The 115,343-nt window shown below is 54.7% G+C and carries 104 protein-coding genes and 2 other RNA genes (2 of these 106 only partly in view); 25 read left to right on the top strand and 81 right to left on the bottom strand.

Features of this window, described 5'->3' with window-relative positions:
* The 5 genes from K1718_RS10060 to K1718_RS10040 all read right to left on the bottom strand — a co-directional run.
* A protein-coding gene (locus K1718_RS10060; RefSeq protein WP_152500799.1) for a DUF2065 domain-containing protein crosses the window boundary here: on the bottom strand, positions 1–24 show its beginning. It extends 162 nt beyond the left edge of the window; 24 of the gene's 186 nt are visible here — the first part of the coding sequence; it begins with the start codon at positions 22–24; the stop codon falls past the left edge of the window.
* A complete protein-coding gene (gene hflC, locus K1718_RS10055) occupies positions 21–956 on the bottom strand; it encodes a protease modulator HflC (RefSeq protein ID WP_152500798.1) in 936 nt (311 codons plus the stop codon). Before hflC ends, K1718_RS10060 begins: the two co-directional genes overlap by 4 nt.
* A gap of 2 nt (positions 957–958) precedes the next feature.
* Positions 959–2,155, bottom strand: a complete 1,197-nt coding sequence (hflK, locus tag K1718_RS10050) for an FtsH protease activity modulator HflK (protein WP_152504216.1) — start codon at positions 2,153–2,155, stop codon at positions 959–961.
* A 256-nt stretch (positions 2,156–2,411) separates the two neighbouring features.
* Positions 2,412–2,876, bottom strand: a complete 465-nt coding sequence (locus K1718_RS10045) for a GNAT family N-acetyltransferase (RefSeq protein WP_152500797.1) — start codon at positions 2,874–2,876, stop codon at positions 2,412–2,414.
* Between the two features lie 18 nt (positions 2,877–2,894).
* Complete coding sequence (locus K1718_RS10040; RefSeq protein WP_152500796.1) at positions 2,895–3,419, bottom strand: dihydrofolate reductase; 525 nt, start codon at positions 3,417–3,419, stop codon at positions 2,895–2,897.
* Positions 3,420–3,576: 157 nt separating this feature from the next.
* Between K1718_RS10040 and K1718_RS10035 the strand changes: the two genes are divergently transcribed.
* Genes K1718_RS10035 through K1718_RS10025 form a run of 3 tightly spaced genes read left to right on the top strand, consistent with a single transcriptional unit; the run spans position 3,577 to position 6,049 of the window.
* Positions 3,577–3,948, top strand: a complete 372-nt coding sequence (locus K1718_RS10035) for a TfoX/Sxy family protein (protein WP_152500795.1) — start codon at positions 3,577–3,579, stop codon at positions 3,946–3,948.
* Positions 3,948–4,628, top strand: a complete 681-nt coding sequence (locus K1718_RS10030; RefSeq protein WP_265684262.1) for a DUF2461 domain-containing protein — start codon at positions 3,948–3,950, stop codon at positions 4,626–4,628. Before K1718_RS10035 ends, K1718_RS10030 begins: the two co-directional genes overlap by 1 nt.
* 59 nt (positions 4,629–4,687) lie before the next feature.
* Entirely contained in the window at positions 4,688–6,049 is a 1,362-nt protein-coding gene (locus tag K1718_RS10025) for a GH1 family beta-glucosidase (protein WP_265684260.1), read from the top strand.
* 2 nt (positions 6,050–6,051) lie between these two features.
* Here K1718_RS10025 and K1718_RS10020 read toward each other — a convergent pair whose 3' ends face one another.
* Positions 6,052–7,125, bottom strand: coding sequence for a serine hydrolase domain-containing protein (locus K1718_RS10020; RefSeq protein ID WP_265684258.1), 1,074 nt, complete (start codon positions 7,123–7,125; stop codon positions 6,052–6,054).
* A 170-nt stretch (positions 7,126–7,295) separates the two neighbouring features.
* Here K1718_RS10020 and K1718_RS10015 point away from each other — a divergent pair, with 170 nt between their 5' ends.
* Positions 7,296–8,681, top strand: coding sequence for a multicopper oxidase family protein (locus tag K1718_RS10015; protein ID WP_265684256.1), 1,386 nt, complete (start codon positions 7,296–7,298; stop codon positions 8,679–8,681).
* 13 nt (positions 8,682–8,694) lie between these two features.
* On the opposite strand, the gene K1718_RS10010 is transcribed toward K1718_RS10015, so the two are convergent.
* Complete coding sequence (locus K1718_RS10010) at positions 8,695–9,489, bottom strand: thymidylate synthase (protein WP_265684254.1); 795 nt, start codon at positions 9,487–9,489, stop codon at positions 8,695–8,697.
* Positions 9,490–9,636: 147 nt separating this feature from the next.
* Between K1718_RS10010 and ssrA the strand changes: the two genes are divergently transcribed.
* The 4 genes from ssrA to K1718_RS09990 all read left to right on the top strand — a co-directional run bounded on the left by ssrA (position 9,637) and on the right by K1718_RS09990 (position 11,206).
* Positions 9,637–10,009: a transfer-messenger RNA gene (gene ssrA, locus K1718_RS10005) on the top strand.
* A 175-nt stretch (positions 10,010–10,184) separates the two neighbouring features.
* A complete protein-coding gene (locus K1718_RS10000; RefSeq protein WP_265684252.1) occupies positions 10,185–10,754 on the top strand; it encodes an SspB family protein in 570 nt (189 codons plus the stop codon).
* Between the two features lie 17 nt (positions 10,755–10,771).
* Complete coding sequence (locus K1718_RS09995) at positions 10,772–10,981, top strand: DUF4169 family protein (RefSeq protein ID WP_265684250.1); 210 nt, start codon at positions 10,772–10,774, stop codon at positions 10,979–10,981.
* 6 nt (positions 10,982–10,987) lie between these two features.
* A complete protein-coding gene (locus K1718_RS09990; protein WP_152500787.1) occupies positions 10,988–11,206 on the top strand; it encodes a ribbon-helix-helix domain-containing protein in 219 nt (72 codons plus the stop codon).
* Between the two features lie 7 nt (positions 11,207–11,213).
* Here the strand turns inward: K1718_RS09990 and K1718_RS09985 are convergent, their stop codons facing one another.
* Entirely contained in the window at positions 11,214–14,990 is a 3,777-nt protein-coding gene (locus K1718_RS09985; protein WP_285806068.1) for an AsmA family protein, read from the bottom strand.
* A 198-nt stretch (positions 14,991–15,188) separates the two neighbouring features.
* Positions 15,189–16,613: an FAD-binding oxidoreductase gene (locus K1718_RS09980; protein WP_152500785.1), complete on the bottom strand. Its 1,425-nt coding sequence runs from the start codon at positions 16,611–16,613 to the stop codon at positions 15,189–15,191.
* A gap of 141 nt (positions 16,614–16,754) precedes the next feature.
* Between K1718_RS09980 and K1718_RS09975 the strand changes: the two genes are divergently transcribed.
* Both K1718_RS09975 and K1718_RS09970 read left to right on the top strand, forming a co-directional pair.
* Positions 16,755–17,243: a thioesterase family protein gene (locus K1718_RS09975; RefSeq protein ID WP_265684245.1), complete on the top strand. Its 489-nt coding sequence runs from the start codon at positions 16,755–16,757 to the stop codon at positions 17,241–17,243.
* Positions 17,244–17,405: 162 nt separating this feature from the next.
* The gene (locus K1718_RS09970; protein ID WP_265684243.1) at positions 17,406–19,049 is read left to right on the top strand and encodes a chloride channel protein; all 1,644 of its coding nucleotides are present in this window, start codon (positions 17,406–17,408) and stop codon (positions 19,047–19,049) included.
* 20 nt (positions 19,050–19,069) lie between these two features.
* Here the strand turns inward: K1718_RS09970 and K1718_RS09965 are convergent, their stop codons facing one another.
* Positions 19,070–20,104 (bottom strand): phytanoyl-CoA dioxygenase family protein, encoded by a 1,035-nt coding sequence (locus K1718_RS09965; RefSeq protein WP_265684240.1) that lies wholly within the window; start codon positions 20,102–20,104, stop codon positions 19,070–19,072.
* Between the two features lie 75 nt (positions 20,105–20,179).
* Entirely contained in the window at positions 20,180–21,994 is a 1,815-nt protein-coding gene (locus K1718_RS09960) for an aminopeptidase P family protein (RefSeq protein WP_265684238.1), read from the bottom strand.
* A gap of 249 nt (positions 21,995–22,243) precedes the next feature.
* On the opposite strand from K1718_RS09960, the gene K1718_RS09955 reads away from it, so the two are divergent.
* Positions 22,244–22,441, top strand: coding sequence for a hypothetical protein (locus K1718_RS09955; RefSeq protein ID WP_152500780.1), 198 nt, complete (start codon positions 22,244–22,246; stop codon positions 22,439–22,441).
* Positions 22,442–22,561: 120 nt separating this feature from the next.
* Here K1718_RS09955 and K1718_RS09950 read toward each other — a convergent pair whose 3' ends face one another.
* Positions 22,562–23,452 carry a 50S ribosomal protein L11 methyltransferase gene (locus K1718_RS09950; RefSeq protein ID WP_265684235.1) on the bottom strand — a complete coding sequence of 297 codons (891 nt, stop codon included), beginning with the start codon at positions 23,450–23,452 and terminating at the stop codon, positions 22,562–22,564.
* Between the two features lie 141 nt (positions 23,453–23,593).
* On the opposite strand from K1718_RS09950, the gene K1718_RS09945 reads away from it, so the two are divergent.
* Entirely contained in the window at positions 23,594–24,160 is a 567-nt protein-coding gene (locus tag K1718_RS09945) for a tetratricopeptide repeat protein (RefSeq protein ID WP_265684233.1), read from the top strand.
* A gap of 24 nt (positions 24,161–24,184) precedes the next feature.
* On the opposite strand, the gene K1718_RS09940 is transcribed toward K1718_RS09945, so the two are convergent.
* From K1718_RS09940 to K1718_RS09830, 23 genes are all read right to left on the bottom strand, one after another.
* Positions 24,185–26,623 (bottom strand): ATP-dependent helicase, encoded by a 2,439-nt coding sequence (locus tag K1718_RS09940; protein WP_265684231.1) that lies wholly within the window; start codon positions 26,621–26,623, stop codon positions 24,185–24,187.
* A gap of 333 nt (positions 26,624–26,956) precedes the next feature.
* Positions 26,957–29,017, bottom strand: a complete 2,061-nt coding sequence (locus K1718_RS09935) for a methyl-accepting chemotaxis protein (RefSeq protein ID WP_152500776.1) — start codon at positions 29,015–29,017, stop codon at positions 26,957–26,959.
* 376 nt (positions 29,018–29,393) lie between these two features.
* Positions 29,394–31,550 carry an NAD-dependent DNA ligase LigA gene (ligA, locus tag K1718_RS09930; protein WP_265684227.1) on the bottom strand — a complete coding sequence of 719 codons (2,157 nt, stop codon included), beginning with the start codon at positions 31,548–31,550 and terminating at the stop codon, positions 29,394–29,396.
* 10 nt (positions 31,551–31,560) lie between these two features.
* Complete coding sequence (recN, locus tag K1718_RS09925; protein WP_152500774.1) at positions 31,561–33,228, bottom strand: DNA repair protein RecN; 1,668 nt, start codon at positions 33,226–33,228, stop codon at positions 31,561–31,563.
* A 105-nt stretch (positions 33,229–33,333) separates the two neighbouring features.
* Entirely contained in the window at positions 33,334–34,146 is an 813-nt protein-coding gene (locus K1718_RS09920) for an outer membrane protein assembly factor BamD (protein ID WP_152504215.1), read from the bottom strand.
* A 271-nt stretch (positions 34,147–34,417) separates the two neighbouring features.
* Positions 34,418–35,362 carry a UDP-3-O-acyl-N-acetylglucosamine deacetylase gene (lpxC, locus tag K1718_RS09915; protein WP_265684222.1) on the bottom strand — a complete coding sequence of 315 codons (945 nt, stop codon included), beginning with the start codon at positions 35,360–35,362 and terminating at the stop codon, positions 34,418–34,420.
* Positions 35,363–35,618: 256 nt separating this feature from the next.
* On the bottom strand, positions 35,619–37,397 hold the full coding sequence (gene ftsZ / locus K1718_RS09910; RefSeq protein ID WP_265684683.1) for a cell division protein FtsZ: 1,779 nt from the start codon (positions 37,395–37,397) through the stop codon (positions 35,619–35,621).
* A 115-nt stretch (positions 37,398–37,512) separates the two neighbouring features.
* Entirely contained in the window at positions 37,513–38,835 is a 1,323-nt protein-coding gene (ftsA, locus tag K1718_RS09905; RefSeq protein WP_265684220.1) for a cell division protein FtsA, read from the bottom strand.
* Positions 38,832–39,524, bottom strand: a complete 693-nt coding sequence (locus tag K1718_RS09900; RefSeq protein ID WP_152500771.1) for a cell division protein FtsQ/DivIB — start codon at positions 39,522–39,524, stop codon at positions 38,832–38,834. The genes ftsA and K1718_RS09900 overlap by 4 nt, the downstream gene beginning before the upstream one ends.
* 209 nt (positions 39,525–39,733) lie before the next feature.
* Positions 39,734–40,660 (bottom strand): D-alanine--D-alanine ligase, encoded by a 927-nt coding sequence (locus K1718_RS09895; RefSeq protein ID WP_152500770.1) that lies wholly within the window; start codon positions 40,658–40,660, stop codon positions 39,734–39,736.
* Complete coding sequence (gene murB / locus K1718_RS09890; protein WP_265684216.1) at positions 40,661–41,632, bottom strand: UDP-N-acetylmuramate dehydrogenase; 972 nt, start codon at positions 41,630–41,632, stop codon at positions 40,661–40,663. It lies immediately after the preceding gene.
* Positions 41,633–41,643: 11 nt separating this feature from the next.
* Positions 41,644–43,044, bottom strand: coding sequence for a UDP-N-acetylmuramate--L-alanine ligase (gene murC, locus K1718_RS09885; RefSeq protein WP_265684214.1), 1,401 nt, complete (start codon positions 43,042–43,044; stop codon positions 41,644–41,646).
* A complete protein-coding gene (gene murG / locus K1718_RS09880; RefSeq protein WP_265684213.1) occupies positions 43,041–44,147 on the bottom strand; it encodes an undecaprenyldiphospho-muramoylpentapeptide beta-N-acetylglucosaminyltransferase in 1,107 nt (368 codons plus the stop codon). The genes murC and murG overlap by 4 nt, the downstream gene beginning before the upstream one ends.
* A 17-nt stretch (positions 44,148–44,164) precedes the next feature.
* Complete coding sequence (locus tag K1718_RS09875) at positions 44,165–45,322, bottom strand: FtsW/RodA/SpoVE family cell cycle protein (protein WP_152500766.1); 1,158 nt, start codon at positions 45,320–45,322, stop codon at positions 44,165–44,167.
* A gap of 1 nt (position 45,323) precedes the next feature.
* Positions 45,324–46,724, bottom strand: a complete 1,401-nt coding sequence (murD, locus tag K1718_RS09870; RefSeq protein ID WP_265684210.1) for a UDP-N-acetylmuramoyl-L-alanine--D-glutamate ligase — start codon at positions 46,722–46,724, stop codon at positions 45,324–45,326.
* Between the two features lie 5 nt (positions 46,725–46,729).
* Positions 46,730–47,815, bottom strand: coding sequence for a phospho-N-acetylmuramoyl-pentapeptide-transferase (gene mraY, locus K1718_RS09865; protein ID WP_152500764.1), 1,086 nt, complete (start codon positions 47,813–47,815; stop codon positions 46,730–46,732).
* A 10-nt stretch (positions 47,816–47,825) separates the two neighbouring features.
* Complete coding sequence (locus K1718_RS09860; protein WP_265684208.1) at positions 47,826–49,256, bottom strand: UDP-N-acetylmuramoylalanyl-D-glutamyl-2,6-diaminopimelate--D-alanyl-D-alanine ligase; 1,431 nt, start codon at positions 49,254–49,256, stop codon at positions 47,826–47,828.
* Positions 49,253–50,722, bottom strand: coding sequence for a UDP-N-acetylmuramoyl-L-alanyl-D-glutamate--2,6-diaminopimelate ligase (locus tag K1718_RS09855; protein WP_265684206.1), 1,470 nt, complete (start codon positions 50,720–50,722; stop codon positions 49,253–49,255). Before K1718_RS09855 ends, K1718_RS09860 begins: the two co-directional genes overlap by 4 nt.
* Positions 50,723–50,811: 89 nt before the next feature.
* Entirely contained in the window at positions 50,812–52,524 is a 1,713-nt protein-coding gene (locus tag K1718_RS09850; RefSeq protein ID WP_265684205.1) for a peptidoglycan D,D-transpeptidase FtsI family protein, read from the bottom strand.
* 10 nt (positions 52,525–52,534) lie between these two features.
* Positions 52,535–52,888 (bottom strand): cell division protein FtsL, encoded by a 354-nt coding sequence (ftsL, locus tag K1718_RS09845; protein ID WP_152500760.1) that lies wholly within the window; start codon positions 52,886–52,888, stop codon positions 52,535–52,537.
* Between the two features lie 2 nt (positions 52,889–52,890).
* A complete protein-coding gene (rsmH, locus tag K1718_RS09840; protein ID WP_265684202.1) occupies positions 52,891–53,931 on the bottom strand; it encodes a 16S rRNA (cytosine(1402)-N(4))-methyltransferase RsmH in 1,041 nt (346 codons plus the stop codon).
* The gene (locus K1718_RS09835) at positions 53,928–54,395 is read right to left on the bottom strand and encodes a division/cell wall cluster transcriptional repressor MraZ (protein ID WP_152500758.1); all 468 of its coding nucleotides are present in this window, start codon (positions 54,393–54,395) and stop codon (positions 53,928–53,930) included. The genes rsmH and K1718_RS09835 overlap by 4 nt, the downstream gene beginning before the upstream one ends.
* Before the next feature lie 540 nt (positions 54,396–54,935).
* On the bottom strand, positions 54,936–55,970 hold the full coding sequence (locus K1718_RS09830) for an AraC family transcriptional regulator (RefSeq protein WP_265684199.1): 1,035 nt from the start codon (positions 55,968–55,970) through the stop codon (positions 54,936–54,938).
* Between the two features lie 130 nt (positions 55,971–56,100).
* On the opposite strand from K1718_RS09830, the gene K1718_RS09825 reads away from it, so the two are divergent.
* Together K1718_RS09825 and K1718_RS09820 are read left to right on the top strand one after the other, a co-directional pair.
* Complete coding sequence (locus K1718_RS09825) at positions 56,101–56,547, top strand: cupin domain-containing protein (protein WP_265684198.1); 447 nt, start codon at positions 56,101–56,103, stop codon at positions 56,545–56,547.
* Positions 56,548–56,589: 42 nt separating this feature from the next.
* Positions 56,590–58,077, top strand: coding sequence for a flavin-containing monooxygenase (locus K1718_RS09820; RefSeq protein WP_265684196.1), 1,488 nt, complete (start codon positions 56,590–56,592; stop codon positions 58,075–58,077).
* 16 nt (positions 58,078–58,093) lie between these two features.
* Here K1718_RS09820 and rnpB read toward each other — a convergent pair.
* An RNA gene (gene rnpB, locus K1718_RS09815) (RNase P RNA component class A) lies at positions 58,094–58,506 on the bottom strand.
* Positions 58,507–58,782: 276 nt separating this feature from the next.
* Here rnpB and K1718_RS09810 point away from each other — a divergent pair.
* Together K1718_RS09810 and K1718_RS09805 are read left to right on the top strand one after the other, a co-directional pair.
* Positions 58,783–59,349, top strand: coding sequence for a carboxymuconolactone decarboxylase family protein (locus tag K1718_RS09810; RefSeq protein WP_265684194.1), 567 nt, complete (start codon positions 58,783–58,785; stop codon positions 59,347–59,349).
* Positions 59,350–59,404: 55 nt separating this feature from the next.
* Entirely contained in the window at positions 59,405–59,983 is a 579-nt protein-coding gene (locus K1718_RS09805; RefSeq protein WP_265684192.1) for a TetR/AcrR family transcriptional regulator, read from the top strand.
* Between the two features lie 18 nt (positions 59,984–60,001).
* Here the strand turns inward: K1718_RS09805 and pdxR are convergent, their stop codons facing one another.
* A complete protein-coding gene (gene pdxR / locus K1718_RS09800; protein ID WP_265684191.1) occupies positions 60,002–61,477 on the bottom strand; it encodes a MocR-like pyridoxine biosynthesis transcription factor PdxR in 1,476 nt (491 codons plus the stop codon).
* Between the two features lie 80 nt (positions 61,478–61,557).
* Between pdxR and K1718_RS09795 the strand changes: the two genes are divergently transcribed.
* Positions 61,558–62,232, top strand: coding sequence for a pyridoxamine 5'-phosphate oxidase family protein (locus K1718_RS09795; RefSeq protein WP_265684189.1), 675 nt, complete (start codon positions 61,558–61,560; stop codon positions 62,230–62,232).
* Between the two features lie 96 nt (positions 62,233–62,328).
* Here K1718_RS09795 and K1718_RS09790 read toward each other — a convergent pair whose 3' ends face one another.
* From K1718_RS09790 to K1718_RS09780, 3 genes are all read right to left on the bottom strand, one after another.
* Positions 62,329–62,955, bottom strand: coding sequence for a lytic transglycosylase domain-containing protein (locus K1718_RS09790; RefSeq protein ID WP_335343022.1), 627 nt, complete (start codon positions 62,953–62,955; stop codon positions 62,329–62,331).
* 399 nt (positions 62,956–63,354) lie between these two features.
* Entirely contained in the window at positions 63,355–64,119 is a 765-nt protein-coding gene (locus K1718_RS09785; RefSeq protein WP_265684184.1) for an N-acetylmuramoyl-L-alanine amidase, read from the bottom strand.
* Positions 64,116–64,808 carry a molecular chaperone DjiA gene (locus K1718_RS09780; protein WP_152500750.1) on the bottom strand — a complete coding sequence of 231 codons (693 nt, stop codon included), beginning with the start codon at positions 64,806–64,808 and terminating at the stop codon, positions 64,116–64,118. The genes K1718_RS09785 and K1718_RS09780 overlap by 4 nt, the downstream gene beginning before the upstream one ends.
* Positions 64,809–65,071: 263 nt before the next feature.
* Here K1718_RS09780 and K1718_RS09775 point away from each other — a divergent pair, with 263 nt between their 5' ends.
* On the top strand, positions 65,072–67,234 hold the full coding sequence (locus K1718_RS09775) for a putative bifunctional diguanylate cyclase/phosphodiesterase (protein ID WP_265684180.1): 2,163 nt from the start codon (positions 65,072–65,074) through the stop codon (positions 67,232–67,234).
* A 14-nt stretch (positions 67,235–67,248) separates the two neighbouring features.
* Here the strand turns inward: K1718_RS09775 and arsH are convergent, their stop codons facing one another.
* The 7 genes from arsH to K1718_RS09740 form a co-directional block, all read right to left on the bottom strand.
* Positions 67,249–67,908, bottom strand: coding sequence for an arsenical resistance protein ArsH (arsH, locus tag K1718_RS09770; protein WP_285806080.1), 660 nt, complete (start codon positions 67,906–67,908; stop codon positions 67,249–67,251).
* Between the two features lie 73 nt (positions 67,909–67,981).
* Complete coding sequence (gene arsC / locus K1718_RS09765) at positions 67,982–68,395, bottom strand: arsenate reductase (glutaredoxin) (protein WP_265684176.1); 414 nt, start codon at positions 68,393–68,395, stop codon at positions 67,982–67,984.
* A gap of 12 nt (positions 68,396–68,407) precedes the next feature.
* Complete coding sequence (locus K1718_RS09760) at positions 68,408–68,749, bottom strand: ArsR/SmtB family transcription factor (protein ID WP_152500747.1); 342 nt, start codon at positions 68,747–68,749, stop codon at positions 68,408–68,410.
* A gap of 66 nt (positions 68,750–68,815) precedes the next feature.
* Complete coding sequence (locus K1718_RS09755; protein ID WP_209006997.1) at positions 68,816–69,274, bottom strand: winged helix DNA-binding protein; 459 nt, start codon at positions 69,272–69,274, stop codon at positions 68,816–68,818.
* 117 nt (positions 69,275–69,391) lie between these two features.
* A complete protein-coding gene (locus K1718_RS09750; protein ID WP_265684174.1) occupies positions 69,392–70,696 on the bottom strand; it encodes a TRAP transporter large permease in 1,305 nt (434 codons plus the stop codon).
* On the bottom strand, positions 70,696–71,253 hold the full coding sequence (locus K1718_RS09745) for a TRAP transporter small permease (protein ID WP_265684173.1): 558 nt from the start codon (positions 71,251–71,253) through the stop codon (positions 70,696–70,698). Before K1718_RS09745 ends, K1718_RS09750 begins: the two co-directional genes overlap by 1 nt.
* A 71-nt stretch (positions 71,254–71,324) precedes the next feature.
* A complete protein-coding gene (locus tag K1718_RS09740) occupies positions 71,325–72,317 on the bottom strand; it encodes a TRAP transporter substrate-binding protein (protein ID WP_265684171.1) in 993 nt (330 codons plus the stop codon).
* Between the two features lie 230 nt (positions 72,318–72,547).
* Between K1718_RS09740 and K1718_RS09735 the strand changes: the two genes are divergently transcribed.
* Both K1718_RS09735 and K1718_RS09730 read left to right on the top strand, forming a co-directional pair.
* Positions 72,548–74,014: a glycosyltransferase family 39 protein gene (locus K1718_RS09735; protein WP_265684169.1), complete on the top strand. Its 1,467-nt coding sequence runs from the start codon at positions 72,548–72,550 to the stop codon at positions 74,012–74,014.
* 141 nt (positions 74,015–74,155) lie between these two features.
* On the top strand, positions 74,156–77,740 hold the full coding sequence (locus tag K1718_RS09730) for a hydantoinase B/oxoprolinase family protein (protein WP_265684165.1): 3,585 nt from the start codon (positions 74,156–74,158) through the stop codon (positions 77,738–77,740).
* Between the two features lie 165 nt (positions 77,741–77,905).
* Here K1718_RS09730 and K1718_RS27515 read toward each other — a convergent pair whose 3' ends face one another.
* Together K1718_RS27515 and K1718_RS09725 are read right to left on the bottom strand one after the other, a co-directional pair.
* Positions 77,906–78,529: a DUF1062 domain-containing protein gene (locus K1718_RS27515; RefSeq protein WP_418068115.1), complete on the bottom strand. Its 624-nt coding sequence runs from the start codon at positions 78,527–78,529 to the stop codon at positions 77,906–77,908.
* A 334-nt stretch (positions 78,530–78,863) separates the two neighbouring features.
* Positions 78,864–79,640, bottom strand: coding sequence for a HugZ family pyridoxamine 5'-phosphate oxidase (locus tag K1718_RS09725; RefSeq protein ID WP_265684162.1), 777 nt, complete (start codon positions 79,638–79,640; stop codon positions 78,864–78,866).
* A 181-nt stretch (positions 79,641–79,821) separates the two neighbouring features.
* On the opposite strand from K1718_RS09725, the gene K1718_RS09720 reads away from it, so the two are divergent.
* Entirely contained in the window at positions 79,822–80,259 is a 438-nt protein-coding gene (locus K1718_RS09720; protein WP_265684160.1) for a BA14K family protein, read from the top strand.
* A gap of 97 nt (positions 80,260–80,356) precedes the next feature.
* Here the strand turns inward: K1718_RS09720 and K1718_RS09715 are convergent, their stop codons facing one another.
* Both K1718_RS09715 and K1718_RS09710 read right to left on the bottom strand, forming a co-directional pair.
* Positions 80,357–81,577, bottom strand: coding sequence for an alanine racemase (locus tag K1718_RS09715; RefSeq protein WP_265684158.1), 1,221 nt, complete (start codon positions 81,575–81,577; stop codon positions 80,357–80,359).
* Between the two features lie 72 nt (positions 81,578–81,649).
* The gene (locus tag K1718_RS09710) at positions 81,650–82,474 is read right to left on the bottom strand and encodes an extensin-like domain-containing protein (RefSeq protein WP_265684156.1); all 825 of its coding nucleotides are present in this window, start codon (positions 82,472–82,474) and stop codon (positions 81,650–81,652) included.
* A gap of 50 nt (positions 82,475–82,524) precedes the next feature.
* Here K1718_RS09710 and K1718_RS09705 point away from each other — a divergent pair, with 50 nt between their 5' ends.
* Positions 82,525–83,151 carry a LysE family translocator gene (locus K1718_RS09705; RefSeq protein ID WP_265684152.1) on the top strand — a complete coding sequence of 209 codons (627 nt, stop codon included), beginning with the start codon at positions 82,525–82,527 and terminating at the stop codon, positions 83,149–83,151.
* 74 nt (positions 83,152–83,225) lie between these two features.
* Here K1718_RS09705 and K1718_RS09700 read toward each other — a convergent pair whose 3' ends face one another.
* The 20 genes from K1718_RS09700 to K1718_RS09610 form a co-directional block, all read right to left on the bottom strand.
* The gene (locus K1718_RS09700; protein WP_265684150.1) at positions 83,226–84,308 is read right to left on the bottom strand and encodes a DUF2336 domain-containing protein; all 1,083 of its coding nucleotides are present in this window, start codon (positions 84,306–84,308) and stop codon (positions 83,226–83,228) included.
* Positions 84,309–85,016: 708 nt separating this feature from the next.
* A complete protein-coding gene (locus tag K1718_RS09695) occupies positions 85,017–85,616 on the bottom strand; it encodes an FMN-dependent NADH-azoreductase (protein WP_265684147.1) in 600 nt (199 codons plus the stop codon).
* Between the two features lie 368 nt (positions 85,617–85,984).
* Positions 85,985–86,203, bottom strand: coding sequence for a DUF6127 family protein (locus K1718_RS27510; protein WP_371419582.1), 219 nt, complete (start codon positions 86,201–86,203; stop codon positions 85,985–85,987).
* Between the two features lie 245 nt (positions 86,204–86,448).
* Positions 86,449–86,802 (bottom strand): hypothetical protein, encoded by a 354-nt coding sequence (locus tag K1718_RS09690; protein WP_265684144.1) that lies wholly within the window; start codon positions 86,800–86,802, stop codon positions 86,449–86,451.
* Complete coding sequence (locus K1718_RS09685; RefSeq protein ID WP_265684143.1) at positions 86,802–87,266, bottom strand: lysozyme; 465 nt, start codon at positions 87,264–87,266, stop codon at positions 86,802–86,804. The genes K1718_RS09690 and K1718_RS09685 overlap by 1 nt, the downstream gene beginning before the upstream one ends.
* Positions 87,256–87,471, bottom strand: coding sequence for a DUF7940 domain-containing protein (locus K1718_RS09680; RefSeq protein ID WP_265684140.1), 216 nt, complete (start codon positions 87,469–87,471; stop codon positions 87,256–87,258). The genes K1718_RS09685 and K1718_RS09680 overlap by 11 nt, the downstream gene beginning before the upstream one ends.
* 79 nt (positions 87,472–87,550) lie before the next feature.
* The gene (locus tag K1718_RS09675; RefSeq protein ID WP_265684137.1) at positions 87,551–88,285 is read right to left on the bottom strand and encodes a TylF/MycF/NovP-related O-methyltransferase; all 735 of its coding nucleotides are present in this window, start codon (positions 88,283–88,285) and stop codon (positions 87,551–87,553) included.
* Between the two features lie 88 nt (positions 88,286–88,373).
* Positions 88,374–88,886: a hypothetical protein gene (locus K1718_RS09670; protein WP_265684134.1), complete on the bottom strand. Its 513-nt coding sequence runs from the start codon at positions 88,884–88,886 to the stop codon at positions 88,374–88,376.
* On the bottom strand, positions 88,883–91,039 hold the full coding sequence (locus K1718_RS09665) for a collagen-like domain-containing protein (protein ID WP_265684132.1): 2,157 nt from the start codon (positions 91,037–91,039) through the stop codon (positions 88,883–88,885). Before K1718_RS09665 ends, K1718_RS09670 begins: the two co-directional genes overlap by 4 nt.
* A gap of 242 nt (positions 91,040–91,281) precedes the next feature.
* Positions 91,282–91,707, bottom strand: a complete 426-nt coding sequence (locus K1718_RS09660) for a hypothetical protein (RefSeq protein ID WP_265684129.1) — start codon at positions 91,705–91,707, stop codon at positions 91,282–91,284.
* A gap of 843 nt (positions 91,708–92,550) precedes the next feature.
* On the bottom strand, positions 92,551–92,976 hold the full coding sequence (locus tag K1718_RS09655; RefSeq protein WP_152500726.1) for a hypothetical protein: 426 nt from the start codon (positions 92,974–92,976) through the stop codon (positions 92,551–92,553).
* Entirely contained in the window at positions 92,973–95,087 is a 2,115-nt protein-coding gene (locus tag K1718_RS09650) for a hypothetical protein (protein WP_265684128.1), read from the bottom strand. The genes K1718_RS09655 and K1718_RS09650 overlap by 4 nt, the downstream gene beginning before the upstream one ends.
* 43 nt (positions 95,088–95,130) lie before the next feature.
* Positions 95,131–95,625 carry a virion core protein, T7 gp14 family gene (locus K1718_RS09645; protein WP_152500724.1) on the bottom strand — a complete coding sequence of 165 codons (495 nt, stop codon included), beginning with the start codon at positions 95,623–95,625 and terminating at the stop codon, positions 95,131–95,133.
* Positions 95,626–95,628: 3 nt separating this feature from the next.
* Positions 95,629–98,061 (bottom strand): phage tail protein, encoded by a 2,433-nt coding sequence (locus K1718_RS09640; RefSeq protein WP_265684125.1) that lies wholly within the window; start codon positions 98,059–98,061, stop codon positions 95,629–95,631.
* Entirely contained in the window at positions 98,058–98,645 is a 588-nt protein-coding gene (locus tag K1718_RS09635; RefSeq protein ID WP_265684123.1) for a phage connector family protein, read from the bottom strand. Before K1718_RS09635 ends, K1718_RS09640 begins: the two co-directional genes overlap by 4 nt.
* 22 nt (positions 98,646–98,667) lie before the next feature.
* Positions 98,668–99,006 carry a hypothetical protein gene (locus K1718_RS09630; protein ID WP_152500721.1) on the bottom strand — a complete coding sequence of 113 codons (339 nt, stop codon included), beginning with the start codon at positions 99,004–99,006 and terminating at the stop codon, positions 98,668–98,670.
* A 79-nt stretch (positions 99,007–99,085) separates the two neighbouring features.
* The gene (locus K1718_RS09625) at positions 99,086–101,341 is read right to left on the bottom strand and encodes a hypothetical protein (protein ID WP_265684121.1); all 2,256 of its coding nucleotides are present in this window, start codon (positions 101,339–101,341) and stop codon (positions 99,086–99,088) included.
* Positions 101,338–101,823: a hypothetical protein gene (locus tag K1718_RS09620; protein ID WP_265684119.1), complete on the bottom strand. Its 486-nt coding sequence runs from the start codon at positions 101,821–101,823 to the stop codon at positions 101,338–101,340. The genes K1718_RS09625 and K1718_RS09620 overlap by 4 nt, the downstream gene beginning before the upstream one ends.
* A gap of 155 nt (positions 101,824–101,978) precedes the next feature.
* Positions 101,979–102,464, bottom strand: coding sequence for a hypothetical protein (locus K1718_RS09615; RefSeq protein WP_152500718.1), 486 nt, complete (start codon positions 102,462–102,464; stop codon positions 101,979–101,981).
* A 337-nt stretch (positions 102,465–102,801) separates the two neighbouring features.
* Positions 102,802–103,839, bottom strand: a complete 1,038-nt coding sequence (locus K1718_RS09610) for a hypothetical protein (RefSeq protein WP_152500716.1) — start codon at positions 103,837–103,839, stop codon at positions 102,802–102,804.
* Positions 103,840–103,861: 22 nt separating this feature from the next.
* On the opposite strand from K1718_RS09610, the gene K1718_RS09605 reads away from it, so the two are divergent.
* The gene (locus K1718_RS09605) at positions 103,862–104,071 is read left to right on the top strand and encodes a hypothetical protein (RefSeq protein WP_265684117.1); all 210 of its coding nucleotides are present in this window, start codon (positions 103,862–103,864) and stop codon (positions 104,069–104,071) included.
* A 147-nt stretch (positions 104,072–104,218) separates the two neighbouring features.
* Here K1718_RS09605 and K1718_RS09600 read toward each other — a convergent pair whose 3' ends face one another.
* From K1718_RS09600 to K1718_RS09580, 5 genes are all read right to left on the bottom strand, one after another.
* Positions 104,219–104,695, bottom strand: coding sequence for a hypothetical protein (locus K1718_RS09600; protein WP_265684116.1), 477 nt, complete (start codon positions 104,693–104,695; stop codon positions 104,219–104,221).
* A 1-nt stretch (position 104,696) separates the two neighbouring features.
* Positions 104,697–105,515, bottom strand: a complete 819-nt coding sequence (locus tag K1718_RS09595) for a hypothetical protein (protein WP_265684114.1) — start codon at positions 105,513–105,515, stop codon at positions 104,697–104,699.
* Positions 105,516–105,708: 193 nt separating this feature from the next.
* Positions 105,709–106,497 (bottom strand): hypothetical protein, encoded by a 789-nt coding sequence (locus K1718_RS09590; RefSeq protein WP_152500713.1) that lies wholly within the window; start codon positions 106,495–106,497, stop codon positions 105,709–105,711.
* Between the two features lie 135 nt (positions 106,498–106,632).
* On the bottom strand, positions 106,633–107,505 hold the full coding sequence (locus K1718_RS09585) for a hypothetical protein (RefSeq protein ID WP_265684111.1): 873 nt from the start codon (positions 107,503–107,505) through the stop codon (positions 106,633–106,635).
* Position 107,506: 1 nt separating this feature from the next.
* The gene (locus K1718_RS09580) at positions 107,507–107,818 is read right to left on the bottom strand and encodes a Bbp19 family protein (protein WP_265684108.1); all 312 of its coding nucleotides are present in this window, start codon (positions 107,816–107,818) and stop codon (positions 107,507–107,509) included.
* Positions 107,819–108,016: 198 nt separating this feature from the next.
* Between K1718_RS09580 and K1718_RS09575 the strand changes: the two genes are divergently transcribed.
* Positions 108,017–108,298: a hypothetical protein gene (locus K1718_RS09575; protein WP_265684106.1), complete on the top strand. Its 282-nt coding sequence runs from the start codon at positions 108,017–108,019 to the stop codon at positions 108,296–108,298.
* Here the strand turns inward: K1718_RS09575 and K1718_RS09570 are convergent, their stop codons facing one another.
* From K1718_RS09570 to K1718_RS09550, 5 genes are all read right to left on the bottom strand, one after another.
* Positions 108,299–110,023, bottom strand: a complete 1,725-nt coding sequence (locus K1718_RS09570; protein WP_265684103.1) for a portal protein — start codon at positions 110,021–110,023, stop codon at positions 108,299–108,301.
* 4 nt (positions 110,024–110,027) lie between these two features.
* Positions 110,028–110,255 (bottom strand): hypothetical protein, encoded by a 228-nt coding sequence (locus K1718_RS09565; RefSeq protein WP_152500708.1) that lies wholly within the window; start codon positions 110,253–110,255, stop codon positions 110,028–110,030.
* 315 nt (positions 110,256–110,570) lie between these two features.
* Positions 110,571–112,823 carry a hypothetical protein gene (locus K1718_RS09560; RefSeq protein ID WP_265684100.1) on the bottom strand — a complete coding sequence of 751 codons (2,253 nt, stop codon included), beginning with the start codon at positions 112,821–112,823 and terminating at the stop codon, positions 110,571–110,573.
* Complete coding sequence (locus tag K1718_RS09555) at positions 112,820–113,305, bottom strand: hypothetical protein (protein WP_265684098.1); 486 nt, start codon at positions 113,303–113,305, stop codon at positions 112,820–112,822. The genes K1718_RS09560 and K1718_RS09555 overlap by 4 nt, the downstream gene beginning before the upstream one ends.
* 194 nt (positions 113,306–113,499) lie before the next feature.
* Positions 113,500–113,985, bottom strand: coding sequence for a hypothetical protein (locus K1718_RS09550; protein WP_265684095.1), 486 nt, complete (start codon positions 113,983–113,985; stop codon positions 113,500–113,502).
* A 346-nt stretch (positions 113,986–114,331) separates the two neighbouring features.
* On the opposite strand from K1718_RS09550, the gene K1718_RS09545 reads away from it, so the two are divergent.
* Positions 114,332–115,343, top strand: the 5' portion of a protein-coding gene (locus K1718_RS09545; RefSeq protein ID WP_265684094.1) for a B12-binding domain-containing radical SAM protein. The gene runs 773 nt beyond the window's last position; the window shows 1,012 of its 1,785 coding nt (coding positions 1–1,012); it begins with the start codon at positions 114,332–114,334; its stop codon lies off the right edge, out of view.

The following is a 115,343-nucleotide window of genomic DNA, read 5'->3' as shown; positions in this document are numbered from 1 at the left end:
AAGCGCCGTCACAAGGTCATTCATTGCGCGGCGAGTGACGGTGCACCAGTAGAGATGCCCGACCCGCCGTTGTCATTGTCCGAATTCGGCGCGTTCACACCAGTTGGATCCTTAAAGAAGCGGAAGAAACTGGAATCGGGTGACAAGACCAGGCTTGTATCCCCGGACCGCAACCCTGCTTCATAGGCCTGCATGGACCGGTAGAAGGCAAAGAACTCAGGGTCAGCGCCGAACGCTTCTGCGAAGATCCGGTTCCGTTCCGCATCACCATCACCGCGAATGATCTCTGAATCCCTGTTCGCCTCAGCGACAAGAACCGTCGCATCACGATCCGCACGGGACCGGATACGGCGGGCGACTTCTTCACCCTGCGCGCGGATTTCAGTGGCTTCACGCTGACGTTCCGTCTGCATTCGGGCATAGATGGCCTGAGAGTTCGCATCGGGAAGATCGGCACGGCGGATCTTCACATCGATCACCTCGATGCCAAGTTCCTCAGCATTTGCACTCACATCCCGGCGAATGGCTTCCATGGTTCCTGAGCGGTCGTCACGAACCAGTGCGACAAAGCTCGTGCGGCCCAACTGTGAACGAAGCGACGATTGCAGAAGCGTCGACAGGCGCCGGTTAGCAGTCAGAACAGTCTGAACACGTTGATAGAACAGCACCGGATTGGAGATCTTGTAACGCGCGAAGGCGTCCACAACCAACCGCTTCTTGTCCGAAGAAATCGGCTCCAGTGGCGGCATGTTGAGGTTCAGCACACGCTTGTCCAGATAAACAACATTCTGGACGAACGGGATCTTGAAGTAGAAACCGGGTTCGGTTCTCGGTTCATCCACAATCTTACCGAACTGCAATACCAATGCCTGCTGGGTCGGATTGACGATGAAGACTGACATGTAAGCGCCAACGGCGACTACGATCAGAAGAAGGGCAAGCAATCCACTACGCATGATCAGTTCCCTCCTGTCCGAGCGGTCGGCGCATTGCCGCGGCCGTTCAGGTCATTGAGCGGCAGGAACGGCAGGACACCGGAGCCGGATGTTTCGTTGTCGATGATGATCTTGTTGTTGGCTCCCAAAACCTTTTCCAGAGTTTCGAGATAAAGACGTTCACGTGTCACATCCGGAGCCTTGATATACTGCTCGTAGATCTTGCTGAAACGCTGAGACTGACCGGTCGCCTCGGCGATTGTCTGATCCCGGTAGCCGTTGGCACCTTCAAGAACACGTGCAGCTTCACCACGCGCTTCCGGCACAATCCGGTTTGCATAGGCTTCAGCTTCGTTTCGGATACGCTCCTGGTCGGCGCGAGCCGCCTGAACGTCACGGAACGATTCAATGACCTGCGCAGGCGGGTCAACACGCTGCATCTGGACTTCAGCAATCTCGACACCAGCGTTGTAGCTGTCCAGCGTAGTTTGCATCAAAGTCGCAACGTCGTTCTGAATGGACACACGATTTTCAGTCAGGATCGAGTCAATATTGGAAGCGCCGACGACTTCACGCATGGCGCTCTCTGCAACCGCCTTCACGGTTCCATCCGGCTCCTGAACGTTAAACAGGAAGTCGGTGATGCCTTCCCGCGTATTCTTGATACGCCACAGGACCTTGAAGCCTACGTCGACGATGTTTTCGTCGCCGGTCAGCATCAGGCTTTCTTCCTGAACGTCGCGTGCGCGCACAACACCGGAGCTGGAAACGCTTTCCTCGGTTCCGACCGTGGTTTCACGCTGCAGCTCAACCTTCGGCGTATAAACTTCACCAACCGGATATGGCCAGTTGTAGTTCAGGCCCGGGGGCGTCTGGTCGGCAACTTCACCGAGCACGAGCTCAACACCGACTTCACCTTCGTCAACGACGTAGAAACCGGTTGCGAGCCAGACGATCGCGACAATACCTGCAACAATCAACACGCCAAGAAAACCGAGGCTGCCACCGCCGCCGCCCGGCAGAACGGTTTTCATGCGGTCCTGGGTACGCTTCAAAAGTTCTTCCAGGTCTGGCGGATTACCGCCTCCGCCCCGGTTCGGGCCACCGCCCCACGGACCGTTGTTGTTACCGCCGCCGCCACCACCGCTGCCCCAAGGGCCGCCGTTGTTGCCGCCGCCTTTCCAGGGGCCGCCGCCACCTGACTGATTGCTCCAAGGCATCAAAACTTCCTTCTTTGACATCCGGCAGTCCGCCGGATTTGGACCCAGGACCCGTGGTCCTGAGCCGCTTTTGACTCACCGTTGGTTATAGGGAGGTTACCCGTGGCTTTCAACGTAAAGCCCGGCGCTATTTCCCAAAGTTCGTAAACAGAACCAAACCATATTGTCGGTGCACTTTCCCTCGCCGCAGGTGGGGTATCTCGGCGGTTCTGTCAAGGCCAAACAACACGAGTTCTGCCTGCCCGGCATGAAACCGTCAGGGAAGGTGGACCATATCGACATGTGCAATGCCGTCTTCATCATACTCGTCCGACACGGTCTGAAATCCCAGCGACCCGTAAAAAGCCTCCAGGTGTGCTTGTGCGGAAACGTGGATCTTGCACGCCGGAACCAGTTCTCGCGCCTTTTTGACACCTGCCAGCATCATCTTGCGCCCAAGGCCTGTTCCGCGCCCCTCAGATGCAACAACAACCCGCCCGATGCGCGCCTCGACAAGCTCAGTGTCTGAAGAAAGCCGTATGGCACCCACCAGGGTGCCAGTGTCGCGATCTTTCACCAGATAATGCAGCAATTCGGGGTCTTTACCGTCAATATCGGCATAAAATGACGCCTGCTCCAGAATGAAGATATCCTGACGCAGCCGCAAAAGCGCATAGACTTCGTATTTGTCCATCTCTTCAAAGGACGCCCAGCGCGCATCGAGATTTTCAGCCAATGTCATGTAAGTTCCACCGTGACTTCAGGATGCCGCCTTGCGGCGGTACGTCACATAAATGAAATCCGCGCTGTCTTTTTCGCCTTTCTGTCCAGGCTCGCGGCAGGTTACTTCCCAGATGGACGGGTCGATTTCCGGAAAGCTTGTATCTCCGTCAGGGTCCGACTGGATTTCGGTTATCTCAAGCCGGTCTGCCTGGGGCATCGCCTGGGCATAGATCTGCCCCCCGCCAATACACATGATTTCCTCAGCTTGAAGATCGTTTGCAAGCTCTTCGGCCCGCTGCAGGGCCGTCTGAAACGACGTTACAGCCTCGGCTCCGGCTGGCGAATAGTCCGGATCTCGCGAAACCACCACATGAGGGCGACCGGGCAATGGCCGTCCTCCAAAGGACAGGAATGTCTTGCGGCCAAGAACAACAGGCTTACCCATTGTCATTTTCTTGAAGCGCTTCAGGTCGCTCGACACCTTCCAGGGCATGTCGCCTTCTGAACCGATAATTCCGTTTCTGGCAACTGCTGCGACAAGAACGAGCTCAGGCAAGACCAACTCCGAATCCGGTTTTCAAACTGCTGGCCGCGTCCTAGCATGGATTGCCGCACTGAGAAAAACCTTCCCTTGACGGTCTAAGTTTCGAAAGACTGTCGGATCCGTCTCTTCGTAAACGTTCTTGACCGGCAACGTTGCAAAAGGGAGCTTTAAAAAAATGTCCGAACTTATGGAAACCGTGCTTCTAGAGCGCATCCGCACCTTTATTCCAGACAAGGCCGTTGAGCAAAAACGCATGTTTGGCGGCACATGCTTCATGGTCAACGGCAACATGCTGGTCTGCGCCTCAAAACGCGGTCTGATGGCCCGCGTCGGCAAGGAACAGGAAACGGCTGCTCTTGCCAGACCGCATGCGTCGCCCTGCAGACCCGCAGGCCGTCCCATGCCCGGGTTCATCCGCATCGAACCTGATGGCATTGAAAGCGATGGCGATTTGAAAGACTGGATCGAGATGGCACGTGCTTATGTCTGTGCTCTGCCACCCAAGGCGGTAAAACCCAGGAAACGCAAATCTGAGAGGGCGATTTGATGACCGAGCCCGGATTTCAGAAGGAAACTTTCTTGTTTTTGAAAGCCCTTGCCGCCAACAACAGCAAAGACTGGTTTGACGCCAACAAGTCGGACTATCAACGCCATGTCAAAAAGCCGGCCGATGCCTTTCGCCCAGCCATGAACAACGCTCTGCAAACGCTGACAGGCCATGAGATGACGTCCAAGCAGTTCCGGATCAATCGGGATCTGCGCTTCTCAAAGGACAAGACGCCCTATAACACCCACATCCGGATGGCTTTCTGGCCCGTTGGCGCTCCCTTTGAGGGAAGAGACGCGCAACCCCCGAGCTTTTTCCTGTCAATCGAGGCGGACACCATTCGCTTCGGCACAGGATGCATGGCCTTCTCCAAACCCGTTCTCGGAGCGTATCTGACATTGCTGGAAAAGGGGGCTGGTGAGAGCATTTCAAAGCTTCTCGCGCTTGCGCGATCCGATGGTTTCGAGGTCTCCGAACCGGATCTGGTAAATCCACCACGTGGATTTCCAAAGGATCACGCCTATTCCGACCTTGCCCGGCACAAGGGGATTACCCTCTGGAAAGATCTTCCGGACCCGGGCTGTCTGCAGGGCGACAGCGCCGTAACAGCACTCACCCATGCATGGAAACCTGCTTTGTCCTTCTGGCAATATTTCGCCGATCTGCAGGAAAGAACTTGATCCAAAGCGCTTTGGAAACTAAACCCATCGGCACGTCCCACCCTTAGAGACATAATTCGATGGCAATATCCAAAGACTTGGCAGCGCGTTTTCCCAATGACTTTCTGTTCGGCGTTGCAACCGCTGCCTACCAGATCGAGGGAGCTGCCAATGAAGACGGACGCAAGCCAAGCATCTGGGACGCGTTTTCAAAGATGCCGGGCCGGGTCTACAAGGGGCATTCGGGGGATGTGGCATGCGACCATTATCACCGTTGGGAAAGCGACCTCGACCTGATCCGGTCACTGGGCGTCGATGCCTACCGGTTTTCGATCGCCTGGCCTCGCATCCTGCCTGACGGACGCGGCCAGGTGAACGAAAAGGGCCTCGATTTTTATGATCGCCTGATCGACGGGATGGTTGCGCGTGGCCTCAAGGTTTTTCCAACGCTCTACCACTGGGACCTGCCACTGACGCTTGCCGGTTACGGCGGCTGGACCGCTCGCAACACGGCAGAAGCATTTGCTGAGTATGCCGAGATCGTTGTTAGACGGTTGGGCGACCGCATGGACGCTCTGGCAACGATCAACGAACCCTGGTGCATTTGTCACTTGAGCCACCTTTATGGCGTCCATGCACCTGGTGAAAAGAGCCCGGCAGCTTTTGCTGCTGCTATTCACACATTGAACCTTGCACACGGACTTGGTGTAGAGGCCGCAAGGTCGGTGCGTCCGGACCTGCCCATGGGTATCGTAATCAATGCTCATTCCGTTTATCCGGCAAGCGGGTCGCCAGTCGATCAAGGCGCTGCTGAACGTGCCTTTGAATTCCACAACGGTCTTTTCTTTTCGCCGCTTTTTGAAGGGTCTTATCCCGCTGAGGTGCTCGAAGCCTATGGCGAGATGATGCCGATTGAAGACGGCGATTTGCAAACCATCAATCAACCTCTCGATTGGTGGGGCCTGAATTACTATACGCCGCTGCGGGTCAAAGATGATGGCTCAGCTGACACCCTTTATCCGCGAGCTGAAGTCGTTCCACCAAAGCCCGGTCCTGACCTGACCGACATCGGCTGGGAAATCTACGAGACCGGCCTGTCCGACCTGATGAAGGGTCTATATGAACGCTATAGCCTGCCGCCGATGTTCATCACCGAAAACGGCGCGTGTTACAACGATGAACCGGTGGATGGGGCCATAGGCGACACACGTCGGATTGACTATCTGGACAAGCATTTTCGCGCCGTTGCTGACGCCAGGGACGCCGGTGTGCCGGTCAAGGGGTATTTTCTCTGGAGTCTGATGGACAACTACGAATGGGCAGAAGGCTATAAGATGCGCTTCGGCATTGTTCATGTCGACTATGACACGCAGGTCCGTACCCTTAAGGACAGCGCCCTTTGGTATCGCAATCTCATTTCAGAGCATGTCAGCGCCCGTTGATTTCACGCGGCCTTCCGTAAATTGGCGAGGATGATTTCGCTCCACACGCGTGTGGGCGGGATCCACGCCATCCAATTGTTGTAGTTTCCTGAAAAGACGACCGCCGCAATGTCCGCTTTTGGGCAGAGGAACAAGCGCTGACCGCCATTGCCGAAACCGGCAAACCAAGGTGTTGGACCACCTAGAGCGGCAACCGGTGCCTGCCCACAGAACCAGAAGTACCCATAATCCAGCCCTTCGCTTGTTGCCACGACTGGGCGCAGCGAGGCATTGAGCCAAGCCTCCGGGATAACACGGCGGCCCTCGTAAACACCGTTGTTGAGCACCATCCGGCCGATTTTCAGGAGGTCCGGTGCCGTGAGCCTCAATCCGGAGGCCGGAGAATGTGTCCCGTCCTTACCCGCATTCCATTCGAACCGATTTATGCCGAGTGGTCTGAACAGCGTTTCATTGGCAAAGTCAGGCAAAGTCTTGCCTGTTCCCCGTTGCAGAATCTCACCAATCAATGCGGTTGCGCCACCGCTATAGACCCAGCGCGTTCCCGGCTCGGCCACGAGGGGGCGCTCAAGAACATAGCGAAATCGGTCCGGCGCCATTTCCATCGCAATCTCACTGTTCTCCGGGTCTGTATAGGGACGTGCTTCATCCCATTCCATTCCAAGCGTCATGGTGAAAGCATGTTCGATGGTCCGCAGCTTTCGTTCAGGCTCTCGCGCAAGATCCTGATAGTCTGGAAACAAGTCGAGTATCGGTGTGTCCAACCGCGGCACATCCCCCCGTTCCAGGGCGATGCCGTACAGCAGGCTGACGATGCTTTTCGAGACGGATCTCAAATCATGAAGCGTACCCGCGTCGAATGCGACCTCACCGAGAGGCCGGCCCCAGTTTTCATCGGTGCCTTTGCCATAGCTCTCCAGAACCGTCTGACCACCCCTCTCTGCAAGTACGCAATGCAAGAAGGGCAACAAACCGGCTTCCTCACCCGCCTGTAGTTTTCGTCCAATCATCGGATCGAAGCCACGCTCTTCGGCAATCAGCGCATGGGGCGACAAAGAAAGGCCGTTCTGAAAATTCATTTTTAAAATCCCCTGGAAAAAGCAACTTGGAAACGCAAAGTTTCAGCCCGAAAAGCGAGCATTCTGTGACGCCTAATGTAGTGCCAGGACCGGCACCTTGACCTTCCCCTCACTGGAGCCGCCACTGTTTGAAGCGACAGGGGAACAAGTCCACGCGGAGAACACTGAAATTGGATCGCAGAACTTTCCTGAATGGGTCACTTACCGGAGCAACCGCAGCAATGTTGCCGCGATTTTCGCTTGCCGCGACAGCGGACGGGTATTTCGAGCTGACGGCTGCAAAAGGCAGCCGTCGCCTTTTTGGCGACGATGACGAACTTTCAGAACTGTGGCTCTATAATGATCGCCTTCCCGGTCCAGAAATCCGGGTCAAGCGCGGCGAGCGTGTGAAAGTGCGCTTCGTCAACACACTGGATACGCCAACTTCGGTCCATTGGCACGGTATTCGTATCGACAACGCCATGGACGGCGTTGCAGGACTGACGCAGGACGCTGTCGCGCCGGGCGAGAGCTTCGACTACGATTTTGTGGCGCCGGATTCTGGCACCTATTGGTATCACGCCCACAACATGAGCTGGAACCAGGTTCCGCGTGGTCTTGCCGGACCACTCATCGTCGCAGACGAAACTCCTGCCTTCGATCCTGACTGTGACATCACGATGATGCTGAGCGACTGGCGGCTGGACGAAGACGGCCGCCTCGACACAAACAGTTTTGGGGCGCGCCACGACTTTTCCCATGCAGGTCGCCTGGGCAATTGGCTGACCGTTAACGGAAACTCGCTCCCCGACATCCGATTGAAGAAGGGACATTGGCACCGTCTAAGACTGATCAACAGCTCAGCATCCCGTATCCTGGACCTTGCCCCTGCCCGCTTCGGCGCTAGACTGATCGGGCTCGATGGTCAGCTATTCGATGCCCCGAGAGAAATTGACGACCTTGTGCAGTTGTCTCCTGCGCAGCGGATGGATTTGATCTTGAAACCAGAGACGAGTGAAACGCTCCCCTTCGAGTTGATGACGGGCCAAGCTTTCACTTTCGCAAATTTTGTCGTTGAAGACGCCAATCCGGGTTCAGCCAATCTCAAGCTGCCACCAAAGAACACATTGCCTGAACCTGACCTGGAAAACGCGCTGAAGTTGCCGCTTGATATGGCAGGCGGTGCCATGGGTGGTATGCGCGCTCTGATGCGGACACGTTCGGAAGACGATCTGCGACAGATGATGTCCGAGGGGCAATTCTGGACACTCAATGATACGGCCGGCATGTCGGAGCAGCCTATGGTCACCGTAAAGCGCGGTCAGACGGTCGTATTGGACAGTCTCAATGAAACCAGCTTTCCCCACGCCATGCACATTCACGGTCACCACTTCCGAGTTCTTGAACGCAATGGCCGTGAACTGGTCCATCAGGACTGGCGCGACACGTTCACAAGCGAACCAAATGAGCAGGTAAAGATCGCATTCGTTGCCGACAATCCGGGCAAGTGGCTGATCCACTGCCACATGCTCGGCCATGCGGCATCGGGCATGATGACATGGTTTGAGGTGACTTGAACCTGGCTCGGCACTAAACCGCGATCGGCGCGGCAATATGCGGATGCGGATCGTAACCTGTGAGCTCGAAATCTTCGAACTTGAAAGCAAAAAGATCTGCAACGTCCGGGTTTATCTTCATTTCCGGCAACGCACGCGGTGACCGCTTCAATTGCTCACGTGCCTGTTCGAAGTGGTTTGAATAAAGATGCGCATCGCCGAAAGTGTGTACAAAATCCCCAGGCTTCAGCCCGGTGACCTGAGCCACCATCATGGTCAGCAACGCATAGGAAGCGATGTTGAATGGCACGCCGAGGAAAACATCGGCTGAACGCTGATAGAGCTGGCAGGACAGTTTTCCGTCCGCCACATAGAACTGAAACAGCGAGTGACACGGCGGCAACGCCATTTCATCGACGAGTGCCGGATTCCAGGCTGACACGATCAGACGACGACTCTCCGGATTGGTGCGGATCATGGTGAGCAGATTGGCAATCTGGTCGATAGAGCGCCCGTTCGGGGCCGGCCATGAGCGCCATTGATAGCCATAAACCGGACCGAGTTCTCCGTTCTCGTCTGCCCAGTCATCCCAAATCTTCACACCGTTCTCTTTCAGATAACGGATATTCGTGTCACCTGCCAAAAACCAGAGGAGCTCGTGAATGATCGATCTCAAATGAAGCTTCTTGGTGGTGACCAGCGGAAAGCCAAGTGAGAGATCGAAGCGCATTTGGTATCCGAAAATCGAACGTGTTCCGGTTCCGGTTCGATCACCCCGGTCAACACCTTCTTCCAGAATTTTCGCCAGAAGATCGTGATATTCCTGCAAAGCTTGGCCCTCGATAACCCAAATTCGGCTGGTCAGCGCTAACTTGGCAGATTCTCAGGAAATCGCACCCCTTAGGTCCGACTTTCCCCAATTCCCGATCGATCTGTGGACGAGCTTTCCCGGCAAAGCAGTTTCGAACCGGCAAAAACCCTTTCATTTCAGAACCGGAGTCCCTATATCAAAGGGGCTGGTTCGCCAGCTATGGCAATAAACTGTCAGTGCAATAAACCTATCGGACCCGGGGGCGGTACCCGGCGCCTCCACCCAAGCTCATGAGGCTTAACGATCTGAATTCTCATGAGTTTCGGCGGGGGCGAAATAGGATCGACGAGGGCGTAAAGACTGTTCTTTTGCTCGGCATTGTACCACCGTTATCGGGCTGTCTTAATAGTTGCAAACGACAACTATGCTATGGACAACGCTGTAGCTGCGTAATGCAGTTCCAGTAGTCCTTTAAAGCCCTGCTGGATTAGCACCGGTAGGCGGGGTTCGGAGGCACCTGGCAACAGAAGCCTCCACTTGATTTTCCCAACTTTGTTGATTGATTGACCTGCCTTCGAAGGTGAAGCCTGATAACATCATCGGGAGAGGCGGATTAATCTGGGTTCACTTTGAAAAGAGCCTTTTCTTTTTGATCTCGGACCGTCAAAGTGCTGTTGTTAGATGATATTTCCAGCGAGATTCGACGAAAACTGATGTCTGAAGACCTTCTGCGATACGACATTTTGATCCAGGACGCGCTGCGCAGCGCCGTCAAAAAGATACTGGCCGAAGTCGGACGCACCGGCCTGCCCGGGGAACATCATTTTTACATCGCCTTCGACACCAACGCGCCAGGTGTCAGAATTTCCCAGCGTCTCAAAGAACGCTATCCGCAGGAAATGACGATTGTGCTTCAGCACCAGTTCTGGGATCTGGCGATTGGCGAACACGCGTTCGAAGTCGGTCTCTCCTTTGGCGGTGTACCGGAGAAACTTCTGGTGCCGTTCTCAGCCATCAAGGGCTTTTTCGATCCATCCGTCCAGTTCGCGCTTGAATTCGATCCAGGCAAGACAGCGGAAGAACTGCCAGAAGAACTCCTCGAAGCGGTCGAGGAATTGGCCAAGGTCGAACAGGAACACGAAGACGGCGAAGAAAAGATCGACCCAAGCTCGGTTGAATCTGCCACACAGGACGGTGTCAGCGATGACAAACCCGTTGCCATCCCCACTGGCGATGGTGGTGGGGAAGTCGTTTCACTGGATGCCTTCCGCAAGAAGACCTGACGTTCGGAGCCGACCTTATGAGCGCGGAGATCATCAATCTGCGCATGGCGCGCAAACAGAAAAACCGGCAGGACAAAGACAAGGCGGCCGAAGACAACCGGCGCAAGTTTGGACGGTCCAAGACAGAGCGCGACGCTGCCCGACAACGCCGCGAAAATCTCGAGACAAAGATTGAAGGTCATCGTTTGGAAGGCGTGAAGCCTTCTGACGAGGACCATGACGTTTGACAAGACATGGCGCTGCTCAAACGCTCCCTCACCCTGCATGGCCACCGCACCAGTCTGGCGCTGGAGCCCGAGTTCTGGGAAGTGGTGGATGAGAAAACCCAAGCCGAAAGACGGTCGCTCGCAGGACTTATCGCTGAAATTGACGACAATCGCGATCCCGAAGACCCACTGTCTTCTGCAGTCAGGGTCTGGGTCCTGAAACAGATCCGGTCAGCAATGGATTAAAGCTGCACTAGCGTGCGCCGGGAAGAACAAGCGGCGCGCCGACATCACGTGTGATCAGGTCCTCGATGGAAACCGGAGGATCGAGCGGTGGCAGAGCGTTCGTCGGCTTGGCAGCCGGCGCTGAAGCCGGCGGCGGCACCGGCGCTAATGCATCGGAGCCCAACACTGCCCGGATGCGCTCAGCGAACGGCTCCTGGGATTCGGTCGGCGCTGCAGTACTTTGCCTGCTGGGCGCAGGTGCAGCTTCCTGTGGTGCCGCTGAATTGTCCTGACCGGTATCACCGGATTGTTCCCGTTCCAGGCGCAGTCGTTCTTCTTCGGCGGCAAGCGCGGCGGCTTCGGCCGCCAGTCTTTCACGCCGTGCTTGCGCTTCTCTTTGCTGCTTCAGCTCTCGAACAAGCCGGTCACGCTCCATGATTTCCGCCTGGAGCTTTTCGACCCTCTCAACTTCCTGCTCAAAGGCTCTCAAGGTCAGATAGGCGGTAAAGGGCGCGATATCGACGCGCCGGGACGGCGCATCCAAAGCGCCCTCAAACAACAGACCGACCTGCGGCTCTGCCCCTGTCACGGCATTCTCACCCGGGTCGACCTTCACTGAGAAGTCCGCGTCGAGTTCGTTCGTTCCAAGATCAACTTCTGCCGACCCGAATATTTCAGCACGCTGCGAATCCACAACCACATTTCGGGCGCTCAGCCGGCCACCAACAAGCGTCAGAGTGCCATCAACACGTTCGAATGGCAGGTTCCCGGCAGACATATGGCTTACGAAGACTTCGCGAATCCTGTCATCCTGCAGGTCCAGACCCGCATCGACAGCGCGCGTCACGAGTGGGAACGCCTGCGGGCTCAAGCTGCGGAAATCACCGTCTTCAAGCGCAAATGTGCCGCCACCGCTCAGTCCCGTGACAATCGCCGAAATGGATCGCCCAGCGCCTTCAAATTCCAGGAAAAGATCTAGCGTGCCAGAGGCCACTGCCCGGTCGCCCGGACGCCAGACAACCTGCCGCAAGTCGCCGTTGTCGAGTTTCAGCCGCCCCGAAATTGCAGCTTCGGCCTCTGACCTGCGCAACGAAAGGCTGCTGGTCAGTGCCCCACCCGCGAAGACACCGTTCAGACCGTCGAGACGCATCATCACCGGGGTCAGTCTGAGTTCCGCGTTCGGGTTGGAAATCTCGAGCGTTTCATCAATGATCATTCGATCGGCCTGGAGGCCAAGCGTCAGGTCAAACCCTTCAAGCAAGGGAGTGCCGAAAGGAGCGGTCGGCCAAATGCTTGATCCGTCTCCGGCGGAAAACCATTGATCAGGTCCAAGAACTAACTCGCTCAAACCGCGAAGATCAACCTGGTTGAGCGTAAGTTCTCCGTCAAAACGGCGGTTCCGTTCACCCGGTGCGGGCTCCATATCACCTTCAAGTCGTCCCTCGAACTGCGTCTCCCCGATCTTTCCTGAGGCTTTGGTCAGCGCAAGAGCTGTTCCGACACCTTCAATTTCAAGATCCAATTGTGCCGGAATTGTTCCCGTCATAATTGGCAAGACGCGTCCGGCCATCAGCGCAAGCGGCGCCAGGTCGGAGGTTTTCGCACCGACCCTGAAGCGGAAGTCAGGATCGGCGTCCTTCTTCAGCGTTACCGTGCCCTCAGAGGTCAATTCCGAAGTACCGACCTGTGCAGCGACATCGACTTCCAGCCCCTCTTCCGGAACGCCCTTGGCACTCAGAGACAATTGCCCATTACCACTGGTTTCAACTGGAATGACATCGAAACCCAGTTGCTGGAGCAACTTGCTACCGTCAGGGCCAAGCATGGAAACGGACAGATTGACTTCTGCATTCTGCCAAGTGTCGACCCGACCTTTCAGCTCCGCGTCGATTGTGGTCTCAGCACCTCCTGCTGCACCTTCAAGGCGAAGGGTCATATCCGTCCCGTCCCCTGCCGCAGCCGCCTTGAGTTCACCGTCGAACTTTGCCGGAACCAGACTGCTTGCGGCTTTTTCAAGCCGCTCTGCAAAGGCCGTTTCAGGCAGAAGGCTCCCGGTCAGTGCAACAAGACCTGACAGGTCACGCGCATCAAGCGTTCCGGTGACGGCGCCATCTGGAGCGGAGAACAGATTGTCGATCCGGCCTTCAACATCAAAGCGCGCACCTGCGAGATCGTCCGCAAACAGCCTGTCAATCCGGACGCCGCCATCGGAATACTCTGCTTCCAAGGCAACGCCCTCACCCTCGACACCGCGGGCGACCACTTCCTTGGCTCGCAATCTCAGGGAAACGTCGAAACCTTCCGGGTCTTCCGTCTTGCCTGACGCATCGCGCTCCGGGCGCAATAGACCTGCCAGACTTTCGATCTGGTCCAGGTCGAGCCGCTCGGCATCGAGGCTGAGAGAGAAAACTGAATTTCCGTTTCTCGGCTTCCGATAGGCGAGACCACCGCGTGCCTCTGAGCCTGAAAGCGTCAGCCTGAGATTGTCCAGTGCGGCTCCTTCTGGCACCAGATTCAGCCGCCCCTCCAACGAGACAGGATCAATGGCCGTCACGCCGGTATCTCTTTGGCGCCACCAGCTCAAAAATGCGCCGGGCTGCTCTGAGCTGACAGAAACAGCGCCGCGATAGGTCAGCTCCGGGTCGAGACCAAGGTCACCCTGTGTCGCGACCAGAGTACGCCCTGGCAACCGCCCTGCCAGTCGGGCAACGCGCCAGCCACCCAACATGGTTTCAAGATCAAGACGTACGTTTTGGATGATGCCGCCACCGGCCACCACGGCCGGCACATCCATTGAAAGGGCACCGTCGATCGGAGGCAGCGGTACGGCCCGCAGCGCGGCGACCAACTGCCGGCTGGCAGTCTCCAGCTCAACAGGAGACTGCGGTCCGCCGCCCAGCAGCCTGTCAAGATCAACCTGTTTGGACTTGGTGCGCACTTCAAAGCGTTTATCGCCTGCATAGACAAGATCGGCGCTGCCGGTCATGCCCAGGCGATTGTCTTCAGGACCATAGCGAAACTCGAACGCAGGAATGGCAACTTCTGCGATGTCCGCAGTGAATTCACCTTCTGCCTGCCAGATATTCCGGTCGTTTTCCTCCATCGGAACGGATGCGATATTGAAGCGACCGCCGAAGGCAGGGGCAGCATCCACCTCGTTGAGCATCCCGTCGAAAGAGAAATTCACCGGGCGGTTTGTTGGTGTCACTTCACCCTTGATCCGCAGGCCCGTGTCTTGCTGGGCACGTCCGGTTGCAAGGCTGATATTGTATGGTGCACCGTTGATCGAAAGACTTCCTGCCGCTTTGAATGGACCAGCCAGAGAGCGGGCACTTACGGCAAGATTGCCATTGTCGATCCTGTGGGTCTCTCCGGAGCGGGCGTCAATCACCGAGAGAGCACCGTCGCGTACAGTCACTTTTTCAAAGGCGATGTCTTCTGGCGGCAGTTTGGACAATGCCCCGCTGGAGGTGATTGCCGTCAGCCAGTCCAGTCGGCCACCTTCGTCGAGAGAAAGCGTCAAGTGCGGACGGTCGAGCTCCATGTCAAGAACGCGGATCTCGCCTTTCAGAAGCGGCGGCAATTCGATCCGAACATTGAATTGCGACACAACGAGAAGCGGATCTTCTGCCTCACCGACGCGAACATCGGAAAAACTGATGGACGGCGCCGGAAGCAAACGCAGATCCGCCTCGCCGAGCACCGTTACCCTGTGGCCCAATGCACGCTCTGCATAGGTCTCAAAAGTGGAACGATAGTTGGTCCAGTCGACAAAAAACGGCCCTACCAGTGCGGCAACCAGCACCAGAATGACGGTAATTCCCAATGTGATATAGACGGAGTTCAGGCCTTGTCTCCTTGTGCTCCCGGGTCACCGTAAGTCATGCGGGATAGATTTAGCCTATCTGTGCTGCACTGCAAACACAGTAACATAAAACTGTCTGTGCTCCGGCGGGCAACCGCAATTGGCCACCGAAGCTTAGCGATCTGATTCGATACAATATCACGACTGCGGCAGTATCTTGCCCGGATTCATAACATTGCCCGGATCAAGCGCCTGTTTTAAGGCCTGCATCACATCAAGTGCTTCGCCATGCTCCCGGCGCAGGTACTTCTGCTTGCCCTGGCCAACACCGTGTTCACCAGTACAGGTTCCCCCCATATCGATGGCACGAATGGCGAGGCGTTCCACGAATGCTTCCGTCCTGCGCTTTTCCTCTGGATCATCGAGATTGACCAGGATCTGAACATGAAAGTTGCCATCGCCGACATGACCAACGATGGGGGCCAGAAACCCTTCAGAACGGATATCTTCTGCTGTTGCGGAAACGCAATCGGCAAGCCGGGAGATCGGCACGCAAACGTCCGTCACCATGATCTGTGCATCTGGCTTCAACGACTTGCCTGCCCAATATGCGTCATGACGCGCTGCCCAGAGCTTTGACCTGTCCTCGGCAAGCGTGGCCCAGTCAAACGGGCCCCCGCCCATTTCCTCAGCAATGGCTGAAAAGGTCTCGGATTGTTCCCGAACGCTGGCTTCAGATCCATGGAATTCAAGAAACAATGTCGGCGTCTCGGCCAACTCAAGCTTCGAATACGCGTTGCAGGCCTTCACCTGAAGACTGTCCATCAGTTCGATCCGTGCAACAGGCAAGCCCATCTGAATTGTCGCGATAACCGCATTGCATGCAGACTGGACGTCAGGGAAAGGACAGACACCGCCTGAAATCGCTTCGGGTTGACCGTGCAGTCGGAGCGTTAGCTCCGTAATGATCCCGAGCGTTCCCTCCGACCCAACGAAAAGCCGGGTTAGATCGTAGCCGGCAGAAGACTTTCGCGCGCGTCCACCAGTGCGAATAATTCGACCGTCCGCAGTCACGACCGTCAAGCCAAGGACTGCGTCTTTCATCGTCCCATAGCGGACCGCGTTTGTCCCGGATGCACGCGTTGCCGCCATGCCGCCAAGGCTCGCATCCGCGCCAGGATCAATTGGAAAAAACAATCCCGTATCTCGGATGAAGCTGTTCAATGTCTTGCGCGTGACGCCCGCTTCAACCCGGCAATCCAGGTCCTCGCTATTGACTTCCAGTACCTTGTCCATCCTGGAGAGGTCGATCGAGACGCCGCCGGACGGCGCGTTGACATGGCCTTCCAACGACGATCCCGTGCCGAAGGGGATAATCGGGACCTGATGCGCTGAGCAAATCCGGACTGCCTTCGCAACTTCTTCCGTCGACAGGGCGAAGATGACCGCATCGGGTGGCTGGTTTTTCAGCCAAGTCGTTGTGTGGGCATGCTGCTCTCGAAGCGCATGCGAAGTTGAAAACCGCTCACCGAAAAGATCGCTCAGTTGCGACAGTGCCGTACTGAAACGTTCAGGCTGACTGGCGTCTTGCACGTCATCCAATGCGGTTGCCAAATCAGACATTTATTCCATCCTCCACGGGTCAGGGTTGTTGGCGGTCGCCCTGCTTGCTAACGCAGAATATGTGAGCAGATCCCCAAAAGGTCAAAGTGGAAGTTGCGTGTTAAGACACTGTATGTGGCGAAGTGGATAAAGGTGCTGACAATGACGGTGGAATGGGAACAACATCCGATCAGGAGCGACGTCATGTTCGTCCAGGAAGACTGGATCGACTACAACGGTCATCTGAACATGGCTTACTACAACGTTTTGTTCGACAGAGCCGTTGATGAAATCTTCCTTGGGCTGGGCCTTGGCCCCGACTACGCGAAAACAAGAAACGCCTCATTTTTCACAGCTGAAACTCACGTTTGTTATCTGCGCGAACTCAGTGCCGGGATGCCCGTGACAGCAACACTTCAGCTGATCGACTTCGACAACAAGCGTGCCCACTTTTATCAGGAACTCTGGAACGCAGATGAGAACTGGCTGTCAGCCACCATGGAACAGATGAGCCTCCATGTAGACTTGTCGGCCAGAAGGGTTGCTAATTGGCCAAAAGACGTCTTTCAGAACCTGGCAGGTCTTGCCAAGGCCCATGAAAACCTGCCGCGACCGGAGCGCAGCGGTAGACGCATTGAAATTGCGAAATGAGGTCTGCCAAGCATCAGGATATCGCTCTCGAGGCAACCTTTTCTCAAAATTGAAGTTTTGTGACGCGATTTAACGTTCAAAGTGTCGTCGGGCGACTAGTTATTTGCTGCGACTCGGGCAAAATGCGCAAAAGCAGGAATTCCGCTCCATGTGCCATGACTGATGCGTAAAATAATAGAAACAGCCGGTCAGCTTCCCAAAATCCTCATCAGCTGGATAACTCCAAACCTGCGCCAGTTTCGCGGCAACAAACTCCCTCTCATCTGGTTCTTGGCTATTGCCGTCGGCGCGTTGGTGGCTTTTGCTGCAATTGCCTTTCGGACGGCAATCGGGTTGATCCAATGGCCTTGGCTTGGAACGGTTACCGAGTTGACCATTCAGGCAGCACGGCAACAACCCTGGTGGGTCATCTTGCTGGCACCGGCGTTCGCGGGACTGCTTGTTGGTTGGATCCTTCATCGTTTCCACCCTCAACAGCGCGCAGGGGGCGTGGCTGACGTGATTGAGGCACGTGCGCATGGCGGGCGGGGCTTGCCACTCAGCGCAGGCCTCTGGTCCGCGGTTGTCACAGCCATTTCTCTCGGAGGCGGCGCAAGCGCCGGACGCGAAGGACCTGTTGTTCATCTGGGCGCAACGCTCGGCACTGCTGTTTGCAATTTCTTCAATCTGCCGGACGCCGGACGACGCGTGATGCTGGCCTGCGCGGTCGCCAGCGGCGTCTCTGCGTCGTTCAACGCTCCCATTGCCGGCGTTTTGTTCGCCCATGAAGTTGTACTCGGCCACTACGCTGTTTCGGCCTTCGTACCCATTGTTCTGGCATCGGTGGTTGGGACGTTGCTATCCCGGCTCTGGTTCGGGAATGTCGCCGCGTTTGAAATTCCCCAATATGAGATTTCCTCTTATCTGGAGATCCCCGCGTTCGCTCTTCTGGGGCTGACTTGTGCAGCCGTGGCTATCGCATTTCAATTCGCATTGATTGGCACGGACTGGACCGCACGTAACATCTCAATGCCGTTGTGGTTCCGTCCGGTGCTTGGCGGTCTGGCTGTCGGTGCAATTGGCATCTTCTTTCCGGAAGTTCTCGGCGTTGGATATGAGGCGACCGACCTTGCTCTGAAACACGAGCTGACAATTCAGACCATGCTCACGCTTCTTGTGGTCAAGACCGCCGCAACAGCCATCACCCTTGCCTCCCGGTTCGGCGGCGGCATATTTTCGCCGTCCCTCTATCTAGGCGCCATGACAGGTGGCGCCTTTGGACTGATCGCAGCCTCCGCTTTTCCGGAAATGGCGTCCAGCCATGGTCTATATGCGATCCTTGGCATGGGAGCAGTTGCTGCTGCGGTGCTTGGAGCGCCATTTTCAACAACAGTGATCGTGTTCGAGCTGACCGGTGGTTATGCCCTCTCCATAGCCTTGCTGCTTGCAGTTTCGATATCAACCGGACTGACGCAGGCCGTTCACGGCAAATCCTATTTTCATTGGCAATTGGGGATGCGCGGCTGCTTCGTGAACGAAGGCGTTCACCAGTTCCTGAGTGAGACCGTAAAGGTTCGCGACTTCATGGATCCGCCTCCGGAAAAGGAAGAAGAGCGTATTTTCAATCCAGGTGAAGACGGTCCCTATCTACACGACACGGATTCGCTGGAAAGTGCCCTGAAAAGCTTTGATTCCTGCGGCAAGGCGGCACTCCCAGTGGTGCGCAAGGGCGATGCCACCAAGGTTATTGGTACGGCCCGGCACGTGAGAGGCCTGCGCTATTTCAACGCCGCGTTGATCAAGGCCACGAAGGAAGAGCACAACTGACACTTGGACGTGCCAGATTCTTAAGACGCTGGCGGTTCCGTTGGCAGAACCTTACCGGCATACATATGTGAGGCGCGCCCGTTCTTCCGTGCCTCTCGATCTTTCATGGCAACAAACAGTCGAGCCTGTTGTCCTCGAATACCCGGCAGATTGAGCGGATCAAGACCTGCCCAGGGAAGGAACGGATTGCGACGCAAGGAACCATAAATACCGACCCTTACTGAGGGACGGTCACTCGATGCCCGCGCATGAAAACCGTGCGTATCAGCCACGACGAGCGTATTTCCCGGAACCGCGAACCGAACAGGCTGTCGGTACCCCAATTGTTCCACATTCGAACCTTCTAGTCGTAGTGAACCACCAGCGTGATGTCGGTTTGTGGCATGCGCTGCGACCAGGCTTTGCTCTCGCTCCCAATTCAACCGTTCTTTGGTAAGACGATGAGACCCCGGAATATAGGTGAATGGCCCTTCCGCATCGTCAATATCGTAGAGAAAAAACCAGGATTTGGCGGTCTGATGGAATGTATCGGAATGAAAAGCCGTTTGCGGATCAGCACGCTTTTTGCTGTCCGGGTCGGTCATCACGATATGAAGATAGACCAACGGATCCCCATTGGTGGAAGCCAGATACCGCAGGCCGTTCTGAAACGACTTGCTCCACACAAGCGCTTTCAGAAACGGAAGGTCTTTCAAAACATTCGGTGGCAGCGGAATAAAACGCGTTACAGCATTGCCTTGACGCATATCCCATGCATGGAAGCGCGTCGTCTCGACTTCCTGCCGAATGCCCGCAAGTTCATCATCCGTTAAAAGCCCTGGCTTTGCTATGAAACCATCGCGCTCATAAGCGATCCGGTCTTCTTCTGGCAGCAAATGTTTGAGTTGGCGTCGACGAAAATCCGCCAGCTTTTCCGCAAGTTTGATACGGCGCACGTGAAGCCCGGCCTCATTCAGGCGTCGGCTGCCTATGATCGGATTGTCACGAAACGATTTCGCCCCGGTTGCCAAAGCCGCGGCGTAATAAGGCATCTTCAGTATTTCTGCGGCGCGCACGAGGTCACCTATCGATAGCAAACTGCAATTAAATAATTTTCGAAACGAAGCCGGATTTCTCTGGCTCCGGCAATACTAGATTGTCTTTGTGGCTTGTTCCAGCCAGATGCGTTCTTTTGCCCCCACCAATGGGCCTATCTCGCCACGCACACGATCATGATAGCGGTTCAGCCAAGAGCGCTCCTTGTCGGTCAAGAGGGTAACATCCACCAGTCGAAGGTCCATCGGGACCAAGGTGATCGTTTCAAACCCCAGCATCGGTCGCTCACCTCCGGCTATGTCCCGTGCTTCGGTAACGATCTCCAGGTTTTCAATCCGGATACCGTATTCTCCAGCCGGGTAATAACCAGGTTCGTTCGACAGGATCATACCTGGCTTCAAAGGGGCTGTGCCCGTCTTGGCGATGCGCTGTGGTCCTTCATGGACACTGAGGTAGGCCCCCACCCCATGACCCGTGCCGTGATCGAAATCGAGCCCGGCCTGCCAGAGATCGATCCTGGCGAGCGTATCGAGTTGAGCGCCGGTCGTCCCTTCCGGAAAACGCGCGGTCGAAATGGCGATATGGCCTTTCAGCACGAGCGTATAGTGCCTTTTCATGTCAGCCGTAACGTCGCCCACCGCAAGCGTGCGGGTGATATCGGTTGTTCCGTCTTCGAACTGCGCACCAGAATCGATGAGGAACGGTTTTCCCATCGGAATTTTCAAGTTGCTGCTATGGCTGACCCTGTAGTGGCAAATGGCACCATTCGGCCCGGCACCGGAGATCGTATCGAAGGAAATGTCTTTCAGAACACCGGTGTCCCGCCGAAATTCCTCAAGTTTTTCAGCAACACCAATTTCGTCCAGTTCGCCTTTCGGAGCTTCCTCGTCGAACCAGCACAAGAACTTGATATAGGCCGCAGCATCGCGGATATGGGCCTCGCGAGCACCCTTCAGCTCCACATCGTTCTTGACTGCCTTCGGCAAAAGCACCGGGTCCTGAGCTTCGATCAAGGATCCTCCGGCATCGCTTATTGCATCTGCAATGCCGATGCCTGCCAGCGATGGGTCAATCATGACGCTTGCGCCGTCTCGGCCAAGCGCTTTGAGCCCTTCCATAAACTCACCGGGTTCAGCCAGATCGGTCAGTTCGGAAAGTGCATCGCGCACCGAGTTGGAAAGCTTGCGACTGTCGATATAAAGAGACGGTTTGCCGGTTGACGGAACAGTTGCGAACGACAAAGGCAAAGGCGTGTGAGTGACATCAGAGCCACGGATATTCAGCAACCAGGCGATTGAATCGGGCTGGGTCAGCACACAGGCATCTGCCTTCTTTTCCGAAAGCGCTGCCTGAATTTCGGCAATTTTGCCCTCAGATGCCTTCCCGGCGAGTTCCAGGGGATAAAGCTTTACCTTACCGAGCGGAGGTTCCGGTCGGTCGATCCAGATCGCATCGATCGGATTTTCATCCAGCGTCACAAGCTCCGCGCCCGCAGTCTCGCAGACTTTCCGAAGCCGGCGCACTTCACGAACCGTATGAAGCATCGCGTCGACACCAAGTTTTTGCCCGGGCTTCAATCTGGATGCGAGCCACGCCGTGACGGGATCGGTAATCAAGTGTGCAGCCGGAAACACTGCCATATCGACCTGCTCACGCACCTGGATAGTGTATCGACCATCGACGAAAATAGCTGCCTGATCATCGAGTACTGCTGCAACTCCCGCCGAACCTGTAAATCCGGTCAACCACTGAAGCCGGCAATCATGTGGGGGCACATATTCACCCTGATGGGCGTCGGCACGCGGTATCAAAAAGCCATCTAGGCCAAGACGGCCAAGTTCAGCCCGCAGGAGAGCCGCATGCGGCGCTCCGCAGGAAGGATCGCTGAGATCTTCAAAAGATTGAAACATGGCGGCACGGTAATTTGCCCGCAGCTAGGGATCAAGCCAGATAATTTTTCCTCCCAAGCACCCAAACGAGAATGAAAATCGCACCTACAGTGCGATGCACCATCTATTTCGCATATGCGAGAGACGCAGAGCAGTCATGCGCAATCAGGCCTACCAGACTCAACGGCAAAGGCGCATATAGGGATCAACACAACAAGAAAGACGTGGCTCCCTAGGGAAGCTCTCAAAACTCCAAATGGGATTGAGAAAATGACCATGAAAACGACGACATCCACCCGCAACGGCTTCATGCGCCGCGCATTCGATCGCATGGTTGAGGCCCGCTCTGTTCAGGCACGCCGCTATGTCAACGGTTACCTGCTGTCTCTCGACGACGCGACGCTCGCTGCACACGGCTATGACCGTGATGAGCTTGAGCGTGAAGGGTCTACGACCACTGGCTTCTGATCTGATTGCCGGTTTGGGCTCAGGACAAGATAGAGAACTGTGCACATTCTAAAGCTCGCCGTTTGTCACGGCGGGCTTTTTTGTTGTTTCACGGGGCCAAAATAGGCATATCGATGCGCTTCAGGCCAAATTACGGCCGCGCACCAGTGTGAGTGTCAACCAACCATCTTTCTCACGCCGTCGGTCCAGCACAAATCCCTGGCATCGATAAGCGAACAGGATCCTGGGCCCGTCTTCCACGCGAAGACCGGACAGGACCAGTGTCGCTGTTTGGGTCATCTGTTGCCCAATGGATTTGGCCATTTTCATCAAGGGTCGCGCCAATATGTTGGCAATCACGAGGTCGAACGGACCGTAAAGTCCGAAACGTCGGTCCTCCATGCCGTTTGCCGTAAACCCACGGACCAGATGACTTGCGCCGTTGAGACGGGCGTTTTGAAGAGCAGTCTGGGTAGCGACCGGGTCGATGTCTGTGGCCAGCACGATTTGTCTGGATTTCAATGCAGCAGCAATCGCAAGAACGCCTGTGCCGGTGCCCAAATCCAGGATGCTGTCATACTCACGCAGTGAAAGCAGCCGATCAATTTCCTCCAGGCATCCTGCAGTGGTCCCGTGATGTCCGGTTCCAAACGCAAGAGCTGCCTCGATCTCCAGCCCGATAGCGCCCGGCAGGACCTTGTCCCGGTCGTGGCTTCCATGAACCAGAAACCGCCCGGCCCGAACTGGCTTAAGTCCTTCCAGGCTCTTTTCAACCCAGTTGATATCAGGCAGTTCCTCAGCTTCAAGCGGAGCGGCAAATGCGTCGGCACCAACGCGATCGCGAACAGTTGCCTCTGCTTCCTCGGGCGAAACCTCAAACAACAGAACCTCAGCTGCCCAGACCCTCCCGTCAGACGAAGCCTCGTAAACCGTCACCGGATTGCCTTCATCCTCGAATGCACGTTCCAGAATGTCAGAAATTCGTTTGGCTTCCAGTTCCTCGGCTGTAATCTGCACCCGAATGGTTTTCATGTTCGCTCACGCCTTGTTGAAATGGCCACAAGGCCAGCGGTATAGCGGCCCGGCCATTCACATTCCAGTGGAGCCTCAGCAAAAGTCTGGGCAAATCCCTGTTCCGCCCCATCTCTAAAGAAGAGAGAAACGGGAGGATCCATGTCCACACTTGCGAGAAACCACTCTCCGTATTGGGTTATGGCCGCCATTGCCACGGCTATAATGCTTCTGACTGTTCCACCGCAGGCCGCCAATGCGACAACAGAGCAGGACACATTGTTCCGCGCTCTCAAGAATGCTCCCAATGAAGTGGAAGCCAAGAAGATCGAGAACCAGATCTGGGAATCCTGGCTGAACGCTGCCCCGAATCCAGCCATACGAGAACGCATTGATGAGGCCATGAGCCGGCGCGGCATCTATGACTTTCAAGGTGCAAAAGACATCCTTGATGAAGTGGTGAAAGAAGCACCGGACTATTCGGAAGGTTGGAACCAGCGCGCCTTCGTGTTGTTTTTGCAAGGCAACTACGACGAAAGCCTTGAAGACATTGACCGTGTGCTGGAGCTCGAACCCAGGCACTTTGGGGCCCTCTCAGGCAAAGCGATGATCTTCCTCAGCATGGGACGCGCAAAGCTCGGTCAAAAGCTACTGGGAGAAGCTGTCGAGATTCATCCATATCTGAATGAGAGAAACCTGCTGATCAAACCGAAGGGCACGGATCTTTAGCAAAATGCCGAGATCGGGCAGCCCTCAATGCCGTTCCACGAAACTGTCGATGACCTTCTTCACACCGGCCTTCTCAAAATCGATGGTCAGCTTGTTTCCTTCGATCGATTTGATCGCGCCATAACCGAACTTGATATGGAAAACCCTCTCACCGAGGGAGAATTCCGACGGTGTTTCGCTGACGGATTTTGCAACAAGCTCTCCTTCTATGGTCAAAGGTCCCTGCCGCTTCATGCGGGCGGATTTGTAACCGCGTCCACCACCTTCTGAAAAACCGTCCGAGTTTTGCTTGGCGCGCTGTGCCCGCTGCCAGCCGGGCGTCGAATAACTGCCGCGTTCGAAAGGGTCATTGTTGTCAAAACGCGATGGCCCATAACCGCCACCTGCATACCCGCCATAATTTGAAGACGGTTCGGCAATCTCGACGTGATCCGCTGGCAATTCGTCCAGGAACCTGGAAGGCACCGTGGATTGCCACAATCCATGAATCCGGCGATTGGAGGCAAAGTAGATCTTTGCCCGTTTCTTGGCGCGGGTAATGCCGACATAGGCAAGCCTGCGCTCCTCCTCCAGCCCTGCCCGGCCACTCTCATCGAGGGCACGCTGGTGGGGAAAGAGACCTTCTTCCCATCCCGGCAAGAACACAGTGTCGAACTCGAGCCCCTTGGCCGAATGCAGTGTCATGATGGAAACGGCGTCGCTTGCATCCGCACTGTCCCGATCCATCACCAGCGAGATATGCTCCAGAAAGCCGCTGAGAGATTCAAACTCGTCCATGGAGCGAACGAGTTCTTTCAGGTTGTCGAGCCTTCCAGGCGCCTCGGCCGACCGGTCCTGACGCCACATTTCCGTGTAACCGCTCTCGTCCAGAATGATTTCGGCAAGTTCAGTGTGTTTGACCTGTTCAAGCTGGTTCCGCCAGCGCTCGAAATTGTCGAGCACATTTTTGAGTGCATTGCGAGGCTTCGGCTTCAGCTCTTCGGTGTCGATCAATTGCGCTGCGGCCTGCATCAGAGGAATGCGTTCGGCACGGGCAAGGCCATGAACGAGTTTGAGTGTGGCGTCACCCAGTCCACGCTTCGGCGTATTGACGATGCGTTCAAATGCCAGGTCATCTGCCGGCTGCGCGACGCACCGGAAATAGGCCATGGCATCGCGAATTTCCATGCGTTCGTAAAACCTGGGACCACCAATCACCCGATAGTTCAATCCCAGGGTTACAAAACGATCTTCAAACTCGCGCATCTGGAAGGAAGCACGGACGAGCACCGCCATTTGATTGAGAACATGCTCTTTGGACTGCAGCGCCTCAATTTCGTCGCCGATGGTGCGGGCTTCTTCTTCTGAGTCCCAAACGGAAGCGACTGAAACCAGATCATGATCCGGCTCGTTGAAATCAGTGAAAAGCGTTTTGCCGAGCCGCCCTTCGTTGAAGGAAATGAGATGGGAAGCCGCGGCCAGAATATGACTGGTGGACCGGTAGTTCCGCTCAAGACGGACAACCTCGGCGCCCTTGAAATCATGTTCAAAGCGCAAAATGTTATCAACTTCCGCCCCGCGCCAGCCATAAATCGACTGGTCATCGTCGCCTACGCAGCACACATTCGGGTTGCCCTGCGCCAGCAGTCGCAGCCAGAGATACTGTGCAATGTTCGTGTCCTGATACTCATCGACCAGCATATAGCGAAACCGGTGCTGATAGTCCTTCAGAACATCCGGCCGGGTCTTGAAAAGTGTGATGACATGCAGCAGCAAATCGCCAAAATCCGCGGCGTTGAGGATCGATAAACGCTCCTGATACTCCTCGTAAAGCTTGCGCCCCTTGCCATTGGCAAATGCGCGCGCCTCGCCTTCGGGAATGTCGGCTGGTCCAAGCGCACGGTTTTTCCAGCCATCGAGCATTCCTGCAAACGCACGGGCTGTCCAACGCTTGTCATCCAGTCCCTCGGCTTGAATGATCTGCTTGATCAAACGGATCTGATCATCCGTGTCGAGAATGGAAAAGCTGGATTTAAGCCCGACAAGTTCGGCGTGTTTTCGCAGAATCTTGACGCAGATCGAGTGGAACGTCCCGAGCCAGGCCATGCCTTCGACGTTACCGCCAACAAAGCCCGCGATGCGCTCTTTCATTTCCCGCGCCGCCTTGTTGGTGAACGTGACGGCCAGGATTTCGGAAGGACGCGCGCGACCCGTTGCTAGAATATGGGCAATACGCGTGGTCAGTACCCGCGTTTTCCCTGTTCCGGCACCTGCCAGTACAAGCACAGGGCCTTCCGTTGTTTCGACAGCAAGCCGCTGTTCCGGATTGAGACCTGTCAGGTAGTCGGGCGCTTGACGCGCCGCCATGGCGCGGGCAGCGATCCCTCCAGCAGGCCTTGCAGGTGCTGCTGCGGGCTCCGCCCTGGTGCCGATCGGCTGAAAAGGATCATCAAACGGATCGTCATACCCGTCAGGGTCTGCCATGATTTTTGGGTCCGATTACATCAAAATGTTCGCTGAGAACAATATAGCAACAAACCGAGTGTGGCGAGGCGGAAGATTAGGATTTCGTGGGGACAAGATAAAGCTGTAAACGAGCTCGAATAATTGGTTGGGCTGGCGGTCTCAAAGGGCAACTTCCTGCCTCTTGATGGTCAGAGGCAAATCTCGAGAGAGAGTTTCCAAACCAAGGGCAGTTTCGTAGGCACCCCACAATCAGGCTCGTCGTGCCGCCCAGGTCTTGGTTGCCATGATCCCACAAAGAAAACGGGGCGGCACCAAAGTACCGCCCCGCTCAAATTGACTGTTTCCTGAAGATCAGGCCGCTTCGTCTTCGCGAACCTCGTTCAGGAACGCCCCGACAGCGTCGGAAAGGTCATTGGCAACCAGCCCCAGCTGTTCAGCGGACTGGCTCAGCGTTTCCGATTTCTGGCGTGTCTGATCAATTGAACCCGAGACACCGGCAACGTTGCTTGCCGCGGCTGAAGCGCCATCAGAAGCAAAGGTGATGCTTTGCGTGATTTCGCTCGTTGCAGCATTCTGCTCGTCAACGGAAGCCGAAATCGTCTCGGTGACACCGCGCACTTCTTCGATTTTCTCGACGATGTCACGGATTGCGGCGACCGATTTCTGGGTCGATCCCTGAATGCCGGAAATCTGGCTGGCGATCTCATCGGTCGCACGTGCCGTCTGGGTGGAAAGCTCTTTCACTTCCGCTGCCACAACGGCAAACCCCTTGCCGGCTTCACCGGCACGCGCCGCCTCAATTGTCGCGTTCAAAGCCAACAGATTTGTCTGCTCGGCAATGGCACGGATGATCTCGACGACTTCGCCGATCTTGTCGGCCGTTTCCGCGAGGATGGAGATATCCTTATCGGCCGCAACCGCCGTTTCAGAAGCAGACGCTGAGATCTGCATGGCCGTTCCGGCCTGGCGGGAAATCTCGCCGATGGACGCCGACAGTTCCGCCGCAGCAGACGCAACGGTCTGAACGTTGGTGGTTGCCTCTTCCGTTGCCGAGTTTGCAGCGCGCGCGCTCTCGTCGGCATGAAGAGCAATCGTCAGCATTTCACCGGCACTGTCCTGAACACCTCTGGTCTCGCCGGAAAGCTGTTCCTGGATGGTTGTCACGGATGTCTCGAAATGCCGGATGGCGTTTTCGAGCTGAGTCCGCCTCTCGCGGCGTTTGATGCGATCAGCCTCGGCAGCTTCTTCGAGTTGCTGCTGATGTATAAGCTTGTCGCGAAAAACCTCCGAAGCTCTGGCAATATCGCCAATTTCATCAGGGCGATCTGTGTCGGACACAATCACGTCCAGATTGCCCTCGGCCAGTTCGGTGATGGCATCACGCTGGCGGCTCAGCATCTGCGTGATCGCCATAACCTGCCAGACAACAAGTGCCAGTGTAGCCGCAACAAAACCAACGGCGATCGTTGCCAGAACGAAGATTTCGGAATTCAGTCGGGCTGCGTCAGTATCGGCAGCTGCTTCGGCGCGATGGATGAAGTCATCAGAGACCGTTTTGATGAGGTTCAGACGTTCAGTCGCCTTGGCAAACCAGGCAGCGCCTTCAATGCCTTTCGCATCCTTGGTTGCCGGCAAGTCGTGAATAGCCTTTCGCCAAACCAACGTCTCTTCAACTGGTTCACCCTTGACCGTGTTTTCCCAGAGTGTCTTTTGCTCTTTTGTGGCGATCGAGAGAAATTCCTTCAGGAAAGCCTTCTCGCCGCCATAATGCGTGACGACTGACTTGTAGGTCTGAAGATTGACTTCGCCGGTCAGATTGAACTCGTTCAGCAGAGCTGCACCCGTTGCCCTTTCCAGACCACCGGACTCCATAGCTTCAACCAGTGTCAGATAGGCAAGGAGCTCAGTTGTGATCTCAGGAGACGGGCTGGATTCGGTGGTAATCCCCACCACATGGATCAACTCATGAACTTCGTGCGTGTAGTTCTTGACCACATCGCCAGCCGTAAATTTTTTCGCGTCAATAGCCTGCCGGAACGCGTCGGTCTTGTGCACTTCCTCCGCAACATGCTGAAGATCGGCAAGCAATGCCTCGTCATTGAGATCAATTGCGGCAAGGTGATCATCGAACATCTTCAATGCCGCATCGACATTCGGCCGCTGTGCATCAAGTTTAGCGCGAGCAGCCGGGTCATAATCCGACTTGATGAGCGCAACGCTCATCCCCCGCTCTTTTTGAAGCTCGTGAACGAGATTGCCGGCATCTTCAGCAATCCGGGTCAATGGCCTCATGAATTCATGATGAGACAGTTCGACAGACTTTTCATAAACACTCAAAGCCGCGAAACCGATCACGGCGAGCATCGGAACAATTGCAAGGAGCCCGATTTGCACCTTAATGCGCTTCATCATCGCATCCCCCTCCAGAACAGAATTACGTTCCTTAGAATTGGAGGGAGCGTGTTACTTGTTACTTAACGTTAGCTGCAAACTTGGCAATTTCCGACACAAAACAAGCCATTCGCCAAGTGTATCAATTTCAGGTAGCAGATCGAGTTTTCCTACCCCTGTCATTAGTATCAATACGTACAATGTCAGATGTAGATTCTTTCGCGCAGATGTGACTTGCCGGAGGGGATTCCCGGGGCGCAATTTCACGCTAGTTTCACGCAGTGAGACCGCCGATGATCAGCAACTTATTTGGCGGGAAAATGCGTACCGCCCCAAGTTGGTGTCAATGCGTCGCGGGGTGTTCTGCGATCAGTTGACCGATCATCAACGCCTTCGCCTATGCGCCAACAAGATCAAACCAGTCATCCTCGGAGATGACTTCAACATCCAGATCCTGCGCCTTCTTCAGCTTTGATCCAGCCCCAGGACCAGCCACCACAAGATCGGTCTTTTTCGAAACCGAGCCCGATACTTTGGCCCCAAATCGCTCCGCCATCGCTTTCGCTTCTTCCCGGGTCATCCGCTCCAGCGAGCCGGTAAAGACGACAGTCTTTCCAGCTACAGGCGATCCTGTGGCATCGATCTTCTCAGCCTCTCTGGGCCTCACCTCTTCCAGCAATGCATCAAGCTGGGCGCGGTTTCTTTGTTCTGCAAAAAACTCGACCAGCGCGTCTGCAACAATATGCCCGATTCCATCTATGTCATTCAGGTCGGCAAAGGCCTCGCCTGAAGTATCATGAGCTGCCTGCATGGCTTCATAAAACGCCTGCCACGATCCGTAGGCTCTGGCCAGCAATTTGCCGTTCCCCTCCCCTACGTGCCGAATACCAAGTGCGAAGATGAAGCGATGCAGGTCAATATCGCGGCGCGCATTGATCGCTTCGAAAAGGTTCTTGGCCGACAGGGCACCCCAACCCTCCCTGTTGCGCAATTTGGTCAGCGACCGCTTGTCCCGTTCTTCCAATGTGAAGATATCCGCCGGCGTCATCACCAGGCCGTCCTGGTAAAAGGCATCGACCTGCTTGTCGCCGAAGCCCTCAATGTCGAAGGCATTGCGTGAAACAAAGTGTTTCAGCTTCTCCGTTGCCTGAGCCGGACAAATGAGCCCGCCAGTGCACCGGCGGACCGCATCAACCCGACCTGTCTTTTCATTCTTCTCCCGCACCGCATGACTGCCACAGGAAGGGCAGACGGTTGGGAATTCAAAGGCAACTGCGTCAGCCGGGCGCTTGTCGAGGTCGATATCGACGATCTGGGGAATAACGTCACCCGCGCGCTGGATCTTGACCGTGTCTCCGATCCGCAGGTCCTTGCCCTCGCGGATGGGTTCTCCGTCCTGACCTATGCCCTTGATGTAATCTTCGTTGTGCAAGGTCGCATTGGAGACGACAACGCCCCCAACGGTGATGGGTTCCAGCTTGGCAACCGGTGTCAGAGCGCCGGTTCTGCCAACCTGAATTTCGATATCATTCAAAACAGTGAATGCCTGTTCGGCAGGAAACTTGTGTGCGATCGCCCATCTGGGTGACCGGGACACAAACCCGAGCCGTTCCTGCAAATCAAGCCGGTCGACCTTATAAACGACGCCATCGATATCATAGTCGAGCTGCGCGCGGCTTTCTTCAATGCCATGGTAGACACCAAGAAGTTCCTCAACGGTTTCACAGCGCTTCATCAAAGGGTTGATTTGAAAGCCCCAGTCCTTGAGCTGGTCAACCATCCCGAACTGTGTTTCGGCGGGCATCGCACTCATCTCACCCCACGCATACGCAAAGAAACGCAAGGGTCTGGAAGCCGTGATTTCGGACTTCAACTGGCGTAGAGAACCGGCGGCCGCGTTGCGCGGATTGGCAAAGACCTTGCCGCCATTGGCATCCATGCGCTCATTCAGGGCCTGAAAATCCTTGTGCGCCATATAGACTTCGCCCCGAATTTCAACAACTGCCGGCACCTCACCTGCAAGCGTTTGGGGGATATCCTTTATGGTTCGCGCATTGGCCGTGACATTCTCGCCGGTGGTTCCGTCTCCGCGCGTTGCTGCATAAACCAGTTCACCGTTTTCAAAACGCAGCGACAGGGACAGGCCGTCAATCTTCGGTTCGGCCGTCACACCAAGAACACCCTGAAGTGGATCGAATTTCAAAAACCGCCGGACCCGGCCAACGAAGTCACGCACATCATCATCGTTGAAGGCATTGTCCAATGACAGCATCGGTACACGATGCGTAATCTTGCCAAACCCGGATGCGGGTGCTGCCCCCACTTGTGTAGAGGGGCCATCTTCAACAGCCAGAGCGGGAAACCGCTCCTCAATTGCTGAATTCCGTCTGCGCAAGGCATCGTAGTCCGCATCGGAAATAGATGGAGCGTCTTCCTGGTGATATCTGCGGTCATGCTCGGCAATTTCCGATGCAAGCCGCTTCAACTCGACCGCGGCCTGATCCGGTGTCAGCGCGTCAACATCTATCGTGGAGGTCTCAACGGTGTCTGCCATGAGCGTCTCTCTATTCCGCGGCTGTCAGGAGTTTGCGGGCCGCTGCCCTTGCTTCTTCGGTAATGACGCTGCCCGCCAACATACGAGCGATCTCTTCGCTCCGGTGGTCATCATCAATTCGTTGCACGCGGGTCGCCACCCTGTTGGGCTTGGCAGCCTCTTTGGCGATCAGAAAATGTCCTTCGGCGCGCGCAGCAACCTGCGGCGCATGCGTGACCGTTAGTACCTGAACAGTACCGGCAAGTCGCGCCAGGCGGACCCCAATCGCTTCGGCAACGGCCCCCCCGACACCGGTGTCGATCTCGTCAAAAACAAGCGTGGGCGCAGTGCCTTTGTCCGCGAGGCACACTTTCAGAGCCAGGAGAAACCTCGACAATTCACCGCCAGAGGCGACTTTCATCAGCGGTCCGGGTTTGGTACCGGGATTGGTCTGCACATGAAATTCCAGCTGGTCGATGCCTGTTTTGCCCCGGGTTTCAGGCTCGCTCTGCATCTCAACGATAAAGCGTGCACGTTCAAGCTTCAGATCCGGCAACTCCCGTTCAACGGCCTTCTCAAGAGCTGCTGCCGACTTTCGACGTTTTTGCGATAGGAACGCTGCTTTCTTGTCGTAGCTTGATTGGGCTTTAGCGGATGCATCAACAAGGGCTGCCAGCTTGTCTTCACCGGCATCAAGATCGGCAAGATCAGCGACCATCCGGTCGCAAAGAGCCGGTAACTCCTCGACAGTTACCGAGTATTTTCTGGAGGCGGCCCGCAGCGCAAACAATCGCTCTTCCACGCTTTCCAGTTCGCGCGGGTCGAACTCCGTTTCTCGCAACGCGCTTTCAAGACCGCCACGCGTTTCTTCAAGCTGATCCAGTGCTTCTGAAAGCGACCGAACCGGCTGCCCCAGCAGCCTCGGCAACTGGTCCACCTTCCGCTCAAGACGCCTGAGCAGGCTTGCCAGTTCCGGGATAGGTGACGCCGATCCGTTCAGCGTCTCGAACGCTTCGTTGAGATCACCGGCGATCTTCTCCACCTGCATCATGTCCGTACGGCGTTCTGCCAATTGCTGCTCTTCGCCCGGCTCCGGCTTCAGCTGCAACAGTTCATCAACGGACGATCGAAGATAGTCTGCCTCTTTGCGTGCAGCCTCGATACGTTGCTCATGTTCGCTTACAGCTCTGGCAGCTGAGCGAAAAGCGGAATAGGCCGCAGCAACACCTTCTGCATCAGCCGTCAGACCGCCAAAGAGGTCGATCAGCGAACGGTGGCTATCGGGATCGACAAGCGCCCGGTCATCATGCTGGCCATGTATCTCGACGAGTAAGCTTCCAGCCTGTCTCAAAAGTCCCGCGCTGACCGGCTGATCGTTGACGAAGGCACGGGTTCGCCCATCCGCCGTCTGTATGCGCCTCAGGATCACATCACCGTCGTCATCGACATCATTAGCTCGCAAGAACTCACGCACCGGATGAGCGCCGGCAACATCAAAGACCGCCGTCACCTGACCCTGGTCTTCACCATGACGGACAAGATCCGCATCACCGCGCGCACCGAGCGCAAGTGACAGCGAATCCAGCAAAATAGACTTACCGGCACCGGTCTCGCCTGTGAGGACAGACATTCCGGCCGTAAAATCAAGGTCAAGACGGTCAATGAGAACGATGTCACGGATAGACAGCGTGACCAGCATGAAGGGTTGCTCCTAAAAGTTCGGCGCGGCCCACCATATAGGAGGACCGCGCCGTCTTGCCAGAGCCTTGTTAAGGCATTTCAACGTGATTTACGTGGATGCAGACTAGACCGAGCGGAATGCGCGGCTGATCCAGCTTCCGCTGTCTTCAGACGGCTCATAGCCACCTTTGTTGAGAAGCGAGAACGCATCCTTGTACCACTGCGTATCCGGGTAGTTGTGACCCAGAACAGCGGCGGCCGTTTGTGCCTCGCTGACAACACCCAGCGCATAATAGGCCTCAGTCAGCCGGAACAGCGCTTCTTCAACATGCCGGGTCGTCTGGTACTCCACGACGACTGTCTTAAAGCGGTTGATGGCAGCAATGTAGTTGCGCTTTTTCAGATAATAGCGCCCAACCTGCATTTCCTTGCCGCCGAGCTGGTCTTTCACAATCCGCAGCTTCTTTTCCGCATCCGGAACATATTCTGAATCAGGATAGCGCTGGATCAGTTCGTTAAAGGCTGCGGCGGACTTTCTGGTCACAGCCTGATCGCGCGTGATGTCGGGCATCTGCCGGAAATAGCTCTGACCTGCCAGGTAGAGCATGTAGGCCGAATCCTGATCGCCTGGATAAAGTGTCACGAAACGTTTTGCGGCGGTAACTGTTTCCGTGTACTTGCCGCGCGAATAATTCAGAAACGCAAGGTTCACCAGCGATTTCTTGGAATATTCGGAATAGGGGTAAAGCTTGTCCAGCTCCTCAAATTTTTCTGTTGAGTCGCCAAGCTTTCCTTGAGAGCGAAGTGCAAGGCCTTCGTTGAAGAGAACTTCCGGCGGAGTGTCGTTCAGAGCAAGCTCGTCAAGGTCGTCCTTGCCACCGCAAGCGACCAAAGCAACCGGCAAGGCCAGTATGCTCATTCTGAGAAAGAATTGCATTCGCTTGGTCCCGTTCCAAGCGAAACCAGTATCCATTCCGTTCACACCCATACTCCCGGGCTCATTCGCCCATCCGGCCATCAGCTTTCCGGCCATATTCCTGCGTCGACAGCAGTGTTTAGCGGAAATCACCTGTCCCCGTCACGCCTTCATCGGCCATCTGACGGTTTTTTTGAGCTTTTTTATGGCAAGGTGCCTTATTTGATCAGTTTTTCCGCCAAATAAAAAGGACCGCTTCGATGAAGCGGCCCGTAACTTGATATCATTCCTGTCAGGATACGTCCGGGCCGAAAGCAACTGCTGCGGCCAATCCGCCATTGTCAACCTGCCCCACCTGCCTGAAGGCCGGTGACTCCACAATTTCGAAAGAGCCCGGATCCTCGAACAATTTGACCAGAATGGCGTGGTTCATCTTGTGGCCGCCCTTATAGGAGCGGTACAGACCGAGAATCGGCAAGCCCGCAAGAGCAAGGTCACCAACCGCATCCAGCGCCTTGTGACGGGCGAACTCGTCGGGCCAGCGTGTACCTTCCGGGTTCAGAACCTTGTCTTCGGCGATTGCAACGGAGTTTTCCAGTGAAGAGCCAAGCGCAAAACCCATTTTCCAGAGCTGCTCGACGTCCTTGACATTGCCGAACGTACGGGCCCGTGACAGTTCGTCTCGGAACACATCCGGGGTCATATCGGAACAAAATTCCTGGCGCCCGATCAAAGGCGTGTCGAAGTCGATGGTGATGTCGAACTTCGTGCCTTCATAGGGATGCAATTCACACCAGGCACTGCCGGTGTCGACCCGAACGGCCTTCTTGACCTTCAGGTAACGGCGACCGCGATCCAGCCGCTTGACGCCCACATGTTCGATGGCTTCCACGAAGACAGCACTGCTGCCATCCATGATCGGCATTTCCGGGCCGTCGATTTCAACAATCAAATTGTCGACGCCCATGCCGAAAAGCGCGGCCATGATGTGCTCAACCGTGGAGATCCCATCTTTGGAAGGATCGCCGAGAACGGTGCATAGGGCAGTTGCGGAAACCTTGTCCCAGAGAGCTGGAACCTCAACGCTGTCATCTTGATCTGTACGGGTGAAAACAATTCCGACGCCGGCTTCGGCCGGTATCAATGTGATCGACGCGGGCTTGCCTGAATGAACACCGATACCGGTCAACGTCACTTGTTCTGCAAGTGTCGTCTGTCGGTCTACAAAAGCGGTCATATGCCCCTACCCTTCCAGTGTGTGATCTGGACAGCCGCAAAATCACCCTTTCGGGTCTACGAACTTTTAACGATCACGAGTTGGGGGCAAGATAGTCGCGAACCAGCTATGAACGAAATAAAGCTTTATTACGCTTTGTAACGATCCACAGACCTGCAAATCACTGATCTAAAAGCGAAAATCAATTCCGTTACGGAAACAGCCCGAAGCGTGAGCTCCGGGCTGTTGCGATCAGGGAAGGAGATCGCGTTTCGAATCAGTTGGCTTGACGGCGCAGGAACGCCGGGATTTCCAACTGCTCGTCTTCTGAGGCGGCAACCGGCTTGGGTGCAGCGCGTCCGGTGCCGTCAAGCTGACCTGCGGCCCCTTGTGCTGCAGGCCTTTGCTGCGGCGCACGTGGAGCTGGCTGAGGAGCAGGCTGCATCTGCGGAGCCGGGCGTGTGGCCTGAGGTGCGCTCAGTTCCTGTTCCTGGTCTTCCTCATCTTCCCGGCGGCCAAGACCGCTGGCAAGGCGGCGCAGCAGCCCCATTGGCCGTCTGTCTTCCTCTCCGCTGTCATCGAACTGAGCAGCGGGGGCGGCAGGTTGGGCCGGTGCTGGCTGCGGAGCCGCAGTTTGCGGTGCCGGTGCTTCGGTATTCTGTGCCCGGATTTCACGCTGAGCGATCGGCGGGAAATCTTCAACGCGCGGCATGCGCGGTGCAGGGCTGTGTTCTTCCGCTGCAGGCGGAATGTAAGGCTTGCTGACCGGAGCATCTTCAACAACGCGCGCTGGCGTTTCGTCTTCGATGTCCATCATCGGTGACTTGTGTGCCAGGCCCGAAGCGACCGGCTGCACTTTCTTGATCTCGACAGCCGGGTCGCTGGCAACAGAAACCGGTGTCGGCTCAGGGATCGCAAGTTCCTTTTCAAGATTTGCGACCGCTTTTGCAGCGGCATCTTCAGTGATTTGCTTGGCAGCAGCCGGAGCCGCAGCAGGCTTGGATGTTGCGATTTCAGCAATCCGGGCAGGCGCTTCCGACTTCAAAGCCTGTGCTGTTGATGCGGGAAACGGAGCCGCGGCTGCGCCTTCCTCCCGATCAATCCCGGTGGCAACCACAGACACGCGGATGATGCCATCCAGCGTTTCATCGAATGTCGCTCCGAGGATGATGTTTGCGTCCGAGTCGACTTCTTCGCGAATGCGGGTCGCAGCTTCGTCCACCTCGAACAGGGTCAGGTCATTGCCGCCCGTGATCGAGATGAGCAGACCCTTGGCACCCTTCATGGATGATTCATCCAGAAGCGGGTTCGCAATCGCAGCCTCGGCAGCCTGTTGTGCACGCTTCTCGCCGCTGGCTTCGCCTGTTCCCATCATCGCCTTGCCCATTCCGCGCATCACGGACCGGACGTCAGCAAAATCAAGGTTGATCAAGCCTTCCTTCACCATCAGATCGGTGATGCAGGCAACACCGGAATAAAGGACCTGGTCGGCCATGGCAAAGGCGTCCGCGAAGGTCGTCTGTGCGTTGGCGATCCGGAACAGGTTCTGGTTTGGAATGACGATCAGCGTGTCGACATTGCGCTGCAGCTCATCAATGCCGCTGTCGGCAATGCGCATGCGTCGGGCGCCTTCGAACTGGAACGGCTTGGTAACAACACCGACCGTCAGGATGCCCTGCTCGCGCGCTGCGCGGGCAATAACGGGCGCAGCGCCGGTACCGGTGCCGCCGCCCATACCGGCGGTGATGAACACCATGTGCGATCCAGACAGATGATCGTTGATTTCGTCGATCACTTCCTCGGCTGCTGCTGAGCCGACTTCCGGCTGAGAGCCTGCACCAAGACCTTCCGTAACAGCCACGCCCATCTGGACGAGGCGGTCGGACTGGTTCATGGCCAGCGCCTGGGCATCCGTGTTGGCGCAAACAAAGTCGCACCCCTGGAGACCTGCAGTGATCATGTTATTGACGGCGTTTCCGCCCGCGCCGCCGACGCCGAAGACCGTAATTCGCGGCTTCAGCTCCTGAATGTCGGGCATCTTCAGGTTGATGGTCATATTATCCTCGCGACCCACTGGCGCCCCCGCTACGGGAGAAGCCTCTTCTTCCCTAATTTCCTCTGCCATGCTCGGCAGCTCCGTTTCCTGGTTCTCGTCTTCTTGGCTCATGTCGTCAGAAGCTTTCCCTGATCCACTGACCGACACGGGCCAGATAACCAGATTGCCCGCCCCACCCGGATCGACGGCTCTTGTGCTCGAACTGTTCGATCTGGGCGACTTGCGGATAAATCAAGAGGCCTACCGCGGCAGCAAATGCCGGACCTTTGGCAGCCTCGGGAAGACCGGCGACGCCTAATGGCCGGCCAAGACGGACGTTGCGCCCCAGGATGTGACGCGCAACTTCTCCAAGACCCGTGAGCTGACTTGCGCCCCCTGTCAGAACGATCTGCTTGCCCACCCTTCCGGCAAAACCGGAGGCCGTAAGCCGATCCCTCACGAGTTCAAGGATTTCTTCCACGCGCGGACGAATGACCCTGGTCAAGGCCGAACGCGGAATCTGGTTTGGCAGGTCGCTGTCGCTTTCCAGCGGCGGGACCGTGAGCAAGTCACGATCGTCGGAGCTGGACGCCAGCGGCGAGCCGTAAAGTGTTTTCAAACGCTCCGCATCCTGAAGACGCGTTGCAAATGCGCGAGCAATGTCTGTTGTCACATGGTTGCCACCAACGGCAATCGCATCCAGATGCACCATGTGACCGTCGACAAAGACCGACAGCGTTGTGGTGCCGCCGCCCATGTCGATGCAGGCAACACCAAGTTCGGCCTCATCGTCGACAATCGTGGACAAGCCGCTGGCAAACGGCGTGGCAACCATGGTTTCCACATGAAGGTGGCCACGATTGATGCATAGCTCAAGATTGCGGACAGGGGGCACTTCTGCCGTGACCACTTGCATGTCCACGCCAAGTTTGTGGCCCATCATACCGCGCGGATCGCGAATTCCACGGCTGCCATCCAACGAATAGGAAATCGGCAAAGCGTGGGTAACCGCACGGCCGTCCGTCACTGAATGGCTTGAACCTGCAGAAAGCACGCGCTGAATGTCGGCCTCGGAGACACTTTCGCCGGCCAGCGGCACACCAGCGCTGTAGATCTCGCTCTGCAACCGGCCGCAACTGATATTGGCGATCAGAGATTCAACGGTGACACCGGCCATGCGCTCTGCGCTGTCGACTGCAAGACGGATTGCCTGTTCGGCAGCATCCATATCGACGACAACACCCGATTTGATGCCGCGCGAACGCTGATAGCCATATCCCAGCACTTCCACCTTGTGGGACCGGCTGGAGAGGATGGCCTTGTCTTCCTGCGGGATCAGTTTGGCAATCAGGCAGCAAACCTTGGTCGAACCAACGTCGAGAACGGACATGACAACAGCGCGCCTGCTGGGCAGGGGCCGCATTTTCGGAAGATAAAGGTTTGATGAGGAACGGCTCATGTGTCCCGCTCCTTCTTCTTCGACCCGCCTTCGCCACCGGTCATGATGTTGCGCTCTTCGGCAGCCTCATCCGACAAACGAACGGTGACCCTGTCGCCAAGGCGCATGTCGATGGCCACGATGTCTCGCGACAGCAATCCGTTTTCATCATCCATCTTCACAAGGTCTGCCAGAGCCGCATCAATATTCTGCTCCGGGAGCCGGATTGAGATACCGTTTTCAAGTTGAAGATCCCAACGACGATCACTGATCAGAAATGCAGCCCGCACACGTGGCCGCAGCTCCGGCACATTCTCAAGGGCCTTGTTAATTTCGACAGCCCTGCGTTGCGCACCGTGATTAACGACCAGCAACAGGTTTGCATAACGACCGTCGACATCGTCAGTAATGACGTCGCCTGATTCGTTTACGATCGACACCAGATCTCCGCGTTGCCACAGAGCGTACGGCACCCTCTCTTCGATCTTGATCTGAAGTGTGCTCGGATAAAATTTCATCACCGAAGCGTTCTTCACCCAGGCCATGTCGTTCAAACGCTCGCGGGCACCCGCGGCATCGAAGAGTGCCAGAGATGTGCCCTCGTGAATTTCGAGCGCTTCGAGGATCTGAAATTCGTTGATTTCACGCTGCCCTGACAGCTTGACCGCTTCGATCCCGAAGCCGGCCGCAGAGAGCAGCGCATCGGACACGATGCGTCCGTGCCCCCCTATGACTATTCCATAACCAATTGTTAAGGTTAAGAAACCCAGGGCAGCTGCAGATCCCGTCCAGCGAGGAATATCGGCGAGAAGTCCCGCGGACCGCCACACCGGTTGGCGATGCAAACGCGAAACACCGCGCCCGCGCGGAGCCAATTCGGCTTCCAGCGGGGTCAAAAGGTCCCGGTTATTTTTTCGCCCTAGCGACAGCAACTCGCGTCCTCAACCATCCAACTGACCAGGTCTTTGAAACTCATTCCCTTGTGTGCCGCCATTTCCGGAACAAGAGATGTGGGCGTCATGCCTGGTTGCGTGTTCACTTCAAGGCAGATCAGTTCTCCGCTTCCGTCTTCGCGTTCGTCGAATCGGAAATCGGCCCTGGAAACACCTCGGCATCCCAAAGCCTGATGCGCCTTAACCGCTAGTGTCTCTATGGTTTGGTAAACAATCGGTGAAATTTTTGCAGGAAGAATGTGTTTTGAACCGCCTTCTACATATTTTGCATCGTAATCGTAGAAGCCGTGCCCCATCGGAATGATATCAATGACGCCAAGGGGGGTATCATCCCTCACCGCGCAGGTAAGTTCCCGCCCTTCAATGAACCGCTCGCACATCAGAACATCGGGGTAAGGCCAGTCGGTCCGGCTAAGCTCCTGGGGCGGAAACTCTTGATCTTGCTTGACAATCAGGACTCCGAAGCTGGAGCCCTCATTGATCGGCTTGAGGACGTATGGCGGCTCCATCGGATGCTCGCGCTGGATCTTGTGCCGGTTCACGACAATGTGTTCGGTTATCGGAATTCCGGCGGCTCCCATCACCGCTTTGGCCTTCACTTTGTTCATCGCAAGGCTGGAAGCCATCACACCGGAATGGGTGTAGGGGATGTTAAGAAATTCTAAAATTCCCTGAATGCAACCATCCTCGCCGAACGGTCCGTGAAGCGCATTGAAGGCCACATCAGGCTGCAATTTCTTCAAAACAGCAGAGACGTTCCGATCAACATCGACCCGGGTGACTTTGTAACCCGCCTCTTCCAGGGCATCCGCGCAGTCTTTTCCGCTGGAAAGAGAGACCGGTCGTTCATTGACCCATCCACCCATCAATACGGCGACGTGTTTCTTAGCCATCTACGCGGCCTCCCCTTCTTGTCCAAGGAACGGCTTGATGGCACCCTGCGTGCCAAACTGACCGAGACGTTTGATTTCCCATTCCAGCTTTATGCCGCTGTGTGCCAGCACCTTCGCCCGCACCGTTTCGCCCAGGAGTTCCAGGTCATATCCGGTGGCCGTGCCGGTATTGATCATGAAATTGCAGTGCATTTCTGACATTTGCGCACCACCAATCGTCAGACCCCGGCAGCCGGCGGCATCAACTTCCTTCCAGGCCGAAGTGCCCGGCGGGTTCTTGAAAGTGGATCCACCCGTCTTCTCGCGGATTGGCTGGGCTTTTTCCCGATGGGCGACAACTTCAGACATTTCCCCGCGAATGGCGCTTTCGTTCTGTGGAATGCCCTCGAAGACTGCGGAGGTAAAAATCAGGTTTCGGGAAGCTGCCGAATGGCGATAGGCGTACCCCATCTCCGAATTGCTTAACACCACCTTCTTCCCGTCTCGGTCGATTGCAGTCAGTTCCACCATTCGTTCGCGAGTTTCAGTGCCATGGGCACCTGCATTCATCCGAAGCGCGCCGCCGAGCCCGCCAGGAATGCCGGTGTAAAATGCAAATCCGCCCAACCCGGCTGTTGCTGCCGCTTCCGCCAGGCGTTTGTCGGGAACAGCAGCACCAGCACTCAGGCGATTTCCCTCCATCTTTTCAATGGAACCGAACCCCTTGGCACTCAGTCTTACAACCACCCCTTCAAGGCCGCCGTCGCGGATCAGAAGGTTTGAACCAAGACCAACGGGCAGCACAGGAATGTCGCGCGGCAGCTTCGCCAAGAAAGCTGAAAGATCGTCTTCATCTGCAGGTTGGAACATCAGCTGCGCCGGCCCCCCCGTCCGGAACCAGGTCACTGCAGAGAGCGGCTGATTGGTCGTCAGTCTGCCGCGAACACCGTCTTCAAGTTCCGGATAGAGCTGAAGCAGATCGGGAAACGACATTCCTGCCTCCCTCACAATTCTTCAAGCTGCTTGGGCAAGGCATAGGCCCATTGTGTGATGTTTCCGGCGCCAAGGCAGACGACGAAGTCGCCAGGTTCCGCCAGTTCCTTGACGAGACCAGGGATCTCTTCGGGACCATCGATGGCCTGAACCTGTCGATGCCCGCGCGTTTTCATGCCGGACACAAGGTCGGTATGCAGAGCGCCTTCAATCGGCTGCTCACCCGCGGCAAACACCGGTGCGATTATCACACTGTCGGCATCGTTGAAGCAGTTGGAAAAATCGTCGAACAGGCTTTGCAGCCGCGTATATCGATGCGGCTGCATAACGGCGATAACTTTGCCCGCTGTGGATTGACGGGCCGCATGAAGGACCGCCTTGATTTCCACGGGATGATGACCGTAGTCGTCAAAAATCTGGACCCCATCCACGGTCCCCGTGTGGGTGAACCGTCGCTTCACGCCGCCGAAAGAGGATATTCCCTTTTCCAAATCTACCGGACCGACACCGAGTTGCGCTGCCACAGCAATCGCAGCCGTAGCATTGGATACATTGTGCAGTCCCGGCATTGGCAGAACGAGATCCTTCAGTTCGATCTCCTGGTCCGTGCGCCGATCCCTGATGGTGACTGAAAAGATCGACTTGCCGCCATCCATGGACACATCGGTGTACCGGACATCCGCCTGCGGATTGGTGCCATAGGTAACCACACGACGGTCTTCAATGGTTCCGATCATGGTCTGGACTTCCGGATGATCAAGACACATCACGGCGAACCCATAGAACGGCACATTCTCGATGAATTGCCGGAACGCCGCGCGCACCCCAGCGAAATCGCCATAGTGATCGAGATGCTCTGGGTCGATGTTCGTGACGATGGCAACATCTGCCGGAAGCTTTACAAACGTACCGTCGCTTTCATCGGCCTCTACAACCATCCAGTCACCAGCTCCCATCCGGGCATTGGTGCCATAGGCATTGATGATCCCGCCATTGATCACTGTCGGATCCAACCGGCCCGCGTCCAGCAAGGCCGCCACCATGGATGTGGTGGTTGTCTTGCCATGGGTTCCACCGACCGCAATCGCCTGCTTGAAGCGCATCAGTTCTGCCAGCATTTCAGCGCGCCGCACGACAGGAATAAGCTTCTCACGAGCTGCGACCAGTTCCGGATTGTCCTTCTTGATCGCCGAAGAGACGACAAGAACTTCAGCTTCCCCGAGATTATCCGCCTCATGCCCGACAGTGACTGGAATGCCGTTCGCGCGCAGCCTTTGAACATTGGCGTTCTCGGCCATGTCGGAGCCCTGCACCTGATAGCCAAGCGTTTTCAACACTTCGGCAATACCGCTCATGCCGATACCGCCGATGCCGACAAAATGGATCGGTCCGATGTCCTGCGGCATTTTCATGGCCGTTCTCCTTTTTTAAGCGCAATGGTCTCGACCAAATCGGCCAATCGCTTCACTGCATCCGGTTTGGCGACGCTGCGCGCTCTTTCAGCAGCTTTCGACAGCATGTCGGGTGCATCCATGAAGCGTTGGATTTCTTTTGCTAGGCGCTCCGGATGAAGGTCCACCTCGCGGATCGGCCAGGCGCCGCCGGCCTTTTCAAGAACCTTGGCGTTGGCCGCCTGGTCCTGGTCAATTGCCCCTGGAAGCGGAACCAGGATGGATGGACGGCCAAGAACGCTAAGTTCACTTACCGACGAAGCGCCGGAACGGCACACAACAATATGCGCTTGGGAGATGCGCTGTGGCATGTCCTGGAAAAAAGAAGCGCACTCAGCGGCAACACCAAGATCTTGATAAGCCTTTTGCACGCGTTCCATGTCTTCTGGGCGGCATTGCTGCACAATGCGCAAACGGGATCTTGTTTCAGCTGGCAAGTGTTCGACACTCGGTGGAACCAGATCTGAAAAGAACCTTGCTCCCTGGGAACCACCGAAGACAAGCAGCTTGAATTCACCATCCGAGCGCGGCGCGTCATAAGGTAGATCGGCAGCCTCCAGAACGGCATCGCGCACTGGGTTCCCTGTTTCGACCTGTTTATTCGAAGACGCATCGGGCAAGTCCTCGATCGGAACACTTGTGGCGATCGCAGTCACACCTTTCGCCAGGAGTTTGTTGGCACGGCCCATGACCGCATTGGCTTCATGAAGAATGGATGGCGTTTCGGTCATACGGGCTGCAAACATGGGCGGAAAGGTTGGATAACCTCCAAAACCCGCGACAACGTCAGGCTTCAAGGTCCTGATCACGGAGCGTGCCTGCAACGTGCCCTTCAGGAGACTGAAAGCAGTCTTCGCGAGTGAAATCGGATTGCGGCCTCGGATGGTTTCAGATGCGATGATGTGCACTTTTCTGGCGGGAAAAGCAGACCCGTATTTGTCTGCACGTTCATCGGTTGCCAGTTCCACGGTCCAACCACGCCGGAGCAATTCACTTGCCAGCGCCTGCGCGGGAAATAGATGGCCACCTGTGCCACCCGCCGTCAATAATACTGTCTTACCCATGGAATACCGGTCTGAAACTACATCAACGAAGAAGGCGAAAGTCGGCTAACTGTCACAGCTTCGCTGCGCGAGGGCCGCGGACGCCGCCGGGTTAGCGCCAAAATGGCACCTGCAGTCATTGCAGACGACAGCAGCGACGATCCACCATAGGAAATGAATGGCAAGGTCATGCCCTTGGATGGGATCAGGTGAAGATTGACGGCGAGATTGATGGTTGCCTGTAACCCGAACAAAACCAACAGACCAGCCGTGGCGAGACGGCTGAACGCATCCTGGTCGCGACCCGCATGGCTGAGCCCCCGGATGACGATAAAGGCAAAGACACCAACCAGCAGCAGGCAAACAACAACGCCAAACTCCTCGCCGACAACGGCGAAGATAAAGTCCGCATGGCTGTCCGGCAGGACCCGTTTGACAGTCCCCTCACCCGGCCCCTGACCGAACCAGCCTCCGGACAGGAAGGACTCCATTGCCGTGTCTACCTGGAAGGTGTCACCGGAACTCGGATCAAGAAAACGATCAACGCGATTGGTAACGTGCGGCAGAAAAACGTAGGCCGCAAAGAGGCCCACAACGCCGATCAGCCCCAGCGCTATGATGATCACCCACGAAATGCCATTGAGAAAAAACAGGCCTGCCCAAACGAGGCCAAGCAGCATGGTCTGACCGAAGTCGGGCTGTGCGATCAACAGCGCCGCGCAAATGGCAAACAGGACAAAAGCAAACAAGATGCCCGGGATCTCGCGTCTCCGTCCGCTTTCAGAGAGCAGAAACGCCACCAGGATCACAAAAGCCGGTTTCAGAAATTCCGATGCCTGCAAAGAAACTCCGGCAATATAAATCCACCGGCGCGCGCCCTTGGTTTCAAATCCCATGAATAGCGTGGCGATCAGTAGAAAAACCGAAACCGTGAACACGACAAGCGCTGCCCTGCGGACCATTCTGGGTGTCATCAAGGACGCGGCCAACATGATAACGAGCGCAGGAACAACAAACATCGCCTGGCGTTTAACGAAGTAAAGAGAGTCAACGCCAATTCGTTCCGCCACGGGCGGGCTTGCCGCAAAGGCAAAGACCACTCCTGCCAAAAGCAGCAGCCCGAAAGCAGCAAGCAGATAGTGATCCACCGTCCAGAGCCATTCGGCAAATTTGCTGCGATCTGCGCGCGAGACCATACTAAGCCACCTCCTGAGTGTTACCAGCACCAGGCAAGGCACGCACCGCATCTACAAAAGCAGCGCCCCGCAGTTCAAAATTCGGAAATTGGTCGAAGCTCGCACAGGCTGGAGACAGCAAAATCGCTATCTCGGCTGCGTCGTCTTCAGCCGCTTCGGCAACGGCATCCTTGACCGCTTGAGGCATCGTTCCGCTGACCTTGTAGGGAACGCGACCATCCAGTGTCTTGGCAAAGGCGTCCGCCGCTTCACCGATCAGGAAAGTTTTCGCTATCTTCGGGAAATACTCGTCCAAAGAAGAAATACCGCCTTCTTTGGCACGCCCACCTGCAATCCAGTATATCCGGTCAAAGCTGGCCAGCGCCCGCGCCGCCGCGTCCGCATTTGTTGCCTTGGAATCGTTGATGAAGAGCACCCGTCCCTGTCTTGAAACGACTTCCATGCGATGGTGAAGGCCCGGAAATGTCTTCATAGCTTCAGCGATACGGTCTGCAGGCAGTTCAAGCGCGCGCAATGCGGCAAACGCAGCAGCAGCATTCTGACCGTTGTGATCACCTCGAAGACTGTCGATGCCTCCTAGCGTCGCAACTTCGCTCTGCATTCCTTCGTGAGCTTCGAAGAGGCGACCGTGACGCGCATATATACCATTGGTGAGTTCTCGCTCTCCTGCGATCCGACAAACCGGTTTGCGCGCAAGTTCCAGGCGATCGGCAATTGTTGAGGACAACCGGTCATCCACGCCGACAATGGCAACTTTCGAACCAGCCACCAGCCGTTCCTTGATCGCGGCATAGTTCTCCATGGAACCATGCCTGTCGAGGTGGTCAGGCGACAGGTTCATGTGGATGCCGACAGTCGCATCGAGCGAAGGTGCCAAATCGATCTGGTAGGAAGAACACTCCACAACATAGTGGCGGCCTGGCTGCGGTGTCTCCAGGTCCAGAACCGGCGTGCCGATATTTCCGCCGACCTGAACATCCAGGCCGAGCTCTTTCAGGAGATGCGCAACAAGTGCAGTTGTCGTCGACTTCCCATTTGTACCGGTGATGGCAATGAGCGGAGCTTCTGGACAAAGCCTACGCTTCTCGCGACAGAAGAGCTCCACATCGCCGATGATTTCGACACCTGCATCTCTTGCCAGTTCAACTGACCAGTGCGGCAGAGGGTGCGTCAGCGGGACCCCTGGCGCAAGCACCAGCGCGCTGACATCCGACCAGTCGATCTGCCTCAGGTTACTTGTTTGCAAGCCTTCGCCTGTAGCCTGTTGAACCCTGCCTTCACTGTCGTCGAAACACACCACATCCGCGCCGCCCGCCTTGAGAGCACGCGCAGTTGCAAGTCCGGATCCGCCCAATCCGAACAGGGCAACCTTCTCATTTGCGAAAGTGGTGACTGGGATCATGCGGCCTACCTCAGCTTCAGCGTGGCAAGGCCAACCAGAGCAAGCACAACGGCAATGATCCAGAAGCGGATCACAACCTGGCTTTCCGTCCAGCCCATGATCTCAAAATGATGATGGATCGGGGCCATTCGGAAAACCCGCTTGCCCGTCAATTTGAACGAAATGACCTGAACAATCACGGAAACGGCCTCAAGCACGAACAAACCGCCGATGATTGCCAGAACGATCTCGTGCTTGGTCGCGACCGCAATAGCTCCAATCATGCCGCCCAGAGCAAGCGATCCCGTATCGCCCATGAAAATCGCTGCCGGAGGCGCATTGAACCACAAGAACCCAAGGCCAGCGCCAATGACAGCGCCACAAATGACCGCGAGTTCACCGGTTCCCGAAACATGATGGATTTGCAGATAGTTTGCAAAAACTGCGTTCCCGGACAGATAAGCGATCAAACCAAAGGAAGCACAGGCGATCATCACCGGCACGATCGCGAGCCCGTCGAGCCCGTCCGTCAGGTTGACCGCATTGCCTGCACCGACCATGACAAAGGCGGCAAAGGGGATAAAAATCAGCCCGAGATTGAGCGTGAAATCTTTCAGAAATGGAAAGGTGATCGCCTCGGAAAACTCCGAGGTGTCGAGCACAGTAACCGCATAGGCAGCAATTCCGGCAATCAAAAATTCAAGACCGAGGCGCGCTTTGCTGCCAAAGCCCTTGTGAGATGACTTCGTCACTTTGAGATAGTCGTCGTAAAAGCCGATACTGCCGAAACCAAGCGTCACGAAGATCACCACCCAGACATAGGGATTGGAGAGATCCGTCCACAAAAGGGTTGCAACCATTGCCCCGGAGAGGATCATCAGTCCTCCCATCGTCGGCGTACCTTTTTTGGTCAGGAGATGGCTCTCCGGTCCGTCGGACCGGATAGGCTGGCCATGGCCCTGGCGAATACGCAGGCTGGCGATGATTTTGGGACCAAACAGAAAGACAAAAAACAGGGCGGTCATAATCGCACCGCCTGTGCGGAACGTGATGTACCGGAACACATTCAGTGCCGATATCTGATCCGCAAATTCCCCCAAGAAATAAAACATCAGCTATCCCTTATGCCGCCGCGATGTCGTCCGCGGGCGGATATTCCTTTTTGAGGGCCTCGACAAGCGGACCCATTCGGGTACCGAGCGATCCCTTGATCATAACAACATCGCCGGACCTGACCTCGCCCAAAAGAAGGTCTTCCAGATCTTTTGCATTTTCGCTGTAGTGAGCCCGTATTTCCCTCGGCAGATTTTGCCAAAGCGCATGCATGTGCGGTCCAACGCAGTAGACCGCATCTATGCCGGCTTCGCTGATCGGCACGTGCAACTCCCCGTGCAGCCGATCGGCTTCCGCGCCAAGTTCCAGCATGTCACCCAGCACTGCCACACGTCTTCCAGGTCGCGTGACCGGCGCCTCGCCCAGCACGGCAAGCGCAGCGCGCATTGAAGCCGGGTTGGCGTTATAGCTTTCGTCAATAAGGTTCAGTTCACCATCCGGCATCGGCAGTCGGCTCACCTCGCCTCGGCCCTTCGGCGCGCGCATGGCATCAAGTGCCAGACCGGCTTTGGCAAGGTCCGCACCAAGATCAACCACCGCGGTCAACACCGCCAGGCTGTTTTTGATGAAGTGTTTGCCGGGTGCACCGATCTTGTAAGTGATTTCCTGTCCCAGGATGTTTGCATCGACACTTGAGCCGGCCGGATAGCTTGCGTGATTTTCGATATGGCTGTCGGCTGACGCAGCCTCACCAAAGGTTTGAACGACCGATACGCCGGCATTGACGGCCAGGAACTTCAACAGATCGTATTGATGGTTGTCCCTGTTTAAGATCGCGATGCCACCCGGCTCCAAACCACTGAAGATCTCCGCTTTCGCCTGAGCAATCTTTTCAACTGAATCGAAATACTCAAGGTGAACCGGCTGAACCGTGGTTATGATCGCAACATGCGGGCGAACCATCTTGACCAGCGGGATAATCTCACCCGCATGGTTCATTCCGATCTCAAACACTCCAAAGTCGGCATCCGCCGGCATACGTGCAAGCGTCAGAGGTACTCCCCAATGATTGTTAAAAGATGCTGCCGAGGCATGAACCTTGCCGGATTGTTCCAGCGTCAGGCGAAGCGCTTCCTTTGTTCCGGTCTTGCCAACAGACCCCGTCACCGCAACAATTCTGGCCTTTGACCGCGCGCGCGCAGCAATCCCCAACTTGCGCATCGCTTCAAGCGTATCACTGACGACCACATAGCGGCCGTTTTCCGGCAATTCTGAAAGCTTGTCTTCTGAAACGAGCGCCAAGGATGCGCCAGCTTCAAGCGCTGCGGCAACGTAGTCGTGACCGTCCAGGCGATCACCTTTGATCGCTATGAAAGCATCCCCCGGCTCAAGAGACCGGCTGTCGATGGATATTCCGGTGATGTCAGCACCAACATCACCTCTGGTGCTGCCTGCTGCAGCCTCAGCAAAGGCATCCAGAGTCCAAAGCGGCTCGCTCATGAGTTTCCTTCATTGCTGATGGCGCGTTGCACAGCTTCGTGGTCGGAAAAGGGAATCACTGTGTCGCCAACAATCTGGCCCGTTTCGTGTCCTTTTCCCGCAACACACAAGATATCGCCGGCTTCGAGGCGGCGCACACCTTCGGAGATCGCCTTATCCCGATCCCCAATCTCAATCGCTCCTTGTGCACCCGCAAGAACGGCCTTGCGGATTTCGGCCGGATCTTCAGACCGCGGATTATCGTCGGTGACAATGACCAGATCCGCTTGTCGGGAAGCCGCAGCCCCCATCAATTCACGCTTGCCGGGATCCCGATCGCCTCCAGCGCCAATCACGACATACAATTTTCCACGTGCGAATGGCTTCAGCGCCGCCAAAGCATTGTCCAGCGCATCCGGCTTGTGGGCGTAGTCGACAAATACAAGGCCACCTGAACCTGTCTTGCCGGCGAGTTCCAATCGTCCAGGAGCCCCCTTCAGGTTCTCAAGAGACCGAAGCGCCGTACCTGTATCGATACCGGCCGAAATGGCCAATCCCGCCGCGATCAACGCGTTGGAAACCTGAAACCGGCCAATCAGAGGCAGCGTAACCCTGTATTCACCGCGTACGGTCTGGAGGGTCAGCTCCTGCCCCGCGCCTTGCGGCCTCAGGCCGGTAAGAGTGAGATCCTTGCCGGTCTCACCAACCGTGAAGAGGGCAAGACCACGTTCACGAGCAACATCTGCGACCCTGTCGGCATACTTTTCACCCGGATCCAGAACCACCGTTCCACCGTTTGGCAGGAGTTCAGAGAACAGGCGGAGCTTGGCTTGAAGATAGTCCTCAAGAGTGGAGTGATAGTCCATATGATCGCGGCCAAGATTGGTGAAGCCAGCCGCTGTCAGCCGCACTCCGTCCAGCCTGTATTGGTCCAGTCCATGGGAAGAGGCCTCCAGGGCCGCATGGTCAATCCCTTCAGCATGAAGCTCTGCAAGATCCTTCTGCAAAGCCACCGGGTCAGGCGTCGTCAGTCCGCCGTAACTCTCGCCATCAGGCTTGATTGTTCCAAGAGTTCCAAGGCTTGCGGCCGGATGGCCTGCCGATTGAAAGATCTGCCGGACGAATTGCGCAACGGATGTTTTACCTGCAGTTCCGGTGACGGCGACAATCGTGTCCGGCTGCGCACCGTAGAACCTAGCCGCCATGCGTGCCAGAACCTGGCGCGGCTCTTCCGCACCGAGGACAATCGTGTCGGGCGAACAGCTGTTTCTGACCCTCTCGACCGCATCCAATGCGCACAAGATGACAAGAGCCCCGGAAGCGACCGCATCCGGGGCAAACTTTGTGCCGTCGACTGTGGCGCCCTTCAGAGCCGCGAAAAGAAAGCCGGGACCGACGTTTCGACTGTCCGCCGTCAACCCAGAAATCTGCACGTTCTTCGCCTCGCCCGGCACATCAAGGCCGGCGGCTAGATATTCAAGATCCATCTCACCCGATCATCATCTGTGCGTCGTCATTTCGAGAACCGGTACCGGCTGCGACCCCGCCAGCTCCCGAAGTTGGTTAGAGTGTCTCCTTAATAGGAAATCTCGATTGGTTCATCCCCTTTGCCGAAACGCGGCATTACACCCAGCATCGGTGCGGCACGGCGCACGATAGCGCCAACCATAGGCGCTGCGTTCCAACCAGCAGTTACACCTGTTCCCTCACGTTCGCGCTTAGGCTCGTCGATCACGACAAGCACCACATATCGCGGGTCGTCCATGGGAAACGCAGACAGGAACGAGTTGCGCCGCTTGTTGTCGACATATCGGCCATTTTCAATCTTCTCCGCGGTTCCCGTTTTGCCACCAACAACATAGCCAGGAACATCTGCCTTGCGCCCTGATCCGGAAAGAACATTCAAGCGGAAAAGATACCGCATGATCCGGCTAACCTCAGGCGAAATAACTTGCCTCTCAACGGCTTGGACATCAGCCGGGCTGCGCGGAACAAAGGTTGGAGGCAGGAGCTTGCCTCCATTGACGAGTGCTGCGGCAGCAACTGCGGTCTGCATCGGAGTGACTGAAATACCGTGACCAAATGAAATCGTCATGGCTGCCAGCTCATTCCATTTCGGCGGCAGCAATGGCGCAGCATTTTCCGGCAACTCAGTCTTCAAACGCTTCGTCAGATGAAGGCGCTCGAAAAATTCACGTTGCCTGGAGATACCGGTTGCCAACATCATCTTGGCTGTGCCGATGTTGGAGGAATAAATGAAAATTTCCGGGACAGACAGAATGCGGTTTTTCCCGTGGAAATCGGAAATCGTCCGACCTCCGGCCCGAATCGGACGCGTGGCATCAAAACTATCGTTGATTGAAACGGCACCAGAATCCAGTGCCATCGCAGTCGTGAAGGTTTTGAAAACGGAGCCCATTTCAAAGACGCCGCCCGTCGCTCTGTTCAGACGGTCTTTCTCAAGCGCCTGCGAACGGTCATTCGGGTCGTAGTCCGGCAAGGACGACATCGCAACGACTTCGCCGGTTTTTGCGTCCAAGACAATTCCGGCAGCGGCAATTGCCTTGTAGCGCTCCATCGCCTTGACCAGTTCGTCGCGCACCACGTGCTGAACCCGCAAGTCTACGGACAAACGTACAGGTTCCATCGAGCGGTCGGACGTGAAGCCGAGAGACTGCAGGTCGGCAAGCCACTCGCCATCAATGTATTTTTCGATACCCGCCAGACCCTGATTGTCGACGTTGACCGAACCGACAATGTGACCTGCTGTTGGACCGCCAGGATAAAATCTCTGGTTCTCAGACAGGAACCCGACGCCAGGCAGACCGAGATTGTGAATCTTCTTGGCCTGTTGCGGCGTCATTTCACGCTTCAGCCAGACAAAGCCGGTGCCGCTTTCCAAGCGGCGGCGCACCAAGGCCTCATCGAGCTCCGGCAGAACGCGGATCAGGCCCTCGACGGCCTCATCGACGTCAATGACGCGGCGCGGTTCGGCATAAAGAGACGCGGTCTTGATATCCGTTGCGAGGATTTCTCCATTACGATCAATGAGATCAGGCCGCGATGCCGAAACGGAATCCTGTGCGGAGATAAAGGCACGCGACGGCGCTTCCTCCATCTGCGCAAGCATGACAAGACGCCCAGCGATGGCGACATAAACACATGCAAAAGCAAGCATGGCGACATAGACACGTGATTTGACCGCGCTTGAAGACACTGATCCCCGGGCAGCCCTTGGCTGGGAGCGCCGCACTTGAAGGAAACTTTCCGGTTCGCTTACCAAGGTCATAATGCCACCCTCACCGGATCGTTGCCGATGAGCCGGCATAGCCGCCCATCTGGTTGCCGCCGATCGGCTCCAGCATAACCGGACGCGCAGGAAGGTCTTCCGGCGCCACGATCTGCTTCACATCAAGCGGCTTCAGTTGGAGATAATCGTTGTAACGCTCGACCAGGGCCTGCAGCCGGTCCGGCTTGTTCAAGAGACTCCATTCGGCTTTCAAATGCCGGATAGCATTTCGCTCTTCATCGATCTGTCGCTGAAGATCGGCAACTTTCTCCGCCGATTTCGTTGCCGCGAGCTTCATGTCGTAAACGGTCGCCGCGCCTATAACGACCGCCAGAATGAACAATATGTTCAGCGTACGAACCACCTTCAGCCCCCTAGCCCATGATATTCCGCCAGGCGTGGAACACCCGCCGCATGGATATCCAGTTCCCGTGCCAGCGCATCCGTGCGGCGACCGGCCCTGAGCTTTGCGGAACGAGCCCGCGGGTTGACGCCTGTTTCATCAGCAGCCGCTTCCACAGCCTTGCGCGTCAAAAGCTCAAATGTCGCCGGTGGCACTTCCTGCTCCGGCATATGACGCGAACCGCCGCCACGAGTTCGTGTCCTGTCCTGGAAGAACCGCTTCACGATACGGTCTTCCAGCGAGTGAAAGCTCACCAGCACAAGACGCCCGCCGGGTTTCAGAATTCGCTCAGCGGCACCTAGCGCTTCAGCCGCCTGGTGCAGCTCGCCATTCACGTAGATCCGCAGCGCCTGGAAAGTGCGTGTCGCCGGATGGATCTGTGCTTTCTTCGGTGAGCGGCCAAGCACCTTCTCGATAAGGCGCGCCAATTCCAGCGTCCGGGAAAAAGCTTTTTCCTTGCGTGCATTAGCAATCGCGTGCGCAACAGTCGTGGCTCGCTTTTCTTCGCCCAACAGACCGATGATGCGAATGAGGTCCTTCACAGGCACCTCGTTGACTACGTCTGCCGCAGACGGTCCGGACTGCTCCATACGCATGTCGAGCGGACCGTCTTTCATGAAGGAAAAACCACGCTCGGCCTCATCGAGCTGCATGGACGAAACGCCAAGATCCAGAACGACCCCGTCAACGCCATCAAATCCAGACTGACGGGCATGACCTTCCAGACCTGCAAACTGTCCGGCAACAAGCATCAGGCGACCTTCCGCTTCCTGGACCAATGCCTGCCCGCCGGCAATCGCATCCGGATCCCGGTCGATGCCGACAACCTTTGCGCCACGCTCAAGTATTGCGCGAGAGTAACCACCAGCTCCGAATGTGCCATCGATCACGACGTCATCAGGCTTCGGATCCAACCACTCCAGCACCTCATCCAGAAGAACCGGCACATGACGCTCAGGTCCGCCTGCGGCGAGATTTTCATCTCTTACGCCAAGCGCCATCATGCCGGTCCTCCTTGAGAGGAGACGGGGCTCTGCCCCGACAGCATCGCGAGCGCGCGCTTTTGGGCCTCCGCGCTGTACTCACGAAACTTGGTTGGTTCCCAGATCTGAAATTTGTATTTCAAGCCTACGAATGTGACTTGATCGGAAATGCCCGTGTGATCGCGTATCATGTCGGAGATGGTCATACGCCCATCTCCGTCAATTTTCGGGTTTTCGCTGGCTCCGAAAAGAGCAACGGCAAGTGCATCGTGATCGGGTGAAAGTTTGGCAAAAGCCTCGGATGTCGCCTCGATCTGCGCCAGCAGTTCGTTGCCACCAGCATCGACCGCGTCGCAATGGGAGGATTTGATACAATAAAGACCTTCAAAACCATCTCTCGCAAGCACCGAACGGAAAGGTGCCGGGATCGACACGCGACCCTTGGCATCCAGCCGGTTGGTGAAGTGAGAAACAAATCCGGCCATAAATCCCCTCGAAGCGGGTCCCCACCCGCAGAAATCCCCTAGTCACCCTGGAATGAAGGAAGGCCAGATACCCGCCAGGACATGCAATTTGCGAAAGCGGCTCCTGATAAGCCGTTAAAACAGATGCCCTGAGCCCGACAAATATGGGCCCGCACTCCCCATTCTGGGTTCTTATGGGATACCATGGGAATTCATGGGCGGTCAATGGAATCTCATGGATTCCAGCTCGATTTGATCGCACACGACCCCGTCGAGCGATGTTATGACGAACATGCTTAATGAAGCCTTGACAGAAACCAAGAATCGGATTCGCAGGAATACGGAGGTTTTCCAAATCGGCGCTGCAAACTCCGGCAATAATTGCCTAGCGCACAAAGACTTGTGGAGAATGAAAAACGTCGGGCAACCGTGCGATGGCTTCGGCAAAATTCAGCCAGGTCTCGAAAAATCCATAGATCCGGGTCAGACGTCCGCAGCTAAAAAATACCCGCGCATTGCACATTAGGCCTGAAAAAGTGTTTTCATCCCTATGAACGAAACTCAACCGAGTGTCTGGTAGCCCCTAGTCTGCCTTGGCGTTTCGCCGAAACATCGTTTGTAAGCAACGCTAAAACGGCCAAAATGCCGATGCCCCGACAAATCAGCTACCTCCGCAATCGAAAGACCGTCGGATCCACTGATCAGAAGATGGCGCGCATATGCCAGACGCATGCCCTGCAAATACTGGATCGGGCTGCGACCAAACTCTCGTTTGAAAAGCAGCTGGAGATTGCGCGGAGTTGTTCCGGCATGGGAACTGATGTCCAAAAGGCCGATATCTTCGTGAAAACGGTCACAGATCATTTCAGTAGCGCGCTTAACGATCGCCGGTGTTGCCCTCCCGCTGGTCCTGCTCAGCATTGGTGACACCGTATTTGGCTGGCTGTCCAACAGGGATGTTACCAGCGTTTCTTCCATAAGGTCCTGGCAACGATCATTCTTCTTGCCAAAGACCTCCCCGGCTTCAGCTCCTCTGAAAAGCCCGCGAAGCCTCTTTGCCCATCGGGCAAGATCCGGATGCGTTAAATCCAGCTTTGCGTTGAACCGAATAGGGCCAAGCTCGGTCCCAGCCATGCGGACCGCCACCTGTCGTACAAAGGTCCGTTCGATTTGCAAGAGAACCTGTTCGCACCCCGCGTGCCACCGCATCTTGGTATGGCGATCCGGGTTCAGCAGGGTCGCAGTGCCGGTATTGGACGAGACAAACTGACGACCATTCGTAACCTCTGCGGTACCGGCAATTGGTATCTGTATCAGATAGAAATCCGCCAACTCGCCTGGGTCGATGGTCACATCGGCACCGTATCGAAGGTAATTCAGGGACAGGTGTCGACCGGCCACCCTGTTCTGGCATGCGTCAAAAGGAGTTTCTGCCGAAGCCAACTCCAGTCGATGATTGCAAAAATGACGCGCAACAATGTCCCGTGCTTCATCGACATCCAACGTTTCGAAGCACCGATAGCGATCCAGCGGAGTTTTGCCTGACAGCTGCGATATCATGCATGAGAGCATGCCGCCGAAGCCTTCGTCGTTCAAGAAGAACGCGTTCTGCAATGCGGCATTTCACAGCAGCAGATCAGGTTTTTTCGCAAATCGGATAAAATTTCTACGCAGGCCGCGCTTAGCTTTTGTGCCCATTAACGCAACGACAAGCGAGACAAGCATCATGCAGAACGGAGCAGGCGTCACCTCTGCCGAAAAGGGGTTGGACAACGTCAGCTGGAATGTTGTTGGCCACACCTATACGCCCAAGTTGGTGAGCAACAATGCCTTTATCTGGCATGCCGAGATTCCGGCGGAAACCTTCGTGCCCCCTCATATTCATCCCACACAGGACGAGTGGATCGTCATGCTTGAGGGTGAATTGGAAGTCGAAATGGGCGGCAGCGTTCACAAGGCCGGCCCCGGAGACACGGTTCGCATGCCCATGGGCGAAGCTCACGGTATTTTCAACCGGTCCGGAAAGACGGCAACCTGCGTCTTCGGTGTCGCACCGACCCGAAAGTTGTTCGACCTTTTCGGCGCTCTGAACGGCATTACCGATCCTGCAGAACTTGTGCGGCTTTCTGCGTTGCACGAGGTCGATTTTCTTCCCCCGCCAGATGAGGCCTGATCAAACGGGCCGTCTCATAGGTTAAGACAGAGGATTAATTCAATGACGAAACGCAAGACTGTCGCCGTCATCGGCGGCGGCGTGAGTGGACTTGCGGCTGCCAAAGCCTTTGACGAACGTGGCCACCGCGTTCTCGGGTTTGAACGCAGTCACGATCTTGGCGGGGTATGGGAACCATCAAGGTCATACCCGGATGTCCAGACTCAATCGCCGAAAGACCTTTACCGTTTCACAGATATGCCGATGCCGGAAAGCTACCCGGAATGGCCAAAAGGGCCTCAGGTGCACGCATACCTGCATGCTTATGCCGACAAGCATAATCTTGGCAGACTTTTTCGTCTCAATACCCGCGTTCAGTCCATGGAAAGGCGCGCCGATGGCGGGAAAGGCTGGACGCTCACCTTGGAAGCCGCCGGAAAGACATGGTCAGAAGAATTCGATTTCGTTGCTGTATGTACCGGTCAGTTTTCCGACAAGAACATTATCCGCCACCCAGGACAGGATGAATTCGAAGCTGCCGGGGGCAGCGTCATGCACAGCTCCGAATACACCGACAGCAATCTGGCAGACGGCAAAAGAGTGGTCGTGCTAGGCGGGTCGAAATCAGCCACGGACATTGTCGTCAATGCATCCCGAAACGGTGCGAAATCCGTCACAATGGTCTACCGGGAACCGGTTTGGCGCGTTCCCTACTTTGTGGGAGGCATCAACTTCAAACGGCTTTTGTACATGCGCGCACAGGAGCAGCAGTTCAACAGCTGGGGGCGGTCACCCATACATAAAGCTGTATTCGCCGCGTTCACGCCTTTGATTTGGGCCAATTTCCGAGGACTTGAAACACTTCTCAAACTTCAACTGAAACTCAAAAAATGGGACATGGTTCCCGATGTCCCAATTGAAAAGGACGCATCTTGCTCATTGCCGATCGTGACGCCAGGCTTGTTCGAAGGTTTTGAGGACGGATCCATAAAGCCGATAAAAAGCACGTTTGAACGCTATGAGGAAGGCCATGTGGTTCTTGCGAACGGCGACAGGTTGCCTTGCGATCTTGCAGTTCTCGCTGTTGGCTGGAAACTGGGTGTCCCCTACCTGGCGCAAACGTATCAAGAAAAGCTGATTGAGCAGGATGGGCAATATCGGGTCTACAGACTTGCCGTTAATCCCGATCTTCCCGACATGGGGTTTGTCGGGTTCAATTCCAGTTTCTGCACGATCTTGTCCGCTGAAATGATCGCCAATTGGCTGGTGCGATATGCCGACGGCAAGCTTGCCAATCAACCGGACGCGGACGAAATGCGCAAAAACATTGATGAAATGCTGGAATGGAGACGACACGAACGGCCTGCTGCCAAGGTTTATGGCGGTTTGTGTTCTGCGCCATTCCATTTCCGCCATTTCGACGAGTTGCTGGCCGATATGGGCGCAACCAGGCGCAAGCGCACCAATCCGGTGGCCGAACAGTTCTCATACCCGAACGCGGATGCATATGGAGAATTCTTGAAGAGCACGCCGCAATACACAGCGAACTGAAAATCGTCAAAAAAGAAGTGCCAGCCGGCCTGTAAGCCGGGTTCTGTATGGCCCGCATCCGCGGACGTGACAGCCATTCGTCTGGGGCACCTGTTGCCAGGCACCTCACGCAACCAACCCGGACAGTTGGTCTGGAAACCGACCCGGGCCAGGATCGCTCCATGGCCCAATACTGTCCCTATTCGGTCTTGCTCCCGGTGGGGTTTACCATGCCGCTGCTGTTGCCAGCAGCGCGGTGGGCTCTTACTCCACCCTTTCACCCTTACTCCGATACAATCTTGCGATCGGACCGGAGCGGTTTGCTTTCTGTGGCACTTTCCCTAAGGTCGCCCTCGCCGGGCGTTACCCGGCACCGTGTTTCCTTGGAGCCCGGACTTTCCTCCCCCGCAACCTTTCGGCGTTTGCGGCAGCGGCTGTCCGGCCGACTGGCGCTTGCGGACTTAAGTGGCTTTGCCGACAAGGTCAAGCAACTGCACAAACCGCGTCCAGTATCCTGTCAATCATTGCAGGTCACCGTATTTGTTTGACGCTTCAGGAGAGCAACTGAAAACACCGGTTTCACGTTTCCTTGAGCCAGTTGAAAAACCTATATTTTCTGCCAAAAATCCGAGCTAGTTTATTTTTGACTATATAGTACAGAATTCCCATATGTCTCCCGCTACCATGAGTGCAAGTCGCGCTCTGAAATGAAAGAGAGACAGCCAGATGACTGAATTTTCACGCCACACACTTGAGACTGCGCCCGAGCAAAGCAAGCCGCTTCTCAACAACTCACTTCAAGCGTTTGGGATGATACCGAACCTGCATGCCGTCATGGCAGAATCTCCTCAGCACCTAGAGGCCTACCAGAAGCTTCATGAACTCTTTCAGCAGACCAGCCTGACGGCAGCTCAGCAAACTGTCGTGTGGATGACAATCAATGTGGAGCACGCCTGTCACTATTGCGTACCTGCCCATACCGCCATCGCACATATGCAGAAAATCAACAGCGGCCTCATCGAAGCCCTTCGAAACGCGACACCGCTTGAAGACGCGAAACTCGAAGCCCTTCGTCGGTTCACGCTTCAGGTCGTGCGTCAACGCGGCAATGTCTCAACCCAAGATGTGGAGAGCTTTCTGGCCGCGGGCTACAGCAAACAACATGTTCTTGACGTCATTCTTGGCGTCGCACAGAAAGTAATGTCTAATTACGTCAACCACCTGGCTGACACGCCTGTTGATCCACCGTTTCAAAAGTTCGCTTGGACCCCGGCGGCGATCGCAGCTGAATGACGACTTTCAGTCTCCGGCGAACCAACTGCCGGAGACTGAAATGCAATGAGGTTTCATGGCCGGAAGACCAAAATCCTTTGATGTCGATGAGGCGATTGGTGCCTTTGTCGATGTATTCTGGACCAAGGGCTACAGAGGCACTTCTGTTGACGATCTTCAAGACGCTGCAGGCATCAAGCGCGGCAGTTTCTATGCCGCCTTCGGCTGCAAGGACGACGTGTTTGAGATAGTTCTCGAAAAATACTGGAGTGAAGCAACCGAGGCCGGCCTCAAGATCCTCGACGAAGACAAGCCGCCAAAGCAGGCGGTGGCGGAATTCATCAGGCACATCGGGTCGTTCATGTCCCTCAATACGCCGCGTGGCTGCCTACTTCTGTCGTCATCGAGCGAAACAACAGGCGCAAACAACGGCGAGAAGCCACTTGTATGCGCAAAGATGACCGAGCTGGAAAACCGCCTGTTGCGGACGCTGAAAAAAGACGATGACGAAACGTCTGCGATCTGCGCTCGCGACCAGGCCAATTTCGTTCTCGCCGTTATCCTTGGACTCAACGCAATGGCAAAGGCTGACTGTGGTCCCTCAAGGATTATGGCGGCGGCGGATTATGCTGCAACAAGCATCGCGTCCAAATAGAGAAACAGTCGCTGATATTCACGTACTGAAATCTCCATTCTCCAGTAAGCTGCTAAGTGTATCGATACCGGCTACCATCTCCTTTTCCTGAGCACCGGCGAAACCGATGATGAGTCCCGCTTTTGCATCTCTACCGAGATAGCAGTTGCTCATTGGCGAAACCGCAAAACCTTTGGATTGCATGGCAACAGCAAGAGAGACGTCGTCTATCGGCTCCCGAAAGAGGAGCGCAACTTGCACATTGCCCGTTGGCAGCTTGACATCGACACGATTGCCCAAACGGGCCTGCAAGGTTTCGACCAACGCAATTCCACGCGCTTCGTAGATCCGTCGGATCTGCTTCAGATGTTTTTGATATGCACCGCAGTCCATGAAATGCTCAAGCGCGGCCTGGGCCTGAACGTTGGCCGCACATCCCATGTTGCGCATGAACTGCTCCAATGATGCCACCAGACCCTGTGGAACCACGCAATAGGCAATGCGCAAACCCGGCATCAGACTTTTTGAGAAGGTGCCGAGATAAATCACCTGACCTTCACCCGCCAACCCCTGCAAAGCTGCAACCGGGCGGCCTGAAAACAGGAACTCGCTGTCGTAGTCATCCTCAAGGATTGCCGCTCCGGCCTCCCGGGCAGCGTCCAACAGCGCAAGACGACGTGCGAGCGGCATGCGTGTGCCAAGCGGATATTGATGCGAGGGTGTGACGTAGATCAGCCTTGGAGGTTTCTCCAACTGAGCGAGTTTGCCGGGATCCGCCCCTTCTTCGTCCACCGGCAGCGGACGTACCTTAAGCCCTGCCACATGAAACGCGGTACGAGCACCGAGATAACCCGGCTCTTCGAGCCAGGCTTCATCTCCGGGATCAGCCAATGCAAGAGACAGCAAGGACAGACAAGCTTGCATGGAACTGGTGATCAGGACCTGCTCCGGTTCTGCTCGTACCCCACGTTCAGTGGCCAGGTAGCGCGCCAAACGTTTCTTCAATGCCGGCAGGCCGGAAAAATTGCGGTATTGGAGATCCGGACTACGCTCCAGTCTGGCCGCACGGCGAAGCGATCTTGCCCACTCTTCGTAAGGGAAACAGTCTAACGCGGGTGTTCCAGGCTGCAGCGCTCCATGCCTGAAGGCCCACCCGTTTCCACGAATGTTTGCAGCCATGAGCTCTCCACGTCCGGAAAGGCGCGGCGACGTTGCACCAGGTTCGGAGGATGAAGAGCTACCTTCCAGGCGCATGACACTTGCAATGCGCGGCGCAGCTCCTGACTTGACCCTGGTAATCCCTTCAGCCCGAAGCAGTTCGTATGCCGTGTTCACCGTATTTCGGCCAACCTGCAAGGAGGCGGCAAGACGACGAGTTGACGGCAAGGCACTTCCTGAGTGCAACAGACCAGACTGAACCGCTTTCCTGATTGATCGATAAATCTGCTCAGCAAGTGGAACATCAGACCGCCTTTTAAGCGTCAAAATGCCTTCGGGTAAAACTGGTTCTGTCATTTTTAAAAAACCGGATCTTTTTTGGAGCCAATTTCTTGAGCAAAGAACATCACACAACTGACAGTCAAGTGGAGAGTTTGATGTCCTCCTTGGAAAAGCGACAGGCAACTGATTTGCCGCGCTACGCGAAAATCCGGCAGATGAACAGAGGCAGCTACGATCGGGATCTCGTCAACGAGATATTGGATGCCGGTCTTTTGGCGCATTGCGCCTTCATCCATGAACAAAGACCCATGGTCATCCCGATGGCCTACGCGCGCTCAGGCAACAAAATCTACATTCACGGTGCGAGCAAAACCCGCATCATCAAGGAGAATGCAGACGGTGTCCCCGCTAGTCTGACCGTAACTCTGGTCGACGGTATCGTAGCCGCCCGTTCCGCCTTTCATCATTCAATGAACTATCGCTGTGCAATCGTTCATGGGACCGCGCGACTTGTCGAAGATCATGCCGAGCAAATCGAGGCCTTGAAAGCGATCACCGATCATCTGATGCCCGGTCGTTGGGATGAATGCCGCGATATGACAGCAATCGAGCACAAAGCGACGGGCGTACTCGCACTTGAGATCGAGCATGCAAGTTCAAAAGTCAGAACCGGGGGTCCGGTCGATGATGAAGAGGACCTCGGAACAGACCTGTGGGCAGGCGTCATCCCTGTCGTCACCTCCCTTGGTCCGCCCTTTGCCGCCGCAGATGTTCCGGACGAGACGCCAATTCCCGCTTCGGTACCGGCGGCACAACGGAAGTTTGCGTAGGTTTGGCGAGCGCAAAAAAACCCGCCGGGATTTCCCGACGGGTTCTTGTCCACGACTGACCGCCCTGCAGTCTAGTGTGCTGTTTCCCCAACCAAATCAGATGGAACCAATAAGGCGTTTGACCTTGGAGCAGTAGCGACGGCTCACCGGGTTCATGCGCTTTGCGTAATGACCAGCGTTGTAGCGCAGGATCGTGCCACACAAATCGCCGCCCGCTTTCTGGTGCGCACCGGCAAGATACTTCATGCCCCATTCGAGATTGGTCGCCGGATCATAGAGCGCTTTGGTCGAACCACGATATCCGATGCCACGGGCCGTTGCCGGCTTGATCTGCATCAGACCCACCTCACCGGCCCTGCCCCGGGCGCGCGGATTGAAATTGCTTTCAACTTCGACAACAGCCTTGGCTATTTTGACCGGAACACCGTGTTTGGCGGCAGCCTTGCGTATCAGCGACGTGTAGCTGCTGCGACTGGCTGATTTCTTGGATGTCTTCGCCTTGGCGTTTTTTGTGCTTTTTGCGGTCGATTTTGCTTTCGCCGTCGACGCCTTGGATTTCTTCGTCGTCTTCTCCGACTTGTCCGTTTCGATGATGTGAAGGATCGGCTTTGATCCTGAGCCGACATTCTTGGCCTGCTTCACATCTTTGGATTTGTCATCCTTGTCCTTCTTCTTCGTGTCAATCACATGCAGGATCGGGTCCGATCCTGATCCGACCGCCATGGCAGCAGGTGAGAAAGAGGAAGTAGCATAGGCGAAAAGGCAAAGCGCCCCAGTAACTTTCGTTAATGACCGTAACATTCAGTCCAGCCCTTTTGGTTTTTGGTGTTGTTGATTTCGAGGCGGAGAAATGACGGAGCTATGGGACAAAATTGGGCGCTTCCCAATCACGAATTATTTCAATTTATTTCGAATTCTCTCGGAGATTCAGTGCAAAAATTCGTCAGAAACTGCAAATTTTGACGAAATTGGGCAAGCAAGAGGGCGTTTGGTTGGCGATCTGGAGAAAGACTGTGACGCCATCTTACGACTCAAAATTTTTTTCTACCGCAGCGCAACAAAAACTCAGCAGTTCCAGGAACGACCTGCCGGAGAAAAGTCTTTGTCCGAAGCCGGTCCGGTTCAGTCCGCAAGTGACGGCAATTTCTTCAGAAGGCTGTGCAGCGTTTCGATCGTTGATCTGTCAACCACGCCATCAACCCTTTCAGGTCGGAAATGCCGTTGGAACGCGGAAACAGCATGCGTTGTCTGGGAGCTGAAATCACCACTCACTGCGACCTCGTAGCCATAAAGCGCAAGCATGGACTGAAGAGCTTCCACAGGCTGGCCGCTATCGCCCTCCTGCATCATCAAACCGCTACTAATAGGGCTCGGATCGACGAAGTGGCCAACCCCACACTCTGCCAGGCGGCCCCACGGGAACAGCTCACCAGGGTCGACTTTTCGTTCCGGAGCGATATCGGAATGTCCCAAAACCATCCAGGGCTGAATTCCATGCCTTTTGCAGATGTCGCTGACAAGCTCGATGACGGCGTCGACCTGTGCCGGAGGGAAAGAGCGGTACCCGAATTCATGTCCCGGATTGACGATTTCAACACCGATTGAGCGGGAGTTCGTGTCCGCTTCACCTTTCCAAAAGCCTTGCCCTGCATGCCATGCTCGCCGCGCCTCTGGAACGCACTGGAGGATCGATCCATCTTCATCGACAAAGTAGTGAGCAGAGACTTCTGCTCGAGGGTCGCAAAGCCTTTGAAGGGCAATTTCCGCGGATTGCATGCCGGTATAGTGCAAAACGACCATATCGATTTTGGCACCATTGGCCCTTGGGCCGTGATTTGGAGACGGATGAACCCTTGCCGGAACTCCGGTATCTGTTGCGACGCTCATATACCCCGTTCCGCACTTATCTGTGCCCAGGCGTTGTTCAACGCGGCAAGCCGGTCATTCGCTATACGGACGAATTCTTCCGGAACACCCCTGGCAATCAAACGGTCCGGATGGGTTTCCTGAACTTCGCGGCGGTAGTGAGCCTTGAGGTCGGCGTTGCTGGCATCGGGACCAAGCCCCAGGACATCATAGGGATTTCCGTCCTTGCGCACATGGCGGGCAAGGACTTTTGAGAACTCTCGTTCGTCCAATCCAAAGACTTCGGCCACTTTCGAAAGGTAGCCGACTTCGCTTTCGTGTACGACACCGTCGGCCTTGGCGATATGAAACAGACCGTCAAGAATGTCGAGCAAAGTCTTGTGATCGTAGGGGAACAGATCGGCCAGCTTCTTGGCATAGACTTCAAACCCGGCAACGTCCTCCTGCGCCAGGTTGAAAAGACGGGCAACGTTGCGCTCTTCTTTGGGGGGAACTTCGAAAAGTTCGCGAAACGCAATGATCTCGTCGGTGGTTACAACCCCATCAGCCTTTGCCATCTTGGCCGACAAGGCGATCATTGCAACGGTAAAACCAACACTGCTGGTGCCTTCCGGGCGCGCCAGAACAAGCTGCACGAGCCGGTCAACGAACTGGGCTCCACCAGTACCAATAGAACTTACAATACTGCCCAGGCTGCTCCAGACGCTCACCCATGCGCTCCTATTCGGAATTGCGCCAGAATGTTCTGGCCAGCCCAATCCATCTGAATCATTTGCTTTCCACACTCATATCGACCAGAGGGATGTTTGACCAGCGATCATGGCTTCAACCGGACACGAGCGGCGGCTCCACCAGGATCGAAAACAAATAGGCCCCGCAAATATGGTCCTGATTCCTCGCGAAGATTCATGTTGGTGAAAGGAATTGCGCCTAAAATTTTCGCACTTGTGTTGAGATATTGGTAATACGCCGAATGGCTGCCCCCCTGGTCAGAAGAAACATTGTTATATTTTTCATATCGATGTCATTGGTTCTGACATTGGCGCTGGGGGTTTATGCGAGCAATCGACTTCTGACTCATTGGCTGGTTGTGCGCGGTTTGGAGCAGGCCTTCATTCCCTATGAGAAGTCCATACAGGATATGCTTGTATCCTTGCAGCAAGGTCGCCAGCCTGAATTGCCGAAAGTCAGCCAACTGCGATTGTCCAAGGCACAGGAGCCGACATCCCTGCTTCCGACAAGCACTTTGAACACCGTCGGAGACATGTTGCAGCTCAAAATGGGAAGGTCGGAAGTTCTGGACGCAGCTGTGGTCCTTCCGAACTCGGCAGCGAGCACAAAACATCTCGACACCGACTTCAGCAAGATTGAATGGTACAAGGCCAACACGCTGATTTCTGCTGACACGCTGGCCAGCGCACGCACCGCACTGAATTCGTCAAAGCTTTTGACGGCCGTTCCGGATATGACACTGTTCGGAAAATTCGGGCCAAATGCAGTGCTTGCATACAGACCGGAAAATATCGGTCCAGATGTGCCTGGCTTGCTCATATTAGTGACCCAGTCGGAACTGCTTGCAAGCTTGACGCCTCTGATTTGGTCGATCAGCGCAGCCATCGGCGGCCTCTGCCTTGCGTCCATCGTGTTTGCAGGCTTTCTCTTGTGGATGCGGTTCTATGATCAGGTACGCACAAACCGCGATATCCAGTACCTGGCGCACCATGACACGCTAACCGGGTTGCCGAACCGCGCCGTGTTCAATGCGCGTTTGACGGAGGCCCTGCGTCTGTCACAGGCCAAAGCCTCAAACATTGGCGTCATGTTGATCGACGTCGACAAATTCAAGGAAATCAACGACACATACGGCCATGGCACCGGTGACGTGTTTTTGCAGATTGTCGGCGAACGCTTAAAGTCCGTCTTCAACAACCATCTTGTTGCCCGTCTGTCTGGCGACGAATTCGCAGTCATGTTGACCTCGATTTCAGATCCGGCTCGCATGACCCGCCTTGCAGCGGACATGAACGCGGCCATCGAGGCTCCTTGCACAATCGATGGCAAGGACATCAAGATCTCACTCTCAATCGGGATTGCACGTGCGACAGACGGATCCTGGCGAGCTTCGCGTTTGCTTCATTGCGCCGACCTTGCTCTATACCGGGCAAAACACAGCGGGCGCTCGACATTTGCCTGGTACACGGCTGAACTCGACGCCGAAGCTCAGAAACGGAAGGAAGTCGAGGAAGGCCTGACCAAGGCCCTCAAGTTCGATCAGTTCAAACTGCTTTACCAACCACAATACTCTTTGCGCGACGGAGAGTTGAAGGGTTATGAGGCGCTGATCCGCTGGGACCATCCGGCCAAAGGAACCATTCGTCCTGACATATTCATCCCTATCGCTGAAGATACGGGGCTTATCGAAGAGATTGGCACTTGGGTTTTGAACCATGCCTGCCTGGAAGCAGCGCTCTGGGAAGACAAGAGCCGTCGTATTGCTGTCAACGTCTCAGCTGCACAGTTCATCGCGGGTGAAACGCAACACCGCGTTGCAACTGCACTTCGGAATTCTGGACTAGATCCGCATCGACTTGAGATCGAGGTCACAGAAAGTCTACTGATTTCAAACACAGATGCCGTTATTGAAACACTGCGACAGATCCGCGACATGGGTGTGTCGATTGCCATGGATGATTTCGGTACAGGCTACTCATCGCTCAGCTATCTCAGCCTTTTTCCGTTCGATAAAATCAAGATCGACAAGGCCTTTGTTCAAAATCTCGGAAAAGATGCCAGCACGGATGCCATTGTCACATCCATCGTGGGTCTTGGCCGTTCACTCGATGTTATCATCACCGCAGAAGGTGTTGAAACAGAAGAACAGGCCGTGCTGCTGAGCGCTGCCGGGTGTGATTTGGTGCAGGGATACATGTTCGGCAAGCCCGACGAAGTAACCCGGCATGAAGCCGAATACCCCATCTTTCCTCTAAACGAAGAAGGCGGTTTGTGGTTCCCGCAAAATATGGCTCGGCGTACGAATTCACCGAAAATCCGTCTTGCTCCGAAACTCGCTCAAAGTTCAAAACCGATGGAAGACGCAGAGACAGACGCAAACGCGGAATTGAAATCGGCTGGGTAAATACAAGGGTTCGCCTAAAGAACAACACCTGCTGCGGCTTCAGATGATGCAGAGCGTTTTACTCGATCTGCCTTGCGTTCTGAGTACCTGTCCACGAGATAAGCGGATCTGCCTCGAACCAGCAGCGTGAATTTCATCAACTCTTCCATCACGTCAACAACTCGATCGTAAAGAGGTGACGGCTTCATGCGCCCGTCTTCGTCAAATTCCTGATAAGCCTTTGGCACCGACGACTGGTTGGGAATTGTAACCATGCGCATCCAACGTCCGAGAATGCGCATTTGATTGAGCGCGTTGAAGGACTGAGATCCACCCGATACCTGCATGAGCGCAAGGGTCTTGCCCTGTGTAGGTCGAATAGCGCCGGTACTGAGTGGGATCCAGTCAATCTGGGATTTCAATACTCCAGTCATTGCGCCATGTCGCTCTGGAGAGCACCAGACCTGAGCTTCCGACCAGTTGCACATGTCCCTGAGCTCAGCCACTTTTGGATGGTCACATTCAGCATCATCCGGCAATGGCAGGCCGGTAGGGTCAAAGATCCGGGTTTCTGCTCCGAAAGCGTTCAAAATTCTTTCAGCCTCTTGAACCAGAAACCGGCTGTAGGACCGTTCTCTCAAAGATCCGTAAAGCAACAGAACACGCGGTGCATGCAGCTCTTCATTTAACGTCATGAGCCGATCGCCCTCAATCGGCGCAATATCGGCTTCGGTGACATTACGCAGGCCGTTTCCAGCCAGGTCGAGATCAGGCATCCGTTGTTCCAGAGTTCACAATCTCACCGTCTTCCTTGGTAAAAGATCCGATTTCAGTTGGAAGCAGGACCATCACCTTTTCCGAGGGGCGACACAGAAGAGCCCCTTTGTCGGAGACGACAATCGGCCGATTGATCAGTATTGGATGTTCCATCATAAAATCGACCAGTTGATCGTCGGTCCATTTGTCATTGGAAAGCCCGAGTTCGTCATAGGGAGTTCCCTTTTGACGAATGAGGTCCCGCACAGGAATGCCCATCTGGGCAATCAGTTCGAGAAGCTCTTCTCTGCTTGGCGGCGTTTTCAGATATTCGATGATCTGTGGCTCGATACCTGACTTTCGGATCATTTCAAGCGTGTTACGCGACGTCCCGCATTTGGGGTTGTGATAGATGGTGATTGTCATGTTTTCCCTGTCCTAGACAGCGTTTTCAGGCTTGGAGACAATGCTGGATGAAAAACCGCAAACGCTCGGATCGTTGCCACAGCAATCCTCTACGAGAAAAGCCAGCAAGGCCCTCATGGCTTCTATGTCTACCGAGTAGTGGATATGCCTGCCATCACGGCGTGCAATAAGCAGTCCCGCCCTCTCAAGCGTCGTCAGGTGAAACGACATACGGGTCGGAGGTATGTTCAATTGCATGGCGACGTCTCCGGACGGCAAGCCGTTCGGACCTTGCTGCATCAACAATCGAAAGGCAGCCAATCTGTTGTCTTGAGCGAGTGCACCCAGCGCCGATACAGCGTCTTGATCATTCATAATTCGGCACTACAAGAAATTTTGGAATATACAACAAAAATCTTCTTAAAAGTTTCGAGCGAAGATCTACATTGCCGCTGCAGCACGGGCTGCCTGATCATAGTTGCCAGATACAAGCCGCAGCGTCGCAGCCAGGCGAGACAGTTCGGTTTCATCAAGCCCAAGTGACTTCATGGGCTCTACCAGCAAGGCCTCACGCAAACGCCTGTATTCCAAGCAGGCCGTTTCGCCTGCCGCAGTAATCTCGGCTGTTTTTTCCTTGCCTCGTCTACCCGACGCTATCAGCTTCGCTTTTTCCAGCTTCTTGAGAGCATATGTCACCGTGTGCGTGTCCTCGATATTGAGAACAAGACAGATATCCGAGAGTGTTTTCGCCCTCCCCCTGTGATTGACGGAATGCAGCACCAGAACATCGAGAGGACCTAGGCCCTCAGATCCACTCGCGGACATGCAACGCACCATCCAGCGGTGGTAGGCGTTCACCATCATCGTCACTGCAAACTCGATTTCGGAGAGCGCAGGCATTGCCCCGGAAGCCAGATGGGCGGCCGACACAACAGGCCCGATATTGGCATCTTTTTTCTGGACTGGTTTAGCGTCGGGTTTATCCGTCAATTTCAGGGACCTCCGGGCAGGATTTCGTCAGTTGCTTAGCATTGTCTGCGGCAACCAAAGAGCCAAGCCCGGAAATGCAACAATCAGGGCAACGGCCACGATCATCAACAAGAAGAATGGCAGCGCCATGCGTGCCACTGTAAAAATGTTGCGTCCTGTCATGCCTTGAAGCACAAAGAGATTGAAACCGACCGGCGGAGTAATCTGGCTCATTTCAACGACCAGAACCAGATAGATGCCGAACCATATGAGGTCCAATCCCGCCTGCTCGACCATTGGAAGGATCACGGATGTGGTCAGGACAACAACGGAAATTCCGTCCAGAAAGCACCCCAGCACGACAAAAAACAACGTAAGAGCAATCAAGAGCGCATAAGGCGACAATTCCATGGCACCGATCCACGTAGCGAGCTCACGGGGGATGCCAGTGAAGGCCATAGCAACCGTCAAAAACGCGGCCCCAGCCAGAATAAAGGCAATCATGCAAGAGGTTCGTGTCGCTCCCATCAAAGCCTTTGCAAAGCTCTCACGCGACAAGGTGCCGGAAATCCAGGACAGCAAAAGTGACAGCATGACGCCAATTGCAGCCGCCTCAGTAGGAGACGCCAGGCCTGCGTAAATCGAGCCGATCACACCGACAATCAATGCGATCACCGGAAAGAGGCGCCTGGTCGCGTAAAGACGCTGAAGAATAGGAACAGCCATCTCTTGCGGTGGCATCTTGCTCTTGTTCATCATCGCCCAGATAGCGACATAGCCCATGAAAAGCAGGCAAAGCATCGCGCCCGGGAGAACCCCTGCCATGAAAAGACGCGCAATAGACTGCTCAGTGGCAGCACCGTAAACAATCAATATGATCGACGGCGGGATCAAGAGGCCGAGCGTGCCGGATCCAGCCAGCGTACCAATGGCCATCCGTTCGTCATATCCCCTCTGTTTCAGCTCCGGCAATGACATGCGGCCCACGGTGGCAGTCGTAGCAGCCGAAGACCCAGAGACCGCCGCGAAAATCCCGCACCCGAGAATGTTCACATGCAGCAAGCGACCGGGCAAGCTTCGCATCCAGGGCGACAACCCGGCAAACATGTCCTCCGACAACCTGGAACGAAACAGAATTTCGCCCATCCAAATGAACATTGGCAATGCGGTCAGGTCCCAAGAGTTTGCCGCACCCCAAACAGTCGTGGACATGACCGGGCCGGCAGGAACTGGTACCAGCGCCATCATCGCTGCCAGAGCAACAGCAAAAAGAGCGACCGCGACCCAAATACCGGTTGCAAGCGCAGCCAGCATTCCCAAGCCCAAAAACGCAGCTATCCAGGAAAGGTCCATTATTCGCTCCCCTCGATTGGGTCGGATCTCACAGCTGTTTCAAAGCTCGGAGCACCACCGGTAACGGCAACAATCAAATCGTCGGCAAGCGATATCGAATAGACAAGCAAACCAAATGTCATAACAAGCTGCGGGTAGACCAGCGGCACTGGGATAATGCCCACCGAAGTCTCATCGAACTGAAAACTGTCATAGGCCAGCATGCCTGCGTGCCATGTGAAGAATGAGGCCAGTGCAAGAGCAAGCATGAGCGCCCAGATATTCAGCAGACGCGCCGCAGGAGGCTTCACGGCCTGCAACAGGATCGAAACGCGAATGTGGTCACCATTGCGCAACGTTCCGGCCAAGGCCAAGAAGGAAGCACCCACAAGCAAGAAACCTGCAAATTCTGCAAGAGAAGGGATTTGCAACCCCAATGGTTCCAGACCGAGTACGGTCCTGGCCCAATCGAACATTCGTCCAATCACTTGAAGGACTACGAGTGATGAAATGGCCACAAGGCAGCTGGCAGCCAGAACCGTTGACGCTTGATAAAGCGCGTTCAATGCATTTCGCATCCGCTTCCCCCGTCGGATAAGACGCTAAAATGAAAAACGCCGGGCCTGTGGGCCCGGCGCTAGAAGCTTGTCTATCTTTTATAAGCTTCAAGTACAGCTGCACCGGTCTCACCGGCTTGTTCCTGCCACTCGCTGGCCATGGTTTCTCCGATTGCCGCGAGCTCTTCAATCAACTGCGTGCTCGGCTGCACCACCGTAATGCCGTTCTCAGCAAGGACGTTAGTCTTGCTTTTGGTCTCAGTTTTTGAGGCTTCCCATCCGCGTGTTTCTGCGACTTCTGCAGCCTCAAGAACCGCAGTCTTCTCTGCGTCGCTCAATCCATCGAAGGCACGCTTGTTGACGATGACCATGTTTTTCGGCAGCCAGGCCTGTGTATCATGATAGTGCGTCAGGAAATCCCAGGCTTTTGAATTGGCACCGGTCGACGGGGATGTGATCATTGCATCCACCCGGCCAGTTGAGAACGCCGTGGGAATATCCGGAACTTCGATCTGCGCCGTAATGCCCCCTGCCAGAATGGCAAATCGCTCAGTTGCAGCATTGTAGGCTCGTATTTTGAGCCCCTTCATGTCGTCAAGCTTGGCAACTTCTTTTTTGGCGTAGATGCCCTGGGGCGGCCATGGCACAGCGTAAAGCAACTGTAGCCCCTGTTCACCGAGCTTTTCTTCAAGCGCAGACTTGGAGGCTTGATAAAGCTTCCATGCATCGTCATAGGAAGGCGCAAGAAACGGCACTGAATCAACCCCAAAGACCGCATCTTCATTGGAAAGACGCGACACCAGAACTTCGCCAATAGGTGCAATGCCTTTGCGAACAGCATTTTTGATTTCTGGATGTTTGAACAATGAACCAGCGGAATGCACCTGGATGTTCAGCGAACCTCCGGTCTTTTCTTTCACATCCTCAGCGAATGCGGTGATGTTTTGAGTGTGAAAGTTTCCGTCTCCATAGGGAGTGGGCATGTTCCATTCGGTTTCGGCGGTGGCTACAGAGATACCTGCGAGACCGAAGGCGGCAGCGGCAGCCAGACAAAGCCCGGCCTTGGGTAAAAAACGTGAATTCAACAAAACAGTCTCCTCTTGGAAGCAGGGCTCACCCTGACGGGATGACGCTCAGGTGCATTCTTTGAACACCTTCAAAAGCGCATCTTCTTTGAGGCTAGACTCAAAAATACAAAACATCAACATTTTATCGATAAATTATTATCGTATCTCTTTTTCGGTGTTCTGGCTTTGCTAACTCCAAAGGATTGGCTAGCGTTCGCGCGTGCAATTGGATGGCGAGGAAGGTGTAAGTGCTGCAGACAGACAAGCGGGGGGAAACAGGCAATGTTTTCAATTCACTCTCCCTGGCCGCATTGCTGCTGATTTCAGCGGCATTGCGTTTTGTTAATCTCGACAGGACCAGTCTCTGGTATGATGAAGCTGTCAGTTGGAGCCAATCCAACGGGAGCTTCTCCGAGCTTCTCACAGCCGTTTCCGCCGACAACTACCCGCCATTGCACAACATCATCCTTTGGCTGACCATGCCGATTTTGGGCGACAGTGAAATCGCCCTGCGCCTTCCGTCGGCAATCCTCGGAACAATTGCTGTCTGGCTCACTTATCTGGTTGGCAAGTCCATTGGCAGCCAACGGCTAGGCCTCTTGGCCGCTGCTTTGCTGTGTTTCTCGCCGTTCCACATCTGGTATTCGACGGAAGCCAGGATGTATGCCCTGTTGGCCACCTGCGGACTGGGCTTTTTGCTTTCGGTGCTGAACGTGCTGAAGCAACCTTCTCGCAAATGGCTCGCATTGCTCACCGTTTTTGGTGTTCTTTTTCTCTACAGCCATATCTATGCGCTCTTGGCGTTCGCACCGGTTGGTTTGATCTGTGCAGCTTATGCGTTACGCGATGTCGTCAGGAACCGGTCCCTGACTGGATCTCCTGCCGTTGCGGCCTGTATTGCGATGAGTGCAAGCACAATTGCCTTTTTTCCGTGGCTGCTGATCCTGGCAGGCCGTGCGAAATCGGTTGCGGCAGACGGCTTCTGGATCGCATTCCCGGACCTGACATTCCTGAAGAACACAGCATTTGCGATCTCCGGATCACTCGGGCTTTTCACACTACTATTGGGCTTCGCAGGAGTTTTCGCAGTCAAGCCGATCTATGAAATGGCCACGCGTTCTGGGAAAACTGCCCGCTCAAATCAGAACCTGATTGTGTTGCTGGCTTACACCTTTGGGCCGCTTGTCCTCGCTTACCTGTATTCCGTGCTGGTCCAGCCCATTCTCTTTGATCGCTACCTGATAGCAGCCTGGCCCGGATTACTTTTACTCGCGTCAGCTGGCGCTTGTTCGCTTCAACCCCGTTTGTTGCCGCCAGCGCTAATCACTGCGTCTTTGATGCTGTCCTATTCTGAACTGAGATTCACTTTGACGGAAAAAATCCGACCTGAATGGCGGGAGATCGTTCAGGACTATCGAGAGCTGCGAATGCCGAACGACAAGCTGGCACTATACAAAGGCTTTGCAGCCCCTGCACTTGAGTACTACTTGCGAGAACCGAATGCTTTCAGAGCAGAAGACAAGTCTTTGCAACCTGCGGCATTGTCACTGGACAAGAAAGGTGGAGAACGCTGGCTGCTTATCGTTCACAGCAATGCTGAAGAAACCGAGGCAGCAACCCAGGCAGTCACCAACGATACGCAGCCTCCCGCGGCCCAGCGCTTTGGCTGGGGCGCCAGCGGATTAAGATTGCTCAAGGTGCCAACAGACCAATAAAAACAATCAATGGGATGTCATTGAGATTTTTTTATCGACATTTTATCGATAAAATGTCTACATAAACTCATTCTAGAAAGGTGCGAGCTCTGACAGTAGGCCTCGCAGATGCATAAAAGCGGCAGAATTAGAGGGAAGAAAATGACAGGCAAGTGGGATTTTTGGATCGACCGGGGTGGCACGTTTACTGACATTGTTGGTCGGGCTCCGGACGGAACTCTTCACCCTCACAAGGTCTTGTCCGAAAACCCGGAAGCCTACCGTGACGCCGCCATTCAGGGCATTCGCGATCTGCTCGGCGTCGAACAGGGACAACCGATTCCTTCAGATAAAGTCGCAACGGTGAAGATGGGCACAACCGTTGCCACAAATGCACTCCTGGAGCGCAAAGGCGAACGGACCGCTCTCTTTATTACCAAGGGCTTCCGAGATGCCTTGGAAATTGGTTATCAAGCCCGACCTCAGATCTTTGCGAAGGAAATCATCAAACCCGAATTGCTCTATGAGCTGGTTCATGAAATTTCTGAACGTGTTCAAGCTGATGGTGTCGTTGAAATCGCACTGGATGAAAACCAGGCAAGGCGCGAGATGCAATCGGCCTGGGACGCAGGAATTCGTTCTGTCGCAATTGTTTTGATGCATGCTTACGCGTTTCCAGCGCACGAAAAGTCTTTGAAAAAAATTGCTGAGGACATCGGCTTTCCTCAGATTTCGATTTCGCACGAAGTTTCACCACTGATGAAACTCGTCGGGCGCGGGGACACCACAGTAGTAGATGCGTACTTGTCACCGATTTTGCGCCGCTACGTGAACCAGGTCCAGGAAGAGCTAGGGACCGGCCCTCGCCTGATGTTTATGCAATCGTCAGGTGGATTGACAGCAGCTGACCTTTTCCAAGGCAAAGATGCCATCTTATCTGGCCCGGCCGGTGGAGTTGTCGGCGCCGTGGAAACCTCTCGAATGGCAGGATTTGAGAAAATTATTGGCTTCGACATGGGAGGCACATCCACCGACGTCTGCCACTTTGAGGGCGACTACGAACGGGCATTTGAAACCGAAGTCGCTGGGGTGCGGATGCGCGCACCCATGATGATGATCCACACGGTTGCTGCTGGTGGCGGGTCCATCCTTCACTATACCGATGGCCGTTTTCAGGTTGGCCCGGATTCTGCCGGAGCCAATCCAGGCCCTGCCTGTTACCGCCGTGGAGGACCTCTCACGGTGACCGATGCCAATCTCATGACCGGCAAACTGGCTCCAGATTTCTTCCCTAAGATCTTTGGCCCCAACCAGGACGAAGCGCTGGATGCCGACATCGTTAGAAAGAGGTTCACGGACTTGGCGATGCGTATCGGCGATGGCCGTACGCCCGAGGAAGTTGCCGATGGCTTTCTGAAGATCGCCGTCGAAAATATGGCCAATGCAATCAAGAAAATCTCGGTTCAAAGAGGTTACGATGTAACCGAATATGCACTGACCTGCTTTGGCGGCGCCGGTGGCCAGACAGGTTGTAAAGTGGCCGATAGCCTCGGCATGAAGACGGTGATACTGCACCCGTTTTCCGGCATCCTATCGGCTTATGGTATGGGCCTTGCGGATATCAGAGCAGATCGCCAGCAAGCTGTCGTGAAAACGCTCAACGAGGATCTCCTGCACGAGTTGGCTGGTTTGCGAAACCTATTGGCTAGCCAGACCGAAGCAGAACTAGATAAACAGGCCATTCCTGCCGACACTCGGCGCACGGTCGCAACGGCACACTTGCGATATGACGGTACTGATACACCTTTGCCCGTACCACTTGGCGGCGTGGATGAAATGCGTGCAGCGTTTGAAGACGCTCACAAGAAGCAATTCGGTTTTGCTTACGAAAACAAGCCGATTGTGGTCGAAGCGTTGGAGGTTGAAACAGCAGGCGGCGGCGCAGGGTTGGTCGAACCCGACATCCATCTCTCAACAGATACGCCGAAACCAGCGACATCAACTTACATTTATTCAGAAAGCGGCTGGCACAAGGCAGGCATTTTCAAACGTGAAGAGCTGAAACCCGGCATGAGTGTTTCCGGGCCGGCCATGATTATTGAAGCGCATGCAACGATCGCCGTTGAAGACGGCTGGCAGGCTGAAATCAACACCAAGGATCATGTCATATTACGGCGGGTTGTTCCTCTGGTCAGGGCCGATGCAATTGGCACCCATGCAGACCCGGTGATGCTGGAAGTCTTCAACAATCTCTTCATGTCAATTGCCGAACAGATGGGCGTGACGCTCCAGAACACGGCCTATTCGGTCAACATCAAGGAACGCCTCGACTTTTCCTGCGCAGTCTTTGATGCCGACGGGGCGCTTGTTGCCAATGCACCGCATATGCCTGTGCACTTGGGTTCCATGGACCGTTCTGTCGAAACGGTCATCAAATTGAACAAAGGTAAGATCAAGCCGGGTGATGTCTTCGCTCTAAACGCACCTTACAACGGTGGCACTCATTTGCCTGATATAACCGTCGTGTCCCCAGTGTTCGACGATGAAGGAAAGGAGATTCTGTTCTGGTCTGCGTCGAGAGGCCATCATGCCGATGTTGGCGGCTCTGCCCCTGGTTCAATGACACCGCGCGCGACAAGTGTCGACGAGGAAGGCGTCCTGTTCGACAACTTCAAGATTGTCGATGAGGGGCGTTTTTGCGAGGCGGAACTCATTGACCTTTTGACCGATCACACCTATCCGGCAAGAAACCCGCACCAGAACGTCGCAGACTTGTCGGCACAAATCGCCGCCAACGAAAAAGGCATTCAGGAACTGAACAAGATGGTCAACCACTTTGGCCTGGATGTGGTTCAGGCCTATATGGGACATGTTCAGGACAATGCCGAAGAAAGCGTCCGGCGCGTGATCGAAGCGCTCAAGGACTCCGAATATGAGTACCCGACAGACCAGGGTGCGGTGATCAAGGTCAAAATCTCGGTCGACAAGAATAAGCGCGAAGCGACGGTGGATTTCACAGGCACCTCAGCGGTGAAACCAAACAACTTCAATGCACCGGAACCAGTCACACGCGCGGCAATCCTCTATTGCTTCCGAGTGATGGTTGAGGGTGACATTCCGATGAATGCCGGTTGTCTGAAGCCGATCAACATCGTCATTCCTGACGGGTGCATGTTGAGACCTTCCTATCCAGCCGCGGTCGTAGCGGGAAATGTTGAAACATCCCAGCATGTCACCAACGCTGTATTTGCGGCACTTGGGGCAATGGCCAATGCCCAGGGGACCATGAACAATCTGACTTTCGGCAATGACACTTACCAGTACTATGAAACCATCTGCTCCGGTTCACCGGCTGGTCCGGGTTTCAAAGGCACCGATGGTGTTCATACCCACATGACAAATTCTCGTCTCACGGATCCTGAAGTTCTCGAATTTCGCTTCCCGGTCTTGCTTGAAGACTTTCACATTCGCAAAGCCTCGGGAGGGAGGGGAAAATGGAATGCAGGTGACGGCACGCGCCGTACGCTTCGTTTCCTTGAGAAAATGGACTGTTCAATTCTGGCGTCTCACCGGACTATCACCCCGAAAGGGCTCGACGGTGGCAGCGATGGCGAAGTTGGTAGAACCGAAGTTCGCCGAAAGGACGGAAGTATCGAGATACTGGAAGGTTGTGACCAGACTGAACTGGATGCCGGTGAAGCTGTCACGGTCATTACCCCTACAGCGGGAGGTTGGGGTACTGCCTGACCCAGTCTATTCTCAAAGAACAAAGCCGCCGCTTGGTGGCTTTGTTCATGAAATGCTTCGAAAGGGAACACCTGCTTTAGGGCGTTTGGAAAAACAACACGACTGTTGCATTTGATTGCATTGCAAGATCCAGTGCCTTTTTGCCAACGCACGCAAAAACGTCCCTTACGGTTCAGACAATCTGAAGAGTTGCAATTTTGCTGCGCTTTCAAACTCAATCCAGACTTCGCGGGCGACTGGTTTCTTAAGGCATTTCGCTGTGTTCACCTCGTGGCCTCGAATGCGAAAAAGACCCGCGGCCGCGTGTTTGACTATCTGTTTGCGTGACAGGCAAAGCCCTCTTGCCAGAACGGTGTCCAGTCTGACCCGAAGCATTTCGGGGTTGAAAATGACAAGCCGTACCTTGGAGCGCGCAGTGTCTGAGATGAGAACGAGCCTTCTCTCAAGTTGAAAGCAGCAGGTCGCCTTCCCGAGCTTCGATTTTGATACTGAAGCAATGACCTTGGCTTGTTGCTCAGCATATGCAGGATCATTGCTTTGTAGCGCGTGTAAGTCGCGCTGTCCCACACTTGAAACAGGCCTTCTTTCAAAGACGCTGCATTTCCATCTCTTGCCGCAAATTTGGCATCTATAGATGAGCCACGCATCCAATCGACTTCCGTTTGCATTCAGACGGAATTTTTGTGTTGAGGTAAAAGATCTTTCTGTGGTGCAGCGACTGCAGTGACGGTTGATTTCAAGTGTTTGCGAACCTCGAATGGTCCATTCGATTTCTGTATCCGATGACATTCCGTTGGTCTTCCTGAAGGAAGTCCGCCAACAGACGTACGGGACGGTCGTGCAAACGGGTTCACCCGATTTTGCAGACCCACGGTCTGGCTATTTGGAGATATCGGTGGCGTATCAAAAGGCTCAGATACGGTCTGGACAAGCCATACCGGTCCCGATCCGCCACATTGACGAACAAGTCGTAGTGCGCGCTAGAAGCGCAGGTGCGGGATCGAAGACCGGTTAAATCGTAGGCAATTTAGACGTCCTGATTGAAAGCCATCAATTCGATATCCATCCAGAGTGATAGATTCAAGTGCAATCAGGCGCAGAAACAACACTTAGGATCAATTTGTTAGGCGCTTCGCGCCTGCTTCGCTAAATCCACTAACGTTGGCCGCAGTTCTTCAGAACGCTCTAAGCGGCTGAGAAAGAAAAGCCTTTCAACTTTGTCGCCTGCGACCAGATCCAGGCCTTCAGGATCAAGACAAGCAAGTCTCCAACTCGCAGATTGGGCCTTGCATAGAACTTCTGCGTAAAGCTTGACAGCGTCTCCGTGGTCGGAATTCATATGCTCGATCGCGCTGCTTTCCATTGCGGCCCAAGCCTCCAAGTCCACCACTTCTGTCAAAAGATCTTCGGAACCCAACTCGTAGGCCTTTCCGAAGCCGCCGTTGAGACTGGCACGCAGCATCTCCAATCGAAAAAAACAGAAGTCGCCAAAGTCAATGTAAAGCTCTGCCTTTGGATGACGAGCGAGATAGCGGCTACGCAAACGTTCATGAATGTCTGATGTGCGCTCAATACGGACAGCTTTGCAGAACAGTGAAATTCTGGGGTGGGCCAGCGGATCGCCCTTGCCAGGCTCACCGAGCAGCAAAGAACATGATGGATTTTGTAATATAGCAGCGCTGTGTCCCGACAATGCGCTGGTCAAGATCACTGGTGTACCATCAAGGTCAGTCGCGACTGCGACTCGGCTCGCAAGTGGATGACCCGTATCAGCTTCATTCGCCGCCAATGCTCCAAAGCGCGCGGTTCGAATTAAAGTCTTTGCATGTCTGAGAGCCTCATTTGTTGTCTCTCGAATAACAGATTTCTGGATTTGGCCTGAACTTTCTGAATTCGTCACGATTGCTATCCAGTTTCATCAAAACCCATTAGGCATGTGCTGCTCACAATGCCACTCCATAGCAGAAACCTGAACCTCAGATGAACGGACTTCTCAGAAGTGGTTCAGAGCACTTGTGCGATTTTGCGAACATCAGCTACGGCGCCAATTGAAAAGGCGCAGGCCATTGGAGAAAGAACCGATGAACAAGATGAGCAAACGCCTTATTGCAACAGCGCTGACCGGGGTCCTCCTCGTACCAACTGTCGTGACTGCCGAAGCAGGATCTCGGCATGGCTGGCGAGACCATGGTGGCGGCCACCATCACCACCACAGAAAGCACCGCAAGCACAAGCGTCACAAGAACAATGACAATCTCGGAGCAGCAGTTGCGGCTGGCGTAATCGGCCTTGCTGCGGGCGCCATTCTCCTCGGAGCAACAAGTCAGCCAAGTTACGCGGCACCTCCTCAGAGGAACTACTATCCGCCGGCACCATACCCGGGTCATGTTCACGGCAATGTGGGCTATCAACCTTGGAGCCCAGCCTGGTACCAGTATTGTTCATCTAAATATCGGTCATTCAACCCGTCGACCGGCACTTACATGACATATCGCGGTGTCCAGCGCTTCTGCCAATAGCAGTCAGACTTTGAAGAATGAAGCCCCGTCAACTCAGGGCAACGGGTTACCGGTCAGCCGAACTGACCACTGCTCGTTGCTTCCTTTTTTGCACTGATCAGTCAGCCATGGTTTCGATGGACGCAAAACCCTCTGGAGCTTCACCGGCGTCGAAAGGTTCTGAAACCTCTATGACCTTGTCAGGATAAAAACCGTTGAATTTCGTACGAAGCGACAGGCTGTAAGCACCAATGTGCCCGATTTCGATCCAGTCACCTGTGTCAACGGTCTCAGGGAGCCAAAAGGGTCTGGAAAGGATGTCGACACTGTCACAGGTCGCACCGCAAACCTTGTAGGGTACGATTTTATCCGCACGCCCTGACCTTGTGCGCCGTGCGGGATCCGGGATGAAACGTGCCGGCAAGGTAATCTTTCCAGTCCAGCTATCTGAAAGAGAAGCCCAAATTCCGTCATTTATATAAAGACGTCGTCCCTTTCTCAGCAAAACACGAACGATGAGTGAAATCGATCTGGCGACAATCACTCTACCAGGCTCTGCCACAAGCGGAACTCCTCCAAACTGCCATTCAACAATGTCATTGTTGAGCTGACCCATGAGCTCCTCCAAAGAAGGCATCTCTCGTGCTTTTTTGCGCGGGTCATTTCCATAAACGGCCGGAAACCCACCACCTATGTCCAATCCAACGTTTGGCACGTTGGCTCTCGATCTGATCCAATCCGCAGAAGCCAATGCGCGTTCGTATGTCTCCGGTTCCTCAATTTGGCTACCGACGTGAAAGCACAACCCGCATTTGAAGCCGATCCGATCAATCCGCTTCAAAAGCTCAACAGCGTGCCCGGGAGCGGCTCCAAATTTCTTCGACAATTCGTATGCTGCATGCCCCTTTGTGGCGATACGCACATACAGGGTTATCTTCTGAGGATCGATGTCCAATCCCCGGACAATACGAAGTATTTTGGCAACTTCATCTTCGTGATCCAGAGAAAGCGTACGAATACAATAGCCTTCGAGCGCTAGCCGAATATCCGATTGAGCTTTGATCGGATGCATGTAGAGCAACTCGGCCTCCGGTGCTGCAGCCCGAACCGCCGCGAACTCTGCAGGAGATGCCACGTCAAAACAGTCTATGCCAGCATCTGAAAGTGCATTTAGAACAAACGGTTCACCGTTGGTTTTGACCGCATAAGCGGTTTTTCCCGGAAACAATGACTGAAAATTTTGAGCGTCTTGGCGCAAAACACTGGGCCGGAAACAATAAATCGGCTGATCTGGGCGAAGATCGAGCGCGGCATCGACTGCGGTTGAATATCGGTCCATAAACGTCCCCAAAACACGGTAACAGTTGCCAAAGGGAACAAGCTTGAGCCGGATTTGCAAGGCATCGCGATACTACTGACAAATAATATAGGTGCAGTCCTGACCGTGACAGCCGGCGTCAAGGTGAATATGGGACTTGTGGTTTGGATCTGCTTCAGGTCCAAGAACTGTTGTAAATCTCTTGCAGGCTGAAGCATGAATGCGGTCTAGGAAATTGCTTTCCTTTGTGCGTTTTCCCCAGTCGTCTTCAACCGAGATGATCGTTCCGTTACCGAATTTGAAATGAGAAATGTCGAGCGCATTCCCAAGAGCGTGTTCGGACAACTTTCCATCCGGCAGGTTGTTGCGCCGGCGACACTGGTATCCTGGTCCACTTTGTAAGACCGAAACAGAAGTGCCCAGGCTGTCCACGGCCATAGGGACAACGTCTTCCTGTAACCACACGGCAACAACCTTCGCGAACTCACAAGAAATCGTAACAGGAACAGAAAACTCAACCTTATGCTTGATTGTCGAAACACTCTCAATCCTGACGGGGTCCGATATTCCGCACGCCAAGTCGTCCAGTTGGCCTTCACGCATTGCGCCAGAAATCGGTTTCAATTCCATAAATGTGACATTGGGGATGATACACGGAACTCTTTCCGGAGTGGTCTGTTGTGGTTCTGGTGTTGGCACTATCTCTTCCAGTTTCGGTTTCGCGGATGGAACGTCAACTCCCTCAATAAACCCAATACTGTTGAGGTCGAAAAGTGGTTTTGTTTCAGGAACAGGCGTTGCCTGACCTGGCAAGACAGCAGCAGAGAAGTGACCCAGTAAAGTCCAAATAACCAGAACCGAAACTTTGTGATTCACGTCTATCCTCAATCCCTGTCCGGCAAGCGCCACCAATTGCATTCGCCTTGCCCCGAGCATAGACTCGGTATCCATTCAACAAGGCAGATCCTATGACACTGGAACTTTATGTAGCTTATGTGGCCGCCACGCTAATTGTACTTGCCGTCCCCGGACCAACAATCATGCTTGTGGTAAGCTACGCGCTCTCGCAAGGACGTAAGTCAGCTGCGGCCAGTGTGATGGGCGTCGGATTGGGTGATGCAACTGCTGCAATAGTCTCGTTGATGGGACTAGGAGCTATTCTGGCCACCTCCGCGACTGCCTTTGCGATTCTCAAGTGGATCGGCGCTGCATATCTCGTTTGGTTGGGCATCAAGATGTGGCGCAGCCGGCCAGCGGCATTGGGCCCCCACGAGGTCGAAGACGTTCCAGCCAAGAAGATTTTTTGGCACGCGTATGTCGTAACCGCATTGAATCCAAAGGGGATCGTATTCTTTATGGCGTTCCTGCCGCACTTTATCGCTCCGCAAGCGGCTGTAACACCTCAATTGATCCTATTGGGATCCACTTTTGTTATTCTTGGTATTCTCAATGCCGCAATCTATGCATTGGCAGCAGCTGCAATTGGCACCAAGCTTCGAAGCCCTACACTCATGCGTCTGGTCAACCGTATAGGTGGTGGTTTCCTGATATCCGCAGCTGCAATGACTGCGACAATTCAAAGATCTTCCGGTTGACCTCTTACTGAGAAATCCTCCGGGCACAATCGTATGTGTGGTCGGACATGTCAGTGAATTGTAAGTGTTCCGCTTTAGGAACTCGTCAGACCGAATGATGACCCACCCTGCTTGATCGCCTGCAAGGACCTCATCGCACCAGCTTCGCTCAGAGCCGCGTATCTTTGGATTGCCGAATTGAGTTCGGATCCCCCCAGTCGCAAACGCCGCGCACGCATCGTGAGAATATCTTTGAAGGCTTCGGTGGTCACGCCATTGGCTTTGCAGACAATGATGAGCGGCTTATCGCTTGTACTGAAGAGAAGCTGCGAGACCGCTGCGGATGGGAGACCACTCAACTTTGCAAGCAACATCCCAAGCTCAGCCGTTCTATCCGCGCGAGCGAAGGCAGTAACAGCGTCATCCACCTTTGTTTTTTTTGCGATGACGTCTTTTATCATCGCGTTTGATTGCTCACGTGCTTCGTCCAACTTTTGAGTGCGTGCAGCAACTTCAGTCGCTGCCCTCTCCGCCATAAGCTGAACAAGTGTGCTGTCAGCGCCAAGCGCACTGACACGGTTCTTCAGTTCTGAAGTCAAAAACGGTAACAGCGCGCGTCCGGCCTCGTCTGGAAGGTCACTCCGATCTATGAGCGCTGCTTGGATGGCCTCATCAGACCGAGCTTTCTCGACCAGCTTTAAAAATGAAGCATCTGCAAACTCGGCACCCTGGTTGTTGGCAACTTTGCTGAGAACCTTGGAGTCCCCTCGATCAACCAAAACCTCCGTGACCGACTTGTCGACAGATTTTCGTCCGGCGATCGCTCCAAGATGATCCATAGAAGCAGAAGACGCTATCGTAACAAGGTCCTCAGACGTCAGAACGGGTGAGTGTTCCAGAACCGGCTCGGCGACGTCGATTTTGTCGCTTGCCAGTTTGACCATCAGCTCATTTGGTGCATCTTTTTCACGACAGACACGCTTTGCCAATATAATCCGCGTTTCTTCTTCAAGTTGGCCGAGGACTTTCAGAACGATGTCACCAAAGAGCAGGCTGATCTGTTCGTCGCGATCATCACGGCTGCTGACGAACAAATCGGTCAACGTCGTTATCAAGCTCTTGCGCCCTGACGCACTGGGGTCTCTAGCCAGTTCTGATAATTTTGTAAGACTGAACATCAAAGCTCCAACGCGCATCTCGCGTAAGAGCAGATTACCAATCTCTCGTTAACACTCCGCTACCGATGTCGAATGGAATGCGGGGTGTCGAAGCAGTCTCGAAGTGTGGCGAAATTCAAGCGAGAGCGTAAATTATCAACGTCAATAGTCAGAAAAAGCGAGCATCTTTGCATTCACGCAATGTATCTTTTTCTTTCAATAAGTTACTTATTTTTTCGACATCCGAAACAACCCGTACGAGCATTACTTCATTGCATTGCAGCATCTTTTTTGCTTCGCTTCCACAAATCGCTGACTTAATATTGATAAGTCAGACAGAGGTAATCGGGAGCGGGCAGATGACCCTAGTACGAAACCTGAATGTGATTGCCTTCCTTGCAGCTTTCGCCTTTTTGGCTGCAATCGTGGTTGGGCTAATTTAGCTTCAACCAAAAAAGAGAGAGAACATAGGCCGTTATATCATTGACGACCTGAACAAGAGCCAATCCAACGTGTTAATCGCGACTTAGCTGCCAGCCGCACCAGAAGGTGTCGGCCGGTCAGTTGTGCGAATTGGTTAAATTATCTTTCAACTGCATCGGCAAGCGGTAACGAGCCTTGAACAGGTTAAGCTGATCACTTTGCCTAAATTCCAAAAGCACATTGCGCACTCTTATAGGTTGCATTCCCTGAAATTCAGCAGAAGCACTCGTGGCGAACAGTCCACCGTTACGCAGCCGACTGCAACGATGCGGTCAAAGCAGCCTGACGTCGTGTTGGATCGATCATAAGCTGGTCGGCTGCGATTACTTCAACATCGGTGATACCGAGAAATCCCAGAACATGTTTCAAATAGTTAGAGGCAAAATCAATTTCAGATCCAACCTTTGTACCACCCGACGCCACAACAACGATTGCTTTCTTACCCTCCAACAGGCCAATGGGACCATTGTCGGTGTATTTAAAGGTCTCTCGAGCACGCGCGACAAGATCGATCCAGGCCTTCAAGGCCGCTGGTATGGAAAAATTGTAAATCGGAGTGCCTATTACGATCGTGTCAGCTGACTTTAGCTCATTCACAAGCGTATCTGACAGTGCCAACTTCATACGCTGGTCCGAAGTGCGCGATGCTGTATCTGTGAAGTTAGCTTCCACCCACGCTTCGTCCAAAAACGGCAGGCCTTGCGAGACATCTCGCCGCAACATCTTGGTGTCTTTGAACTTTTCGAGCATGCTCTTTACCAGCGCCTCTGTAAGTTCCCGAGACACGGAGCCCTCGGCACGTGCTGAGGCATCGATATGAAGGATCGTTTTTCCCAAGTTTTGCATCTCAATCTCCAGTTACGACCGCTGTTATCGAAAGGGTCGTTTCAAAATTTGAGATAATATCCGTATTTTTTGAAAACTAGGTCTGTTTTATTGAACAGTGTGTTGACTCGACTGATGTCGAATTCTTGTAAACCTGAAATCAGATCAGAATTCTGATGTGCACCAACCCCTGTTCGTTGGACGCTGAGGTGAAACGAGGTGAATTGGTGGGTCGAACAACGGACTTTTGTATCTTCAAAATTGTCACCTACCTCTAAGAAAATCTATTTCCCGTAATCTGGTGGCATTCTTGCGCACTACGCATAGCCCCCTAAACTCGGCAGAACACCAAGAGTTTGGCGCTGGAACTTTGAACAGAAATGGGTTCGCTATCTCAACCCGGTTAGGATTCTATACAATCCCGCAAGGGCCAAAGCGCCAATAACTGTATTGATAATTTTCCCTTTGACGCTCGACGTTCCTTTCCGAAGATCGCGGAGAAAATGCATATCTTTCTGGGCTTCCAACGGTTGATCGACGTCCACGCCTAGAGTCCGTAAAACTTCTCGTGCCCCTTCAGCCCCACTTTCACGCGCAACCTCTCGCAACTGATCTTCAGTCAATTTCCTCTCCTCGAAATCCTATTTGAACTGTTTGGTACCATTGACGACATCGCTGAACGCGGGCATTTGCTCGTTCTAGCGCCTGATCGGTGCGGAGCAAGGCAAGGTCCAGCGGCTCGCCTTCTCGAACGCCAGAGCGTTCTTTCTTCCGGCAGTCTGCGGGATAGTCGGGCAACTCTCTGGTTGCCTGTGTCTCTGCGGTTTGCGTTGCGGCCGCTCGCAATCGATCGTCAACGGTTGCGCAACCGCTCAATAAGATCAGGCTGCACAACGCAACTGTCCTCCACAGTCGAAACATAATGCTCCAACTCCTGTGATGCGGCTTCCGCTTCCACGTTGGCCTTTTCAATTAGGGAGAGAAAGCGCCGATTGGCTCGATCGGTAACGACCTTGCGGCGTTTCAATTCTTCAAGCTGAACACGTGCTGCGGTCAATTCCGCCTCTGCCACGTATTCAACAATGGCCTTTCGAACCGCGCTCGACTTGTCGACCTGATGCCAAATGAAAATGCCGCCCAGAACGGCGGCAATGGCAAGGGCTGAACAAGCGGCGCGGCTCTGAAGGATCCAGGTGGCCAGACCCATTATTTAAGGCCTTCCAGGCACATCCTGTGCTCTGCCGTGCGGCGGTTGACCAGGCCCTTGATCGTTCGGCCGCCTGCCTTGTTGAACCAGGTGGCCGCATTGCAAGCGCCTTTGTAATCGCCACTGTTCAGACGCTTGCGCGCTGTTGACCTGCAAAAGGCCCCTACCCCAATGTTGTAGGTCAAGCTCACGAACGTGACATAGGACTTGGGAGGAATGGCGTCAGGGTTTTTCAGACACTTGCGCATGCCGCGCTCGTGTTTCTTGAGCGAGGCCAGCAACATTGCGTCACATTCGGCCTTTGTGTGCCTGTCCCCCATCTTCACGCCGTAAGTTTCGCCGTAACAGACGGTTGGCACTCCAACGACATCCTTATAGGCAACCAGGCGCAGGCCTTCCCAAGCACCCACAAGAGCAATTGCGGCCACGCCGACAGTTCCAGCCAGGCGGGATTTACGTCCCATCTTTCATGTCCTTTTGAACGAGTATGCGGGCAACGAATGCGCCGGCGGTAGCAAGAGCTGAGAGAAGCGCCAGGCGTCCCGGCTCGATGATGTCGCCCAGGAAGGGCAACGCCACCTCTGCACCAGACAAAAGCGCAGCAAGCAGCATCAGGCGAACGCTCCATGCCCTTGCCAGGACACGGCGCCAGCCGATTATCAATTTCATACGGAATCCTTTAGGCACAAAAAAACCGCCCTAAAGGCGGTTATTGTTCAAAAAAAAACTAAGTATTAGTCGTGTTCTCCTAGGGCTTTATCAAAACTCCAGAACCAGTTGGCATCGTAAGTATCGAACATCCCTTTGATGCAGCAAACTCATTCCACATTTCGTACTGCTCTTCGTGGTTCTTGAAAGCATAGTCGTCGATCAAAACGATGGCAGAACGAGCAATCCTATCCCAAAGCTCCGCCATGACTTCTTTTTCATATTTAGCGTGATTGAGGTCAACAGATAGATAAGCGATCTTTTCTATTGGAGCTTGGCTCAGTGTTTCAGGCAAAACCCCTTTTACTAGCTTAGCATTGGGAAACTGAGAGAAGTTATTCTTGGCGATATCAAAATAATCAAAATAGGGCTTGTTCTGCTTCCTAGTCTTCTCTTGCCCGTCGTCTGGGATCCCTTCGAAAGTATCAAAGAGGTAGAAGTTTCTAGGAATTTGATAAAACTTTAGAAAATGGCAGATTGTTAAAGAAAGAGAACCCAGAAAAACGCCGCATTCGACAAAATCACCCTCAAGTGTAAGCCCGTGTTTCGCTGCCCAAACCGCAGTGTGTGCTCTCCATCGAACATCTTTGTAGCGACCATCCCACGCTGCTTGATTACCTTCGACAGCCTTGTCCCAAGCGAACGCAAAAGCGTCATCTTCCATAAATGACAGGTTTTTCTTTCGAACTGCAAAATTGTCTGCGGCGTATTCGTAAGGCTGTGTCTCCTGCCCCTTGAATCTCTTTTTTATTGCCCGTCCGATACCGAATGCCATTTAGATCTCTTTCTATCTCCAGTCGTAAGGGGCGAGATATCACTTCATGCAAATCGTGAGAACCTTTTTTTAAGCCCTCTAGAAGGCCTCAGGAATTCAGAGCCCCTGCCCAGAGATCGTCAACTTCTTCTGGTGTTAAACCAATGGTCGTTAAAATTGAGACGATTAATGGCTGTGTGCGCTGAAACTCATTTGAAAACTCCCATTCGATTTGTGCCGCAGTTCGCTCTGTTTCATCGGCAATGGCAGCAATTGCGCTGTCTACCTGCGCGAAAGTAAGATCCGCATTGATCAAACCCAGCCGGAGTTGGCATGCAGTTAATGGTTGCATAAACTTACGAAGTTCTTCTGGCGTAGACGGCACATACTCTGGAATCATTCCGCCGTTGTCTTTCCACGCTTGGGCGGATTCGATTACTTTGACATTCCAAGCGTTATTCTCGCCCGGTCGCAAACCCGTGACAAGTTCTTCTTTAGACCCATCAGGGTATTGGACACAATAGTGCGCTGCTCCGATAACTTTTGCCATTACGGTTTCAGAATGGTCCGTTTCCCAATGGGCATCGAAACCATAAAATTCGATGATGTTCGCGTTCATCATGATATCCTTTGCATAAGGTGCAGGATGCTGCCGCCGGCGAAATTCCCTTTTTGGCGCCAAGTGCCCGTGAGTTGACTCCCACGCTCACTGGAGTTCCATGAACTATCTACCCAAGCGTAGTTATGTCCGGTGTAGACGTAGAGCGGCCGGTTTGCATTTCGGTTTAAATGGGAACCAGAAGCGACAATAAGGCAGGTACCAATCGGAAAGTTTGTATTGCTGTGGCTCGATCCATCATAGACCGACGCAATCTTGTGCGTACCACCATCATTTTCTTCAAGCACAAAGCTGTTTGCACTATCGTCCCAACCGAGATATCGCCAAGTGTTGGAGTTATCGTCATAGAACTGAAGCCAACTGTCACCGCCACCATTGTTACCGACATACATCATGTCCGTAGCATGGAGTCGACCATAGACTGTTGAGCCCGAACCATCGATCCGCATCTTGTGCGAACCATCGTACCGGAAGTCGATGTTACCGCCGTTGGCGACATACATAGCTGATCGATAGGTGCCGTCAGTTTTCTCGGTGCCAATCTCTACATCGCCACCATGACGACGGCTAATAATGTACAGTCGGCCAGTGTAATTGTTGATGAATGAGTTGTTGCCGTCGTGCTGTAGCCGCATGTCAGCACTGTTGCCGAACCGGGCTTCATAGCTGTCCTGCCATTCGGTATTTGCCGAAATGTCCCCTGTCGGCCCCGGATCTCCTTGCGGTCCCTGCGGTCCAATATCCCCCTTCGCCGCAATCAAACCCCAATCATCAGGCGAGATACTAGGGTTCTGGCCAACGTTGACCCGCAACGAAATGTAGGATGAGCCGTTATAGGTCACCGTTTCATCTGCGTTATAGGTAACGCCCGAAGACCAAAGGCCCATGTAGGTCAAGCCCGGATCGCCCGTTGCGCCTTGAGGGCCTTGCGCTCCTTGCGGACCTTGCAAGCCTTGATCGCCTTGAATTCCCTGAATGCCTTCCGGCCCCTGGGCCCCCTGTTGACCCTCCGGCCCCTGAATACCCTGTTGACCTTGTAAACCCCGCTCGCCCTTGGCCGCGACCAGATCCCATTCGGCCGAAGCATCATCGGGCGTCACATTGGTATGACCTGCCACACACAGAAAGTAAGACCCGTCATAGGAAACCGTGTCGTTCGGATCATAGGCAACCAGATTTGACCATACTCCCCGGTGGTTCATGCCAACCGGGCCGGGATTACCCTGCGGCCCCTGTGTGCCTTGCAACCCTTGCGGGCCACGGCCGAAAGGAACGCCAACAGACCAGGCACCGACCGCGTTTGAAAGCTTCCAGTATACCTCGCCAACTTCCACATCGAGAAACGAGAAATTCGCCGGCTCCGCATTGTAGGCGGCTCGATCAGCGGTCAAACCGGAAGCATCAGGCTCAAATGCTTTTCCCACCGGTCCTTCCGGCCCTTGCGGGCCTTGTGGACCAATGAGGCCTTGTGACCCTGTCGGACCGGCTGGCCCTTCCGGGCCTCTTGGACCTTCCGGCCCCTGAAATCCGGTTGGACCGCGCGGACCTTCATAGCCAAGTGGCCCACGCTCGCCTTGCGGGCCTTGCGCCCCTTGCGGCCCCTCAGCTCCTTGCGGGCCGGAAGGCCCCTGATTGCCAACCGGTCCTTTAGGTCCCTGCTCTCCTGGCAATTGAGCGATTTCCAACACCTGCTGCAATGTTGGCACATCAGAATTTTCATTTGCCTCAAGCGCATTGATCAACCGGCGGTTTGCCAGATCATAACCGCCGTTTTTCTCAATCAAAGCACGGGCAGCAACCGACTGCATGTTGATCGCTGTGCGATCCATCGCCCTTTCCATGACGGCCGGGTCAATCTCGCCGCCAGCAAGGCTGTAAGGCTGATCGTAGTCGCTGACCAGGATCACTGTCAGCTTTTCGTCAATTTGAAGATCAGCCGCTGTAAAATGGACCGTACCGGTAGAGAAATCACCGCCTGTAAAATACCAGTTGCCCGGTGACTGCTGATATTCCCAAAGGGTGGTTGACCCTTGAGCATCCGTATGGGTGACCTGAAGATTGCGTTCATCGACAAACTGGAACGGCAGATCGGCACGATCCGTCACACCGTCGCCCATCACCTGGACGCGGCCTTCTTCCAAAGCTGCTATTGTCATATTTGATTTTCCTAGAGAGTGCTCACGTGAAGCAAAGCTTCACCAAACGCAACCCACCGACAGAAAAATCGAGTGGGACGTGAGTTTACTTATGAGTAAAGTGCAAAAATTTATTATAACATCAAAATTTAATTCATAATATATTTTAAAAAAGATAGAAAGAATATAATTTTACCAAAAAATACTATCTAATTTCTAAAAACCAATATTGAAGCTAGAGTATTATTTAAGATCAAAACACATCAGTCGTCTATGATCTCCATTGCCGCCGCACTGATCAGCTTTTCATCTTCGAACCACACTATCAAACCGAGAGCGTCGTAATCGAAGGGCGTCTGAACCGAACCATTTTCATAAAGGACGCCCACGCCGATCTTGTCAGGGTCGCTTCCCATATGCGCGATGAGTTCCTCCTCGGACATTCCAATCAGGTTTTTGCCGCGAAACCCAAAATAGTCTTCACATTCAACAGTTTGAATCAGTCCATGTTCGGTTGTCACCGATTTTACAAAGTCCTGAATAATATAGCTCCCCCATTCCTCCGGCGTTGTCCCTTCCGGCACATGGAGCTTCAATTCAAATCGTTCGATAAAGTTTTTGATCGGTGCACCAAACTTCATTGGTCCCACGCCAATTCCAGGGATCCATTCCCATTTCAAATCGGTCATCTCGCGCCCTTTCCACGTCGACTGTGAGCTTCCCCGGACTTCGCCTTTTGAGCTGCATCTTTGACACGCCGAATCCTATCTCTCAGCAGTGTCTTTTCTCGCCGCGACGTCGAATGCTTTAAAGCCGCTTCCAAATCCATGGTTTACCGATCGCTCTGCCGCTCTCGCCTTACAGTCCTAGCTTACGTTGTAACTGCTTGCTTTCCGTGCTCCAGCTATCAACGGCAAGCTTTGGTACAAAATCAGTTGAACAACTCAGCATGTGTTTTCGATGGAAAAAATTTGTTTACTCAATTGAATCTATTCAAATTAAATACATAAAATAGCGATTTCATATTTGACAAATATTCCTAATTACTATTTTTTCGACAAAAAAAGTACAAAAATTACTCATGCTCCACAATCGGATCATCAAACCCTATGATATCAATTACATGATCATCTAACAAAACTATGTAGTGATTTAGCTCAAGATCTTTCCTGATACCTTCAGTCATCTTGTGATATTCATTGAAAAAATCACCGTCCATGACCTTCTAAATATGCGAATAACCCACATCCAACGCATAGAGGTCATGAAGAGTTCGATAGGCATCACCTTCATCCATGACACGGTAGCAATCATGTCTCCCAAACCTGATTTTCAGGAATCTCCCTTCATTGAGATCCACTCTGAGGGTTAGGTATTCCAGATCATCCGTAAGCTGGTCCAGAAAAAAGAAATGGTACAGATCAATATTTTCCAAAAGCTTGTCAGCTAACATCTAATTCAACCCCAATTTCAAAACGCCAATGAATACTCAGGATAAGCTGACTTTGTTGCTCATACCTATTCAGATCATCTCAGTCGTCTATGATCTCCATTGCCGCGGCGCTGATCAGCTTTTCATCTTCGAACCATACTATCAAACCGAGCCCATCGTATTCGAATGGGGTCTGAACCGAACCATTTTCATAAAGGACGCCCACGCCGATCTTGTCAGGGTCGCTTCCCATATGCGTGATGAGTTCCTCTTCGGACATTCCAATCAGGTTTTTGCCACGAAACCCAAAATAGTCTTCACATTCAACACTCTCAACCTTGCCAAGGTCAGTTGCCACCGACTTCGCAAAATCTTGGATAGTGTAGGATCCTAACCCCGTGGATGTTGTACCTTCCGAGACCCTAAGCTTCAAATCGAAACGTTCGATATATTCTTCGATCGGTGTGCCAAATTTTATTGGACCGACACCAACACCAGGGGTCCATTCCCATTTCCAATCGGTCATCTCGACCCCTTTCCTCGGCGGCTATGTGTTTCCCCCGATTTTGCCCGGCGTGCGGCATCTCTGATGCGATCTATCTTGTTGTACAGCTTCTTTTTTTCCCGCCGCGACGTCGATTCTTTCAAAGCCGCTTCCAAATCTTTTGTCTGCTTCTCTGCTTTGTTTATCGCTCTGCCGCGATCGCCATGCGGCCCGTTTTTGCCGCTATCCGTGGCTTTCTTTCCACCATTCCCGTTCTTTCTTCGTTGCTTTGTTTCTGCCCCCTTTCCTTCATCCGGTCTTCTGTTTTCAAGAAAACTAGGATCCTCGTGGGTCTCAGTTCCAGGGGACCGCCCCTGCCTAAGTCCTGGAAACATCAGACGCTTAATGACGCCCTCGAAGCCACTGGCAGCTTCATCTGGCGTTGCTTCGAAGTAGAACCCGGTCGGCTCATCTCTTTCCAGCGGCCCCAAGGGAGGTAAAAGAGAGATACCCGGTCGCGGTGACACCCTTTGAGCATACTGCGCCCCAGTATACTTGTAGTGAGATGACTGCCCGATAAGATCGACACCATTCAGCAACTCGCTTGGAGACGCGTCAACACCAAGGTAACCCGGTAGAGACACTCGCCCCAGCAAATCCCGGGAAGTTAGCGCTATGGATGAGCCACGCTGCGGGTAATCAAGATCAAACCTTGTGCGTATTTCCTTTTCTCGTTTTCCTCCATTCGCACGCGCCAATCGTGAGGCGGCCTCTTCAGGAGAAAGGCCAAACCGGTCTCTCAAAAGGTGCCATTTGACACGAGATGCCCGAAAGCTCTGTTGATAGGGTTCCTCTGCAATTGAACTGATGCCCAGATCGGCTAGAGACCCGAGGCTCTCATATGCCGTTTTCACCTTGTCATCGGCATCGCTTTCCAGATCCTTCTTCAAAGAGGCGGCATATGGCCTTGGCAACACTCCTTTTTCTCGCGCGATCAGGCGAACCACTGCGCCCTTGTCGGCTTTGCCGTCATCAAGAAACGCAAACGCACGGTCGCTCAGCGTTTGTCGACCCAGCGCCTCGATCTCAGCGCTTCCATCGGAATTAAGCCACTTCAAAGCAGAAATGTTTATGCTTTGTTCTTCTCTAGCAAAAGTTTTAAGATCATTCAACTGCACTTTTTGGCGGGGTGTCAGAGCGGTGTTTGCGTCGATTTCGCGCGGATCAAAAAGCCCGTGGGTCTCTTCAATGCGCCTTTCGATACGTTCGGCTTCAGCGGCCGACGCGCCGGATTTCTCAGCAAGAGTGCCCATATAGATCCGCTGCAGAGTGGCGTCGGACAGGCCTTGAAGCTGCTCAGACCATTCAGGATCTAGATCTTCACGCTTGTTGTCTGAGGCGTCTTTCCGCGCCCCATTGACTGATAAGACATCGGCAGTTTCGTTGCCGCGAACTCCAAGTTCTGCTTCCAGAACACCGAGGCGTTCGTCGAGAGGGCGCGCTCCTATCCAGGTTTCGGCTACTCTTTCCTTGATCCGCTGAAACGCTGCGTCTTTGACGCGGGCAGGCAAGGGCACCGACCTTAAAAGCGTTTCTGCTCTTTTCAGCGCACCAGCGGCCTGCGCCGGGTCCCTGCTCACCTCCTCAATGAGAAGCTCTTCGTCATCCGCCAGTCCATTCTGGAAGTACTTCTCGTTTTCGGCAGCCTCAATCGTCGCAAAACCGCTCACATACCGGTCCCGGTCTACCCTGAAATTCTGCTCGGCGCGCGTCTTGCCTTCCTCAGAAAGCCCCCTCAGGCTCTCAGCATGTTCCTTTTCGAGAAAGGCAACCATGTCTTCGGTGTAACCAGCGCCGCCAGGCCTGTTCCTGGCGCGTTCGGCAATGGAACGCTCTGTCACCCGGCTCCGGATTTTTTTCTGCCGGTTTCGCTCCTCGGCTTCGTCAATCTGATGCTGACGTTTCTTCGCATCCTGGGCCACTTGGGCCGTTTGGACCGCAGTGCCTGCAAGGCTTGCAAAGTCCTGAGCAGAGCTGCGTATTTGTCGGCCAAAGCCTTGCGTTGCCACGCCGACAGCCGTATCGGCGACCACTTGCGGGCTGCCAACACCGGGAAGGCTTTGTGTGCCGGAAAATCTTTGCAATCTCGCCATTGAAAAATCCAATAGATGAAAATTGACTGTCCGAAGGCTTTGATCAGCCGCTGGACAGGCTGTAAACGGTTTTGCCGAGGGTGGTGAAAGCGCTTGTCGCTCCGCCAAGTATCGCGCCCGCAGCGCCAATCTGGCCGGCTTTACGGCGTGACTGCGCCCGCTCCCGGGCGGTCCTGGCCTCGAAGGTCAGATTGTCCCGTTGCCCTTCAGCCCGATACCGGATGGCCTCAATGTTTTGCGCCGCTTCATAAGCGTTGTCATCGGCAACATCCGTGAGAGACCCTGTCTCAGACAGGCCCCGTTCTGCCCCGGCGGCTCTGTTGTATCCACCGGCTCGGGTAAACTGTTCCAGGGTGCGCCGACGCTCAAAGGAGGCTTGCGTTTGATTGACACCTTTTTGCCGGTCGGCCAGTTCGGCCCTGCGTTCTTCTGCCTTGGCTTCCGCATCCGCTTGCTGGCGAATGCCTTGGGCTTGCACAACGCCGCCCGCCAGCGATCCCGCAATGGAAACCGCTGCCAATACTGCTGGATGGCACATATATTATGGCTCCACGTCTCGGCCAAAGTTGATGGCCAGAATTGTTGATGGTTTTCCGCCACTGACTTCAAGTGCCAGTTGCCCGCCGTCCTGCCAGCGCGTCTCAACGCACTGGTTGAGAACGCCTGACCGCAATGGCGCTGGCTCGCCGGAAGGGTCGCCCGCGCGGTAATAAACCAGCTCGTCCAGATAACCGTCTTCCGACCCGGCCCGGAGCGATCCGGTCTGCTGAACGGCAATCTGGCAGCTATCAACGCGCATCTTGCGGCCAAGGGCCGACCCGTCTTGCGCCGCAATCGGATAGGGCAAGGTCTTGGCTTGTGCCGTGACATTCAGGCCGATCAGGATATCTTCCGCCGTCTGGCCATTGGGGAGACTGACTTCCCCTCCGTCCACGGTTGCTGGGTAGTCCGTTCCATCGGCAAAAAGCACAACCTCTTCGCCTTCCAGATGGCTCAACCCTGTCACCGTGTTTGCCGGGACGCCGCTATAAAGCGCCGCACAGTCAAGATGCCACGCCTTCTCGGCTGCGCCGTCTTGAAACGGCCTCTGCATGATTTCGATATAGCGCCGGGTCGCACCGTTGATGGTTCGCCGGACTATCAGCCAAACCTCATCAGAACCGCTACCGGTGAGATCGGCCAGGCATTCCACCGGGCCGCCAAAGTCATGACGGTGCATGCCATAGACCTGCTGCTGACGTTCATAGGTAAAGCCGACGACGCTGCCCTGTTTGTCCCAGGCCCAGATAATGCTGTCAGGGTATTGCTGATAACAGGCACCTGAAATTCCGGGACGGAAAAGATGAGACTGCACCTCGCTGACCGATTGCGACACCCGGCCATCGGCGCCAAAGTCATAGGCCATCTCCCGCATATCGGTGCCATAAGGCCCGAAATAGAGAAGAACAGACCCAACCTTTATCGGGCTGACACTATTGGCGCCAAAATTGGTCTCCGGCCGTTGCTCGACATTTTCCGGGCCGAACGGGTCCTGATCGGTTGCCTTACCAACGGCACGCACAGCCTTTGAAGTCCCGACAATCAGATCATTGTCATCGACCAGCCACTGAATGCGGTTCACCTGGCCGGACAGGATACCAGCGGTAACGGCATCCGAAGCCTCAAGAACATGCGACACACCGAAATTGGTAAAATCCTCGGTCTGGCTTTCCCAGACCTTTTGCGGTTCTTCCAGAGTTCCGGCAAAGGCAAGCCGGCTCTTGTGCCAACCGACAGTTTCCGGCCAGCCCGTCGTGCCGCTCCAGGCACCCAGCCGCCAGGCCGTTTGCGCCTTTGTATCAAGCAATGCCTGCCCATAGAGCTGCACTTTCACTACTGTGCTGGAGCTTCGACTGACGATCTTGAACCATCGCCAGAAGCCGTCGGAGCCGCGAAACCGGATGTGCCGGCCGACATCGGAGGATTGAAACCCGGAACCGCCATTCAAACCGGCGGCACTCGATGCCGTCAGGTTGAAGGCCGTCTGGTTCTGGCCTGCCTGGTGAAAGACGATCTGACCAATGGCTGAGTTGTCGCCATTTGACCCGCCCCCTTGCTTGAAGCTCAATCTGTAGTAACTGAACGCCGTTTCGTTGTGAAAGGCATATTGCCGCCATTCATTTGAGGCCCAGGTATCCTGCCCATCTTGCGTATCCAGGATCGTCCAGCTCGAACCATCATTCGACGCCTCGATGTTCCATTGCCAGGGCATGTCGTCGTTTTGGCTGTTGTCATTCGGCGCCTGCAGCATGTAGGCATCAATAACAACAGGCCCCGTAAAACGGTATTGCACCCAACCCGATGCCCCACCGGACAAGACCACCTTGCCTTCCGAGCGATTGAACACTTGCCAGGCCGCCGTGCTGTTATTGGATGCGCTCACAGTACCGCTCGGCGCCGTGTTGGATGTCATGTCCGGAACCGGATTGCCCAGCCCGGATGGCTTCAGACTGGTCGGGGTGATGTTCACATCCAGATACGGCCCGTCCTTGAATGCAATCGGACCGATGGACCAGGACGTCTCGGACTGACGTTTCAGCGCCTGAGGTGCGATGCCTCCGCCGGTGATGAACAATGTGTCCGTGGATTGAACAAACTTCAGACCGGGCAGGTCCGACAGAGTATAAGGCGTTGAAACCTCAACACTGCCAACGCGGCCTGCGCTGGTATAGACCCGAAAATACAGGTGGCCGAATTCCAGCATGTAGTACTGGCCGTTACCGAACTCGAACGGGATCAGCCAGCCGCCCTGGCTGCTGTTTTTCATCTCCCCGATGAATTTGGTTCCACCTCTGCGGCGCAAGCCGCCGCGTTTCAAGGTGATGAAGTTTTCGCAGCGCTCAAGTGACGAGCGGAACAATTCCAGATCGGAGCGGTAAATCAGCTCCGGGTCCAGTTCACCGCGGCTAAACGTGGCTTGCAGATGATAGCTCATCGGTTCGTAATGATTTCCAGATCGATTGCAGGAAGCGGTGTGCCCTGCCCTGTGTCGTAGCTCCCGGCCTTGTCAAAGGCTTCGGTGGCCGCCTGACGCAGGGCCTCAGCGCGGCTGTTCTTGCCCGTAATCACATGAGCGCATCCGGCAGCCAGAAACAGCGCAAAGCCGTGCACGAAGAGCGGTGCAAATTCGGTTTCGCGCGTGACACGCCGCACGTATCGAAGGGGAAACGGCGGCGGCTTGTCGGTCATGATCCGCTGTCCGATCACCTCAAACTTGAGGATCTCGCCACCCGGAGCACCATTGGCGGTTTGCTGTGGCAGACGCAGGGCATCCGACGGTTTCTTGTATTGATAGGCCCATCGAAATGGCGGCTTCCCGGTCTCAACGGGTAGATGTGTCAGCGTGGTCGCAAAATCCCAGTCATGCATGGCAAGATAGGCATCGCGATGCGCGGCGTAGTGGTTCCGGAACCAGCGTGAGGCAACGGATGAAAAGTCGAAATCCCGTATCGGTGCTTCTTTCAAATGCGCAAGTGCCAGGTTCGCCATCTCCACGGACGTGTGAACGGTTCCAGTCATTCAGCTCTGCTTTCTGTTGATGTCAGGCGGCAGGTGGCAGGGTCATCTCGGCTTCATAGCCTTCAAGAGCCCGCACCGCTTCTTCCTTGTTGTCGGCTTTGACACCGGCATAATCCGCTGCCATGGCCTGTTGGGTCTTCCAGTGTTCCTTGCGCCAGCCCGCCGGCAGCGGGCGGCCAAAGGCTCCTCCGGCGGCGCTCTTTTGCTTGCGGTTCCAATCGGCGGAAATCACATTGTTCAAGGCATCGCGCTGCTGGTCCTTTCGGCTCGGCTCAGTCCCGAACCGATCTTCAAAATCCCTGGCATGGTTTTCTTCAAGCCGCTGCAGATGCTTGAGCCGGCGCATAATGATCTCGTCCATTCCAGACCCTTTCGTGAAAAAGAAAAGGGCGGCCAAAGCCACCCATTGTGATCAAGTTGTGTTGGTAGTGTCTCAGCGTTCAATTTGCGGCAGGTGGCCCGCCCCGGGTCTGCGGTAGCAAGCCCGCTGGTGGTGAATGCGGTTCGCGCTGCTTTGCAGCAGCTTCGCCTGCAGCCAGCCGCCGCGCCCTGACCTGTTCTTCGGCTGCCAGAACATTCACCTGAAAGCGATCTGTCACCTTGTGCCGAACACCCGTCTCATCATCGTAGAGCAGCGTCATACGCGGGCCATAGCCATCTTCATCCGCCACGCCTCGGGCCCTGTCGTGTCCGGTGTGTTCGTTGGGAGTCAGGTACCACTTGCTCGCTTTGATACCCTCACTGGCCAGAACGGTCTCTACGTTTTCACGCACATAGTGGCGGTCCTCGCCATCGATATCCGGATAGGCGGTCTCGACCGGATATTTCAGAACCGTTCCCTCTGTCTCTGGCGAATAATTGGAAAGAGACCATTTCTGCCGGAACTTCCAAAGCGCGAATTCATGGGCGGCCTCCCGGTGACCGTCCATCTCCAGATAACTTTCCAGAAGCATGTCATGGTAGTCTTTCAGCGCCTCGGCTTCTTCCTCAGGACTGGTGCCGAGCCGCTGATAGCGGTCATAGGATGTCTTTCGCGCGAACGGATCCTCTTTGTCGATCTTCCTGGAACCTTCCCTGTTCACGTCCAAAGGATTGGCCGGAACCGGCTGCAGTGCACCATCATCAACATCACCTTGCGGGGCCACGATGGCTTCGGGCTCCACCGAAACATCCGAACCAGGCGCCAACTGCTGATGTCCGCGCTCTTCATCGGATCGGCCCTCAAACACGACAAAAGGCAGATATTTGTCGACAAAAAGCTCGCGGTCCTTGTTGGCATCGCGCGACAAGGCCAGATCTTGGCCGAATTCAATCTGCTTCTGCCGGTCGTTTCCTAAAGCGGCTCTTGCCGCTTTTTCCGTCGCCCGCCAGTCGATTTCCGGGCTCTCGCCGTAAAGGAAATCATTCAGATCTTCTGTGGCAATGCCCAGTTGTTCAGCCGCGCTGTCACCAAGTTTGCCCAGCACTTTGCCGTGATCGATTTCGGTAACGAGCAGATGCAGCAACTGATAAGTATCGGCAAGGTCTTCGCCCGACTGATAAAGCTTGTAGCCCTGCCGGATCACCTGTGCGACGGCCGCCGCCACTGGCGCTCCTGGCCCGGTTGACGACGCAAGAGCTCCAACAAGAACCGACACGGCTGCATCCTCGGCCGCGCTTTGCGCCAATCCTTCGGCAATCGACTTGAGATCAATTCCCATAGCAGCTGCCACTTCGGAAGGCGGCAGATCGTGTTCCAGCGCAATGGCAACGACGGTCGTTGCCAATAAAAGACCAGTCGCCGTGCCTGCAATCACTGACCCTTTCCTGAAATCGATCCTTCCGGCAACTCTGGAAGCCTCGCTGATCAGCTTACCACTGCTGCCCTCCAACAACGGCAAGCCGGCCTTCTGACCGAACGGAACGGGTCTAGCCAGATCGTGCGGGTTTCGGAGGCCTTCCTGCAGCGCGCCCGTGACAGGCAACTTAGTGTCAACACCAAGTCTCAACGTATTAGGCTCGCCATGGCCAAAGCCTGGGCTAAACTTCTTACCGCGATCCCCGTCCGGTCCGCTGCCGAGTTCCAGCCGTCTTATTCTGTCTGCCCGCTCACGCCGTGCCTCTTCATAACTCCCCGGAAAAACAAGCACACCCTGCTTGTAATTTGCGCGCTTTCCATAGTTGTGACGGACAATGTTCATGTATTGTTCTTTGGTCAAATCAAGATCTGGATGCGTTACCAGCTCCAGCATCGCCCGTTTCACGGTCCAGAACCTGAAAGGCCTGTCGACAATCATTCGTTGCTTGCCGTTTTCATCGCGGTATCTGTTCTTCGCGAAATCGATATCCTGAGTAATAACCTCAAAATCGAAATCGGGATTGAGATCCATGAACTTGCGTGCCGTCATGTCCCAGATCTCTTTCCCCCCGCGCCGGCTGTGTCTCTTGCCTTTGGGGTCGTATATTTCCTTTTCTTTGTCCGTTAGTGAGGAGACGTCGAGAATTTTCATTTCACTTTTCAAACCCTCGACCCAACTCTCGAAATCAAGGAGCTTTTTGCCTCGTAGATGTTTTGAAGCCCGCATTTCAGCGTGAGCATCCTCACTAAGGAAAAAGTAGTCGCCTCGCTCCGCGAGAACGTTAAGCCCTTCGATGCCCGCGAGGCTCATGATGCGACTGATTTCAGAAACATCGATCAAAACAACGGTATCATTCATTCCGGCTGCTTCCCTGCGAATTCAAGAAATGTAGCTAGGTTTTCTCGCACATAAGCTTCGGTTTCAGAGGATCTAAGACCTGGGAGCTCCTTGCTCTCAACCAGTTCCGCCAAAAATTCAGCCGAATTGAGAGCACCAAGGCTATATGGAACTTCCGCCTTAAAAGCATACCAGTCCATGAAATCGTTTCGGGTTTCGTGAGACTCAAGCGGATTCAGATCCCAATAATCAGGGTTGTCAGGGAAAAAATTCGGTCGACTTTCTAGCAACCGACCCCACTCGATGCCTTTGAGAAGCGCTTGATAAATCTCCTGATGACGCAGCATCAGCCCGGCCAGTTCAAGCGCGTTTTCAAACGGCATCTTGGGCGCAATCTTCCCACTGCCTATTGCATATTCTTCAAAATAGGCTTTGCCCTCATCGGATTGCCGGAAAGCTTTCAACTCGTCCCGCCAACCGGTGATGTCATCAAAATCGGCCATCTGCCGGATACTCCGTTTTCAACACTATGTTCGTGAATGGCTACGGTGGTCCACTCGGATCGCGCAAAACATCCATAAGCAGCGCGAACCCGCAACCGACCCCAAATCCTTTTGCCCAAAAGAGACTTACTCTTCGAAGAAAACTCGAAGCCTGCTCATTCCGACTGTTTCCCGTCGAATTCAAAGAATATTTCGAAGTCGCTTCGCGCGTATGCTTCAGCTTGGGGAGATCTCAGTGCTGGCAGCTCCTTGCGCTCAACCATTTTTGCCAGGATTTCAGCCATATGCAGAGCGCCATCGTCATATGGAAGCCCGGATTTGAACGCATACCAGTCCATGAAATCGTTTCGGGTTTCGTGCGATTCCACCGGATTCAGATCCCAATAGTCTGGATGGTCGTGAAAAAAATTCGGCCGCTCCTCAAGAATCCGGTTCCATTCAATGCCTTTGAGAAGCGCTTGATAAATCTCCTGATGACGCAGCATCAGCCCGGCCAGTTCAAGCGCGTTTTCAAACGGCATCTTGGGCGCAATCTTCCCACTGCCTATTTCATATTCTTCAAAATAGGCTTTGCCCTCATCGGATTGCCGGAAAGCTTTCAACTCGTCCCGCCAACCGGTGATGTCATCAAAATCAGCCATCTGCCGGATACTCCATTTTCAACAATATGTTCATGAAATGTTCCGAAAATCAATCTTTGATTGTAGTGGAGTAGAATGCCAGCTTGCCCTGAAGTCGCATGCCGCCATCTTGCTTTGATGAGGTTCTTTCTAGCGGTGTTTTGACGAACCGTACAGAGACTTTAAATGTCCCAACGGCCTGTTTAGACAGAGCTTTTGAAAAAGGTAAAGAGTTTCATCCGGTTATGATGAGCGGCTCATTATGCGCCCTGGCAAGTCGATTGAAACCCTCTTCCACCATCGCGGAAGAGGGCTGATGTTCATCCCGGGCGGTTGAGCCACAACCGTCGCAAAGCCTTTAGATATTCACCTTCAGGCAGGCAAGCTTCACATTCTTGCGGGTGTATTTCCGGTCCCAGTTCAAGGCATTGCGCAGCTCGGCAAGAGTTGCGCCCTGGCTCTTGGCTAGGGACGCCCCTGTGAAATCCATGCCCGCCGGATGGATCAGCTCGAACCTGCGCGTTGTCAGATAATCCGCACCGCCGCCATCGCCGATATCCGGATCCCGCGTGATCTCCGTTCCCTCGTTGCCATAGATCGTTGTCCGGTTCGGCACCTCATCGATATGCATGAAAGCACCGGGTGCGAACAGGAAGCACGAATACTCATCCGAGTTCGTTCCACTCGACACGGGCATCATTTCCGAATGCACCACCATCATGCCCGCGTAATAGGGCACCTCGAAAGGGGCTTCGGACGGTTTCTTGAACTCGATCTTTTCATCGTCCAGCAACGTGCCATAGACAAAGCTGTGCATTGCGATAACACGCAAATCATCCAGGTTCTCGCCCATGGTCAGCCGCGCCCGGTTGATGGCCTGATAGCTGATCCGGCTGGCAGCGGTTGGAGAACCGACATCGGCATAAATTGAATAGACCATGTCACCGGCATCATTGGCCACGTTATCGGCAACCACGCCTTCCGCCGTGGCGATGATCCGCTCTTCCTTGCGCCGTCCCCAATAAGCGCCGATACGCTCGGCCACCCGGTTCATGGCACTGTCACCCCGGCCAGTCGCGGCATAGCTTGCCACCGTCTTGGCGCCATACTTCTTGGCGAGACGGTGCTTATACGCCTTCATGTCGCTTGCGGTGATCTTGCTTGTGGTGATCTTGTTGTCGCTGTCATCGATCACGGTCGGTTCGGCGTCGTCGAGATCCTCCCAGTACGGCACTTCGATCTGATTGCCACCCGCCTTGAAGCGCTTGGCGATATCGGGAGCCGGTGCGGCCAGAATGCCCGACTTTTCCAGCATGATCAGTTTGGCGGGTTTGTTTTCCGCCATGTAGGGCGTGAAGACACGCGGTACCACGATGTCTGAAATTTGAGACGTCATTGATTATCCTATGGTTGTAGATATGAACGAATTTGGCCAGCATGAACGGCCGCCTGAAGCGACACCGCTGGCAGGTTGGGAAACGGAAAACGGCCAGGCAGAAACAATCCGCGAAGCACCTTGTGCCGCGCAGTCCCTTAAGACTGAAATTCCATTTCAAGTGTATTTGAGTAATCTCAGTAAATGCAGAGCCGTTCTAATGGCCGAAATCGCATATTTGCAATATTTTTAACCAATTAAGCTTGAATACTCAAAATAATCTAGACAAATTCATGCCATCACTGAAAATGCTAAGTCATCAAAAAAGTAAAATCGACCTAGGTCGAAACTGAAGAAACATAGATACACTTGGATATTATAGATCTAACCAAGTAAAAAATTATAAGCCGAACAATCTCGGGTCCCGTCCTGCTGAGACGATCAACTGCTCCGCCAATATAGGCGTACGTTCCAATAGTGCCGCCTGCAACCGTAAGTCTTGAGTGTCAAGTTCAAAAGGATTTGTTCGTTTATCACTACTCTGTTTCGTACGCACATTCCGTTTTTCCGTTGTTACAGAATCCCGTTGCTTCAAAAAGTCCCTTTGTTCCGGCGTGAATACTGGTGGCTCGGTTTTACCGAAGGTTCGCTCCCAACTGGGATGGAAGCCGGACACACGCTTACCCGCGTAATAATCCTCCCAATGATCTTCGTTGTCGAAGTACAGTTCCATGGCATCGTAGTAATCAATTTCGAATTCTTCCGAAATTTTTTCTATAAACGGCTCATGATGATTTACTGTTGTGTTGAAAGGCGCCTTACCTAGCGCGCTCCCAATCCGTTTGGCTACAAAGTTGGTTATCGGTTGAGTTAGCAACTTATGCTCCTGTTTCACAATGTGAATCTATAAGTTCATTAATTGGGGTGATCCGGGTGATGAAGCCTGCAGCTTTGGCAACGCCCGTCACAACTCCGGTCACAGCATCTTCGACAAAGAAATGCCGGAAGACTTCAAGACCGCTTTCCTCATCGAGCGCATCAAGCTCGAAACTGGAAACAGCGAACACGCCACGTCCCGTGTTGAACCGGGCAATGGCACTTTCATCGATCCTCGCCTTTTCAAGTGGGCAAATGCTGTTCAGTCGAAAACAGCCTGTGTCGTCGCAAAAAGAAGGCAGATTATCAGCAACCCCAAACACCGTGACATTTTTGGCGACGACAAAGCCAAGCTTGTTCCGGTCATCTCGTCCGGTAAACCGCACGAATTGACCGCTGTGAATGTCCTCAGGTCGCCCGGTTATGGCAACATCACCAGGTGCCATAACCGGCATCAGGCCAGTAAAATGAATGCGGTCACTGTCCGGGTAATCAAAGAGCCAAAAGGAACTGGCACCAAAGAGAATGATCACCGCAAAGGCCGCATATACCGTTGGCCGGCTCAGCCTTGCCTCCTCCACCTGTTTCCAGGCAAGAACACTGGAATAGCAAGCCAGAGCCAGTGCGATCAAAGCCAACGTGATCGAATACTCTTGAATATAGTAAGCGGCAAAGAAGACGTCATTTGCCCCGAACAGCATCAGTAAAAGAACAAAAGTTGAAACCGCAAACCAGAGTCTGCACCGGTTGAAGAAAACCACATTCGCGAAAAACGGCCACGACAGATTCGCAATCAAAAACAACATGCGTTTCGCAAGCATTCAACCGTCCCAAGTCATTCCATTTCAAACCGGCTCAGAGCCGTTCGGTATTTGCGGTGCGCCGCAGATGCCCCACTCAAAAGTGGCTCCAGTCTTTGACCATTGCCACCTTTTGATCTTGTTGCGCTGGATTGACTGCTCCAGAAAAGCAATAGCTCTCACAACTCGGCTGACGTCAAGTCCAGTGCATCGCTCATTGCTCCGGTGCGATGGATCGGAAGGGCACACTCGCAGGTCGTAAGAAAATCAGCGTTTGGAATTTCAGACACTCGATCTGCTCATCGGAGCCCGGTTCATAGTCCGTGTAGACAAACATTGAGTGGTGCTGTTTGCCCGTCTTCTTCTGAACGAACTCGGTGACGGACGTGCATGTCGTGTCGAAGAGCTGATGCCTGACCGTGAATTCCTCATCGGTGAACTTCTTCATCGGCGTTCCAAGTTCGGTGACCGTGCCGGAACCGGCCATGATGTTCATAATACCGTAAAGTTGTTTTCCAAGGTCCTGAATGAAGAGCCCGTCAGGATCAAGATAAGATTTGATGTCTGTCTCTGCAGTGAACTCTGGAACATAGGTTTCCTTGGTCAAGTCCACGTTCAACACCGTGATCGTGTCAGGTTGCTGGTACTGTAAAAAATCGAATGGATAGGTGTAATATTCGGTTCTGCCATAGGGTGTAAAATACTGAGAATATCCATCAATCTCTGAGAGTTCACCGGCATTCCTGGATATGGCTTCCTGCGAATACCCCAAAAACAGAACCCCAACAGTGCTGCCAGGCCGCACCTTGGATGACAGTGGTCCAATAGAGCCATCGACATAGCTCTGAATTTCGCTCTGAAGCACTTTTGGCTGCTCAGGCCAGGGGATAACCTGATCTGCGATGGCACCGGACGCCAAAACCGTCAGTCCGGATATCAAGGCCGCCAAAACAACCGGATACACCCGGCTGGACTTTTTCAAGTTCGCAAGAAACGCCTTCATCACATGCACCCTTTTCCAGATCCTGTCTGTTCCTTGCCTGGATCATATGTTCATTATTTGTTCCGATCAATTAAAAGTTGAAAAACACCCTCACAGCCAGATGACGCTCGCCCGATGGAAGCTCGGAACGGATGCTCAAAGCCTGAACAAAGCCGGGTCGCGTCCCGCCGCAAGGATCATCTGCCGCGCTTTGGCCGGGTTCCGCTCCAGCATCTCGGACTGTTCCTTCAGGCTGAGGCTGTCGCTTGCAAAGGGGTTTGTGCCGTTGCCGCCGGTGTTCAGCCCGGGCAGGCCATCTTCGGCAAGAGCGCTGTCATGGATAAAAGCCAGCAGTTTGACCGCCGTCGGGTCCGCCACCTGTTGCAAGCCATCGGCACCGGCTGTCGTCAGCGCCCCCTTCTCGGAAAACCAGCCGCTCAGGTCGATGCCATTGGCTTTCAGTCCTGTCATCGCCCTGTCGGCCTTGGCGACCACATTCTGATACCCGTCGCTTTCCGGTGCGCCATATTCCTTGATCAGGGCCTGGTGGGCCGCTTGGGTTGTCTCGGCCTGTTTTTGGGCCGTTACATGCGCGGCTTCGGTGTTGGCCGCAAAGTGGTCCGCCATCTTGCCAACCCAGCGGTCATGCAGCTTCTGCGCGGCTTCCGGGTGAAGCCCGGCTTCCTGAAACCACCCGCTTGCCTCTTCGGCAAAGGCCTGATCATAGGGAAAGTCTTCTGCCAGCCCTTCCGGAAGATCGAACCGATAGCCGTTTTCAGGTGTCCAGCTTTTCGAAACGTCCTGATAAAAGGCTGCCTTTTCATCGCTGCTGGCACTCTCGCCCGGCAGCATCACGGCGCTTGAAAGCTGGTCCTGCAACGCATGAAAATCACTAAAGACACTTTCCGCGTTGCGCCAGCCGTTGTCAGCGGCAAAGGCTCTCTGGTCTTCCGTCAGGCCGGACAGGAAAGCATCCGGTCCCGGCGCTGCGTCCTCGCCCGCATATGCGGCGTCATTTTGATCGTCCAACTTAAAACTCCTCGTCATGCTCAAATTCGGGAAGCGTTTCCAGGCGGGCTGCCGCCTGCAGGGCGGCATGTTCTTCCGGCGGTATGCGCAGCATCGACAGGATCCGCGCAAACAGCGCCTTGCGCCCGTCCAGATAACCGCCTGCGCGCGCGTCCAGATCAACCGGCGGTGCCTGATAGATCCCGCAATCTGCTGCAAGATCCGCCAGCACAGTCTCGCCGTCTGTACTTGAAAAGACGGACCTATAGGCCCGTTCCAGCTCTGCGGCCCTGTCTTTGCGCCGCCGCGCCCGCCGTTTGAGGCAATGCCACATTCGTTTCTCCAATAGCTGACCGGACCAGACAAGCGCCGCCCGGTTTTCACGCCCCACGAGTTCAGAAATTGTTTTCCTTGAATGGTTTGCACAGATCCGAAAAGCCTAACGGCCCTCTTGCACCACCCTATAAGCACGCTTAAATTGTATTCAGACGAACATTCGCCTATCACAATCCGATTGGGACAGAAGCACCACATGCCCAACTACGACCTGGCCCGCATGAAGTGGGGCGGCGTTTTGCTCGGTGCCGCCGCGCTTTACAAGGTCGACGAAATTCCGCTCAACCATCTAAACGCCGGAGATTTTCAGGACTCCCTGGAAACCGCCGCGCTCTGGGCGTTCCGCGTGGCAACGGTTGTGTTCATTTTCCTTCTCATACGCTCCATCAGTTCAGGCGTGCGCCACGGACGCGAGCTTGACCAGATGATCGCACGCGAGAAAGCGATGAAACGCGGGGAAGACCGCTTCCGGGACTGATCAAAGTCCCAGGTCTTGCGGCAGGGTACTGCCATCCAGCGTCCCGTCTTCGCTCAGGGTCTTGATCAGCGGAGCGCCGTCCCTGGCCATTTTGGCCATGCTTTCCCCGGCCGCCAGTTGCTGTTGCTGCTGGGTTTCGGCCTCGCGCTTTTGCCGCAGCGCCTCCACCTCTTCCGGGCGCCGCTTCAGCTTGGCTGGCAGCCCCAGTGCCCGGCGGGTCAGGTCGTATTCCTCTTCCCGGTCATGCAGATCCATAAGGGTCGGGTCGCTCGCCGCAGCAACACCGAGATATTCCTGGAAGCCCATGATCGCCTCGAAATGACCTGCCTCGCGCATCTGATCGATGGGCGCTGTCGGCTTCAAGGTCACATCGCTGCCTGCAATCGTCTCGGGCGGCGCCAATGGCGATCCTGGGGCAAACGCACCCCGCCGGCCCAAAATGCCGACTTCGCGTTCAAAAAGGGCCTCATTGCCGGCCATGATGTTGGTCGAAAACGGACCGATCATGTCGGCCATTTCCTTGCGGCGGATATTGGCTTCCGTTGCCGTCCGGCCGCTGCCCTCCAGCAGCGTCTGCCACAGGTCGCCGTAAAGGCCGACCCTCAGCTTTTCACGGATATTCTCGATCTGCGCATCCGCCGCTCCCGGACTGACCGTATCGATCATCGGCCGGAACAAGGGCCGCCCCTGCTCGTCGATCAGCCCCGGGTTGATGCGCCCTGGGTTAAGGTCGAGCTGCCGTTCCTGGGCATGGGTTGCGATGGGCGGGCGCACGGCCTGAGAGCTTGCGATCAGCGCATCCTTGGCAAGGCTTTGCAGGCTCTTGATGTCGCTCATCAGCTTGGCCTGCGGCGGCGAACCATAGGGCGACAGGCCGTCCCGGTCCCACCGGCTGATCACGAGCGGATATTCAAAGAAGCCTCCCCTTCGGCAAATGTGCTTGCTGTCTTCTTCAAAGTGAATGCTCTCGTAGCGCGACTTGCGGATGTCGGCCGCATCGTCCTGTCCGCCCTCACGCAGAAAACAGGCATGCACGAACCGGTGCTCGGCATTCTTGCGCTTCGGGTCGCCCGCCTCCTCCCGGATCTTGTCGGAAAGATTGCCGCCATATTCCTTGGCCGCCTGCCAGGCCTTCAGCGTTCTGACACGGAAGAACCCGCAATCACTGCCCTGTGCATCCACAAGCAGGTAGACCTCGTAAAGCGGCACATAGCGGTAGTGAACAGGCGTGCGGATGTCGGCAAGGCTCGTCTCGTTTTCCGCCGGAAACAGAACCCCCGTGCCCAGCTTGACGGTGGACAGAAGCCGTGACCGGTTGGCCAGCGCAAATCCAGACCGGCCGGACGCCCGCACGCGGAACAGATGATCACGCACGGCTTCGAAAAACTCTTCGTCTTCCTGTGTCGGCGGAGGCGCGAACGGATCGCCGAAACCGACGCCGTGCCAGTTGAAGCCTTCCGGCATGGTCAGCGACCCGACGCCCGATGCCAGCCTGTCCAGCAGCCAAACCGCCGTCGGATCATAAAGCTTGCGCGAGCGCTCCCGCGCTGCTGAGCTTTGAAACGCGCTCATTCCGTCGGCGGCGGTAATGCCGCCCGGCCGGTTGAACGCCCGCTCCATGTCGGGCGCGGTATAGGTGACATAGTCCTGCCAGTCGGCCTCATACCATTGCCGCTCGGCCCTGGCCGATTGCAGCTCGGATTTCAGATCGTCAACAATGTTCATATGGTCAGGCCCGTCCCAAAAGCGTCACACCCGGGCGCGAGGCACTGCCATAGTCCGGCACGCCCAGCGGGCTGGTCAGGTTGGTTGCCCTGGTTCCGTAAGCTGCGGCCCTGCGGCGGCGGCTGTTTTCCTGAAGGTTGCGCGCCTGCCGCTGCGGATCGGGTTCGCGCGGCGGCGGCGGTGTCGGTTCCGGGTCCGGCTGCTTGGAGCCGCCCCCACCAAAAAGACACATGAGTGCTTCCTTTCTGAATGCTTGGAAAACGTCACTGGAAGAAAAGAGTGGCCGGTGTTTGCCGCAAAGCGGTCACGCGCCGCCGGCAGGCAGGCACCACCTTACGTCCGGGTCCAACCGGCCGCTGCGTGCACTCTTCCAAAGTAACGTGATGAGGCTTGTTTTAGCCCTGTTTTGACGAACCGTCCAGCAAGGCTGATGCTCTCAAGTCCCTGTTTAGACGCGGGAATTCAAAAATGCCTTGCAGTCGAGGCACTTGCCCACCAGCCCCGGTTAAGCGCAGGACGGCCCAATCTTTCAAGCGCCGCCCCGCTGTCAAAGCTGCGCCGGGTCCGGCTTGGCCCTTGGCTTGGCCACACCGGGCATCAAGGGTTCCCGGACAGGCTTTGAAACTGGCCCGGGAACTGGTTTTTGACCTGGTCTTTGAGCTGTTTGGAAAGCTGGTTTCGGGGCAGGAACAGGGGCGTTTTCCAGCCGCGGGCTTTCGGGCGCGGCAGATGATCCGCTCTCATCTCTCTTGCCGCTGGTCTGCAGGCGCCCGGCCCCATACCGCGCTTGCCACCGCCGCTCACGGGCCGCCCCGGCATTGGCCTGAAAATGATCGCTCACATGGTGCTGCTGGCCTGTCTCGTCCTCATAGCTCAAGGTCATGCGCGGCCCGTAACCATCCTCATCTTCATTGGCCTGTGCCTTGTCCCGGCCGGTTCTTTCATTCGGCGTCAGATACCATCTGGCCGCACGAATGCCGTTGTCCCGCAAAATGGCCTCCGCCTCCTGGCGCACATAGCCGTGGCCGTCTTCTTCAAAGTCCGGATAGGCCGTTTCAACCGGGTATTTCAACACCGTGCCTTCGGCTTCCGGAGCAAAGGCTGACAAGGCCCATTTCTGCTTGAACTTCCAAAGAGCAAACTCTTCTGCGGCTTCCTTGTGGCCATCCATCTCAAGATAGCTTTCGCGCAGCATTTCCCAATATTCGGCAACCGCCTCGGCCTCTTCTTCCGGCGATCTGCCAAGGCGCTGATAGCGGTCGTAGGACGATTTGCGGACAGGCGCATCAAGACCGCGCCTTTCCGCACCGGGCTTGGCAAGCGGCACGGCGCGATCGCCTTCAATGACCGGACCATCCGGACCGGCCGTAACCGCGTCAGATCCCAAACCTGAAGGCTTTTCGCGCGGCACCGCAGCTCCATCGTCAAAAACCTGCTTCCCGGTTTCAGCGGCAATCTGCGATCCGGCCAAACCGGACACCACTTCACCGCCGGGCTGGGCTGTGGCGATAGCCGCCCGGTGCGCCTCGGCTCTAGAGATAATCTCACCGGCCAACTGCTCCGTGGAGGCCCCATCCCCGGCGGCCTGCACCAGTGTGCCTGCATCCTCTTCAACGGCCGTGCGCACGCTGCCCAGCCTTTCGTCCAGCTCGGCTTCGTCCCCGCTGGTGCCGAACACCCAGTCGATTGCACCACCGACGGCGCCCGTCAACGCATCGCGCCCATCCACATAAAGCCCGAATGCTTCGGACCCTTCGATGGCCGTTGCAATTCCGGCCATCTGCTGGATGGTCTCATTCTCCGGATAGGCCGCCCCATAAAGCTGTGTCACGGCAATGATATCATCGATATTGCCCAGCACATCCCAGGCTTTCTTTATTGGCCCGACAGGCGTCAGCGTAATTGCCAGATCTATCCCAGCTTCCGCTGCAAGATCCGCCAGTTGCTCACGGGTAAAGTCAATTCCGAGCGCCTGTGCGGATTCCAGATATCCCGCACCGCTTTCATCCGCTTCCCGTGTGATCAACTCATGCAAGGCAGCAGCAGCCGCAGCCGTGATGATAGCCGGCGCTCCAGCGCCGAACAGTTTCCTGGCTTTTCCTGCCGCCCGCTTTCTGTTGGTCTTGCGCTTTTTTCGATCCTCCAATTGGATCGCCTGCCGCGTCTCTTCCCTAATCCTCCTGGCTGCTTCATAACTTTCGGGAACGTCATAGACGTGTTGTTCCAGATTGTGGCTCTTACCGTAATTCCCGGAAAGCAAGTCAGCCCGCAATTCGGTGAATTGCGCCTTAGACAGCTCAACATCAGGATGCGTCATCAGCCAGCTTAGCGCGGATTTCATGCTTAGACGCTCAAAGGGAACTTTCTTTAGGGGATGGTGTTTGCCAACCCTGTTATCGAGGAAGTCCTGGTCCGCGCTGATCACCTCAAAGTCGTATTCGTGAGCATGGTCAAGCATGAACTTTCGGGCTCCCATGTCCCAAAGTTCCTTATTGTTGCCTTGAGTCCCCGCCTTGCGGAGCGGATCGTACCTCTTTTGTTCTTGTCTCGAAGCACGATTTATTCGCACCGCATCCAGGACTTTGTTGCCATGATACCGTTTTTTTTCTAACCAGCTCTCAAACAATTCTCGCTGATCACGACTGATCTTCTTTACATCCTCATCGCCCGTGAAAGATTGATGAACATATAAAAACCTGTCGCCCCGCGCGACGATCGCATCCAGTGCTTTGAAACCGCCAAATTTGAGAATTGTCCCAAGCTGTGCCTGATCCAGAAGGATGACCTTTTTCCGGCTCATGCAAGGTCTCCTTCTTCACCAGCCGTGAGTATGAAAGCGTATCTTTTAAGCAAAAAAGCTTTGGTTTCGGGAGATTGAACCCCGGGAAGGTCTCCCCGAAGAATGTCGCTCGCCACATCGACTCCAGCCAATCCAAACGCGGCATAGACAGGAGGATAGCTTGCCTTAAAGCAGAACCAAGGCCAGAACTCGTTCATCATCACAACGGCGTCTTTGGGGTAGAGTTCCATTTCAGGTGCATCATCTCTAAACGGCCCGCGCGCATCCATCAGCTTTTCCCACTCGGCAACCTCCTTCATCGCCGCAAGTGTGTCCTCATTTTCAAGAAGAACTTTTATAAAATGAAGAACCTGGGACACGTGCACCTTAGGTCTGATCTGGTTCACAAACTGATCCAGATAGGCCACCCATTCGTCGTCCCAGCGTGCCTCAAGGTCACGATACTCGTCCCGCCAACCGGTAATGTCTTCAATATCTGCCATTCGCTTAGTCCTGAATTTCTTACCCAAAATGTTCATGAATTGTTCCGAAGATCAAGCAATGTCAGCCCGCTTCAAAAATCATCGCTATAAAAGCCTGTCGCCCCGCGCAACAATCGCCTCCAGTACTTTGAAGCCACCAAATTTGAGAATTGTCCCAAGCTGTGCCTGATCCAGAAGGATGACCTTTTTCCGGCTCATGCAAGGTCTCCTTCTTCACCAGCCCTGAGTATGAATGCATATCTTTTAAGCAAAAAGGCTCTGGTTTCGGGAGATTGAACCCCGGGAAGATCCCCTCGAAGAATGTCACTCGCCACATCGACTCCAGCCAATCGAAACGCCGCATAGACAGGAGGATAGCCTGCCTTAAAGCAGAACCAGGGCCAGAACTCGTTCATCATCACAACGGCGTCTTTAGGATAGAGCTCCATTTCAGGTGCATCATCTCTAAACGGCCCGCGCGCATCCATCAGCTTTTCCCACTCGGCAACCTCCTTCATCGCCGCAAGTGTGTCCTCATTTTCAAGAAGAACTTTTATAAAATGAAGAACCTGGGACACGTGCACCTTAGGTCTGATCTGGTTCACAAACTGATCCAGATAGGCCACCCATTCGTCGTCCCAGCGTGCCTCAAGGTCACGATACTCGTCCCGCCAACCGGCAATGTCTTCAATATCTGCCATTGGTTATCTCTGTGGCTCGAAAGTGGATGCTTGACCCTAGCTGGGCCGAAAACCGGGTCAGATGGCATCTGCCGCACCCGTTTTTGTTCCCGCAATGTTCTAAAGCAACCTCAGGAGTACGCAAGAAAAAATGCAACCCGAGTGAGATGACTTGCACGCAAAGCTTCGTCTAAGCGAAACCGGATATCCGTCCGTGACAATAAAGCAAGGCGGCACGAGCCGAACCCTCCCTAGAACTACTTCGGCAGATTTTACGGATCTCGAGATCACTGCTATACTGCCTGCTTACGTATTCACACAGAAATTCGATTTAGTCGGCCTGTAAGAACCCATCCGGGAGGACAGCATGACTAAGAATTGCTTTCATATAATACTGATCCGTCCGACCAAATATGACGACGACGGCTATCCGATACATTGGCACAAGACCTCGATACCGGCAAACTCCTTGTCTTGCCTGCATGGAATTGCGCTTGACTGCAAGAAGCGGCAAGTGCTTGGCCGGGAAGTGAAAATCACCATCCGGATGATTGATGAGGGCAACACCCGCATTCGTCCGGACACGCTCATCGAAGAAATCCGGGCAGACGGCGGCAGGGCCCTCATTTGTTTTACAGGCGTGCAAAGCAACCAGTTCCCGAGGGCAGTCGATCTGTCCAGGCCCTTCCTCAAAGCGGGTATGCCGGTTGCCATCGGCGGGTTTCACATCACCGGTTCGATAGCCATGCTCCCCAATATGCCGGAAGATATGCGGCAGGCCTCTGAACTTGGCATCACCTTTTTTCTTGGCGAAGCCGAAGGCGGCCGCTTCGATCAGATCCTGAAGGATGCCCATCAGGGTACTTTGAAACCGGTCTATGACCACCTGAAGGACCTGCCCTCCTTGCCCGGCATGCCGGTTCCCGTGGTTGAAAGGGAGCAGATTGAAAAATCGACACTCGGCTACGGCAGTTTCGACCTGGGCCGTGGGTGCCCGTTTGAATGCAGTTTCTGCTGCATCATCAATGTCCAGGGCCGGGGCAGCCGGTTTCGCTCCACCGGGGACCTGGAAACCATCATCCGGGATCATGCCCGGATCGGCGTGACCAAATTCTTCGTCACAGATGACAATTTTGCCCGCAACCGGAACTGGGAAGCCTTTCTGGACACCCTTATTGATCTGCGGGAGCGGGACGGCCTGAAATTCACTCTGATCATTCAGGTGGATACGCTTTGTCACAAGATCCCGAACTTCATCGAAAAATGCGTGCGCGCCGGGGTCGATCAGGTCTTCATCGGTCTTGAAAACATCAATCCTGACAACCTTGCCGGATCGAAGAAACGTCAGAACAAGATCACCGACTACCGGGACATGTTCC

The organism is Roseibium porphyridii, from assembly GCF_026191725.2.
GTDB classification, from domain to species: domain Bacteria; phylum Pseudomonadota; class Alphaproteobacteria; order Rhizobiales; family Stappiaceae; genus Roseibium; species Roseibium porphyridii.
Note: the sequence above shows the minus strand (reverse complement) of the source record. Positions and strands in the feature narration are given on the sequence as shown.

Coding starts and splice junctions, on each gene's coding strand:
- hflC (WP_152500798.1), bottom strand. CDS start 956: ATGCGTAGTGGATTGCTTGCCCTTCTTCTGATCGTAGTCGCCGTTGGC.
- hflK (WP_152504216.1), bottom strand. CDS start 2,155: ATGCCTTGGAGCAATCAGTCAGGTGGCGGCGGCCCCTGGAAAGGCGGC.
- K1718_RS10045 (WP_152500797.1), bottom strand. CDS start 2,876: ATGACATTGGCTGAAAATCTCGATGCGCGCTGGGCGTCCTTTGAAGAG.
- K1718_RS10035 (WP_152500795.1), top strand. CDS start 3,577: ATGTCCGAACTTATGGAAACCGTGCTTCTAGAGCGCATCCGCACCTTT.
- K1718_RS10030 (WP_265684262.1), top strand. CDS start 3,948: ATGACCGAGCCCGGATTTCAGAAGGAAACTTTCTTGTTTTTGAAAGCC.
- K1718_RS10025 (WP_265684260.1), top strand. CDS start 4,688: ATGGCAATATCCAAAGACTTGGCAGCGCGTTTTCCCAATGACTTTCTG.
- K1718_RS10020 (WP_265684258.1), bottom strand. CDS start 7,125: ATGAATTTTCAGAACGGCCTTTCTTTGTCGCCCCATGCGCTGATTGCC.
- K1718_RS10000 (WP_265684252.1), top strand. CDS start 10,185: ATGTCTGAAGACCTTCTGCGATACGACATTTTGATCCAGGACGCGCTG.
- K1718_RS09995 (WP_265684250.1), top strand. CDS start 10,772: ATGAGCGCGGAGATCATCAATCTGCGCATGGCGCGCAAACAGAAAAAC.
- K1718_RS09990 (WP_152500787.1), top strand. CDS start 10,988: ATGGCGCTGCTCAAACGCTCCCTCACCCTGCATGGCCACCGCACCAGT.
- K1718_RS09980 (WP_152500785.1), bottom strand. CDS start 16,613: ATGTCTGATTTGGCAACCGCATTGGATGACGTGCAAGACGCCAGTCAG.
- K1718_RS09975 (WP_265684245.1), top strand. CDS start 16,755: ATGACGGTGGAATGGGAACAACATCCGATCAGGAGCGACGTCATGTTC.
- K1718_RS09970 (WP_265684243.1), top strand. CDS start 17,406: ATGCGTAAAATAATAGAAACAGCCGGTCAGCTTCCCAAAATCCTCATC.
- K1718_RS09960 (WP_265684238.1), bottom strand. CDS start 21,994: ATGTTTCAATCTTTTGAAGATCTCAGCGATCCTTCCTGCGGAGCGCCG.
- K1718_RS09955 (WP_152500780.1), top strand. CDS start 22,244: ATGACCATGAAAACGACGACATCCACCCGCAACGGCTTCATGCGCCGC.
- K1718_RS09950 (WP_265684235.1), bottom strand. CDS start 23,452: ATGAAAACCATTCGGGTGCAGATTACAGCCGAGGAACTGGAAGCCAAA.
- K1718_RS09945 (WP_265684233.1), top strand. CDS start 23,594: ATGTCCACACTTGCGAGAAACCACTCTCCGTATTGGGTTATGGCCGCC.
- K1718_RS09940 (WP_265684231.1), bottom strand. CDS start 26,623: ATGGCAGACCCTGACGGGTATGACGATCCGTTTGATGATCCTTTTCAG.
- K1718_RS09935 (WP_152500776.1), bottom strand. CDS start 29,017: ATGATGAAGCGCATTAAGGTGCAAATCGGGCTCCTTGCAATTGTTCCG.
- ligA (WP_265684227.1), bottom strand. CDS start 31,550: ATGGCAGACACCGTTGAGACCTCCACGATAGATGTTGACGCGCTGACA.
- recN (WP_152500774.1), bottom strand. CDS start 33,228: ATGCTGGTCACGCTGTCTATCCGTGACATCGTTCTCATTGACCGTCTT.
- K1718_RS09920 (WP_152504215.1), bottom strand. CDS start 34,146: ATGCAATTCTTTCTCAGAATGAGCATACTGGCCTTGCCGGTTGCTTTG.
- lpxC (WP_265684222.1), bottom strand. CDS start 35,362: ATGACCGCTTTTGTAGACCGACAGACGACACTTGCAGAACAAGTGACG.
- ftsZ (WP_265684683.1), bottom strand. CDS start 37,397: ATGACCATCAACCTGAAGATGCCCGACATTCAGGAGCTGAAGCCGCGA.
- ftsA (WP_265684220.1), bottom strand. CDS start 38,835: ATGAGCCGTTCCTCATCAAACCTTTATCTTCCGAAAATGCGGCCCCTG.
- K1718_RS09895 (WP_152500770.1), bottom strand. CDS start 40,660: ATGGCTAAGAAACACGTCGCCGTATTGATGGGTGGATGGGTCAATGAA.
- murB (WP_265684216.1), bottom strand. CDS start 41,632: ATGTCGTTTCCCGATCTGCTTCAGCTCTATCCGGAACTTGAAGACGGT.
- murC (WP_265684214.1), bottom strand. CDS start 43,044: ATGAAAATGCCGCAGGACATCGGACCGATCCATTTTGTCGGCATCGGC.
- murG (WP_265684213.1), bottom strand. CDS start 44,147: ATGGGTAAGACAGTATTATTGACGGCGGGTGGCACAGGTGGCCATCTA.
- K1718_RS09875 (WP_152500766.1), bottom strand. CDS start 45,322: ATGGTCTCGCGCGCAGATCGCAGCAAATTTGCCGAATGGCTCTGGACG.
- murD (WP_265684210.1), bottom strand. CDS start 46,724: ATGATCCCAGTCACCACTTTCGCAAATGAGAAGGTTGCCCTGTTCGGA.
- mraY (WP_152500764.1), bottom strand. CDS start 47,815: ATGTTTTATTTCTTGGGGGAATTTGCGGATCAGATATCGGCACTGAAT.
- K1718_RS09860 (WP_265684208.1), bottom strand. CDS start 49,256: ATGAGCGAGCCGCTTTGGACTCTGGATGCCTTTGCTGAGGCTGCAGCA.
- K1718_RS09855 (WP_265684206.1), bottom strand. CDS start 50,722: ATGGATCTTGAATATCTAGCCGCCGGCCTTGATGTGCCGGGCGAGGCG.
- K1718_RS09850 (WP_265684205.1), bottom strand. CDS start 52,524: ATGACCTTGGTAAGCGAACCGGAAAGTTTCCTTCAAGTGCGGCGCTCC.
- rsmH (WP_265684202.1), bottom strand. CDS start 53,931: ATGATGGCGCTTGGCGTAAGAGATGAAAATCTCGCCGCAGGCGGACCT.
- K1718_RS09835 (WP_152500758.1), bottom strand. CDS start 54,395: ATGGCCGGATTTGTTTCTCACTTCACCAACCGGCTGGATGCCAAGGGT.
- K1718_RS09825 (WP_265684198.1), top strand. CDS start 56,101: ATGCAGAACGGAGCAGGCGTCACCTCTGCCGAAAAGGGGTTGGACAAC.
- K1718_RS09820 (WP_265684196.1), top strand. CDS start 56,590: ATGACGAAACGCAAGACTGTCGCCGTCATCGGCGGCGGCGTGAGTGGA.
- K1718_RS09810 (WP_265684194.1), top strand. CDS start 58,783: ATGACTGAATTTTCACGCCACACACTTGAGACTGCGCCCGAGCAAAGC.
- K1718_RS09805 (WP_265684192.1), top strand. CDS start 59,405: ATGGCCGGAAGACCAAAATCCTTTGATGTCGATGAGGCGATTGGTGCC.
- pdxR (WP_265684191.1), bottom strand. CDS start 61,477: ATGACAGAACCAGTTTTACCCGAAGGCATTTTGACGCTTAAAAGGCGG.
- K1718_RS09795 (WP_265684189.1), top strand. CDS start 61,558: ATGTCCTCCTTGGAAAAGCGACAGGCAACTGATTTGCCGCGCTACGCG.
- K1718_RS09790 (WP_335343022.1), bottom strand. CDS start 62,955: ATGGCGGTCGGATCAGGATCGGACCCGATCCTGCATGTGATTGACACG.
- K1718_RS09785 (WP_265684184.1), bottom strand. CDS start 64,119: ATGAGCGTCGCAACAGATACCGGAGTTCCGGCAAGGGTTCATCCGTCT.
- K1718_RS09775 (WP_265684180.1), top strand. CDS start 65,072: ATGGCTGCCCCCCTGGTCAGAAGAAACATTGTTATATTTTTCATATCG.
- arsH (WP_285806080.1), bottom strand. CDS start 67,908: ATGACGTTAAATGAAGAGCTGCATGCACCGCGTGTTCTGTTGCTTTAC.
- arsC (WP_265684176.1), bottom strand. CDS start 68,395: ATGACAATCACCATCTATCACAACCCCAAATGCGGGACGTCGCGTAAC.
- K1718_RS09760 (WP_152500747.1), bottom strand. CDS start 68,749: ATGAATGATCAAGACGCTGTATCGGCGCTGGGTGCACTCGCTCAAGAC.
- K1718_RS09755 (WP_209006997.1), bottom strand. CDS start 69,274: ATGCCTGCGCTCTCCGAAATCGAGTTTGCAGTGACGATGATGGTGAAC.
- K1718_RS09750 (WP_265684174.1), bottom strand. CDS start 70,696: ATGGACCTTTCCTGGATAGCTGCGTTTTTGGGCTTGGGAATGCTGGCT.
- K1718_RS09745 (WP_265684173.1), bottom strand. CDS start 71,253: ATGCGAAATGCATTGAACGCGCTTTATCAAGCGTCAACGGTTCTGGCT.
- K1718_RS09730 (WP_265684165.1), top strand. CDS start 74,156: ATGACAGGCAAGTGGGATTTTTGGATCGACCGGGGTGGCACGTTTACT.
- K1718_RS27515 (WP_418068115.1), bottom strand. CDS start 78,529: ATGTCATCGGATACAGAAATCGAATGGACCATTCGAGGTTCGCAAACA.
- K1718_RS09720 (WP_265684160.1), top strand. CDS start 79,822: ATGAACAAGATGAGCAAACGCCTTATTGCAACAGCGCTGACCGGGGTC.
- K1718_RS09715 (WP_265684158.1), bottom strand. CDS start 81,577: ATGGACCGATATTCAACCGCAGTCGATGCCGCGCTCGATCTTCGCCCA.
- K1718_RS09710 (WP_265684156.1), bottom strand. CDS start 82,474: ATGCAATTGGTGGCGCTTGCCGGACAGGGATTGAGGATAGACGTGAAT.
- K1718_RS09705 (WP_265684152.1), top strand. CDS start 82,525: ATGACACTGGAACTTTATGTAGCTTATGTGGCCGCCACGCTAATTGTA.
- K1718_RS09700 (WP_265684150.1), bottom strand. CDS start 84,308: ATGTTCAGTCTTACAAAATTATCAGAACTGGCTAGAGACCCCAGTGCG.
- K1718_RS09695 (WP_265684147.1), bottom strand. CDS start 85,616: ATGCAAAACTTGGGAAAAACGATCCTTCATATCGATGCCTCAGCACGT.
- K1718_RS09690 (WP_265684144.1), bottom strand. CDS start 86,802: ATGGGTCTGGCCACCTGGATCCTTCAGAGCCGCGCCGCTTGTTCAGCC.
- K1718_RS09685 (WP_265684143.1), bottom strand. CDS start 87,266: ATGGGACGTAAATCCCGCCTGGCTGGAACTGTCGGCGTGGCCGCAATT.
- K1718_RS09680 (WP_265684140.1), bottom strand. CDS start 87,471: ATGAAATTGATAATCGGCTGGCGCCGTGTCCTGGCAAGGGCATGGAGC.
- K1718_RS09675 (WP_265684137.1), bottom strand. CDS start 88,285: ATGGCATTCGGTATCGGACGGGCAATAAAAAAGAGATTCAAGGGGCAG.
- K1718_RS09670 (WP_265684134.1), bottom strand. CDS start 88,886: ATGATGAACGCGAACATCATCGAATTTTATGGTTTCGATGCCCATTGG.
- K1718_RS09665 (WP_265684132.1), bottom strand. CDS start 91,039: ATGACAATAGCAGCTTTGGAAGAAGGCCGCGTCCAGGTGATGGGCGAC.
- K1718_RS09660 (WP_265684129.1), bottom strand. CDS start 91,707: ATGACCGATTTGAAATGGGAATGGATCCCTGGAATTGGCGTGGGACCA.
- K1718_RS09655 (WP_152500726.1), bottom strand. CDS start 92,976: ATGACCGATTGGAAATGGGAATGGACCCCTGGTGTTGGTGTCGGTCCA.
- K1718_RS09650 (WP_265684128.1), bottom strand. CDS start 95,087: ATGGCGAGATTGCAAAGATTTTCCGGCACACAAAGCCTTCCCGGTGTT.
- K1718_RS09645 (WP_152500724.1), bottom strand. CDS start 95,625: ATGTGCCATCCAGCAGTATTGGCAGCGGTTTCCATTGCGGGATCGCTG.
- K1718_RS09640 (WP_265684125.1), bottom strand. CDS start 98,061: ATGAGCTATCATCTGCAAGCCACGTTTAGCCGCGGTGAACTGGACCCG.
- K1718_RS09635 (WP_265684123.1), bottom strand. CDS start 98,645: ATGACTGGAACCGTTCACACGTCCGTGGAGATGGCGAACCTGGCACTT.
- K1718_RS09630 (WP_152500721.1), bottom strand. CDS start 99,006: ATGGACGAGATCATTATGCGCCGGCTCAAGCATCTGCAGCGGCTTGAA.
- K1718_RS09625 (WP_265684121.1), bottom strand. CDS start 101,341: ATGAATGATACCGTTGTTTTGATCGATGTTTCTGAAATCAGTCGCATC.
- K1718_RS09620 (WP_265684119.1), bottom strand. CDS start 101,823: ATGGCCGATTTTGATGACATCACCGGTTGGCGGGACGAGTTGAAAGCT.
- K1718_RS09615 (WP_152500718.1), bottom strand. CDS start 102,464: ATGGCTGATTTTGATGACATCACCGGTTGGCGGGACGAGTTGAAAGCT.
- K1718_RS09610 (WP_152500716.1), bottom strand. CDS start 103,839: ATGACGTCTCAAATTTCAGACATCGTGGTACCGCGTGTCTTCACGCCC.
- K1718_RS09605 (WP_265684117.1), top strand. CDS start 103,862: ATGAACGAATTTGGCCAGCATGAACGGCCGCCTGAAGCGACACCGCTG.
- K1718_RS09595 (WP_265684114.1), bottom strand. CDS start 105,515: ATGCTTGCGAAACGCATGTTGTTTTTGATTGCGAATCTGTCGTGGCCG.
- K1718_RS09590 (WP_152500713.1), bottom strand. CDS start 106,497: ATGAAGGCGTTTCTTGCGAACTTGAAAAAGTCCAGCCGGGTGTATCCG.
- K1718_RS09580 (WP_265684108.1), bottom strand. CDS start 107,818: ATGTGGCATTGCCTCAAACGGCGGGCGCGGCGGCGCAAAGACAGGGCC.
- K1718_RS09575 (WP_265684106.1), top strand. CDS start 108,017: ATGCCCAACTACGACCTGGCCCGCATGAAGTGGGGCGGCGTTTTGCTC.
- K1718_RS09570 (WP_265684103.1), bottom strand. CDS start 110,023: ATGAACATTGTTGACGATCTGAAATCCGAGCTGCAATCGGCCAGGGCC.
- K1718_RS09565 (WP_152500708.1), bottom strand. CDS start 110,255: ATGTGTCTTTTTGGTGGGGGCGGCTCCAAGCAGCCGGACCCGGAACCG.
- K1718_RS09560 (WP_265684100.1), bottom strand. CDS start 112,823: ATGAGCCGGAAAAAGGTCATCCTTCTGGATCAGGCACAGCTTGGGACA.
- K1718_RS09555 (WP_265684098.1), bottom strand. CDS start 113,305: ATGGCAGATATTGAAGACATTACCGGTTGGCGGGACGAGTATCGTGAC.
- K1718_RS09550 (WP_265684095.1), bottom strand. CDS start 113,985: ATGGCAGATATTGAAGACATTGCCGGTTGGCGGGACGAGTATCGTGAC.